The organism is Ruegeria sp. CE12, assembly GCF_056537525.1.
The window spans coordinates 1-107,914 of record NZ_JBQFRS010000005.1 but is presented as its reverse complement, the minus strand read 5'-3'; the positions used below and the strand labels follow the sequence as shown (position 1 = coordinate 107,914).

Genomic DNA, 107,914 nt, shown 5'->3' with positions numbered 1-107,914 from the left:
CTTTGTGCTCAACGGCTGTCGTCATGGTTCGCTCCGCGCTCAAAATGGGTGTTCAGTCTTTTTGGACATAGGTGTGATCGGGGTTTTGTGCTGCCCACTCGTCGGCATCGAACCCCTCAACCGCAAACGTAAAATTCGGAGGGATTACATCCGTTCTAAGGTGCTTAACAGCCTGATACTCTTCTGAATTCCAGAAGCCTTGCAGCGCTTCCATCGATGGGAACCGGAACAACGTGAACCGAGCATCATCTTTCCACTCACCCTCAAAAAGATCCATGAATTGCCCGGTCTCGCCCGCGACGATCAACTCACCACCCCACTTTTCCATGATTGGGTGCGTGGCCTGACCGTAAGGATCAAGGGCACCGTGCCCTTCCGGCATAAATGAACTGGCCACAAGGTAGGCTGGCTTCTGTTTCGGCATATCAATCTCCGTGTCTATTTGCTCGATGATTCGAGCCTCCTATTGCGTTGCTACTTCCTCAACTTAAGTTGAGGTCAAGCGATTGATGACAGGAGTCTCGGGATGAAGCGTCGTGGTGGTCTGACGGTAGGCGAAGTGGCGGAACGCAGCGGTATCGCTGTGTCTGCGGTGCATTTCTATGAGCGAAAAGGGCTGATCGCGTCGGTGCGCAACGATGCCAATCACCGCCGTTATTCTCCAACTGTTTTACGAAAGATCGCTATTATCCAGGTGGCGCAGCGAGTGGGCATACCGCTTCGGGAGATTGCCGAAGCAATGGATTTTCTGCCCTCCGAGGAAAAGGTTACGGTCAAACACTGGGAAAAACTCTCAATCCGGTGGACCGACGATTTGGATGACCGTATCGCGCGTTTGCAGCGGTTGAGAGACGGAATGGCTGGCTGTATCGGCTGCGGCTGCTTATCGATGGATACATGCAAGCTCGTCAATCCAGACGACAAGATCGGCGCCAACGGCCCAGGTCCACGATATCTGGAAGAAGATGCACCAGAGGTGGAAGGCTTTGTTGGCACTTAGCCTGCATTGGTTCGGTTAACGTGGTGACAGCGCTGTTGTCATCAACAACTCATCTTGAAATGCTGGTATTGCTTGCGCGGGGAATGACCGCTTTGGTGAAGCTGCAGTGCGGCGTGGATTGACGAAATGAATGATGGAAACGGGCCGCACTCGGACCAACTCGTACGATATAATCCGCGGCATTTTGGTCCAGCGAATAGATTCTTGCAGAGTATAGGTCGCTAAGAACTCTTTGCCAGTGCCGGCGGATTTCGACAGACAAGACCAGCTGTCTATCAGGGCCAGGCATATTCACAGGCTGTTCATTGTCAAAACGCCAACGGAAGTAGTAAATGCCGTGCCCGGACAGCGAGAGATACGTATGCAGCTTCATTTTGTGTCACACCTGTGTGTCACACCACTCTAATGCCTGCTATCTATTTGCATTGTTAGGTTTTGGTGGAGCCTAGGGGAGTCGAACCCCTGACCTCTTGCATGCCATGCAAGCGCTCTCCCAACTGAGCTAAGGCCCCATGCAGGTACCGCCTTGGCGGTGGACGGACGTTTAAGAGACGCCGTTGAAGAGCGCAAGTCCAAAAACCAGATTCAGAGAAAAAGTTTTGAACCTGCCATCCGCAGATGCGGACGGGGCGGCAGGGGCCGCCCCGGACCGAAATCAGTTCTCGTCTTCCGACGACATGTCGGTGATGTCATCCAACGAAACATTGTCGTTGCTGTCGTCGTCATCGTCCAGAAGATCATCGTCCAGTTCGACGTCGACATTGTCGTCATCATCCAAAACCAGATCTTCATCCGAGTCTGCGGCGCGCGCTTTTGCCGATGCTGCATCTTCGGCATCAGCAGCAATCATCCGGCTTTTGCCGGTCTCCAGTTCCACGATCTCGCCGGTGTAGGGGCTGATGATCGGATCCTTGTTCAGGTCATAAAACCGTTTGCCTGTTGTTGGGCAAACGCGCTTTACGCCCCATTCTTCCTTGGGCATGTCAAATCCCCTTGATATCAGGTGAGTCGTATAAACGATTCAGGTCACGTGCCACATGCAGCGGGCACTGTCAAAGCCTTTGCGCGAAGGAGAACGTACAATGGGGCGACATGCATTGCCCGGGCAGCCGCCAGTACCGCTGACATTGCGCAAATCGGCGCGGGCGCGGCGTATAAGTCTGAGAATTTCTCAACTGGATGGCCGCGTTACGCTGACCTACCCGCAGGGGGTTCCTGAATCAGAGGCCCTGAGCTTTGCAAAAACCAAAGAAGACTGGATTCGCGAGCATCTGGAGGCGCGCCCTGATGCAGTTGATATCGGGTTTGGTGAGTCGATCCCGATCGAGGGTGTAGCGCGCCGAATCGTCCCCGCAGAAGGCCGTCGGATCTTGTTGGGTCGGGATAATGTCAGTGTCCCTGCAGGAGGTGAGGCGCGCCGCCTCGCGCGTTTCCTCAAGGAGCTGGCGCGTGACCGGCTAATCGGCGCTTGCGATGATTACGCCGCAATGCTGGGGCGATCTTATTCCAGCCTCACGATGCGGGATACAAGATCCCGATGGGGGTCGTGCAGTTCGCATGGTGGGTTGATGTTTTCATGGCGGCTTATCCTCGCCCCGTCCGAGGTTTTGCACTATGTCGCAGCCCATGAGGTTGCGCATCTGGCAGAGATGAACCACTCGCCGGCGTTCTGGGCACAGGTCGAAAGGATTTTCGGCCCTTATTCCGAGCCGCGTAGGTGGTTACGAGAAAACGGGACCGATTTGCATCGCTATCGCTTTGATGCCGGAACCTAGTTGACGCTCCTTGGTTTTGTGATCACATGGAGGCCATGTTGAACGCGCGTCCCACGGATTCACAAACAGCAACTCATGACCGGGTATATCGTGCGCTTCGGTCTCGGATCATGCATGGGGAAATGGCTCCGGGGCAGGCGCTGACCCTTCGGGGGATTGGGAAAGAGTTCGGGGTCTCCATGACCCCGGCGCGAGAGGCGGTTCGAAGGTTGGCGGCTGAGGGCGCATTGTTCCTGTCTTCGTCTGGGCGCGTTTCCACCCCTGAACTGACCAACGATAGAATTGAAGAGCTTGCAGCGCTGCGTGCACTGCTTGAAGTGGAGCTGGCCAGCCGTGCCTTGCCACGGGCACATATGGCGCTGATTGACCGTCTGCAGACGATCAACATGACCGTCGCTGAAATGGTGACCAAGCGGGACGCCGTTGGGTATATCCGCTCGAATCTGGATTTTCATCGCACTCTGTATCTGCGTGCGCAGGCGCCAGCGATGCTGGCCATTGCCGAGACTGTCTGGCTGCAATTAGGCCCCACGATGCGCGCGTTGTATGGAAGGTTGCGCCGAACCGAGCCACCTCACTATCACAAGCTGATTATCGCGGCCCTCAAAGCCGGAGATGAGCCGGGATTGCGTCTAGCTGTGCGATCGGATGTGACGCAGGGTTTGCGACTGCTGGTGGCCTGAGCGGCTTCTCGCTGACCAGTGATCAGGGATTAATCCAGATCACTGATGATGGATTTGCAAGCTGGTTTGGTCAGCGCGTCTGCGATAGCATGAGGCAAATCACAACAAGAGCAGATTTCAGTTATGATCAATCGACGGACCTTTTCTATCGGACTCGGGTCAACGTTGCTGGCCGCGTGTTCCGGCGGTGGCACGCCCACCAGTGCACCGGCATCGCGGATGCAGGCCGTACCCAACGCTGGTTGGGATGCCTGGGTGGCGAGTTTCAGAGGGCGTGCGGCCTCACAGGGCATTTCGCAATCGACCATAGATCGTGCCTTTCAGGGGGCGGGTTATTTGCCCGACGTGATTGAACGCGACCGCAATCAGGTCGAGTTCAAGCGCTCGCTCGAGGACTACCTTGCGATTGCGGCGTCGGATGAACGGATCAGCACCGGCAAGCAAATGCTGCAAAAGCACAACGGAACGCTGTCGCAGATCGAGGCCCGGTACGGCGTCGACAAAGAGGTCGTAGTGGCCGTATGGGGGCTGGAAAGCCGTTATGGCGCGCGCCGTGGGGACGTACCGGTTATCTCGGCCACCTCAACCCTGGCCTATGACGGACGGCGAGGCGCATTTTTTGAAAAACAACTGGTGGCCGCGCTGAAGATCATTCAGGAGGGGGATACATCGCCCGCCAACATGACCGGCAGCTGGGCCGGGGCCATGGGGCATACGCAGTTCATCCCAACGTCTTACCTGGCTTACGCCGTGGATTTCACAGGCGACGGTCGTCGGGACATCTGGTCCGAGGACCCAACGGATTCGCTGGCCTCGACCGCCGCTTATCTGGCGCGGGCCGGTTGGGTGCGCGGACAGCCATGGGGCGGCGAGGCGGGCACCGTCTCGGGCACCCCCGTTGCGGTATTGCAACCGCAAACGCCGGGGCCGCGCATAGCGGTGTTCCGCAATTTTCAGGTGATCAAGCGCTACAACAACTCTGACAGTTACGCGATTGGCGTTGGGCATCTGTCTGATCGGATCGCGGGCGGCGCACCGTTTCAGGCCTCGTTCGGCCCCGATGCAACCGGGCTGACGCTGGAGGACAGAAAAGAGCTGCAGCGCCGCTTGACATCGGCCGGATACGATACGCAGGGCGCAGATGGCGTCATCGGCAACAACACAAAATCCGCCATTAGCGACTATCAACGTGCCAAAGGTCTGCCGGTAACCGGAGAGCCTTCGGCCGAATTGTTGCGCAGATTAGGTGGCTGACGGCTTACGCCGCCAACCCTTTGGAGCCGATATCCAGAAACTTTTGGCGGCGGTCCTTGACTAGGGCCGCCCCATCCTTGCCTTCCAGTTCTTTCAGCATGGCGGCAATGGCATTGCGCACGGATTCAACTGTTGCATCACGATCCCGATGGGCGCCGCCCTTGGGTTCATCGATGATGTGGTCGCAAACGCCCAACTTGTGCAGGTCTTGGGCAGTCAGGCGCAGCGCCTCGGCGGCTTCGCGCATCTTCTCGGAATCCTTCCAGAGGATCGACGCGCAGCCTTCAGGCGAGATCACCGAATAAACCGAATGCTCCAGCATCGCGACGCGGTTGGCTGTTGCGAATGCAACCGCACCACCTGAGCCACCTTCGCCGATAATCACGGACACCAACGGGACACCAATTTTCAGACACATCTCAGTCGAACGTGCGATAGCCTCGGACTGGCCGCGTTCTTCAGCGCCCTTGCCGGGATAGGCGCCGGCAGTATCGATCAGTGTGATGACGGGCAGGCCAAACCGACCGGCCATTTCCATCAGGCGCACGGCTTTGCGATAACCTTCAGGACGGGCCATGCCAAAATTGCGTTCGATCCGCGATTTGGTGTCCGATCCTTTTTCGTGTCCAATGACCATAACAGGCTGGTCATTGAAGCGCGCCAGCCCACCGATCACGGCCAGATCGTCGGCAAAGTTCCGGTCCCCAGCGAGCGGGGTGAACTCGGTGAACAGGGCCTCGACATAGTCCTTGCAATGGGGGCGTTCTGGATGGCGCGCAACCTGGCATTTCCGCCAGGGCGTCAGATCGCCATACAGCTCGTCCAGCAACTTGGCGGCTTTGGCATCCAGTGCCGCTGCCTCTTCAGAAATATCCATCTCTTCGTTGGCGCGGGCCAGTGCACGCAATTCTTCTGCTTTGCCTTCGATCTCGGCCAGCGGTTTTTCGAAATCCAGATACTGAGTCATGACGCCTCTCAACGCGGAAGTTCCCTGCTATATGACCCGAGGTCGTCCCGGATGCAACTCAGCAAGATTTGTGGATTTGGATTGTGGCACCACCAAGAAGCAAACGGAAAGAAGGATGCCAAAGATGGCAACCAGTTACGAAGATCGGGTTCTGCGCGTACTGACCTATATCCACGATCATCCCGATTATCCACGATCATCCCGATGGAGACCTGTCGCTGGATGTTCTGGCCGATGTTGCGGCGATGTCCTAATTTCATTGGCACCGCGTTTTTCGTGCCATCACTGGTGAAACCTGCGCGCAAGCCGTGCGAAGAGTGCGCTTGCATCGCGCAGCCATCCGGCTTGTTGATGTGGACATAAAATCGCGCTGTCGACCCCCTGAGAAGTCAGTGTTAAACGATTTTCGTTGATGCGCCCCCTTTCCACTAAATGAGAACGGACAGTGTGTGGGGTATCAGTCTCAATTATTGCGCCGCTTGGTGGTTCTGCAAAAAAGCCCGTGTCAGTCGCCGAGGTTCAGTCTAAAAGCCCCTGCGTAGAGAGTCGCAGGACTTCCGATGTAAGGTAATTGACCCAGCAGACCTTATTGAGGCTGGCCAGCTTGATGGATTATAAGCGATTTTCCGAACGAAATTTGGCTAGGAAAGTATTTCGATGACAAAGGACGGCATGGATCAACCTGCAAATCTCCCGCTTGATGGAGAGCGGAAACTTCCCGAACTCCAAAGAGTGGCCGAGATTGAACAGCTTCATCGGTACCAACTGGCCCGCAGTCTGGCCACCGGGCTGGATGTTCTGGATATCGCCTGTGGCGAGGGTCACGGAACCGACGCTATTGCCGCAAATGCCAAGTCGGTTGTCGGGGTGGACATCAGCGAGCCGGCTGTGAAGCATGCAAAGCTCCATTACCGAGATCCAAACCTCTCTTTCCACGTCGGCAGCGCCACGGATATTCCGCTTCCAGATGATTCCGTAGATATGGTCACTTCTTTCGAGACCATTGAACATCTGGAAGAACACGACCGCATGATGCAGGAATTGCAACGTGTACTTCGTCCCGGCGGGTTATTGTTGATATCAAGCCCTAATAAGCTCGAGAACCCCGGCAAGTCCCTTGGTGATAGCTCACTTCATGAGAAAGAGCTTTCAACTGAAGAACTCGTAGAACTGGTCGACGGCTACTTTTCAAACACATGTCACTATGGCCAACGTCTGAGCACGGCGTCGCTCATCGCGAACGATCAGAGCGCTGCATTTCGTGTACTAGCCGACAGCGATATCCACGATAGCGTCACGAATGCTCGTCATGATCTTGTTCTTGCTTCGGACGGTGAACTGCCTGAACTGCCGAACTCGATCTATGAAATTCCTGGTGTTCCGCTGAAACCCTATTCCGTCGAGGACGTGCAAAATGGCGCGACAGACCAGAAGGAAAAGTCAAAGCAGGCGATGGGCGAGCAAGAACAAAGTTCATCTCCGGAAGATTCTTTGAGCAAACTCAAGGGAACCCTGGCAGAGCGCGATGAGATCATTTCCCATCTCATCGAACATCTTCGGAGCACAACGATTGCTGCCAATGAGGTAGTTCAAAGTAGATTCTGGCGCAAAACCAGCCTGAAGCGGCGTCTGTCAAACAGCATGCGCAAACGCCGCGGACGACCCAAGAGAATTTGGCCGGAAAAATTTGAAACACCTGATTTCGTTGAGCGCATTCTGGCCGGCGACACCAATGTCAACTTGTTCCTGCCAGACCGACGCGCCAGTGCAGCGCAAGGTGTAATCCCACCTTTTGGTCGCTACGGAAACGGGCCGAACCTGCCTGTTGTTCAATATTCACAGGTGAAGGAAGGCTTTGTCGACTATATCCCTCATGAGACGCTTGAAACTGTTGTAAAGGCCATTGCCTTCTATCTACCGCAATATCATCCTTTTCCAGAAAACGACAAATGGTGGGGCAAAGGTTTCACCGAGTGGACCAATGTAGGTAAAGCGCATCCTCTTTTTGCAGGGCACCATCAGCCACATTGCCCCATACACTTGGGATACTATGATCTGCGCCTTCCTGAGGTCATGGAAGAGCAGGCGAGATTGGCGCGCAACTATGGCGTTTCCGGGTTCGCATATTACTTCTACTGGTTTGCGGGCAAGCTGCTCATGGAAAAGCCGCTTGAAGCAATGCGCGACAACCCCAAAGTAGACATGCCGTATTGCATGATCTGGGCCAACGAAAACTGGACTCGCCGCTGGGATGGGTTGGATCAGGAAATCCTGATCGCACAGGACCATTCGTTGGAAGATTCACGTGCTATGCTTCAGTATCTTGAATCCTTCATGAAGGACCCGCGGTACATTCGTATTAACGGGAAACCCCTGTTCATCGTTTACCGGGCACACCTGATTCCTGACTTCAAGGAAACCGTTCAGATGTGGCGGGAGCAGGCAAAAGAGATGGGGCTGGACGGATTGTATGTCGTTTCTGCTCAAACTGCCGATAGTGGAACGCCAGAAGAGCTTGGTCTGGATGCAGCCATGCAATTCCCACCTCATGCTGTTGACGCAAAGAATGTCACCAAACTCGTCGATAACCTAGCCAATGAGTTTGAGGGCGGCATCTATGACTACGATGATATTGTATCCAAGGAGGTCCGCAAAGAACCCTCGGCGAAGAAGACCTTCCGGACGGCCATGCTGTCTTGGGACAACACTGCGCGGCGGGGTCTGAAGGCATCGGTATTCACTGATTTCAGCCTGACCCGCTATAGCCAGTGGTTGTCTGCGAATGTCGAAAATGCAGCCAAGGACCCTAACCTGTCGGATGATGAGCGTATCGTGTTCATTAACGCGTGGAACGAATGGGCAGAGGGTACTCATCTGGAACCGGACCAACTCTACGGATATGGCTATCTGGATGCCACGCAGAAAGTCCTTGCCAACTATGACTCTGCTTCGGCGCCCTTCCTGCGCCCAGAAATTCCCGAAACTACTGAGGCTCAATATGCCATCGTAGCTCATGTGCATTATTCGGATACATGGCCAGAGTTGAAAGAACTGATCGACACGCTGCCGCAGGGCGCAGTGGATGTCTATGTAACGACTACAAGTCTGGAAGCGGCGCTGATTGTCTCCAGAAGCATGCCGGAAGCTCATGTAGAACTCGTCGACAATCGTGGCCGGGACGTTCGCCCGTTCCTTATTACGGCGAAACGTATTGCGCACCTGAACTATCGGGCTGTCTGCAAGGTGCACGGCAAAAAGTCGGTTTACCGGGTCGATGGTGACAAAATCCGCAAGAGCACATTGAGCGCGCTGATCAACAAGTCGGCTATCAAGAAATTTGAAGCGGACCCCAAGCTGGGAATGCTGGCGACGAAGCAATCAGTTCATAAACACGAGTCAGTCAACATGCGCCACAATCGTGCGACTGTTAAAGAACTAGCGCGCGAGATAGGACTTGAATATCGAGATGGCCAGTTCATTGCAGGAACCATGTTCTGGATCACGCCGAAGGCCGTCGAGCCTCTGTTGAAGCTGAACATCAACGATTTTGACGTTGAACGCGGTTTGGCTGATGGCACCCTTGCCCATGCCGTAGAGCGTGTGTTCGTCAACCTCGTGGAAAAATCAGGTTATCGGCTGGAGTCTTTCTGAGGCAGGTGGATTGGTTGCTCCGGCAAGGAGTGGCGCTGCAATTGGTGCGGGAGCGTCGGCGCTCTCGCCCGAATGAACTCGAGCGGTATTGTCCATGCGGGAATTCCAATGTGGAAGGCATTCGCGTCAAAAACGGTGCTTCGGTAAGCTCTGTTTCACAGATCGTCTTGTGCTTTCAATTTTCTATATCCAGACGGACTTATCCTACGGTCTTTGAAACAAGGTTATCCCGGCCAGAGAACTGGATAGAGCGAGGCGACTAGCAATATTGCCATTGTCCAGTTGAACATCACCAACCGTCGCGGGTTCGTCAGAATCCGCGCCATTTGCTGGCCAAGTACCGTCCAGGTGCTGACCGAGGGCAGGTTTACTGCGCCGAACACCAGCGCAACGATGGTGATTGCATTCAGCGTCTGACCGGGCGCGTAGGCGGTTGTTGCAGTCAACGCCATTGCCCATGCCTTGGGATTGACCCACTGAAACGCAGCCGCTTGCAAGAAAGTCATCGGGCTGCCTGTTGCGTCCCGGCTCTGAGCTGGAGCGGCGTGGGCGATTTTCCACGCCAGATATAGCAGATATACAACTGACGCGACTTTGAGCACCGAGTAGCTGACAGGATATCGGTCGAACAACTGAACAAGCCCGGCGCCAACCAGCAACACCATAAACGTAAAACCTAGTCCGATGCCCAGCATATGCGGGATCGTGCGGCGAAATCCGAAGTTGGCACCCGATGCCATCAGCATCAGATTGTTCGGTCCCGGAGTGATCGAGGACACGAAAGCAAAGGCAATCAGAGCAAGCAGTATTTCATAAGTCATGCTGCGATTAATTGCCTGTTATTGTTCTAATGAAATTGCGTTCTTGTGCGCATCGGTGATATTTTCGCAATTAATGACGAAGATGGATAAAATAAACCGCGATATATTGCGCGAATTATCTGTGGATGGCCGCATCAGCAATCTGGATCTGGCAGATCGTATCGGCCTTTCGCCTTCGGCCTGTCTTCGGCGCGTGCAGGAACTTGAGCGATCGGGTGTGATCTCGGGCTATCGGGCTGTGCTTGACCCCGCAGCCATGGGTGTTGGGTTTGTGGCTTATATCGGTGTAGGGTTGGGCGAGCATACCAAAGCGGCGCAAGAAGGTTTTGAGCGTGCCTTGCAGCGCGTGCCCGAAGTGGTCGAATGTCACAATATCACAGGCACCATTGAATATCTGCTGCGGGTCGAATGTGCAGATCTGCCCTCGTACAAGACATTCCACACAGAAGTGCTGGGAACGCTTCCGCATGTGACCTCGATAACGTCCTATGTCGTGATGGTGTCGCCCAAGGATCTGAGGGCTTGAGGCTCAGAATGTGAACCTTAATCATCTTGCAGGGTTAATTTTCAGCGCCTAGTGTCATCACAAATATGTCGCTGACAGAGAATATAACCCCAAAACGGCGCCAACATCAGGGAGATGACCATGAAACTCGTTCGGACAGGAGCGATGGCTGCAGCCGTAGCGTTGATTGCAGGTGCTGCCTTTGCGGCGCCATTGAAACTGCAACCGGCCAGCCCGCAGCCCTCAAATCCAAAAGCTGGCCTGAACGTCAAGTATGTCGGGAACGGCACGCAGCGAAAGATTAGAGATCTCAAACAGGCCAAACGGTTGTTGTCCAAGGCCAAACCAGGTCAACCGCTGCGCGGCTTGGACTACCGTGACACGGATAAGGGTGATCCGGTTCTTACGTTCAGCGACCCTTACAACGTTGCAGCCGAGATCACGGGTTACATCCGGTTTGATGCGCCGGGCGTCTACGAGCTTGAAACATGGTCGAATGACGGGATTGAGGCCTATGTGGGTGGCCAGCAGATCGGCTATGTCACCGGCATTCAAGGGTGCGAGGCCAACCAACGGACCGAAGTCGAAGTTCCCAAAGCTGGCTGGTATCCGGTCAAGATCAATTACTTCCAAAAGCTTGGAACATCGTGCCTGATGATGAAATGGGGCAAGAAGGGTGATCGCGTCACCTGGGTTCCCAACAACGTCTTTGGGCGCTGAGACTTCGATAGCATTGTACCAATGAAAAAGGGCGCTCACCGAGCGCCCTTTAAATTTGCCTGTGGCAGATATCAACTGCCTGCCGCGATCAACTCGGCCTGCGCAACGATCACCTCGGCCTGCTTGATCGAGGCGATGTCGACCAACCGGCCTTTGTACACAGTAGCACCTTCGCCATTAGCCTTGGCCTGTTCCATGGCGGCCAGAATCTCGCGGGCTTCCGATACAGCCTCATCCGATGGGGTGAAGACCTGATTGGCCAACGCGATCTGCTTGGGATGGATCGCCCATTTGCCAACCATGCCCAGTGTCGCAGAACGTTTGGCTTGTGCGATATAGCCTTCATCATCCGAGAAATCGCCAAACGGACCGTCAACCGGTAGCACACCATGGGTACGACATGCGGCAACGATCGCAGCTTGTGCCCAATGCCAGGGGTCAGACCAGTGTTTCTCGCCTTCGCGCAGCATGTAGTAGTTTTCCTGAGTGCCGCCGATACCGGTGGTTTGCATGCCCATCGAGGCTGCGAAATCGGCAGCTCCCAGGCTCATTGCCTGCATGCGAGGCGACGAGGCGGCGATCTCTTCCACATGGGCGATACCGGCCGCGGATTCTATGATCACTTCAAAGCTGACGGGCTTTGTGCGGCCTTTGGCGCGTTCGATTGCGGTGACCAATGCGTCGACTGCATAGACATCGGCAGCGCAACCTACTTTGGGGATCATGATCTGATCAAGGCGGTCACCGGCCTGCTCGAGCAGGTCAACAACGTCACGATACCAATAGGGCGTATCCAGCCCGTTGATACGCACTGACATGTACTTGTTGCCCCAGTCGACGGTGTTCAGCGCCTCGATCACGTTGGCGCGGGCGGCGTCTTTGTCCGTCGGTGCGACCGAGTCCTCGAGGTCGAGGTTAATCACATCCGCAGCGGAAGCTGCCATTTTTGGGAACAGTTTTGTGTTCGAACCAGGGCCGAACAACTGGCACCGATTGGGGCGTGCCGGGGCAGTGGGTTGGATGCGGAAACTCATCTGGACCTCGCGTGAGTAATGAAATTACGATTTTCCTGCTCAATGAGGTATTAAATTGCGCGAGTCTGCGCAAGCATCATTGTGCATCTGCGGCAATGCTGGCGCAGCATATCGTTTTGGAGTGGGTGATCGTGGTGATTAAAGTTTAATCAGTTTGCAAACTTCGAAGATTTTTGCGTGTTGTAAGAAATCTGCGCAAAAATCTTCCACCTACGTGGCGGTTAGTCGGGATATACGCGAAACGCTCGCCGAAACGGTTCTCTAGTTTATGCCGGAATCAAAGGAGTGCACCGCAATGATCGAGACACCGTATTTGCTGTTTTTGGGCGATGCGCCCGACCAATTGGCGGCCAAAGTGGCCCAGGGTATCAAAGACTGGCGCCCGGAAAACGCAGTAGGCCAGTTGCGCATGGATGGCTGCAAAGCCAATCTGGGCTTGAAGGACATGGACCTGATTGAAGCACGTGAAGCTGGTGCCAAAACACTTGTGATCGGCGTTGCCAACCGTGGTGGCGTGATCAGCAAAGAGTGGAAAAAAGTGCTCGTCGCCGCCCTTGAGGAAGGTTTCGACCTGGCATCCGGCTTGCACAACCTGCTGCGGGATGAGCCCGATCTTGTCGCGGTTGCCGAAGCTACCGGACAAAAACTTCACGACGTTCGTGTACCCGAAGTGGACTATCCCATTGCAAACGGCATCAAGCGCAAAGGCAAACGTTGCCTTGCTGTCGGAACCGACTGTTCCGTGGGCAAAATGTATACGGCCATGGCGATGGATGCCGAGATGCGCAAACGCGGCATGAAGTCGACCTTCCGCGCCACTGGTCAGACCGGCATCCTGATCACCGGTGATGGCGTACCGCTGGACGCGGTCATTGCTGATTTCATGGCCGGCTCGGTCGAATGGCTGACGCCTGACAATGATGAAGATCATTGGGACCTGATCGAAGGGCAGGGCTCACTGTTCCACGTATCGTATTCGGGCGTGACCATGGCGCTGGTCCACGGCGGCCAACCGGATGCCCTGATCCTGTCGCACGAGCCGACCCGCGAGCATATGCGCGGTCTGCCGACCTATCAGCTGCCGACACTGGAAGCGTTACGGGATACTGCGTTGGCGATGGCCAAGGTTGCCAACCCGGACTGTCAGGTTGTCGGCATTTCGGTCAATACGCAGCACATGAGTGAAGCGGACGCCACCGCCTATCTGGCAAAGGTCGAGGCCGATATGGGCCTGCCTGCCACCGATCCCTATCGCTTTGGTGCGGGCAAACTGGTCGACGCGCTGGCCGCGATGTGATCAATAAGACCCGCTGGGGTCCCTCCGGCGGGCAAACTTTGAAAAGTGAAGGAGCAGGCGCGTGCAGATTGAAGTCTCTCGTGATGTATTCCGGCTGGCTCAGGTCTTTACGATCTCTCGCGGGTCGCGAACCGAAGCAAAAGTACTGACAGTGCGTGTCTCGGACGGAACGCATCAGGGCTGGGGCGAGTGCGTGCCTTATGCGCGTTATGACGAAACGCTTGAGTCGGTCGAAGCCGAGATTGCTGGCCTGCCGAACACGTTTGATCGTACCAAATTGATGCACTTGTTGCCTGCGGGCGCTGCTCGGAATGCGGTGGATTGTGCGCTATGGGATCTGGAGGCCAAACGGGCTGGAAAACGTGCCTGGGATCTGGCCGGATTGCCAGTACCGGGTCCTGAGATCACAGCGTATACCCTGTCGCTCGACACGCCTGAGAAAATGCAGGCGCAAGCAGCAGAAAACGCCTTTCGCCCCTTGCTGAAAATCAAGCTCGGTACGCCGGATGACATGCCGCGTTTGGAGGCCGTTCGCGCAGGAGCGCCGGACGCCAAGATCATCGTGGACGCCAACGAGGGCTGGTCGGCTGAAGTGTACGCTGATCTTGCACCGCATCTGGTGAGGCTGGGTGTGGCGCTGGTCGAGCAACCTCTGCCCGCGGGAGAGGACGATGCGCTGATCGGAATGGATCGTCCGGTGCCGGTATGTGCAGACGAGTCCTGCCATGACCGCAGCAGCCTGCCAAAGCTGAAAGGCAAATATGATGTGGTCAACATCAAGCTCGACAAGACAGGTGGCCTGACCGAAGCGCTGGCCCTGCGCGAGCAGGCGCTGGCCGAGGGCTATCGCGTGATGGTTGGCTGCATGGTCGGAAGCTCTTTGGCAATGGCACCTGCGACACTGTTGGCACAAGGTGCGATGGTAACGGACCTTGACGGCCCGTTGCTGCTGGCCGAAGACCGCGACAACCCGTTGATTTTTGATGATGCCGGAGTGCACCCGCCCAAAGCGGACCTCTGGGGTTGAGGAGACAAGACATGACCCGCACCGTTTATGTAAATGGCGAATACCTGCCCGAGACCGAGGCTAAGGTTTCGATCTTTGACCGTGGTTTTCTGTTCGCTGACGCGGTTTACGAAGTCACCAGCGTTCTGGATGGCAAGCTGATCGATTTCGAAGGCCACGCCGTGCGCCTGAAACGGTCTCTGGACGAGCTGGAGATGTCAGAGCCCTGCACCAAGGACGAACTGCTGGAGATTCACCGCAAACTGGTGGAGCTGAACGGTATTGAGGAAGGTCTGATTTATTTGCAGGTCAGCCGTGGATCGGATGGCGATCGGGATTTTGTGTTCCCATCGGCCGATACCAAACCCAGCCTCGTTCTGTTCACTCAGAACAAGCCGGGTCTGGCCGATAGCCCCGCGGCCCAAAAGGGTGCTAAAATCATCTCGATCGAGGATATCCGCTGGGGCCGTCGCGACATCAAGACCGTGCAGCTGCTCTACCCGTCGATGGGCAAGATGATGGCCAAGAAGGCTGGTTGCGACGATGCGTGGCTGGTCGAAGATGGTTATGTAACTGAGGGCACCAGCAACAACGCCTATTTCGTCAAGAACGGAAAGATCGTCACGCGTCCGCTGTCAAACGACATTTTGCACGGCATCACCCGCAAGGCAGTGTTGCGGATGGCCGCCGAAGCCCAGATGGAAATCGAAGAGCGCCTGTTCACCGTTGATGAGGCGAAAGAGGCGGATGAAGCCTTCACCACTTCGGCCAGCGCCTTTGTCATGCCTGTGGTCGAGATCGACGGAGTGACTCTGGGCGATGGTACCCCTGGTCCTATCGCAAAGCGTCTGCGTGAGATTTATCTGGACGAGAGCCGCAAGGCAGCGATCTGAGTATCCGTGAAATAGAAACTGAAGAAAGGCCCGCTGATCCAGCGGGCCTTTTTTGTTCTTGGCGAGGACTAAGTTAGTCCTTCTTGCCGACATTCTCCTCGAAGGCGACTTCGAAAGCGGCCTGCTTTTCCGGGCTGGCTTCGGTCTGATAATTTGCTTTCCACTCGGCCATGGTCATGCCGTAGAAAATCTCGCGGGCCTCATCCTTGCCCATCTCGATGCCTTTTTCGTTGGCTGCTTCCTGATACCAGCGCGACAGGCAGTTCCGGCAAAATCCCGCAAGGTTCATCATGTCGATGTTCTGCACATCGGTACGGTCTTGCATCAGATGCTTTTGCAGGCGGCGGAAAGCAGCGGCCTGAAGTTCAATTTCGGTTTGCTGGTCCATTGTCGGGCTCCGGATAAGTGTCTCGTGTCCTGTATCTGAACTAGCAACCCGAAGGCTGCGATACAATAAACACAAGGCTTGCTGGCGCCTTGCAGAAGTAAATTCTGATTTATGCCAGCTTGAGCGCCAGCCACGGCATCAGGCAGAACACGATGGTCAGAATTTTATAATTCGCCAGATACCTGAAGTAGGCCCTCTTTACGTCCGCACGCTCCATCTGAAACATTCGACCGTGAATGCCCGCAATCCAGTCCTGCAGGACAACAATCATCAAGGACGTAAAAACCAAAAGGCAGAGGTTAAGAACCGTCATCCAGCCGAAGACGGTCGTCAGGAATTCCTGAGTCATGGTCGTCTCCTTTCCTCCAATATATGGGGTTCAGGATACGCGCCCTCAATAATATGAGGATCGGAAACTACCTGCTATGACCCTACGTCATAAGCCACTTTCACTGAGCGCGTCTTGCAGCACGGGGGCCAGGCGCTCCGCCCATTCGCGTTGTCCGGCATGGTCCGCGATCAGGTCATTGCGCAGCTCGATCAGCGCGTTAGGACGGCCAAAGGTAGTGCAGTGCTTGTCAATCGCATCTCCGGGCAGAACGCCGGTATAGGGTTCATTGACCCCGACACACAGGTCCCCTTCCGCTTCGAGCCGATTGATGAGGGGGCGCGAGAAGCGTTCATCCGGGGTGTGCAGGACGCCGATATGCCACGGGCGCGGGTCGCGTCCGCGCAGTTGGCGGGTAAAGGAATGCATGGACACGATGACCGCATGGGGCAGGGCGGCCATTTGTGCCAGAGCTTCGTGATAAGGGCGATAGCACATATTCAGTCGCCGCTCACGCTCGGCCGCATCTGCGTGCCGGTTGCCTGGGATGATCGAACCGTCATAGAGTTTCATCAGGAGGGTTGGATCATCCTCGCCGCGGTTTGGATCAATCACAAGGCGTGAGAAATTGGCCGCAATAACAGGCGCGTTCAGAATCTCACCCAAATGCTTTGAGACTTCGTAGGCGCCCACATCATAGGCAATGTGGCGTTCCATGTCTTCACGCGGCAGACCCAGATCGCCCCCGTTGATTTCAGGTGGTACGGTGTTGGTTGCATGGTCGCATGTGATCAGCCAGCGGGACGGGCGATCCGCGCCGTGTACGAAAAACGGGGTGTATGTCATGAGCCTGTCATCTAGTTTGCCGCAGGTGTAGGGCAGTTGCTTGAGAAAGGGAATTGCGCAATAAGCACACCAACGCAATGTTTGCGGTAACATCGAGCGGACGAGGAGAGCAAAGCTAATGCGACGCCTGAGAAATGTGAAAATCGTGGCGACGCTGGGGCCGGCGTCCAATGACTATGATACAATCCGCGCCTTGCACGAGGCCGGGGCGGATGTATTCCGCCTGAATATGAGCCATGGCAGTCACGACGAAATTCGGGAACGGCACCGGATTATTCGGCAAGTAGAAAAAGATCTGGACAGCCCGATTGCTATTCTGGCGGATCTGCAGGGCCCGAAATTGCGTGTTGGGGTGTTTGCGAATGACGCGGAAGAACTGATTGAGGGTGAAGCGTTTCGGTTGGACCTTGATGAAGCGCCCGGTGACGCCAAGCGGGTTTGCTTGCCACATCCTGAGATCTTTGCCGCTCTTGAACCGGGTGCTCGCCTGCTGGTTAACGACGGAAAAATTTGTCTGACCGTTGAAGCCTGCGGCCGCGATTTTGCCGACTGTAAAGTTGAAACCGGAGGCACCATCTCAAACCGCAAGGGTGTGAATGTGCCAGACGTTGTTCTGCCGCTGGCGGCCCTTTCTGAAAAGGATCGCGACGATCTGGAGTTTGTTTGCCAGCTAGGCGTGGATTGGCTTGCCCTGAGCTTTGTTCAGCGCGCCAAGGACGTCTTCGAGGCGCGCTCGCTTGCAGATGGCCGTGCTGCAATCCTTTCCAAGATCGAAAAACCTGCTGCGGTAGAAGCGTTTGCCGATATCCTCGATGCCTCCGACGGGATTATGGTTGCGCGCGGTGATCTCGGTGTGGAATTGCCTGTATCTGCTGTGCCGCCAATCCAGAAAAGACTAGTCCGCAAATGCCGGGCAGCAGCCAAGCCGGTGATTGTGGCCACCCAGATGCTGGAAAGCATGATCGAAAGCCCGATGCCGACGCGCGCAGAGGTCTCAGACGTTGCAACTGCGATCTACGAAGGCACAGACGCGATCATGCTGAGCGCGGAATCGGCGGCAGGCTCGTATCCGATCGAGGCTGTTCAAACCATGAACAAAGTTGCCATCGAGGTTGAGGCCGATCCGACCTATACTCAGATTATCGCAGCCTCCCGTACGGCCAAGGGCACAACTGTTGCCGATGGCATCGTTGCAGCAGCCCGTGAGATCGCGGAAAAGACCGAAATCAAGGCAATCTGTTGCTTCACACAAAGCGGGACGACTGCGCTGCTGACTGCACGCGAACGCCCGGGAGTGCCTATCATTGCCATGACCTCGCTCAAGGGAACCGCGCGCAGGTTGTGCCTGAGCTGGGGTTGTAATTGCGTTATGACGCCCGAGCTTGAGCGGTTCAAAAGCGCTGTTGTCAACGCTGCCCGTGCAGCGCGTTCAGGCGGATTTGCAGGGCAATCAGATCAGATTGTGGTGACAGCAGGCGTTCCGTTCAACGTCCCGGGGACAACCAACATCCTGCGTGTAGCGCCGTGTGATGAACGCATGATTTATAGCACTGATCCCGAGTAAGCCGGATCAGGTGAAATCTGCTATTTGCAGTTAGGCAAGATTGGACCTCATCGGGTTGGCTCCCGGTGAGGTCTTAACTTGATACGACCTGAAAAACTCTGATTTTTAAGCGGAATTTGACCGCTAGAGACGAATTTGGCAAAATGGTTTCCATTTTCAGGTGATTTATCCTGATACTTGCATTGGGCGGTCTCACAATAAAGTTCCAAGTTCCGGCTGCCCTGTCGGGGACACGGGCCTCGATTAAACAAACAAAACGGAGGAACGGCATGACAACGAAAATTGTCATTGGACTGGACGGGACAGAAACCGGAGAACGCGCAATCGCTTTTGCCAAGGACATGGCTCAACGTATTGGATCGTGCGAACTTCTGGCGGTGTATGTCATTGAATGGTCCCCATTTACATTTCAGACACCGGAAGAAAACGCCCTGCGCCACAAACGGCGTGAGGAGGAAGTTGAACTCGCGACATCCCGAATTGTGAACCCCGCGGTGGATGCACTCAAACAAGCCGGGTTCGAAGCACATGGCATCGTGCGCCATGGCGATGTTGCCGAGACGCTGAACGAAATCACTGTCGAAAACGGTGGATCGCAAATTGTGGTCGGTCGGGCCTCGGCGGATGGTTTCAAGAAACGTCTGTTCGGAAGCTCGACACAAAATCTGGTCATGCATGCCGATGTTCCGGTCACGGTCGTGAACTGAGGGGAGGGATTGAGATGAAAACGCTAAAACAACTAAGCCTTCCTGCAATCGTCGCAATGTTCGCGGCGGGCGCTGCCACGGCTCAAGAAGCGCCAGGCATTGATGAAAAGATCAATCAGGCGTTTGCTGATTTTACTGGACCATTCGTCAGCTTCATATTTGCACCATTTCCGGGAACTGGGTTTCCGTGGATCGTAGGGTGGCTGGTGATTGCGGCAACAGTATTCACGCTGTATTTCGCCTTTGTTCAGCTACGCTTCTTTGGCCATGCGATCAGCTTGGTAAAGGGCGACTATTCTGATCCCAACGATGCGGGCGAGGTCAGCCACTTTCAGGCATTGGCAACTGCGCTGTCTGGTACTGTTGGCCTTGGTAACATCGCCGGGGTGGCGGTGGCCGTGGGCATTGGCGGGCCGGGAGCGACCTTCTGGATGATCGTCGCGGGTCTGTTGGGCATGGCGTCGAAGTTCACCGAATGTACGCTTGGCGTGAAATACCGCAATGAATACGAGGATGGCACCGTTTCAGGTGGTCCAATGTATTACATGTCCAAAGGGTTCAACGAGTTGGGTCTGCCGGGCGGAAAGATACTGGCCGTACTGTTCTCGATCTTCTGTATCCTTGGCGCGCTGGGCGGGGGCAATATGTTCCAGGCCAATCAGGCGCATCAGCAGATCGCAGGCATCTTCGGACAATACCCTGGCTGGATTACAGGTGTTGTCTTTGCAGGCATCGTTTTCGCGGTGATCGTCGGCGGTTTGAAATCCATTGCTCGGGTGACTGAAAAAGTCGTTCCGTTCATGGGTATCATGTACGTTCTGGCTGCCATCGTAATCATTGCGATGCACGCAGACCAGATCGGCTGGGCTTTCGGCCAGATCTTTGCAGGCGCTTTCACCGGACTTGGTGTTGCGGGCGGCATGGTCGGTGCGTTGATTCAGGGTTTTCGTCGGGCCGCCTTCTCGAACGAAGCAGGGGTTGGTTCCGCAGCCATTGCACACTCGGCCGTTCGGACCAAAGAGCCGATCACTGAGGGTTTTGTATCCCTGTTGGAGCCGTTCATCGACACAGTTGTGATCTGTACCATGACTGCGCTGGTGATCATCATTACGCAGCAGTTGATCGTCGATCCGGAAACCGGTCTTTACATGCTGACCGAGGATGGCAGCGGGATCGCCACCGTTGACGGCAATTCCGGCGTTAGCCTGACATCGGCGGCCTTTGGCAGCGCCTTTAGCTGGTTCCCGTATGTCCTTGCGATTGCGGTGGTGCTGTTTGCCTTTTCGACCATGATCAGCTGGTCCTACTATGGCCTCAAAGCCTGGACCTATCTGTTTGGTGAAGGTCACACCAAGGAACTGGTGTTCAAGATCATCTTCTGCATTTTTGTGGTGATCGGTGCAGCGGCCAATCTGGGTCCGGTCATTGACTTCTCGGATGCAGCAATCTTTGCGATGGCGGTTGTGAACGTCTTTGCGCTCTACTTCCTGATGAAAGTGGTGCGCCAGGAGTTGGCTTCCTACGCGTCGCGGCTTAAGAGCGGAGAAATCCGTAAGTTTGCGGACTAAAATGACTTCACCGGGGTGGTCTTGCTGCCCCGGTGACCGACCAGCGCCTGAAAAGCGCAAAAACTGGTCGAAAACCCCTTGCCAGTATGACCGAACTTGCGTAAACGGCGCTTCTGATCGCGTGACCGGCCGAGATGGCATGCCGAGTCGCGTTTGGAACCGAACCCCGAAAGGAGACGGAAATGCCTAAGATGAAGACAAAGTCGAGCGCCAAGAAGCGCTTCAAGGTGACTGCGACCGGTAAGGTCATGGCAGGCCAGGCCGGTAAACGGCACGGCATGATCAAGCGGACCAAGAAGTTCATCCGCGACGCCCGTGGCACCACCACCCTGTCCGCCCCCGACGCCAAGATCGTCAAGGGCTACATGCCCTACGACCGCTAAGAGGAGATTAAGAGATGTCCCGCGTTAAAGGTGGAACCGTAACTCACGCCCGTCACAAGAAGGTCATCAAGGCCGCCAAAGGTTACTATGGCCGCCGCAAGAGCACCTTCAAGGTTGCCCGTCAGGCCGTCGACAAGGCCAACCAGTATGCAACCCGCGACCGAAAGAACCGCAAGCGCAACTTCCGCGCGCTGTGGATCCAGCGTATCAACGCTGCTGTCCGTTCGCATGACGAAGCACTGACATATTCTCGCTTCATCAACGGCCTGAACCTGGCCGGTATTGAAGTGGACCGCAAAGTTCTGGCGGACCTGGCCGTGCACGAACCGGAAGCGTTCGGCGCGATCGTCGCCAAAGCTCAGGCCGCTCTGGCTGCCTGATCCTCTATTCAGAGAGACAGTGAATAAAGGGCCGCTCCGAAAGGAGCGGCCCTTTTCATCTCGATTGGTGCACTGTTCTTGGAGCGAGAAAAGCGAAGCGGGCTAATGCTACTGGGGACCAGAGGTCTGATAGTCCCGGCTCCACCCATCTTCGTACTCCCCCAACACTCTGGAAAGATCCAGAAGTGAAGCAAAGAAACGGGCATAGACATCCCGTGACAACAAAGGCTTGTTGTCGTCCAGCAACTGTACAAATTTGACGACATCCGAGGCGATTGCTTCATAGACTTGCTTGTCCGCGGGCGTCGGGTCCAGGGTCCAGATATTATGTTCATCATAGTATCTGGCTGGCTGTGGTTCGTCATCGTTCATCAAGTGGTTCCTTCAGTTTGAAACACACTTGGGAGCGAAGAAAACACAGGCAATATCTGTGGCTTGAAGTCACAAGTAATTGGCGGGAGTAACAAATTTTTCTGATCAAAGCCGATCAAATTCTCAATTTTTGCCGTCCTTCTTCACCAGTTGCGCCGCAAAAGCCACGCCCGTTCCCGGACCGGCGTAAGTCACCATGATCACATCATCCAGATAGACACCGTTGAAAATTCCGGACGATACGTCATCTCCTGATATCCCCGCTTCTGCCAGAACAAAGCGGGTAGGGTCGTCCAAACTAAACGTGCCCATCGCCTCTTCGACGATCCACTCGGTATCGCCAATCCGACGCCATCGGTTCGTGGCGGTGATCAGGTTGCCATCCAGCTTGGTGATCTCCAGCTCCATCTCGGTTTTCAGCAGTCCTTTTTCGTGGTTCGGGTTGGATTTGGCGAAGGCGACCAGATAGGTACCATGCCAGGTGCCTACGATCTGTGGAAAGCCGCTGCCTTCGTCGGCGTTGGATGGGGTGGCGACGGCAAGAATGACCAAAGCGGCGAGGCTTCGGAAGAAGTTTAGTACCATTGGACAAATCTCCTGCATTGCGATGAGGTGGAGGCAGGGTACCTGAGTTGGTTCTTTTGACAAACCCGTGTGAGCAAACGCAAAAAAACCGGCGCGGTGGGCGCGCCGGTTTCGAGGTTTCCGCCTGATGGTGTGAGTGGTGGCGGAGGTAATTTACGTGCGTCAGCCGAATACACGCCCCAGAGCGCCATCAACCGCATCAGTGATCTGGTCGATGTCGTCTGCAGTTGCAATCAGCGCAGGCGAGAAGCACAGCGTGTTGTTGCGGCTGGGGATCGAGCGGTTGGTAGCCCCGATGATGACGCCCTGCGCCATACAGTCCGCCACAACTGCTTGAACGCGTTTCTCGTCCATCGGGTCCTTGGTGGCCCGGTCCGTTACCAGCTCAGCGCCCAGGAACAGGCCCTTGCCGCGGACGTCGCCGATCACCTTGTGCTTTTCCATTAGCGCCTGCAGGTTGCCCATCATGCGGTCACCCATGTCGGTGCAGTTCTGCAGCAGGTTTTCGTCTTCGATGATGCGCATGTTCTCAATCGCAGCAGCCGGACCGGCGGTGCAGCCACCAAAGGTCGAGATGTCACGGAAGTAGTTCAGCGGATCCGAGGCGTCGTCCTTGAACATGTCGAAGACTTCTTCGGTTGTGACCATCACAGCGATCGCTGCATAACCCGAGGCAACGCCTTTGGCCATGGTCACGAAGTCCGGCTTGATGCCGTACTGCTGATAGCCGAACCAGGTGCCGGTACGACCCACGCCGCAGACAACCTCGTCAATGTGCAGCAGGACGTCGTACTTCTTGCAGATTTCCTGCACGCGTTCCCAATACCCTTCGGGCGCTTCGATAACGCCACCGCCTGCGGTCACTGGCTCGAGGCACAGCGCGCCTACGGTTTCAGGGCCTTCGCGCAGGATCACTTCTTCGATCGCATCTGCGGATGCCTTGCCGAACGCCTCACCGGACAGGTCTTCCATGCCCAGTTCATGCTTACGGTACTCCATGCAGTGCGGAACGCGAATGAAGTCGGGGGCAAACGGGCCGTACTGCGCAGTACGCTCGTCCTGACCACCTGCCGACATGGTCGCCAGGGTCGAGCCGTGATAGTCGCGGTCGCGATACAGGATCTTTGTTTTCTTGCCGCCATAGCGCTTGTGCGCGATCTGGCGAACCATCTTGAACACCTTCTCGTTCGCCTCAGAGCCCGAGTTAGTGTAATAAACCCGGCTCATGCCCGGCATTTTGTCGATCAGCTTTTCTGCAAAGATCGAACCGGGGATCGAACCCGCGGTATTCGCGAAGTAGCACAGCTTCATCAGCTGGTCGTAGACGGCCTTGCAGATGGATTCGCGGCCGTAGCCCACGTTTACCGTCCACACGCCGCCAGAGACCGCATCCAGATGCTCTTTGCCTTTCTGGTCCCAGACACGCATGCCTTTGCCTTCGACAATGATACGGGGATCATTGGTTTCAAAAGGCTTATGCTGGATCAGGTGATGCCAGATATGGGCGCGGTCGGCTTCGACCACACGGGAAAGATCGTTTTCGTTGAACGTGCCGTCCATGACATGTCCTTTCAAGAGTGAGGCAGCGCGCGGGAATCAAGTAGCCCGGTCAGCGCGTATTAACGTGATGCTGCAGATCAGCGCGAATGGCCGATGCGAAGTAGGGCCAGATTCGCTGATAGGTTATCTCCAGTATTTCTACCAGTTCGTATTTTTACGGGTTTGTATTGGTAGATGCTTTGTGCTCAATACGCCAATCCGACGATTTTGGGAGGAATGGCGGATGACATCCGACAGCATCTATCAGCGCCATCTGGACAAGACCCCGGCGAACTTTACGCCGTTGTCACCGCTTAGCTATCTTGAACGAACGGCCGCCGTTTATCCGGACTACCCATCCGTGGTTTATGGTGCGCGCCACTATACATGGTCGCAGACCTACGACCGATGCCGCCGTCTGGCGAGTGCGTTGATTTCACGCGGAGTCGGGCAGGGCGATACTGTATCGATCATCGCCGCCAATATTCCCGAGATGTATGAGGCCCATTTTGGTGTACCGATGGCCGGAGCGGTCCTGAACGCGATCAACACGCGATTGGATGCCCCAATCATCGCCTTCATTCTGAACCACGCTGAGGCAAAGGTCCTTTTTGTTGATCCTGAGTTTTCATCGGTGGTCAAAGAGGCTCTGACACAGGTCGAGCGGCCTGATCTGCTGGTCATCGATATCGAAGACCCCTGTTTTGACGGGGGCGAGCGGCTTGGGGACCTGACCTACGAAGCGTTGTTGGCGGAAGGTGATCCCGAATTCGATTGGTCATTGCCGCAGGATGAGTGGGACGCAATCACGCTCAACTATACGTCCGGAACGACGGGTAATCCCAAGGGTGTGGTTTACCATCATCGCGGTGCGGCACTGAATGCGACGTCGAACATACTGACTTGGGGCATGCCACAGCATTCGGTTTACCTGTGGACGCTGCCAATGTTCCACTGCAATGGCTGGTGTTTTCCATGGACCATGGCTGCGAATGCAGGTGTGTCGGTTTGTCTGAGGGCCGTACGGGACGAGCCGATCTATCAGGCCTTCCGCGAAGAGCGTGTTACTCATTTCTGCGGAGCACCCATTGTTCTGAACATGCTGGCCAATGCGCCTGATCACCTCAAGGACTTTGATCACCAGATCAAGGTAATGACTGCTGGCGCACCACCGCCAGCCGCTGTGATCGAAGCGATGGAAGGCATGGGGGTTGAAGTGACCCATGTCTATGGTCTGACCGAAACCTATGGGCCGTCGGTCGTTTGCGCATGGAAAGACGAATGGAACGACAAGGGTGCCGAGGATCGCGCAGCTTTGAAGGTTCGTCAGGGCGTAAAGTATGTCGCTTTGTCTGGTCTGATGGTTGCCGACCCAGACACGATGGAACCTGTTCCCGCGGATGGCGAGACGATGGGTGAGATCTTCATGCAGGGTAACATCGTCATGAAAGGATACCTCAAGAACCCAGATGCCACTGACAAGGCGTTCAACGGTGGCTGGTTTGCTTCGGGCGATCTGGGCGTGATGCATCCCGATGGCTATATCGCACTGAAGGACCGGTCGAAGGACATCATCATTTCAGGGGGCGAGAATATCTCGTCCGTCGAAGTTGAAGGTATCCTGTACAAGCACCCATCAGTGATGGAGGCTGCGGTCGTCGCTCGCCCGGACGACAAATGGGGTGAAACGCCCTGCGCCTTTGTCGAACTGAAGCCAGGGGCCGAAGTGACGGATGCCGAGCTGATCGCATTTTGCCGGGACAACATGGCCCACTTCAAGGCACCCAAAACTGTGGTGTTCGGGGCGCTGCCCAAGACCTCGACAGGCAAGATACAGAAGTTCGTATTACGTGATCAGGCGCGCGCGCTGACCTAGGCGTCGAGCCTGTCAAAGATCGAAAGGTCAAGATCCAGCATCTCGCCCATCCAGATGGCTCGATCCCGGTGATCCTCAAGATGTTCACCGGTTTCTGGATGGGTGAATACAGTTAGTCCCTTTCGGTTCAGCATGAGCCAGGGAATGACTTTGTCGAATGCATCTGCGGCAAAACCCAGCTGGCAACTCCAGCGTGGATGTGGACCGACATTGTGTGCATGCATTCTGCCCAGCTGAACGGGAAGCAGACGCGCGGCCTCTTCGCAAACCTGCTGCGCTGCGTATTGCGTTTCAGCGTCGAAATAGACATGCGCGTGATAACCTGTGATCTCTGGCATCGTGACCTCTTTTGTCTGTTTCGACGAAATTAGGGTCAGCCAGAGATGAATTGTACCCGTGTTTGCACACAGATTCTGTGCGTCGAACTATGAAGGCGCGTTCGCGTTGGGATGCGCTGCGGCAAATGCAGGGTGTTCGGTACAGGCTGCTTCAACGCCAAGAATGCGCGGCATGTCGAACAAGTCCACCTCCCAGCGTCGGGCGTTGTAGATCTGCGGCATCAGGCAGATGTCCGCCAATCCGGGGTTCGAACCTGTGCAATAAGGGGCTTGGTCAAACTCACCCAGCATGGCCTCGAACGCCTGAAGACCGGGCCGGATGAAGTTGCGCATCCAGTCGCCCGGCATACCCTCGGCACCGCCACTGAGTGCGGTCGCGTATTTGGCAACTGACAGATTGCAAACCGGATGAACATCTACGGCAATAGCATGTGCTAGCGCCTGAACTCCTGCTCTTGGACCGGGTTCTGCCGGGAGAAGTTGTAATCCGCGCGTCTGATCCAGATAGTCAAGTATTGCCAGCGATTGCGTCAGGCGCAGACCATCAATCTCAAGCACCGGGACGAAGCCCTGAGGGTTGCGTGTGCGATGAGCCGTCCCCCTTTGTTCGCCTTTGACGAGGTCCACGACAACCGAGCGATAAGCGATGCCTGCCAGATTCAGTGCGATACGCACACGGTAGCTGGCCGATGACCGCCAATAATCATAGAGGACGACATCGCTCATCCCAATCTCCTTATTCGTCCGCCAGCGTGGCAGCTCTGATTGCCTGAGACAGAACAGACCGGTCGCCGATGTGATTGGCCAAAACCAGTACAAGGCGCGCGTTCAGGGCGTCGCTGTCGGCTTTTTCCAGCCCCTCATGTGCGGCCAGAAGATCGGCATAGAAATCATCAGCGTCATCGATGTTCGGGGTGAGGATCAGGTCACTCATTGCGCTTACTCCTTACCACTGGCCCGACGGATGGCGTGCCGGAATGCGTTGTCTTCATAATTGTCGCGCCGCGCGGCGACATGTTGATCCGGACGGATCAGGTAGACAGCACTGGTCGCATCACCAAGGTAACGGCGTTTGAGTTCCAGTGTTGGATCGTCTTTGACCGACAAGGCCAGTCGGGTGACTTCGATACCGTCTTCCTCGATCACATCCGGGGCGTCAGCGTCGATTGTGAGCAAAGTGAATTTACCAGCCAGCTTCGGCAGCAGGAATTCATTCCCCAGTGGCGCATCGGGGCAGGGTGAACCGGGTCGGGTGCGCGCAGGCCCATCCAGTGCATCTGCTGAGTTTAGCGGCGATCCGTCATAGGTGCAGGGAACGCTCAGACGACCCGAATTCACCAGCGGGCGGGCAAATTCGTGATGCTCACTCAGATCCAGCACGGCATCCCGCAGGATGCGCGACATCTGGGATTTCGGCGTAATGAAATCGGTGGACCGGGTTGAATTGAGGATGTTTTCATCCGCGCCATGAACGCGCTCGACATCGTAGCTGTCGAGGAGCGATTCAGGCGCTTTGCCATCAATCACCAGCTTCAGCTTCCAGCACAGGTTGTCAGTATCCTGCATTCCGGAATTGGCCCCGCGGGCACCAAACGGACTGACCTGATGCGCGCTGTCGCCCGCAAAGATCACTCTGTTGTGGCGGAACTTTTCCATTCGACGGCATTGGAAGGTGTAGATCGACACCCATTCCAGTTCGAATTGGACATCTTCGCCCAACATCGCCTTGAGGCGTGGGATCACGTTTTCGGGCCGCTTTTCCCGCTCTTTGTCGATATCCCATCCCAGTTGCAGGTCGATGCGCCACACACCATCGGGCTGTTTGTGTAGCAGCGCAGATTGTCCCTTGTTGAAGGGCGGATCGAACCAGAACCAGCGCTCGGTCGGAAAGTCGGCATCCATGATCACATCGGCGATCAGGAAATTGTCCTCGAATACGCGCCCGACAAAGTCGAGACCCAGCATCCGACGCGTGGGCGATCCTGCACCGTCGCAGGCAATCAGCCAGTCTGCCTCGACAGTGTAGGAACCTTCAGGGGTCTCGACCTCCAGCTTGACGTGATCGTCATGGGTTCCGATCGCTTCGACCTTGTTGCGACCACGAATCTCGATGGGCGCGCCTTGTTCCTGCAGTTCGCGGACACGGTCCACCATGAACTGTTCAAAATAGTATTGCTGAAGATTGATAAAGGCGGGGTTGGCATGCCCTTCCTCGGGCAACAGGTTGAATTCATAGACCTGCCGCTCGTCAAAAAAGACCTTGCCAACGTTCCATTGGACCCCCTTATCGACCATCGGGCGGCCGCCCCCCAACCGATCAGCGATTTCGAGCGTGCGCTTGGCAAAGCAAATGGCACGGCTGCCAAAGCTGACCTTGTCATTGTCATCCAGAACCACGACCTCGATACCTTGCTGGGCCAGATCGATTGCGGCGGCCAGGCCGATCGGTCCTGCTCCAATCACGATAACCTTGTGACGAACCGGAGCCGGTGCGTCCTGATCCGGGCTGCGCGTGTAGGCGTAGAGTGGAATTTCAAAAATCTTGTTCATGGGCTCTCCCCCCAATGCTCGTGCGCTTGCGGCACACAAATCTGGTGCTCCGGCAGAGGATTGCCGGAGGTCATGACGAATGGTCTCATCGATTCTTGTCGGGCGACACGATCTGGATCAAAGCCGCCCGCATTTCCTTAACCCTGCAGAGCTTCCCACATCTCCAGATCGCGCTGGGCTGTCCAGATACGGGGCGTGTCTATGCCACGAGCCTCGTCGTATGCTCGGGCAACGTTGAATGGCAGGCAGTGTTCGTAAATCGCATATTCAGCAAATTTCGGGTCACATTCGGCCCGCACCGCATCCCATGCTTCTTTCAGAGAACCGCCACGTGCCGCTACTTTCGCCGCCGGGCGATAGGTGCTTTCGACAAAGTCGCGTGTGTTTTCGATGGCTGCATTGACCATGTCCTTGCCAACCAGCGCATCGCCCCGGCCCGGTGCGATGGCATCGACGTCGAACCATTTGATCTCGTCCAGCGTGTCACCCCAGTCACTGAAGTGACCGTCACCGCAATAGCAGGCCGAGTGATACTCAACGATGTCACCGGTGAACATCACGTTCTGATCGGGCACGTGGATCACAATGTCTCCAGCGGTGTGGGCGCGGCCCAAATGCATCAGATCGACCCGGCGGTTGCCCAGATAGACGGTCATCGTGTCGCTGAACGTGGTGGTGGGCCATGTCAGACCCGGGATGCTTTCATGCCCTTCGAATAGGCGCGGGAAACGCTGGAATTCGCTGTCCCAGTCTTCCTTGCCGCGTTCGACGACCATGGCGCGGGTCATGTCCGACATCAGGATCTGCTGCGCGCCAAAGGCACTGGCACCCAGTACACGGACCGCGTGGTAGTGGGTCAACGCGACATGGGTGATAGGTTTGTCGGTGACCGAGCGCACGCATTCGATAACCTTGTTCGCCAGACGCGGAGTCGCCTGTGCCTCAACAATCATCACACTGTCATCGCCGATGATAACGCCCGAGTTCGGATCACCCTCGGCGGTGAAGGCATACAGGCCATCACCCACTTCGGTGAATGAGATTTTCTTTTCCGACATGTCCCCCTGGGACGCGAAAGCTTTTGCCATGATGGTTTCCTTATCGTGCGTAGGGGTTTGCAAGGGCAGGTAGGACGGTTCCGACACAGTCGCCAAAGCCGATGGTGTAGCCATCCCCTTTGGCGGCACCTTTCAGGGTCAATGTGTCACCATCTTCGATGAAATTACGGGTCTCACCGGTGTCCAGCGTCAGCGGTTCCTTTCCGCCCCAGCTAAGCTCCAGCAGCGAGCCGCGTTCAGGCTTGGTTGCGCCCGAGATCGTACCTGAGCCCAGCAAATCGCCAACGTTCATCGGGCAGCCCGATGTCGAGTGATGTGCCAGCTGCTGAGCGGCAGAGTAGTACATCTCTTTGTAGTTGGTTTCTGCGATGGTGGTTTCTGCTTTGCCCTCTGGTGCCATCGTGACCTGAAGGTCGATGTCATAAAGCATCGGGCCGCAGTCTTTCAGATGGTCCAGCAGTTCGAACTCGCGCTCGGGCGTGTCGCAGCGGAAAGGCTCCAGCGCCGCTTTGGTCACTATCCATGGGCTGATCGATGTTGCAGTTGCCTTGGCCTGGAACGGGCCAAGTGGTTGATATTCCCACGCTTGTATGTCCCGGGCAGACCAATCGTTGAGCAGGACATAGCCAAAGATGTGATCATCCGCTTCCTGCACTGAAATTGGGCCTTCGGACGGGGTGCCGACAATCGCACCCATTTCCAGTTCGATGTCGAACCGGCGGCAGGGCAGGAATGCCGGCTTGTCGTGGTCGGGGGATTTCAATTGCCCCCACGGGCGGCGCACATCTGTGCCTGAAACGACGACCGACGAGGCGCGACCGTTGTAACCGATCGGGATGTGCAGCCAGTTCGGAGGCAGCGCATTTTCCGGACCACGGAACATCGTTCCAACGTTGAAGGCATGGTTCCGACCGGCATAGAAATCCGTGTATTCGCTGACAGCGAACGGCATATGCATCTCGGCATCTGCTTGGGCTACCAGCAGGGGCTCTACCTTGTCTTGTTCTTCTGTCCCATCCGCGAGCAGGGCAATCAGACGCTCACGCAGTGCGGCCCACACAGCGGGGCCTTCTTCCATCAATGGGTTCCAAAATGGCAGGTCGAAGAGCGGTTCATCAGTCAGTTCGATGAGGCCTTCATCTTCGGCTGCGGTCACGTCCAGGATCATATCACCGATGGCGACACCGCAGTGCGGATCCGATCCGTCTGTCGAGAAAACACCGTATGGCAGATTGTTCAACGGAAACGGGTGATTTGCCTCATTGGCCGAAGTCACCCAGGATTTCATCAAAGACATATGTTGTCCTTCTATTTTCGCGGGAACCAACCCGCGGTAACGTGTCTAGGAAGCCGAACGAAGGGATTTGAACCCCAGCAACAGAGCGGCGACAATCATGAAGCTGCCACCGATCCGATCCAGCCACAGTCTGGCGGGCCCCGTTAGCCGATTGGCTAACCAGCTTGCACTGCCGCCGTAGGCCACCAGAAACAAGCCGTCGATTGTTAAGTAAGTTGCAGAAAGAACCGCAAACTGCATCCAGAACGGTTGCTGCGCATCTATGAACAGCGGAAACAAAGCTGCGAAGAATACAACCGCTTTTGGGTTTGCCGCTGAGGTGATGAAGCCTTGCAGCCAAAGAGTTTTGCGACTGCTCAGGTGGGCCACTTGTGAGGCCTTGTTCTCAGCTTTCAAAATCACCCGTAGGCCCAGGAACACGAGATACGCTACGCCCAGCCACTTAATCACTGCCAGCGCCGTGCCAGATGCGGCGATGAGAGCGGCAAGGCCGAGGCCCGCCGCCAGCATCTGCAGTAAATTCGCAGTCAAATCGCCCGCTGCCGTGAACAATCCGCGTCCCAATCCATTTGCGGCTGAATTTGACAACATCAGCAACTGGCTGGGGCCCGGAGTGCTCATCAACAGCAATACCGTAGCAACGTAGGTGATCCAGGAATCGAGGGTCATTTTAGGGCGCTACTTCCTTCCAGGGGTCCCATCGAACTTTTTGTCGATATCGGTCCAGCAATCGATGTAATCATCCTGCAATGGCGCTTCGTTCGCCGCAAACGCGGTCAGATGCTGCGGGAAGCGTGTTTCGAACATGAACGACATGGTGTTGTCGAGCTTATCCGGACCCAGATTGGAATTGGAGGCTTTTTCAAAGGCTTCCTTATCCGGTCCATGCGGAATCATCATGTTGTGCAGGCTCATGCCACCCGGGACAAAGCCCTGCGGTTTGGCATCGTACTGTCCATAAATGTTGCCCATCAGTTCCGACATAATGTTCTTGTGATACCAGGGTGGGCGGAATGTATCTTCCATCACCATCCAGCGTTCACGGAACAGAACAAAGTCGATATTGGCGGTGCCGGGTTGACCCGAAGGTGCGGTCAGGACGGTAAAGATAGACGGATCCGGGTGATCAAACAGGATCGCGCCGACCGGGCAATAGGTGCGCAGATCATACTTATAAGGCGCGTAATTACCGTGCCACGCAACGACGTCCAGAGGGCTGTGCCCGATTTTCGTCGTATGGAACTGGCCACACCACTTGATCGTCACCGTAGAAGGCACCTCACGGTCCTCAAACGCTGCGACTGGGGCCTTGAAATCGCGCGGATTGGCCATACAGTTGGCACCAATCGGCCCACGACCGGGCAGTTCGAATTTTTGACCGTAGTTCTCGCAGACAAAGCCGCGGGCCGGGCCCTCGAGTACCTCGACACGGTACAGCAGTCCGCGCGGGATGATGGCGATCTCTTTGGGCTCCAGATCTATGATGCCCAGTTCGGTAGCAAAGCGCAGGCGACCTTCCTGTGGCACGACCAGTAACTCGGAGTCGGCTGAGAAGAAATAATCATCCACCATCGATTCCGTTACCAGGTAGATGTGGGTCGCCATGCCGACCTGAGTGTTAACGTCACCGGCCGTGGTCATCGTGCGCATGCCCGTCAGCCAGTTCAGGCCTTCGTCAGAATGCGGGACCGCATCCCATCGATACTGTCCAAGGCTGATGACATCCGGATCAACGCAAGGTGCTGATTTCCAGTATGGAAGATCAATTTTTTCGTAGCGATGTGAATGTTTTACTGATGGGCGGATGCGATAGCACCAGGTCCGCTCCGGCGGATTTGCGGTAAAGGCTGTGCCACTCAGTTGCTCGCCATACAGGCCATAATTGCACTTCTGAGGGCTGTTCATGCCTTGGGGCAAAGCGTCGGGCAGAGCTTCGGTTTCAAAATCGTTGCCAAAGCCGGGCATGTATCCGGCATGCGTACCAACAGGAGTGCTGGCCTGGGTCATCTGATGCGGGTCGGTCGGACGATTCATCGTGTGTTCCTCCGTTTACTGCTTGTCGGATAATAGTTGATTTTGTAACTAACAAGCATGACACATCACGAAAATGACGAAAAAGATGAGTTTGATCTGCGGAATTTCCTGCCATTCCTGCTGAATCAGGCCGCTGAAGAGAGTGCGTTGGAGTTTCAGCGCGTCTATAAGAATCGCTACGGACTGCTGCGCACCGAATGGCGTGTCCTGTTCCATCTGGGCAATTATGGTGAGCTGACAGCCAAGGACATTGGCCTTCAGGCAAAAACACATAAAACCAAGATCAGCCGGGCTGTCCATAAACTAGAGCAACGCCGTTATCTCAAGCGTGAGCGGGATGAGAGGGACCGCAGAGTCGAGCGCTTGACGCTAACACCCGCCGGGCAAACCGTGTATCGTGAACTGCGTAGTTTCGCTGAGGAATATGACGCCAGACTGACTGCAAAGTTCACCAATGGCGAGGCTGCACTGCTGAGAATGATGTTGCGTCGTCTCGCAGGTATGGAGTGACCACTGGTAATCGCGAGGTGGTGTTCCCAGATAAGCACTGGGACAGACACAGGAAAAAGAAATGACAACGACGGAGACCCCTGCCGCGAATGCGAATGATCTGATCGAATGGCTGGTCACGCGCGGGTTGGAAGGGGCCGAGCAAGAAGAGCTTTTAGACGGATATTGTAATCGGCTGGTCGAAATGGGCATCCCTCTGATGAGGTTTCATGCGGCACAATCGACACTGCATCCCGTCTATGGTGGAACTGGCTATAGCTGGTACCAGGATCGCGGTGGTGAGTATGCGACTTTCGAATATACGGAAGAGCCGAGCGAAGTATGGCGCAACAGCCCTCTATTCGCAATTTTGAACGAGGATCTGGATGATCTGCGCGAACGGCTTGTAGATCAGAACGAGCCCAGCCGGTATCCATTGTTGAACGAGCTGCGCGAGATCGGCGCGACAGACTACTATGCAACCGGAGTTTCTTATGGAGCTTCCGGACACATTCCTGCAAACGGCACTCAGAAAACCGGTGATGGGGTTCTGATGTCCTGGACCAGCAACGCCCCTGATGGATTTCAGGAACGCGACATTTCCCTAATACACGAGGCTCTGCCGCATCTGGGGCTGGCTCTGAAGTCTGCGAAAAATGATAAGTTGGCTCGCGATCTGCTGCGCGTTTATCTGGGACGCGACGCCGGTAAGCGCGTCCTTTCGGGTGAAATACGGCGCGGTTCGCTTCAGCAGATAGATGCGGTTATCTGGAACTTTGATCTCGAAGGGTTCACCAGCCTTTCCGAGGAGATGCCGGGAAACGAGATCATCAAGATGCTGAATGATTACCTCGACGTTGCGGTGTCTGTTGTGCACGAATGCGATGGCAGCATTCTCAAGTTCATGGGTGATGGACTGATGGCCATGTTTGACGTGGGTGAGATTGATGCTGACGCCCGCGCAGCCCTGCGCGCGGTTGCTGTACTGCAGCAGCGTATGGCTGATCTTAACAAGAGACGCGAAGCAGAAGGGTTGCCGACTGCGAACTTCACACTGGCTTTGCATGCAGGTGAGATTCTGTATGGGAATATCGGATCTGAGAACCGATTGGACTTTACGGTCATCGGTCCCACAGTGAATCAGGCCGCTCGTATCGCGGAAATGCATCGGTCGCTTGGGCAGCGCATTCTGATTTCTGACGATGTAGCGCGTGCAGCGCAGCCCTGTGCTCAAAACCTGATCTCGGTCGGCCGCTACATGTTGCGCGGCGTACCTGAGCCCAAAGAGCTGTTTACGATATACCGGCCTGCGGCTTAGAAATCGACTTCCACGCCCGGCAGGTTCATTTCGCGCATCATGTCGCGTAGTTCCTGCCGCGCAGCGATGTTTGAGATGTTCAGCTGTTTGACCCCGATATCCTTGAGGTCCAGCAGAGTAAGCCCGCGCGGGAACAGCTCTCGGAAAATCACTCGCTCCGAAAAGCCCGAGGCGACGCGGAAGCCAATCCTCTGCGAGAGCATCTCAATCGCGCGCTGCATCTTTTCCTTGTTGACCATACGCTGCGTACCGACACGGTTGCGTACCACCACCCAATCAATCGGTTTTAGGCCGGCCTGTGCCCGCAACTGGCGCGCGTTCCAGACCATCTCGGAATAGACCGAAGGGCCAAGAATCTTTTCACCTTTTGAATCGATCCGGGCCAGAAGGTCGAAATCGATGAAGCTGTCGTTCAGCGGCGTAATCAGCGTATCGGCGAGCGAATGTGCTACCTGGCTGAGGCGTGTGTGAGAGCCCGGACAGTCTATCAGGATGAAGTCGCTGTCGCTTTCAAGCTCGGCAACAGCTGCAGACAGGCGGTGATCATAGATGTTCTCGCCCGGTTTCAGCGTACTGGCGTCAATCTCGGGAAGATCGTGATGCCGAGGGCTGGGCAGGGGAGCCTCTGCGCCATTCAGGAAATTGACACGGTTCTCAAAATACCGTCCAAGGCTGCGTTGCCGCAGGTCAAGATCCAGTGTGCTGACCTTATGACCTAATCGGGCAAGTGCCGTTGCCACATGCATCGATACGGTCGATTTGCCTGCGCCACCTTTTTCGTTCCCGACGACAATGATATGTGCCATGCTTGTATTCCCAAGTCTCGCCGTGTTTGTCTACACGTTGTTGTTGGCCACTATATGTTGTGGCGGCGCCGAAGGGAAGAACCCCAGACGGTTCTGTGGCGCAATATCAGTCTCTAATTTGGAAAATCTCGCAATGATCGTGGCTTGCACCCCACGCTTGCCAACGGCCTTGGCCTGATTCACTGTCAGGATTGGGGTTTCGGCGGGGAGGGCCGGGGTTGGATCACCTGTTTCTGAACGTGTTGAACGTGGTTCTTCCGGTGCTGATTTGCGCAGGAGCCGGTTATAGCCTGGCCCTGCTTAAGGCACCCTTTGACAACAAGGTTGTGGGTGGCATCGTATCCAGGGTCGGGTATCCAACGCTTATCATCTCACATCTGTCCGCGACTAAGCTCGAAATCAGTACCTTCCTCGATATGATGGCGGCGGCAGCGCTGGCTATTGCAGCCTTTGGGGTACTGGGGTTTGCGACCCTCAAGATACTGCGGCTACCGGTTCGCGCCTTTCTGACGCCGTTGATGCACGGTAATGTGGGTAATATTGGTCTGCCCATTACGTTACTGGCGCTGGGCGATACCGGTATGGCCTATACTATGGCCTTTGTTGTGGTGGTGTTAATCAGCATTTTCACTGTTGGAAAGTGGATACCGGCTGGAGAGTTTTCGCCCAAAAAGCTCGTCACCTCCCCGATTATCTATTCCGTGATCATCGCGCTGGGCCTTATGTCCACGGGGTACAGTCTGCCGCAGCCGGTGCTGAAGTCCTTTGATATACTGGGTGGCTTGTCGATCCCCCTGATGCTTCTGACACTGGGTCACACATTGGCCACGTTGCGGATCAAAGGTCTTGGTGTAGCGATGCTGCTGACGGCTTTGCATCTGGTTATGGCGGTCGCGATCGCCAGTACGTTGGTCTGGATTTTCGGGTTTACGGGTGCCGAGCGGGGTGCGCTGATCCTGTGCTGTTTGATGCCATCCTCGGTGGCAACCTATCTGTTCATTGACCAGCATGTACCGGAATACGGGCCGGACGTGGCCGGGTTCATTTTGGTATCGACCATAGCAACCATTGTGACTCTGCCATTGGCGTTATCCTACTGGATCTGAGGGCTTTGCGAGACCTGAGGAAGTGCTGCTCCAGTCGACCTGTCAATCCGCCAAACGTTAGGTAGGAAGCTGTTTTGTATAAACAAAATATTAATGTGTATTTTCCCTAAGCTTGACCGCAAGTCTGACGTGTGACTAGAATTCAGGATCGTATCCAGGTTGCGTGGAGACGAATGTAGTGAGTTTTGAACGTGAAGTTTATGCCGCATCACGCCGTTTTGCGCGGTCCGATGACCGTCGTGCGTGGTGGGAGTTGATAGTTAGTCTCACACTTTATGCCGGTGCGATGGTAGCCGGGTTGTCGAGTATTGGAAATTGGTGGCTTATGGTGCCAGCTGTGGTTGTCGCAGCCGCTATGGGACTGCGGATCTACATGATCCAGCACGATTGCCTGCACAGGTCCTTCTTTACCTCTCGAAATCTGAACGATCGGGTGGGTACACTGTTGTCGCCAATCGCGATGACGCCTTATCGCGCCACGCGCTATATTCACGGGCAGCACCACACGTATGTGAGTGACCTCGAAAGGCGCGATACATTCGAGATATTCACTATGACACTGACAGAGTGGCAATCCGCCCCTGCCTGGAAACGACTTCAGTATCGCATCTATCGAAGTCCGGTCCTGCTGATCCTGATCGGTCCGTTTGTGCTGTATGGCGTCTTGCGACGCATGCCCCTCTACGGGTTCAAAACCGGAGTAGGGGATCTGATCCTGCACAACCTGTTGCTTGGTGGCTACTTGGTGCTCATCTGGTGGCTCTCAGGATGGGGCGGCATAGCGTTCTGGGCCGCGTCCTTCTATTTGGCAAGCGTCTTCGGTGCATTGATCCCCTATGTTGTCCACAATTTTGAGGAAATCTACTGGGGTAGACGCCCTGAGTTGACGTTCAAAACAGCGGCTCTTGAGGGCAGCGCGGTTCTGGACTGGGGCAGGCTGTTTGATTGGGTAACTATGAATATTGGTTATCATGACCTGCATCACCTGAACGCCAAGATTCCAGGCTACAAGCTCGGCACTGCTCACGCTGAGCTTGAGGCTGAGGGGCTGCTGCATTCCCGGAAGATCGGTTTCTGGCAAGGCCTCGGCTGTCTGCGATGGAAACTCTACGACGAAGAGAACGGGCGCATGGTTCCCTTTCCTCTGTACCAGCGCCGAGGCCGTGTCACTGCTGCAGAATGAGGGGGCGTCTGCTTTTGGCGATGACCTTTCTGTTCGCGGCGTGCGGCGACAGCGGACCTGTTTATCCAATTCAGAGCGAGCTCTATGATTGGGTGAAAACTCCGGAGGCGATACATCCGGAATCCGATCAATCGCCCGTCATCTCTGATCCGGTTATTACGTTTCGCCTGAAGCGAGGCGAGAGGCAGTCGGCTCTAAGAGCTGGCGAGGATTGGCGGACTGGTCAGATCAGACTCTTCGGTTTTGACGTGCGGGTTGTGGGCAACATGTTGCCTTCGGAGGTCGTAGATGTATCGCAACTTTATCGAGTAGGGAGCCCTTCAACCAAGATCACTTCGGTGCAGCTTGATGCGAAACGAGGCGTAACCGTGTTTGGGCGCACGTGTATTGCCGCGAAAGACCTGGGCGCATGGCACAGGGTCGAGATGCGAATCCGGCTGCGCAACGATGACTTTGGGTATCTGGAGGTTTTCTGTGACCGAAAGCCAGTTTGGGCCAGAACAAACATCCGAACCACTTTCCCTCCGGTATGTCGCATCCGCGAAGGATGTAATTTGGCAGTGCCCGAGCCGCAGAGGTATGAGTGGCTGGTCGGTGTCATGGCAGATCACGGCGTGTCCAAACCTTTCACCCTGCAGATGCAGAAGTTGCATCACAGGCTGCTGATTTATACGCCAAATCGTGCTGGGAATTTGTGACATCTAGCCCACGGATTTGATCACCACCGCATGATGTTGGTTTTCACAAAAAAAGGCCGTCCTTTCGGGACGGCCTTTTCTGAGAACAATCAGGTTGGGGTTTAGAAGCCCAGACCTTCGTATTTCTTCTTGAACTTCGACACTCGGCCGCCGGCGTCCATCAGGCGCGACGAACCACCGGTCCACGCAGGGTGCGAGGAGGGGTCGATTTCCAGAGCCAGCTGATCGCCTTCGGCGCCCCAGGTGGATTTCATCTGTACTACGGAGCCATCGGTCATTTTGACGTTGATGAAGTGATAATCGGGATGGATGTCTTTTTTCATCTTTCCGCTCCTTACGCCTCGGCGCCAGCCTTGGGCTTGTAGTTGGTGACTTCTGCGATACGCGCGGACTTACCACGGCGAGAGCGCAGATAGTACAGTTTGGCGCGACGAACGCGGCCACGGCGGACAACGGTGATGCTGTCGATGTTGGTCGAATGCAGCGGGAACACACGCTCCACGCCTTCGCCAAACGAAATCTTGCGAACGGTGAACGAACCGGCAATGCCGTCGCCGTTTTTGCGCGCGATGCAGACGCCTTCGTAGTTCTGCACACGGGTGCGCGAGCCTTCGGTCACTTTAAAGCCGACACGGATGGTGTCACCGGCTTTGAAATCGGGGATGTCTTTCCCCAGGGCGGCAATCTGTTCCGCCTCAAGCTGTGCGATCAGGTCCATCGCAGTTACTCCTATCTGCTCGTGGTTGGTCCACGAAGTTAAGCACGGCCTGAGAGCTCTTGGTCTTCACCGGGTCCTGCGTACAGCCCGCCAGAGATCAGATCGAATGTTCCTTATGTCTGGTTCGTCTTGCCGCGCCGTGGCCGAAGAAAGCCGGGCGTCACGACATGATGCAAACCAAAACACCGGAGTCGCATGTCGCGACACCGGATTGCGGTGCTTTAAGAGCTTTGGGGTCAGTGATCAAGCCCTTTGACGCATGTTTTCTCAAGATAGCTGACTCTTTTGACGGTGGGTTTTCGCCGCCCGCACAAATGCACCGTTGCCTTGATGCGTGGATTTGGCATTCTGTGGTCAATAATACGAGCAGAAATTTGAGACAGGAACAGTGATGCGCATTGCAATCTTGCTGGCACTCATGGGTGCTGTGCTTATGTCATGCGGCCGGCGTGGCCCGCAGCCTCAGGCCATAGAGCCTACACCGACTGCCGATGCCAAAGCGCCCGCTGTAATCTATCCCAAATTCGGTGATGCTGATCCTCATGAGTGGGAGGGCCGCCATCCCGGACACTACCCCATCCATGGCCTTGATGTTTCACGCTGGCAGGGTCCGATCGACTGGCATACGGCAAAAGCGTCGGGTGTCAGTTTCGCGTTTTTGAAAGCGACTGAAGGTGGTGATTTTGCGGATCCTTTGTTTGAGGATCATCGCAAGGGAGCGCAGGCGGCGAATGTACCCTGGGGCGCATATCACTATTATTATTTCTGCCGCCCGGCTGCAGAGCAGGCTCGTTGGTTTATTGAAAACGTACCCAAGGGCGCGGACCTGCCGCATGTGCTTGATATGGAATGGACCCCACATTCCAAAACCTGTACTTTGCGCCCTGATGGCAAGACCATCCGCTCCGAGGCGCAGAAATTCCTGAACATTCTGGAACGGCACTACGGCCGCAGGCCCATTGTTTACACCACCGTGGATTTCTACGAAGACACCGATATCGGGCGCTTACCAAAAACCGACTTCTGGCTCCGATCGGTCGCCGGGCATCCGCGACAGGTTTACCCGAATGCGATCTGGCGTTTCTGGCAGTATACCGGGACCGGGCTTGTGCCCGGCGTGCAGGGCAAGGTGGATATCAACACCTTCAACGGCACGCCGGAGATATGGGCCCTTTGGAAGGCCGGCAACTACTACTGAGGCAGTTAAGTACCGTAGGTCTCGATGGTGCCACCACCAATCAGGTGGCCCAGTCGGCGTTCGCGCTCGTCGCCAAAGGAATTATTCAGCCAGAATACTTCACCCTCATTTAGTTCGCGACGTTTGAAACCACGCTCGGCTAGGCACCGATGTACCTGATCGATTTCTCCCTGCGCTCGCAGACTATCCTCAGCCGGGATCGTCACAAGCGGGCCTATCACAACGCCAGCTATGAGAATGCTGGTCATGTAGCCCCCGACCACGGCGGCATTTCCACCTTCCGGCGACTCACCAATACACGACTCCATAGCAGAGCGCGCTGAGTGCAGGTTATGGCCATCCTGTGTAGGGATATAACGCTCAAGTGGTTTTGTGGTGCAGGCCGAAGCGGCCAGCAGCGACAGAATTAGTAACTTTTTCATTAAGCAGCCCGAATCGATTTATTCTGCAATTGCTTTTTTCAGCATCTTTATGCGTGAGTATATTGAGACTAAAACAACCGCAAATCGCAATTTGTCAAAACTCAACCCTGCGTCCTGTGCGCCACAGTCGGGATATCAATCGGAGTTTTCGTCGTGTGATTTCAGGTAGCTATCCCACACGTCGGGCCGTCTTTCACGCGTGATGTTTTCTGCCATTTTATGGCGCCACTCAGCAATGCGGCCGTGATGGCCGGACATCAGCACCTCGGGAATCGGTCGACCTTTCCATTCCGCAGGGCGCGTGTATTGAGGATGCTCCAGCAGCCCCGATGAAAAGCTCTCTTCTTCGGTCGAAGCCTGATTTCCAAGAACTCCGGGGATCAATCTAACGGTAGCATCTATCAGCGCCTGCGCCGCAATCTCACCGCCGGTCATGACAAAATCGCCCAGCGATACTTCTTGAACGCCGTAATGTTCCAACACTCGTTCATCGACGCCTTCAAACCGTCCACATAACAGTGTCATACCATCACACCGCGCCAGATTTTGCATCATGCGCTGATCCATTCGGCGACCACGTGGGCTGAGATAGATCAGGGGCCAGTTGCCACGAATACCCGTCATGGTGTGCTCGATGGCTTCGCCAAGAACATCGGCACGCAAAACCATACCCGCACCGCCGCCTGCTGGAGTGTCATCCACGTTGCGGTGCTTGCCGACACCAAACTGTCTCAGATCAGTGGTTTCCAGCTGCCACAACCCTTCCTGCAGCGCTTTGCCCGTTAGGCTTTCGCCGAGCACGCCGGGGAACGCCGATGGAAACAGCGTAATTATTTTTGCCTTCCATACACCATGAAGATCCGGCGTTGGTGTCATCAGCTCGCGCGGTTTCAGGGTCGGCCGGATAGCCTTGCGGCCATGGGATTTGCTGGGTTTGTCAGTCATGTCGTGGCAGTCAGGCTATTTTGAGCGGATTGGATGAGATCGGCTTTCTGTCTGACAAGCTCCGTATCGTCCAGTCCGGAACGATTTAGTTGCAACATCCCGGCAAGGGTGTTTTCAGTTAGGTGAGGATTGGCGCGGGTTGGGCCAATCAGTTGGGACGCTTTACTGAGGCGCAGGCCCAGAAATTCCGCGAATGGGCTGCCGGGGCCGTACTCTTTATCCTCCAGTTCTTCAAGCCATTCGGTTTGAACATCGATCGATGGTAACCGCTCCTGAATGGCTTCAGCGGTGGTCTGAAGTGAAGGCAAGGCGTCAAGATGCGATCGGTAGGTTTCGAAGTCCTGAACAAGGCGCAAGCGTTGTAGGTCGTGCGCCCAGAGGCTGCGAAGCCAGCTTCCGCGCTGCCTCAGCGACAGATAGATAGTAATATCGAGTTCTTCGCCTGCGAACCGATTACGAATTGTGTCAACCAGGCAGGCGGCAATATCGGGTGCGGCTTCATAGCCAACCGCGACGTTGCGGCTGGGGCGCAGGCCCGAGAAGTTTTCTTCGCTTAGAATAAGACCGCGTTTGGTGCCAAAGTTTGTGGCCTCAAGGAAGTCGCGCATCTGATTGCCGAAATCGGCCAAGGTGCGTGCAGTACCATACAGAGAATGCCGGGTTGCGGCATCGGCCAGACCAGTTTTTCTGGTTTTGTATGGCAAGACCAATGCGTAGTGAGGCCAGATCAACTCGCGATTTTCGAAGAGGAACGATTGCGCGGCCGTGACGCCGGTTTTGTGCAGGCCTAAATGCAGGAAAACCCGCCGCATCAAAACAAACCATCGGGCGGATCGGCGACAACACGGCCTCGCTCCAGATCAACTGTAGGCACGTTTGCTAGTGTAAACGGCAACAATACCGTGGCTTTCAAGCCTGACCCGTGAACTTCCAACAGATCGGCTGCACCGTGGTTCTGTACCGATTTTACACGCCCTAACAGGGCACCTCCGGTATCATAAACTTCCAGCCCAATGAGGTCAGTATGATAGAATTCGTCATCCGGTAGCGAGGGTAACTGATCCCGGTACGCAAACAGACGCAGACCTTTGATAGCATCGGCTTGCTCTTTGGTCTCAATTCCCCCCAAACGGGCGGCGAAACCATTCTTGATCGCACGTGTCAGGACCAGAGGATACCGTTCCGCACCGTTCTCGTCGGTCAGAGGCGAGTAGGTTTCGATATCTTCAGGAACGGCGCAATAGCTTTTGAGCCGTACTTCGCCGCGCACCCCGTAAGAGCCGGCAATACTTCCGACACAGATCAGATCAGTCATTGGGCGCTTCCGATGCTACACATAGTCCGTTCTGCCAAACACCACGTTCGGCACAGGCCTCGCGTTGGTTGCTGCGTTCAAAGAACACGCCCACAATAAATGCGATCAGCAGCAGGATGGGAAGTCGTATCAGTCCAAACATCTGCCTTTACCGCGTTTCGAGATGCAATCGGGCGCTGCGCTGTTCCCAGCCAGCGCGTTCAAGTTCGGGCCGTTCTGACATTTCTTCCGGCCAGCCTACACAGTAATAGCCGACCAGAGACCAATCGTCAGGCACGTTCAGGTCACGCTTCATTCGTTCGGGATCAAGGATCGAGACCCACCCCAGACCCAACCCTTCTGCCCGCAAGGCGAGCCAGAACAAGGTGATCGCGGCGACGACGGAATAGCGACGCATCTCGGGCATTGTGCCCGCGCCCAACCCCAGTCCTTTGTTGGTCGACTCGTCGGAAAAAACGGCCAGTTGAACGGGCGCTTCCTGCATGCCGGACAGTTTCAGGCGGCTGTACTTCAGCGCTTTGTCACCCGAATAGCCTGCAAGGGCCTGTTCATTGGCGTTTTGGAAATTCTCCAGCGCTGCGGCCCGTGCCGCCGCGCTTTCGACGCGAATGACGCGCCAAGGTTCGCTCAGCCCAACCGAAGGGGCCAGTCGAAATGTGTCGAGGCAGCGCATCAGCACTGCCTCGTCCACAGGGTCGGTGCGAAACCGACGCACATCGCGCCGGAGCCGCATCAACAGTTCGAACTGCGTGCGGAATTCGTCAGTGAATGTCTGATCCTGCACGCGCCCGCCTTGCTTATTCTTCAGCAGCAGCTTCTTCAGCCGGAGCAGCAGCGGCCTCAGCAGCTTCAGCTGCCTTCGCGGCTTTCTCTTCTGCGCGCTCCTGAGCTTTCTTGCCCGGGGTACCCTTGTTCGGGTTGTTGCGTTCGGCCTTGTCGCGTGCGCCTGCAGCTTCCAGCATACGTGCGATACGGTCAGTCGGCTGCGCGCCCTGGTCCAGCCAGTACTGGATGCGCTCCATGTTCATTTTTACGCGCTCTTCGCTGTCTTTCGGCAGCAGCGGGTTGTAGGTGCCCAGCTTCTCGATGAAACGACCATCGCGGGGCATGCGGCTGTCAGCAGCCACGATGCGGTAGAAGGGACGTTTTTTCGAGCCGCCGCGGGCGAGACGAATTTTCATTGCCATGGTGGTATCTCCTTTGAATGGCATCACGCCGGGGGCGTGTCGTTTTAGTAGACCGGAGCAGATCCGGTTATTTCTGGTGTTTCTTGTGGTGTCGGATGACTTCCTGAATGATGAAATTCAGGACAGCCTTGGCAAAGTCGGGGTCCAGATCCGCCGTTTTCGCCAGGTCTTCTAACCGTGCGATCTGCGCTGCTTCGCGCGAGGGATCGGACGGGGGAAGGTCGTGTTCGGCCTTGAGCTTGCCAACGGCCTGCGTGTGCTTGAACCGCTCGGCCAGCGTATAGACGAGGATCGCGTCCAGCCGATCGATGCTTTCGCGATGCTCTTTCAGCAGCGTAGCCGCACGCGTCACAGGGTTGTTCATTGGCTAGTCCTTTCGGTGCTCAATGCAGGTTCGGAGAGGTCGATCTTGGGGTGGCGCCAGATTTCAGCGCGTTTGCCAAGCAATTCGCCTTCGCGTTCGTATCTGGCACCAAGACGTTCTGCCAGCGCCCGGGAGCGGTCGTTGGCGTGCGCGATATAGCTGATTACACCGTTCAGGCCCTGATGGCGTGCTACGTGATCGCGCGCTGCCAGCACCGCCTCAAAGGCCAGTCCTTTACCCTCAGCTTCGTGCAGCAGCGTCCAGCCCAGTTCAGGTTCATCCCAGCCGGGCGCATCTATAATGCCAACCCAACCAACGAAGGTGTCGCTGGCTTTCTCGGTCAAATGCCACAGGCCATAACCTTTCAGCGCCCAGTGTCCCAGCCGGTTGGTCAAAGAGCTCCAGCTTTCCAGAGCGTCCTTCGGTCCACCGACCATATGGCTGCGTTCGGTCGCAAAGAAGCTGATCATGCCCGGCAAATCATCCTGCTGTGGCGCGCGCAGGATCAGGCGATCTGTCTCAATCGAAGGAATGGTGTAGGTCGTCATGCGCCCACCTCCGACAATTGATCGGGACCGGGATGGCGGTACACCAGCTCGGTTCCATGTGACACGTTCAGATAGCTGCGCTCGTAGTGCGCACCCAGCCGTTCAGCCAGAGCGATCGAGCGGTCGTTGCCAGGGAAGATATTCGAACTCAACGTATCGAAGCCCAAAACCTCATAAGCATAGCGGCGGGCCTCTTCCGCGGCTTCGCGAGCAAATCCTTTGCCTTCGCTCCCGGCGAACATGACCCAGCCGAGTTCCGGTTCCGGCCAGCCTTCGGGGCCCCAGATGCCAACAAAGCCCACGGGCTGACCGTCGTGCGTTTCGACGGTCCAGAACCCATAATCATGCAGAACCCAATGGCCGATCATGCTGGCGAACCAGCGCCAAGCCTCATTACGGTTCATCGGGCCGCCAAAACCCCAGCTTCGATCCTTGTCGGCAAAGAAATCGGCGACATTTTCAAAGTCGCGCTCCTCGGGGCCGCGCAAGATCATGCGTTCGGTTTTGAGTGTGGGAATCTGGAGGTCGATCATGCGTAGGCCTCCATCCCGCCGTTCACTAGATCAGCAGGTCCCGGGTGACGCCAGACTTCCATCGTGCCGAATTTGGGATGTTCATAGATGCTCTCGAAGCGCGCACCCAGCCGTTCCGCCACAGCCTTGCTGCCCGCGTTCTGGGGATCGATCAAGGAGATCGATGTTTCCCATCCCAAAGCGTCATATGCATAGGTTCGGGAGGCCTGCGCAGCCTCGGTCGCATAACCCTTGCCGGTTGCGTTGTTCATCAGCGTCCAGCCGATTTCAGGTTCGGGCCAGCCAAATGGGCACCACAGTCCTACATGGCCCACATAAATGCCCGTGTCTTTTTCCTCGACCCCCCAGAAACCATAGCCACGCATGGCCCAATGACCCAGCAAGGTTGCCACCATGCGCCATGTTTCATCCGGACGCAGCGGGCCACCTACGAATTTTGATGCATCGCTGGCAAAGAATTCCGCCTCGGCCTCAAAATCCGCCTCACGCGGTGCCCGCATGATCAGTCGCTCGGTTTCCAGCGTCGGGATCGGCATCGCAAGTGTCATGCCTGCACCTCGCTGTAGCGCCAGACATGCTGGTCCGCACCAAACGCTTGCTCGGCAACAGTGTCACGTGTCGCCCCCAACCGTTGGGCGAGGGCATTCGAGCGGGCATTGGATTGTGATACGTAGCTTACGAACCGGCCAGATCCGAGAAGGTCAAAGCCAAAGTCACGTACGGCAGTGCAGGCTTCGGTGGCATATCCCTGCAGGCGATGCTGAGCACTGAACAGGTATCCAAGCTCGGGCTCGTGGTCGTACCATTCCAGCCCCAGAATAACAAAGCCAACGACTTGATCGTCACCTTTCAGTATAACCGTAAAGAGGCCGTGACCGTGCAGAAGCCAGCCGGATGTATAGTAAGAAAACTCCGTCCAGGCTTCCTGATCGGTATCGCCAAAACTATCTCGGCAAATCGTCGTCCAAACCGGCAGGTCTTCCAACTGTGGGGCGCGCAGAACCAGCCGCCGGGTCTCAAGGACCGGCAGGGTTGCGCGAAACTGCGCTGCTGCCATCGCCGCCTTTCCGGACGGGGGCTGGGTGCAGCGTGCTGGCGTCACTTTTTCTTTCCGAACCCGCTCAGGCCCGGGGGCAGGGCCATACCGCCACCCATTCCGGGCATACCGGGCATCTTGCCGCCCATCGCCTTAGCCGCAGCTTCCAGCGCCTTGGGGTCCATGCCTGCGGCCATTTCCTCGGGCGACGGGCCGCCTTTGCCGAACATGCCTTTCATGGCCTGTTTCAGCATCTTGCCTTTGCCCATCTTGCCCATCTTCTTCATCATGTCCGACATCTGCCGGTGCATCTTGAGCAGCTTGTTGAGGTCACTGACCTCCATGCCAGAACCCGCCGCGATACGTTTCTTGCGGCTGGCCTGCAGCAATTGCGGGTTGGCGCGTTCGCGTTTGGTCATCGACTGGATCATGGCGATCTGCTGGCGCAGAATCTTGTCGTCTAGCCCGGCCTGATCCATCTGCTTAGCCATTTTGCCCATGCCCGGCATCATGCCCATCATGCCCTGCATGCCGCCCATCTGGATCATCTGTTCCAGCTGCATCTTCAGGTCGTTCATGTTGAACTGACCTTTGACCATGCGCTTCATCATGCGCTCGGTCTGTTCGATCTCCATCGTTTCCTGAGCTTTTTCGACCAGGGCAACGATGTCGCCCATGCCCAGAATACGACCGGCGATCCGGTCCGGCTCGAAGGTCTCAAGCGCGTCCATCTTCTCGCCCAGACCGACAAAGCGGATGGGTTTGCCGGTGACCGCACGCATTGACAGCGCCGCACCGCCGCGCCCGTCACCGTCCATCCGGGTCAGGACCACGCCCGAGATGCCGACCTTGGCGTCAAACTCTTCAGCCACCTCAACGGCGACCTGACCGGTCAGGCCATCGACCACCAGCAGGGTTTCGCGCGGGTCAACCACGTTGCGAACCTGTTCGACCTCGTCCATCAGCACTTCGTCGATGTGCAGACGACCCGCGGTGTCGAGCATATAAACGTCATAGCCGCCCAATGTCGCCTGCTGCTTGGCGCGTTTGGCGATGTCGACAGGTTTCTGGCCGGGAACGATCGGCAGGGTATCGACGCCAACCTGCGTGCCAAGAACGGCCAGCTGGTCCATCGCCGCGGGGCGATAGACGTCGAGCGAGGCCATCAGGACCTTTTTGCCCTCTTTCTCTTTCAGGCGTTTCGCCAGCTTACCGGTTGTTGTCGTCTTACCCGAACCCTGCAGACCAACCATCAGGATCGGGGCAGGCGGGTTGTCGATCTTCAGCGCACCGGGATCTTCCTCGCCGCGCAGCACGTCGACCAGTGCGTCATGCACGATTTTGACGACCTGCTGACCGGGCGTGACCGACTTGGTGACTGCCTGACCGGTGGCCTGATCTTGCACCTTTTTGACGAATTCGCGGGCAACCGGAAGCGAGACGTCGGCCTCAAGCAGCGCGACCCGAACCTCACGCAGGGCGGTCTTGACGTCTTCTTCGGACAGAGCACCCTGTTTGGTCAGCCGGTCAAAGACGCCAGAGAGGCGTTCGGATAAATTTTCAAACATGCCTTCGGCCTCCTTAGCCGGTTATCTGGTGGCGTCTCCTAGATAGGATGCGCCGGTTAAATGCACAAACGCCCCCACGGGCGAAACTCGCTGGTGGGGGGCGATCCCTGAACGACTCAAGGGACCGGAAGATCAGACGCTTCCGGATGTTTGCGGCGATTTAGGCCGATTGGCTGGCAGAGTCAACCTCGCGCGCCGGAAGCCAGGCATTGACGGCATCCACCAGTCGCTGCGCGCCGTGCCCGCTGACATAAGCTTCGACAATCGGGTGGCGACCCGCACTCATGCCTTTTTCCAGGATCAGAACGGGGCGATGCATCTTGGACGTGGTCCTGTCGCGGCGCGAGGTGGTGGTTTCCACCTCGGCATGGGACAGGTTCGACAGCTCATGTTCTACGGTGTCATATCCAAAGATCGATTGGCGACGGATCAAGATGTTATTGCTGTTGCGGTCCAATATGACCTGAACGCGGCGCACAAAGACGCAGAAAGCGCCGATCCCCATTCCGCCACCGAACACGGCAAAGAAGAGGCCAAACAGAATGCCCTCGCCACCTTCGGTTGCCATGAAAAGACCAGCGCCGACAAAGGCAAGGATGAAAAAGACCAGTGAGATGCCGATAAACCAGGGCGTGTTAGACAGGATCAATTGGTCGGGTGTGTTGCGCGTCACTTTCATGGCGGCACGCTAACACTGAATTCTGGCACTGTCGTGGCTTGAATTCGTCCGCGTGTTGCGCGATGAGCGCGCCAAACAGGAGGTTCCCATGGACGCATCATCTGCTTTTCAGGATACATTGCCGCTCAGCTCTGACGCGCTGTTGGCGCGATTGGATGAATGGGGATTGGCTTATCTTCTGCATACCCATGTCCCTTTGCGCACGGTCGAAGACTCCAAGGCGGTCGAGGATCAGTTCATGGTGCCGGGTGAAAACGCCCTGCGGCTTAAGAACTTCTACCTGCGCGACAAGAAAAAACGGAACTATCTGGTCACGCTGGAACAGAGCCGCGAGATTGACCTGAAGGCGCTGGGGGCTGAGCTCGGGATCGGCAACCTGTCGTTCGGGTCAGCGGATCGACTGATGCAAAACCTCGGTATCCGTCCGGGCGCGGTCAGCCCTTTGGCCATGATCAACGGTGTTGAAAACAACGTGCGCTTCTTCATGGATGCTGCCGCTCAGCAAGCCGACGTCATTTATATGCATCCTCTGGTCAATGATCGAACCGTTGCAATGAAGCGTGAAGACCTGACAGCCTTCTTTGAGCGTATCAATTGCGAGGTGACCTGGCTGCCGTGATAGGTTCACTCCGCCAGAGCTTCGGATAGCGCTGCTGCAACATGCGCGGCTGACGGGTTCACGAATAAGAAACCCTGTGCTTCGAAGATCGGGTCGTCCAGATGATCCGGGAAAGCCAGCGGTAATTCAGTGCATGCCAACAGAATGGCGGTTCCCGGATTGGCATGACGTTTGCAGAATTCCAGCAAGCGAGGGCGCGCTTTCCTTGAGGCGCCGCCGTAGAACTCAGTATCAATCATCGCCTGCATCTCTGCGATCTGATCGTCAGGTAGGCGTTCGTTTGCAGAGATGCCCTCTACCGCAAGTCGCTCCGCATAGTTGCTGGCCTGCATCGTAACTGTGGTTCCGAGAACCAGTGCCTTTTCAGCTCCTGTTTCAGCAGTTGCCTCTGCGGTTGCATCGAAAATGCTGAGGATCGGCATGGTAACCCCACGCCTGATCGCATGCAGGCGGGCATGCGGCGTGTTCGATGCGATGATTGCAAAGTCGCAGCCTGCGCGTTCCAGATTCAGAAGCGCCTCTCGGAAAACAGCATCGAATTCAGCCCAGCTGTCTTCATCGCCTGCTGTGCCTCGCAGTGCACGAGTATGCGCCTGCACAACGGATTCGATTGCCATCGGAGGGATAGGAAGCGGTGATCCGTGGCCGCGCTCGGAATAGTGCCTGCTCGCTCCCTCAGCAATGGCTCTGTAATAGTCGACTGTCGATGCCCAACCGACACCACCCAGAATTCCGATCTTTTTCATGAGATCCGTCCAATCTGCTCAGATAGATTTCCGCGCAGATTGGACGTTTTGTCAGCATATGGCCAGAGGGGGATCAGGCGGCCAGTTCTGCGACTGCTTTTTGCGCATTGCTGAGGGTGTTTTCAGGGTCCATTGCCATTTGATCGGCCGCAACGACGTCTACATTGGTAATTCCGATGAAGCCCAGCACGTGGCGTGCGTAACCGGATGCATAGTCAATTTCGGACCCTACGGCCGTTCCGCCCGAGGCAATTGCCAGAACTGCCCGCTTGCCTTCAAGCAATCCTTTGGGGCCGTTTTCGGTGTAGCTGAAGGTCAGGCCGACGCGGGCAACAAGGTCAATCCACGCCTTGAATGCGGCAGGCACCGAAAAATTGTAGATCGGCAGGCCGATTACGATGGTGTCAGCCTCCTGCAGTTCCTGAACCAGTTCATCCGACAGGGCCAATTGATCCCGTTGCAGCGGATCACGCTGGTCCGCAGGCGTAAAGTTTGCCGCGATCCAGTCTTCGGTCAGCAGTGGCAAGGGTGTCGCCAGATCGCGGCGGATAATGCGGCTGGCACCCAGATGTTTGACAACGCGGTCAGAGAGATCACGCGTTGCAGAGCCGGTGCGGCGGGCGGATGCATCAATGTGCAGGATGGTTTTGGTCATTTCTCGAGGTCCTTTGTTCGGGGATTTTGCTTCTGCCTCCAATATGAATGTTGTGTAGATGAACAAAACTCGGATATATCAACATCAGTTGTTGGAAATTGCACAGCTGTGGTGATCATGGATAACTGGGATGAGGTAAGAACCGCCTATCAGGTGGCCCGGATGGGGACTGTTAGTGGCGCGGCCGAAGTATTGGGTGTGCACCATGCCACTGTCATTCGTCATATCGACGCGATCGAGGCCCGTTTAGGCGTCAAGCTATTCCAGCGCCACGCCCGCGGATACACCCCAACCGAAGCGGGTGAGGATCTGTTGCGTGTTGCGCAGGCAACCGAGGATCAGTTCAATCAGCTTGTCGGCCGAATGAAGGGACGGGGGGACGATGTCTCGGGAGAGTTGGTGGTCACATCACTGGCATCGTTGGCACCATTAGTCGTGCCTACACTCAGCGAGTTTCAGAAAACCCATCCCGAGCTCATCGTGCGTTATCTGACCGGAGATCGGTTGTTCAGGCTGGAATATGGTGAGGCGCATGTAGCAATCCGCGCCGGTGCTGCGCCGGATCAGCCTGATAATGTTGTGCAGCCCTTCGTCTCGCAGGAGGTGGGCCTCTATGCCAGCAAGGGCTACATTGACCGTCGCGGAAAACCATCCGGCATCGAGGATTTTGCCAACCACGCCTTTGTCGGCAATGACGATGAAAACAGCCGTGCGCCATTTTCCCAGTGGCTGCGCACCAATGCACCTGCCGAGGCGATCACTTTCCGCTGCTCGAACAATTTCACTGGCGCTGAAGCGGTTCGGGCCGGGGCCGGCATAGGATTTATGGCGCGTTGGGAAGCCGCACGTCATCCGGAATTGGAAGAGGTCATGGATCCGTTGCCCGAATGGTCAGGCAAACTGTGGTTGGTGACACATGTCGATCTGCACCGCACAACAAAGGTCCAGGCGTTCCTGACGTTCCTGAAAGAGCAGGCCAAGGATTGGCTGCCATGAGTTCTCAGGCCCGTGGCCATCTGGCCATGTTGGCTTTTTCTGCACTTGTCGCGGGCAGTTTTTCGCTTGGCTCAATGATCGCCAATGAGATTGCACCTGCCGCGCTAAACGCTGCGCGGTTTGCGATTGCTGCCGTCGTGATTGGTGTCGCTGCGCTGGTCACCACTGGCATACCGCGCAGTGCGGCCAAAGCGCCCTGGCGCTATCTCGTGCTCGGCGGGCTGTTCGCAACCTACTTTGTGCTGATGTTCTATGGTCTGAAAACTGCACCGCCAGTCAGTGCCGCAGCCGTCTTCACTCTGACGCCTATACTATCTGCCATTGCCGGATGGATGTTGTTGCGCCAGGTCACGACCTCTCACATGGCCATGGCATTGTTGGTTGGGGCAGTAGGGGCTCTCTGGGTGATTTTCCGCGCGGACTGGCAAGCCTTTCACGCGTTTGAGATCGGTCAAGGTGAGATCATCTATTTCTGGGGGTGCGTCGCGCATGCGATCTACACCCCTATGGTACGCAAACTGAATCGTGGAGAACCGGCAGTGGTATTTACGTTCGGAATGCTATTGGCTGGATGTGCAGTTCTTTTGGTGTTCGGGTGGTCGGACATTCGTGCGACCGATTGGATGAACCTTCCGCCGATAGTCTGGATCGGGCTGTTCTACGTGGCGATTTTTGCAAGTGCCGCTACTTTCGTGCTGCTTCAATACGCAACGCTCTATCTGCCATCGGCGAAAGTCATGGCCTATACCTATCTGACACCCAGCTGGGTCATCCTGTGGGAAATCGCACTTGGAAACGGTGCCCCAACCGGGATGATCCTGATCGGAGTTGCATTGACTGTGATCGCGTTGCTGATGCTGCTGAAGCCTGAAGAGGAAGGGCAAGTGACGCATCGATCCCGCAGTCGCGAAGGCTAGGATTGTTTGCCTTCTTGTTCCCCAAGGTTTTCTGTTTCCAGAAAGCGTTCAAAGGCGTCCAGATTCACCGGTTCAAATTGTCCGAATCCCTGCATCCAAACTGAAGCCTGTCTCAGGGCGTCGGGCTCCAGCTTGCACCATTTCACCCGGCCCCGCTTCTCCTGAGAAATCAGCCCGGCCTTGGTCAGAATGACCAGATGTTTCGAGATCGCCGCTAGCGACATCTCGAATGGTTCAGCCACATCAGTGACGGCCATGTCATCCTCAAGCAGCATCGCCAGGATGGCGCGGCGCGTGGGGTCGGCAAGGGCCGCGAATACTGTGTCGAGATCGCTGGACATGGCTCCTTCCTAATATGCAGGAAGCTGTTTGACAATTTCCGAGCCCACGCCATGCTGCGCCGAAACTTGCAGGGGGGGCGTGACGATGCCACTGAAATACTGGCTGGTGATCTGCGTCCTTGGCATCGGCTGGGGCATGTCCTTCATGTTCAACGCCATTTTGCTGCGTGAGCTTGGGCCATTGTCGGTCTCGATGGGGCGCGTGGGCTTTGGGGCGCTGGGGTGTTGGATTTACGTTTTGGGTAGGCGTTTGCCGGTCCATCTGACCCTTGGCCGAGCTGCGGGGCTGTTGGGCTTCGGAGCGCTGAGTTACGCAGCGCCATTTGCGTTTTATGCGCTGGGCCAGCAGCATATCGGCGCAGGTGTCGCCGGTATTGTTAATGCCACAACACCGGCCTTTGCCGTCATCGTCTCGCATTTCTGGCCCGGAGGTGAGCGGGCCACACTGCTCAAGTCATTGGGTGTGGTTTGCGGGTTTACCGGTATCGTCGTTCTATCACTGCCGCTCTTGCAGTCGGGTGCGAAGTCCGAGTTCTGGGCCATTCTGCTGATCCTGCTCGCACCCGTTTGCTACGCATTCTCTCTCAATTTCGCCCGCGCCTTCCGGGACATGCCGCCGGTTGTTCTGGTGGCTCTTGCCCTGACGGGCGCAACGCTGTCGATTGCCCCACTGGCACTTTGGCAGGAAGGACTGCCGCACATCACGCGCGCCGAGACTTGGGCCTCACTTCTGATGATCGGGTTTGTTCTGACCTCGGCGGCATTCATCGCGTTTTATTGGCTGCTGCCAAAGGTGGGGCCGACCAACATCTCAACAGTCACCCTGATCGCCCCGGTCTCGGCGCTGGTGCTCGGGACATCTGTTCTGGGGGAGACACTTTTGCCGGAGCATCTGGTCGGCATGGCGGCCATTTTCGCGGGCCTTTTGCTGATCGATGGGCGCATTGTCAGACGTTGGCAAGCGGATAGGGAATACAAAGATCAACCAAAAGGTTGAATATGCGGATTCAGCTACAATCGCCGCATTTGCCAGTCTAACTCTGTGGTCGCATCAAGTACGCGTTGTAAATAAAGTTTATAAAACAACATCTTAACCGATCTCGAACTGCGACCTCAATAGCGTTGACTCTGCGCCCCATGCCCCTTAGCACCTAGCCTCAAGACAGTGCGAGGAAACCGCCCGTGACCGATGATGACCAAAAGCAGCGTATGGCGCAGCTTGAGGCCAAGATTGCGGCGGCGAAAAAGGCCAAAGCGCCAAAGCCTCGTGCAGATGCTGACGTGTCCGGTGGCGAGCTTGCCTGGAGGATGGTCATCGAAATGGTTTCCGGTCTTGGGATCGGATTTGGCATCGGATACGGGCTGGACAGCCTGCTCGGGACAATCCCGATATTTCTGGTGCTGTTCACATTGCTGGGCCTTGTCGCGGGCGTGAAGGTTATGCTCCGCAGCGCGAAAGAGGTTCAGGAGAAACAGACGGCGGCCCAAGAGCAGGCCGAACGAGACGAGAGGGACTGAACGTGGCGACCGAGACCACCGCAGCAGAAGGCAGCAGCCTGGTATTCCACCCAATGGACCAGTTCATTGTCAAACCGCTCTTTGGCGGTGAGATTGCGTGGTACACACCGACCAACGTGACACTGTGGCTGTTCCTGGCAATCGCTGCGATCTTCGCTCTGCTGGTTCTCAGCACTTCGAAGCGCGCCATCGTTCCGACCCGTATGCAGTCGGTGGCCGAACTGGCCTACGGCTTCATCTACAAGATGCTGGAAGACATTTGCGGCAAGGAAGGCGTCAAGTACTTCCCATATGTCATGACCCTGTTCATGTTCATCGTCTGCGCGAACTTCCTGGGCATGATCCCCATGTCCTTCACCACCACATCGCATTTCGCCGTGACCATCCCGCTGGCGCTGTCGGTCTTCCTGACCGTGACCGTGCTGGGCTTTGTAAAGAACGGCGCAGGGTTCCTGGGTCTGTTCTGGGTCTCCAGCGCGCCTCTGGCTCTGCGCCCGGTTCTGGCGATCATCGAGCTGATCTCGTACTTCGTACGCCCGGTCAGCCACTCCATTCGTCTTGCCGGTAACGTCATGGCTGGCCACGCTGTTATCAAGGTGTTCGCAGGCTTTGCCGCAATCGCCGCGATTTCGCCCGTGTCCGTTCTGGCGATCACCGCAATGTACGGCCTTGAGGTCCTCGTGTCCTTTATCCAGGCGTACGTATTCACCATTCTGACCTGTGTTTACCTGAAAGATGCGCTGCATCCTTCGCACTAAGGTCTGATACCCCAACATCGAAACTTCCAATTCGTAAGGAGATACATCATGGAAGGCGATCTCGCACACATCGGCGCAGGCCTGGCAGCAATCGGTTCCGGCGCAGCCGCAATCGGGGTGGGCAACGTTGCAGGCAATTTCCTGTCCGGCGCCCTGCGCAACCCTTCGGCGGCTGCTTCGCAGACCGCAACCCTGTTCATCGGTATCGCGTTCGCAGAAGCCCTGGGGATCTTCGCATTCCTGGTCTCGCTGCTGCTGATGTTCGCCGTATAATCTGCGGAACCTGATCCTTACGCGCAGGTGGGTCCAAGCCATAGCGGCCCACCTGTTGTAAAGACAACGTTCCGACGGAGGATATCATGGCGACTGAACCCCTTACAGAAGAGGTAGCTGGCTCGTGCGTCGACTCCTATGGCTCTGCCATCGGTATGCCGCAGCTCTGCTTCGATTGGTTCCCCAACCAGATTTTCTGGCTGGTCATCACGCTGGTCGTCATCTTTCTGGTCCTGTCTCGCGTGGCTCTGCCTCGCATCGCGGCAATCCTGGCTGAACGTCAGGGGACCATTACAAATGACCTGGCTGCGGCCGAAGATCTGAAGGCCAAGGCGGTCGAGGCTGAAGAGGCCTATAACAAGGCGCTGGCCGATGCCCGTGCCGAAGCGCAGCGTATCGCTGCCGAAGCACGCGCAGAAATCCAGTCTGGTCTGGATGACGCGATTGCCAAGGCGGACGCGGAAATCGCTGCAAAGGCGGCTGAATCGGAAAAGGCAATCGCCGAAATCCGTGCCGGTGCGCTGGAAAGCATTCAAGTGGTTGCCAAAGACACGGCGGCTGAACTGGTTACTGCGCTGGGCGGCGAGGCGGATGCCAAAGCCATCGCCAGTGCCGTAGACGCGCAATCGAAAGGATAAGTGACATGCGGAACACTCTTGCCCTTATCCTCACCATAGGCGCAGCCAGCCCGGCATTTGCCGCAAGCGGCCCGTTCTTCTCGCTTGGCAACACCGACTTCGTTGTCACGCTGGGCTTTATCGTTTTCATCGCGGTTTTGTTCTACTTCAAGGTGCCATCAATGATCGGTGGTGCGCTGGATAACCGCGCCGAAGGCATCAAAGCGGAACTGGACGAAGCTCGTGCCCTGCACGAAGAAGCCCGCAGCCTTCTGGCTTCGTACGAGCGCAAGCAGCGTGAAGTACAAGGTCAGGCAGACGCGATTGTCGCTGCTGCCAAGGAAGATGCTGCACTGGCCGCCGAGCAGGCCAAAGCCGATCTGGAAAACTCCATCGCACGCCGCTTGGCTGCTGCGCAGGATCAGATCGCGTCTGCAGAAGCTTCGGCTGTCAAAGAAGTGCGCGATCAGGCCGTGACCGTGGCAGTATCGGCAGCCAACGAAGTGTTGGCAAAGCAGATGACTGCTACTCAGGCGAACAAGCTGATCGATGCGGCAATTGCCGACGTCGGTGAAAAGCTGCACTAAAAGTTTCTGACCCGGTGGTTCCGCTGCCGGGTCTGAATTCTGAGAGGCGATCAAACTCTCGGAAAGCCTTCAGGTCTGAAGCACATCTACTCCATCAGCCTTTATCACTGGATTGTACGCAGGTTGAGTTACGCCTGCGCCAGACCCATAGCGCTATTGCAAGGGCTGTGATTGCGAGCTCAACTGCAAAGGTCCAGTGGTTCAGAAAAGACAGAATCCAGTGTGAATGGGTCGCCTGCACGACAACAAGCGGCTGCGAGTAGTCCGAATATGGCCAGGCCCATGCGATTTTGCCGACGATGGAATCCAGCGCCATATGAACAACTCCGCCAGCACCGAAAAATGCGAGTACGGTACCCGCCTTAGGGTGGAAAAGCCGTAGCGCAAGTCCAGCAAACAGTAGAGCGACCCAAACGACAGGTCGATGGGTCAGATAGGCGTGATGATGGTGGGCGCGGTTATCCACCAGATAAAACCAAAGCATGTCCAGATCAGGCGCAATTGCACCTAGCATTGCTGCGGCGAAAGCCAATTTGCCGACCTTAGGTGTCGCAGTTCTGAAAATCAGATAGGCACCCGGCAGGTGGCCGATAAACATCAGTTTTGACCGGTTTCATGCGCCAGTCTCTGCTGGGCGATGGTTTCGTTCCTCAGCGCCTTCTGCTGATCCTCCATACATCGCTCGACAAAACTCAGATGTTGCTGAACCGCTCTTCGGGCCCCCTGAGGATCGCGCGCCTGCAGCGCAGAATTGATGGCCCGATGCTGATCCAGAATCGAGTCTCTGGTTGTGCGTTGCTGGAACATCATCTGTCTGTTGTAGAAAACACCTTGGCGTAGAAGATCGAACATGGATCGCATCATATGCAGCATGACGACGTTGTGGCTGGCTTCGATGATCGCCATGTGAAACTGGGCATCCAGATGCGCTTCTTCCTCGGCTGCGTTGCGATCATGGGCGGCCTTCATCTTTTCAAAGATCGTCTGAATAACCTTAAGATCACTGTCTGATCCTAGCCTAGCCGCCCGCTCTGCTGCCAACCCCTCCATATCCCGGCGAAACGACAGATAGTCGAATACAGCTTCATCATGGCTGCTGAACAACTGGATCAGCGCTGGCGAAAATGCCGAGCCCAGCACCTCTGCGACATAGATGCCAGATCCTGCCTTGGCGGTCAGCAGCCCCTGTTCCTGAAGCTCCGAAATCGCTTCTCGCAATGATGGTCGTGATACACCCATGCGTTCGGCCAGTTCTCGTTCCGAGGGCAGGCGTTCACCCGGGCGCAGAATGCCGCGCAGAATGAGTAATTCGATCTGGCGGACAACGGCCAGAGACAGCTTTTCGGTCTGAACTTTTTGAAAGGGCATGACTGTGTCGTTCTGAATTGGTCAAATCATATGACCACGTAAACCAGTCCGCTTCAAGAAAGTGCGTTATTCAAGTTCGTTGAAATATTAGGTCAGAAATATTGACATTAAATTGAGTCGGCATAGGCTGCGCTGAGCAGAGTTCGGAGGAAGCTCATGTCAACGCATCACCTGTTCGCCACCCGTGCATCTCGGATGAGGGCATCCGAGATACGAGAATTGCTTAAGCTACTCGATCAGCCCGGGATTATCTCATTTGCAGGAGGCATCCCCGATCCAGCGCTGTTTCCAGCGGAAGGATTTGCGAACGCTTTTCAGGTGGCCCTCGGGGCGGATCAACAGGCCCAGTCACTGCAGTATTCTGTGAGTGAGGGATATGTTCCCCTGCGCGAGTGGATCGCTGAGCACATGCGCCAGATTGGTGTGGAATGTGACATCGACAATGTGCTGATCACTTCGGGATCACAGCAAGCGCTCGACTATCTCGGTAAGCTTTATCTTTCACCCGGTGATACGGCGCTTGTGGGTTGGCCGACCTATTTGGGGGCATTGGCGGCCTTCAACGCCTATGAGCCCCGATTTGACCGGATCAGCATAAATGGCAATCGAGGTGCGGCAGAGTATCGGTCCGGGGCAGGTGAGGGGGCGGTCAAGTTTGCCTATCTATCCCCGGATTTCGCGAACCCGACCGGCGAAACCGTTGATCTGCGAGGACGTGAGGCCCTGCTTGATCTGGCAGAAGAACTGGATTGCGCCATCATCGAGGATGGTGCTTATCAGGCGCTGCGCTATGAGGGTGAAGCGATTCCGCCGATCCTGAGTCTGGAACTGGCGCGCAAAGGATCGCTTGAGAGCTGTCGCACCATCTATTGCGGCAGCTTTTCCAAGACCCTGTCGCCGGGTTTGCGGGTCGGCTGGGTTGTGGCAGCCAAACCGATTATCTCTCAATTGGTTTTGATGAAGCAGGCGGCTGATCTGCACTCCGCTACGATCAACCAGATGGCGGTCTATCAGGTCGCGAGGGCAAGCTTTGATACCCACATTCCAATGCTCAGAAACGTCTACGGCATCCGGCGTGATGCGATGTTGGCAGCATTGGAGGAGCATATGCCGAAGGAGGTGCAATGGACCAAACCAGAGGGTGGTATGTTTGTTTGGATCACTTTGCCTTCGGGTATGGATGGCGCTGATTTGCTGTCCAGAGCGCTCGAAACTGTCAAAGTGGCATTCGTGCCCGGGCAGGCCTTTTTCCCTGATGAAACGGGCGCAAATACCATTCGGTTGAGTTTCTCAAACTCTGACGAGGATACAATCCGAGAGGGCATTCGCCGGTTGGGAGAAGTGTTGCGCCGCTGAATCCGGAAAGGATCTGTTAACCAAATTGTCGCAAAGCTGCGGCATGATCCGGTACCTGGCCCTTCTGATGTTGGCAGCTTGCTCTGCGGGTACACCTCATTTCCGGGGGGTACCCGCTACGCGTGTTGCTGTGAACGGCAGCGTGTTTGATGTGCGGGTTCGCGGTGAACTGGCCGAAGCTGTGCGGGTAAACACACAATATGCCCCACGCCTCGGGCCGATCCGCGATCGGGCAGCACTTGCGATGGCGCAGGTTTCGGGCTGTCCTATTCTCGACGTGTTGGGTGATGCTGCAGTTACGGTTGGTGTACTTGGTTGTGATCGTGCAGCAGGGGAGCGCTTGCTGCTGACGGCAGTTTCGACGCCAAACTATGAATGTATCGACTATGGCACCTACGAAGATGCAGGCAGTGACTTAGGCTATCAGGTTTTCGAATGTACGCCCTACTGAATGCGCGTATTTTCGCACGGTTTTGGCAAGATATTGTGGATAACTCGGCTCACTGGCCCATATCCTGCGTAACTCCGTTGACTCGTCCCCCATCCCTTGCGCAGACTTCCTGAACGTAGGAATCACGGAAAAAACGGCCATTGCGCTTTAGCAAACTCAAACTGACCGGCTTCAAAAGCTTTGTTGATCCGACCGATCTGATCATCGCGGATGGGTTGACCGGTGTGGTGGGGCCAAACGGCTGTGGCAAATCCAATCTTCTGGAAGCATTGCGTTGGGTGATGGGTGAGAACCGCCCCAAATCCATGCGCGGTGGCGCAATGGAGGATGTGATCTTTGCGGGGGCTGCCACGCGTCCTGCCCGGAATTTTGCCGAAGTTGTCCTGACGATGGACAATTCAGAGCGACTGGCACCTTCCGGCTTCAATGACAGCGACCAGCTTGAGATTGTCCGGCGCATCACCCGCGATGTGGGCAGCGCCTACAAGACCAACGGTAAGGATGTGCGGGCCCGTGATGTGCAGATGTTGTTCGCAGATGCTTCGACCGGCGCGCACTCACCTGCGCTGGTTGGCCAGAACCGCATTGCGGAACTGATCAACGCCAAGCCACGTGCCCGCCGGCGTATTCTGGAAGAAGCGGCAGGTATCTCGGGCCTCTATCAACGTCGGCACGAGGCGGAGCTGAAGTTAAAGGGCACCGAGTCCAACCTGACGCGCGTTGATGACGTTCTCGAACAACTCGGGACACAGCTTGCGCAATTGGCGCGCCAGGCTCGTCAGGCTGCACGTTATCGCGAGATAGGCGAGCAACTGCGCCAAGCCGAGGGCATGCTGCTTTATCGTCGCTGGAAAGAGGCTGACATGGCGCGTCAGCAGGCCGAAGAAAAGCTGCGCGAACGGATCACCGAAGCATCGCGCGCTGAGGCCGAAGCAAGAGCGGCAGCGGCGAAGCGCGCTGAGATTGAGGAAACCCTGCCGCCCTTGCGCGAAGAAGAGGCTATCGCCGCCGCGGTTCTGCAGCGCCAGCAGGTTCAGCGTGACGCATTGGCCGATCAGGAAACCCGCGCGCGCCAGACCATAGAAACGCTGACCAATCGTATTCAGCAGCTTGGCAACGACATCGAGCGTGAGACTGGCCTGAACCGGGACGCCGGGCAGATGATCGAACGTCTGGAATGGGAAGCCCGCGAACTGGCCAAAGCTGCCGAAGGTCACGAGGACAAGGTAGCTGAGGCCGCCGAAATTGCCCGCGAAGCTGCCTCGGTTTTGCAGGATCGTGAAGATCACCTGTCGCAGGAAACCGAGGATATGGCCCGCCTCGTTGCGCGCCATCAGTCTGCGCAACGGTTGGTCGAGGATAGTCGCAAGACACTGGCGCGTTCTGAAGGTGAAGAGGAGAAAGCCCGTTCGGCGGTGGAGGAGGCGCGCGAAGCGCTGACCCGTACCAGCGAAGCCTTTGAAACTGCTCAGGAAGCCGAGGAAGAGGCGCGCGAGGCTGCTGAAGCTGCCGAAGAAGCGCTGGCCGCTGCCGATGAGCTGCGCAATGAAACACAGGCGCGCGAGGCCGAAGCCCGGGCTCAACGCTCTGAGGCGGAAGGTGAACTGGGCGCCATCCGAGCCGAAACAACGGCGCTGGCCAAACTGGTTGAACGAGATACGGCCGAGGGTGGGCAGGTGCTTGACCTGCTGCGCGTGGCGCCCGGTTATGAAAAGGCGCTTGGCGCCGCGCTGGCCGACGATCTGCGTGCGCCTCTGGTCGAAGGGGATGGCCCTTCGGGCTGGGTGCAGGTGGCGGGATATGACAGCGATCAACCTCTGCCCGAAGGCGCTGAACCGCTGGCGTTGCATGTCTCGGGACCCGATCGCCTTAGCCGTAGGATTGCGCAGATCGGGTTGGTCGATGCCGATCTAGGCGCGCGGTTGCAAGCGTCGCTGAAACCCGGCCAACGGCTGGTGTCGCGCTCGGGCGATCTGTGGCGGTGGGATGGTTTCCGCGCATGGGCCGAAGATGCGCCAAGCGCTGCCGCCCTGCGGCTGGAACAGCTCAACAAGCTGGAAGCGCTGAAACAGGAACTGACGCGTACCGAAGCGCAAGCTGATGGTGCACGCGCCGCGCATGAGGCGTTGTCGCAGCAACTGGCGGATGTGACCGAAGCAGATCGTCGTGCACGCGAAGCGCGCCGTGCTGCCGATCAGCGAATGGCCGAAACCGCGCGCCAACTCAGCCGGGCTGAAGCCGACCGCAATCTGGCACAGGGCAAGCTGGAAACCTTGTCTCTGGCCGTGGATCGCCACAAGGAAGACGCCATGTCTGCCCGCGCTCAGCTGCGCGAGGCCGAAGGTGCGCTGACCGGGTTGGGTGATCTGGATAGCGCCCGAGCGCAGGTCGAGGATATCAAGCAAACGGTTGAAGCAGCGCGGATTACAATGCTGACCCATCGTTCGACCCATGACGAGCTGCGTCGCGAAGGTGATGCGCGCACCCGGCGAACACAAGAGGTCACCAAGGATCTCAGCGGCTGGCGGCACCGTCTGGAAACTGCTGAAAAGCGTATTTCGGAACTGGCTGAACGCAAGGAAAGCTCTGAAGAAGAACTGACCGAAGCCATGGCCGCGCCCGGTGAGATTGTCGAAGCGCGCGAAGAACTGAATGAGCTGATCGAAACGGCCGAGGCGCGCCGTGCAGAGGCAGCGGACAGGCTGGCTGAGGCAGAAACCCAGCAGCGTGAGGTTGTACTGGCTGAGCGTGAAGCAGAACGCCTGGCATCCGAAGCACGCGAAACGCGAGCGGCTGCTGAGGCGCGCTGCGATGCCGCCAAAGAAAGCGTTGTTGCCGCAGCCGAGCGCATTGCAGAGGATCAGCAACTGACACCAAACCAATTGCTGAACCAATTGGATGTAAATCCTGATCAAATGCCTGCTGCGGACACGCTTGAGGCTGAGGTGAACCGCCATAAGCGCCAACGGGATGCGATGGGTGCGGTCAACCTACGCGCCGAAGAGGATGCCAAAGAGGTTCAGGAAGAATTCGATACGCTCAACAGCGAAAAATCTGATCTGGAAGAGGCGATCAAGGCCCTGCGCAGCGGAATCGCCAGCCTGAACCGCGAAGGTCGCGAGCGTCTGTTGACTGCGTTCGAACAGGTGAACTCGAACTTTGCGATGCTGTTCAAGCACCTGTTTGGCGGCGGTGAGGCTAATCTGGTCATGGTCGAAAGCGATGACCCGCTGGATGCGGGCCTTGAGATCATGTGTCAGCCTCCGGGTAAAAAGCTCTCGACGCTGAGCCTGCTGTCGGGTGGGGAGCAGACCCTGACCGCGACAGCACTGATCTTTGGTGTTTTCCTTGCCAACCCCGCTCCGATTTGTGTTTTGGACGAGGTCGACGCGCCGCTGGATGACGCCAACGTCACGCGCTTCTGTGATCTGCTTGACGAGATGTGCCGCCAGACCGACACGCGGTTCCTGATCATCACCCACCATGCGGTGACCATGGCCCGAATGGATCGGCTGTTTGGTGTTACCATGCAGGAGCAGGGCGTCAGCCAGCTCGTCTCGGTTGATTTGAAGAAGGCCGAGCAGATGGTCGCCTGACCGCTCACCGCAACGTTATGAGGTTTTTGAGGCGCTGCGGGATAATGTGGCTGCATGACACGACTGTTTCTGATCCTTGCGATTTGTATTTCAACTCCGCTTTGGGCTGCTGAATGGGCAACCAAACCGGGCGATGTGCCGCTGAATCAACAGGAACTGGATGCATTGGCGGGCCAGACGTTCACCTTCTATGACGATGGGCAATCCCGTTATTCTACTGGTGGAGCTTACTCCTATACCTATTCGGAGACGAATGGTGGCGGAACCGCATTCGGTACTTATCGCATTGCCGAGGACGGCAGTGTTTGTGTTGATTATCGTAATGGCCTCAGCCGCTGTGATTTGTATGTGCGCAGTGGTGACCGTTTGATACTGATCAACGAAAAAGGCGAACGCTATCCGGTGCGCCCCGATTGAAATCGGTCTTAAGGGTGCCGTTTAAAAGCCAAGCATACTTAAGTTTGCACCAAGTGTTTGAACGACCTGTTTGCATAGTGTGTGTCACTTGATCGGTGAAACGCAACAAATAAGCGAATAAATGGGGTATATATTGATGCCTCTGACGATAAATTCCTGAAAGCAATAACAGAGAATAAAAGGTCAGAGTAGATGTGCCGTTTTTTAGCTTGGGTCGGCGCTAAACGTTATTTGGATGAGTTAGTGCTGAACCAGGAGCAATCCCTGGTCATGCAAAGCCGCAATGCACTTATTGGGAAGACTCCGATCAACGCAGATGGTTTCGGTCTTGCATGGTATTCGGAACGCGGCACGCCCTGCTTCTACAAAGACACCAACCCAGCGTGGTCTGACGCCAATCTGAAACAGCTGACGCACCATACGCAGTCGCCACTGTTTCTGGCCCATGTGCGTGCTTCAACCGGGACGGCTACATCTCGAAACAACTGCCATCCGTTTGGCTTTGGCAAGTGGAGCTTCATGCACAACGGCCAGGCTGGTGGGCACGAGAGTATCCGGCAAGAACTGGACGGTATGATACCAGCTGACTTGTACCAGCACAGGCTGGGTGCAACTGAAAGCGAAGCGATCTTTCTGATAGCGCATGGTGAAGGCTTGGATGCCGATCCAATCGGGGCAATGGTGCGCGCTGTTGAACGCGTTGAGGCACTTTCCCGGAAACGCGGATCACTACCTTACCTTCGGTTCGCTGCCTGCTGGTCGGATGGGGAACGCGTATTTGCTGCGCGATATGCCTCGGACCGATTTGCACCCAGCCTCCACTATCGCGCATGCGCAGACGGCATCATAATTTCGTCCGAGCCACTGGATGCAGATAGCGGAGAATGGACTGAGATACCGGCAAACACCGCGATCGAAACCCGAGGCAAATCGCTTAGATTGCACCCGTTCGAGCCAGTTCCACAGAAATATCACGCAAATGTCGCCTAGCTGAGACCTGCTATGGGTCGGCATTGCGCGAACGTTCTATGCCAGTGATTTACAGCCGATTCAGCAAATCCGTAGTGGGCCAAGCATCCGCTGGCAGGCCAAGTCGCACCTGTTCCGACTGAACGGCAGCGCGTGTTCCGGCCCCTAGAATGCCGTCGATTTTGCCGACGTCATAGCCGCGTGCCTGCAGTTTGCTTTGCAGTTGCTTCATCTGAGCGCCAGACAGGCCAGGGGCAGGATTGCCCGCGTCATAAACTTTTGCGCCTTCCAACCGAGTGCCGAAATAGGCAGCGGTCAGCACATAAACAAAGCTCTGGTTCCATTCGAAATAGACATCGAAATTTGGGTAGGCCAGAAAGGCAGGTCCCTTGTGCCCCTGAGGCAGGATCAAAGAAGCTGGCAGATTGGCCAGTGATCCGCTGCGCGCCTGAATACCCATGGCTTGCCAGTCAGAAATCGCTCTCGGTTTTCCCGGACCCGACAGTGACCAATCCATCTGATCCGGTACAGTCACCTCCTGCAGCCAAGGCTGACCCGGTTGCCATCCCAGATGTGACAGCATTTTTGCCCCGGACATCAGCGCATCTGGTGCTGAGGTTTTCAAAGAGACCTTGCCATCGCCGTCACCATCGACGCCATTTTCGAGGATATCGCGCGGTAGCATCTGCACCATTCCGATTTCCCCAGCCCATGCCCCAGTGGTGCGGTTCGGGTCAAAATCACCCCGCTGATACAATTCGATCGCCGCAAAAATCTGCGGTCGGAACAATTCCGGACGTCGGCAATCGTGGGCCAACGTCACCAGAGCATTGCGCGTGTTGAAATCACCCTGGAACGCGCCGTAGTCGGTTTCGAAGGCCCAAAAGGCCAGCAACACCCCGCGCGAGATTCCGTATTCGCGTTCGATCCGATCAAACACTGCATCGTATTTGCGCGACATGGCTTGGCCGCGTTCAATGCGATTGGCCGAGATCAGGCGGCGCGAGAAATCGATGAACGGCTTTTGGAAAACACCTTGGGCCCGGTCTGCCTGCAGTACTTTGGGATCTTGTTGAACGCCTTTGAAAAATGCGTCCACGGTAGATTTGTCGAATCCCTGCTGAACCGCTTCGGACTTCAAACCTTTGACGAAGGAGTTGAAACCGCCACCGCACTGAGCAAAGGCGGGGGATGCAAGAAGAGTAGCGGCGACAAGGCCAGAGAGAATACGCATGGACGAGCAGGTCCTTCAAAAGAAAAAGTTGACGACAACCCACACCGACAAGACGCCAAGCGCAAGCCCCCAAACCTTCCACAGCATGGTACATGCGCGGAAAACCTCGTATGCGCCGATTTCCCGACGCGCATCACCGTTCACCCAGGCCAGATCGCGAATCTGCCCGTCATAACTGCGAGGGCCTGCTAAGGCGATGTCCAAGGCGCGGGCCATGGCGGCTTCTGGCCAGCCTGCATTGGGTGAAATGTGGCGGCGCGCATCGACGACCATTTCTGCCCAGCGAGACCATTGACCGGATAACGCGACGATCATCACGCAAGTCAGTCGTGCCGGGATCAGATTCAGCAAATCATCAAGCCGGGCTGAGGCCCAGCCGAATTCAAGGTATTTCTCGTTGCGGTAGCCAATCATGCTGTCAGCCGTATTGACGGCCTTGTAGATCAGCAGCCCTGGCAAACCCGCAATCAAGAACCAGAACGCGGGCGCAATGACGCCGTCACTCAGATTTTCAGCCGCACTTTCGATGGCGGAACGGGCAACCTGCGCTTCGGTCATTTCAGTGGTATCGCGCGAAACGATGCGAGCAACCATGGTACGCCCTGCAGGCAAAGACTGCCGTAGTGCTTCGCCGACATCCCGGACATGAGTAACCAGCGATTTCTGGGCAAGGAGAATGGCGCAGACAGCGATTTCGACAATTGGGCCGAGCAAAGAAAGCAGCTTGCCAGCGGCAAAGGCTGCAAGAACCAGAAGCGTGACCGTGAACACACCCTTGAGGCCCCGCTGCGTCCCTGTGTTCAGGCGTTTGTCAAGCCAACCGATTGCATTGCCGATTACCACGGCTGGATGGCGAACACGGGACCAGAGCCAGTCAGGCTCGCCCAAAGCTGCGTCCAGACACATGGCACAAACCAGCAACAGCGGGGTGCTCAAAGCGCTGCCTCCAACCGATCCCAGCCACCTGCGGGGGGCAGGCCAAGGCGCAAATAGGTTTGGGAGTAGGGGAAGACGCGGCTCCAGATATGTGCTTTTGCCAATCGGTCTTGCCACTCTGCAGCATCGTCGACCTCATAAAGCCGGAACAGGCTGGTGCCGCCGACCAGAGAGGCTCCCTTTGGGGCGAGCAGAGCGTCTAGTTTGTCTGCTTCGTTGGCCAGATTTCGGCGGGTGGCATCGGCCCAATCAATATCCCGCAATGCACGTGTCCCGATCCGCAGGGCAGGGCCCGAGACGGACCAGGGACCTGTCAGATCGTTAAGCTTGCTGATCAGATTGGAGTGACCGATTGCAAAGCCCAGCCTCAGCCCCGCTAGCCCCCAGAACTTGCCAAAGCTCTTGAGCACGACGACACCGGGGCGATCCGCGAGGTGGATCAAAGATGATCCGGGTGTGACGTCGCAAAAGCTCTCGTCAATCACGGTCAACGGGGCATCAACATCACACTCATGCCAGATGCGGCCGTCGGGATTGTTGGGATGCACGATTACCCGGGCCTCTGCCGAGGCGCTTTCCTGCACGGACCAGCCTTGCGCATTAAAGGCGGCGGCGTGCTCGTTATATGTGGGCATTGTGATTTGCACCCGACCTGTTCGGGCGAGCGCGGGAATCCTGGCAATGAGAGCTGAGGCCCCTGGCGCAGGCAGGATCATGGCCTCGTCCGGAACAGACCAGAACTGACGAGCAGCGTCTGCCAGCCTTTCAAAAGCGCCATGATCCGGCAGTTCCATCCAGTCCGAAGGTTCCAGACCTGAAACCTCATATGGATGCGGATTGATGCCAGTGGACAAGTCGATCCAGTCCGATCGGGTGCCGCCATAGTTCCGGATAGCACCATCCAGACCCCCACCATGGTCGCGTGCGGCCCGCGGGTTCAATTCGTCGCTTTGTCTTGCCATCTGGATCTCTGCCGGAATCGCGTGTTTCAGCCCGCTTCAAGCGGATTTTTGCCATTTATACAAGCAAATCCGCGTGATCCGAGCCCGTGACAGGCATCGTTAACTTTTTGTTAAGGAAATGACGGGATCACGGACCAAGGGGTCGGCACCGTTCACTCTATCAAGTGCCGAGGTTGTTGCAAATGAAAGTTCTGATTGTTGAGAGTAACCCCGATCTGGGTCGGGTGTGGCAACGCCATCTGCAAAGGCAGGAGGCCGAGGTCACATTGGTCGAAACGCAAGAGGCCGCAATTCTGGCGCTCTATAGCACGGCATTCGATATCATCGTCTTGGATCTGGTATTGGAAACCGGCAGTGCGCTTGCCGTGGCTGATTTTGCCAGCTACCGCCGCCCCGATACCAGAGTGATCTTTGTGACCAATACGACTTTCTTCTCAGATGGATCCATCTTTGCCCATAGTCCTAACGCCTGTGCCTATGTGCAAAGCGGCACGCCGCCAGAAGATCTGGCGGCGATGGTCGAGCATTATGCGGCGGGCCGCTGATCCCGTCTGTGGGGCTCCATGTAATCCAGTTCAGGATTTACCGGGATGATCCGGTGCGGATTGATACTGTCATGGCTGTAGTGATAGTGGCGCACGATATGGGCCATGTTCACTGTTTGGGCAACGCCGGGCCACTGGTATAGCTCGCGCGTATAGGCCCACAGGTTAGGGTAATCGATCAACCGCCGCCGGTTGCATTTGAAATGCAGATGATAAACCGGATCGAACCGGATCAGTGTGGTGAACAGCCTCCAATCCGCTTCGGTGAGGCGATCACCCATCAGATAGCGGTGCGAAGCCAGGTGATCCTCAAGCCAATCCAGGGTGCTGAACAAAGGGTTTACTGCGTCGTCGTAGGCCTTTTGCGAAGTCGCAAAGCCGGATTTGTAAACGCCGTTGTTGACGTTCGAATAGATGCGCGCATTGACCTCTTCGATGTCATCCCTCATCTCCTCAGGCCAGTAGTCATCGGTGTTTCCGGTAATCTCGTCAAACGCCGAGTTAAACATACGGATGATTTCGGAGCTCTCGTTGGAAACGATGGTTTCTTGCTGCTTATCCCACAGGATTGGCACAGTCACGCGACCAGAGTAGGTCGGGTCAGCCTTGGTATAGACCTGATGGGCATAGTCCAGACCATAGAGGGTATCGCCGGTTGCACCATTGTCGTCTTTTTCAAAGCTCCAGCCCTTGTCCAGCATATCGGGATGCACAACCGAGACCGAAATATGATCGCTCAGCCCTTTCAGTTCCCGAAAGATCAGCGTTCTGTGCGCCCATGGGCAGGCATGGCTGACATAGAGGTGATAGCGTCCTGTCTCTGCGGTGAAACCACCTTTTCCGGAAAGTCCTGCACTACCATCCTTGGTCAGCCAGTTGCGGAACTGAGCGGCGGAACGCTTGAACGCTCCTCCAGTGGATTTTGTGTCATACCAGGTGTCATGCCATTTACCGTCGACCAACAGGCCCATCTTGTGTCCTCCGCAAGTATTCGTGGTGAAGATAGTCTGCGCGTTCAGTGCTTCCTATTGAACCAGGCGCGCAATTAGCCTGCACCGCTGCACACTGGGGGTTGGGATTTCTGTGCAACAGTCGGCGATTGGGCAAAACTAAGTGTCGCGGTTCACTGGATTTTTACATATCTGCCCCCACAATAAAGAGTGTTAAGGGGGGAATAGATTTATGAGTACCTATGTTTCTAAGGAAATGCGTGCCGAATTGGATGCGGCACGAATCGCTACCCTGAAGAAAGCCAGTCGCTTGAGGGTGGAAATGGGCGACAATTACTTCAAAATCCTCAAATTGTGGAATGATGGATTTTCCGTTGAGGCGGAGACTACGCCGCAATTGCGCGGTCTTGTCGACATATACGATGGTGCAAAGCACCTGTATCAATGTCTGATCATTGCTGATGAAGAAGAGGGCGGTGAGATGCGTTATGAGTTCAAACGCAATACCGCCGCAGCTGATAAGGCCCCGTTGGATTTCTATCGCGCTCCCGATGCGCCAATCGCGTTGCTTGGTGTGGAAGACTGACCGCTAGGGTCGGATTTCAACCGTTGTCCCAGTTGGTGCAAGGCTCCAGAGCCGTGCCATTTCAGAATTCGATATTGCGATGCAACCGGCAGTCCAGTCGCCCGGAAGTGTGATGCCAAAGACGCCGTTTGGCTGACCGTGGATGAAGATGTCTCCACCCGGGTCGACGCCCTCAAGACTGGCGCGATCAATATCTTCGGTCTTTGGATAGTCGATACCCAACGACAGGTGATAAGCGCTTTGGGGATTACGCCGGTCGATTTTAAACATCCCAAGCGGCGTCTTGCCATCGCCTTCCTGCTGCTTGTCGCCCTCAGGCTCAAAACCAAGTGCGATGTCGGCCTGCATCACGATCGCCCCATCCAGCGTGGCCGTCAGCCTGCGGGCAGATTTCTCGATAAGGATATGGTCAACTTGCGAGGCTTCCGGTGCCATCGGCGGGGCAACAGGTCTTGGGCCATAGCGGTGCCAGCCAAACCAGCCAGCACCAGCTACAAGAACAATCAGTGTTATCAGAGCAAACCGGCGCACGTTTTACTGCAGATCGGAAAATGCGTCTTTCAAGCGATCACAGGCTTCTTCGATCCGGGCGCGCTGAGTTCCGAGGTTGAACCGCAGGAACTGTTCACCGCCTGAACCGAATGTTGTGCCGTGATTGACCGCGATCTTGGCTGTTTGCTCGACACGGTTGGTGAACTCAGCGCGATCCATACCTGTGCCCGAGAAATCGACCCAGGCCAGATAAGTGGCTTCCAATGGCATCGAACGCAGGCCGGGAATGCCGGCAATTGCGGCATCAAAGACTTTTCGGTTTTCGTCGATATAGGCGATCTGTTCGTCCACCCATGCCGCCCCTTCAGCAGAATAGGCAGCCGCGGTTGCAAACTGCCCGACTGAGTTCGGCGCAAGCGACAAAGCGAGCATCCGTTTTGCAAACTGTCCCCGCAATTCAGGATCTGGAATAATCACCTGACCTGTATGCAAACCTGCGATGTTGAAGGTTTTGGATGGTGCGGTCAGCATTAACAGCCGGTCAGTGATTTCCGGTGCAGCATTCTGCATCGGGATGTGAGTGTGTCCCGGATAAACCAGATCGTTGTGAATTTCATCAGACAACAGCAGCAGGTCGTGGCGTTTGGCGAAATCCGCGACCGCCTGCAATTCGGCTTGGGTCCAGACCCGACCACCGGGATTATGCGGTGAGCAGAGGATGACCATCTTTTCCTTGCCTGTCATCTGCTCATCATAGGCTTCGAAATCCATCTCGTAGCGGCCATCATTGTTGATCATCTGGCATTCCACGACCTCGCGGCCTGCATTGCGGATCACCTTGGCAAAGGCATGATAGACCGGTGTGAAAAGGACGATCCCATCGCCGGGTTGTGTGAATGTATCCAGACACATACCAACTCCGTTCACCAAGCCCGTGGTGGTAAAGATCGCATCCGCATCCACGACCCAATCATGGCGGGTGCGCATCCACCACCGGATTGCGTCTTTATAAGGCTGGTCGAGATTGACGTAACCGAACACACCATGGTCAACCATTTCGCGCATCTTGTTCAGCACGGGCGCAGGCGCCCGGTAGTCCGTGTCTGCGACCCACATGGCGATCCCGTCATTGGTCGGTACGCCATAGACCTGCTCCATCATGTCCCATTTGGCGCAGTGGGTGCCGTGGCGGTTGATGAGATCGTCAAAACTCATGGGTGTTCTCCTGTCTGATCGCAGGGCAAGCTATCCTGAATCGCGCTGCGTGCAAGGGGGGCGTTGCGGCGACGCACGTGATGGCCTAAATCAGCCTCATGAAACGCAATATCCTGATCCATCCCGATCCCCGCCTGAAAACGGTCTGCACGCCGGTCGCTGACATCACCGACGAACTGCGTAAGCTGGCCGATGACATGCTGGAGACAATGTATGACGCGCCCGGCATTGGCTTGGCTGCACCCCAGATCGGGATACTCGATCGGTTGATCGTGATTGATTGCGTCAAGGAAGAGGGCGAGGCGCCCCGACCGTTGGCTATGTTCAACCCCGAGATTGTTTCGGCATCAGACGAAACCAGCGTCTATGAAGAGGGTTGCCTGTCCATCCCGGACCAGTATGCCGAGGTCACCCGTCCCAAGGTTGTTGATGTCACATGGATGGATCGTGACGGAAAACTGCAGCAAGAGACGTTTGATGGGCTTTGGGCCACCTGCGTCCAGCACGAGATTGATCACCTGAATGGCAAGTTGTTTATCGACTATCTCAAGCCGCTCAAACGGCAGATGATCACCCGCAAAATGCAAAAGCTGAAGCGCGAGCGCGCCCGCGCATAAGCGTGGCATCGGAGAACAGCATATGACCGTACGCTCCTGCCTGCCCTGGCCAGACAAACGCCTGCGCAGCAAGGCCGATGAAGTGACCGAGATCACGGATGAGATCCGCGCCATTTGGGACGACATGATTGACACGATGGAGGCGATGCCGGGCGTTGGTCTGGCTGCTCCACAGATCGGTGTGATGATGCAGCTTGCCGTTGTTGACGGTTCGACCGAACGTGGGCGTGCGGTGAAACTTGCAAATCCGGAAATTCTACACAGCTCAGTCGAATTGCGCGAACATGAAGAGGCCAGCCCAAACCTGCCAGGCGTTTCCGCCAAGGTAAAACGCCCTCGGGCAGTAACGGTCAAGTTTCTGAACGAGCACGGTATGATCGATCGCCGGGATTTTGTCGGTATCGAGGCGACAAGCGTGCAGCATCAGATCGACCATCTGAATGGCAAGATGTATTTTGACCGTCTCAGCAAGGTCAAAAAGGACATGCTGTTGCGCAAAGCCAAAAAGGCAGGGTGAGACTGGTTATGCGTATCGTATTTATGGGAACCCCCGATTTCTCGGTGCCGGTGCTGGATGCGCTGGTGAAGGCCGGGCATGAAATTGCCGCCGTGTACTGCCAGCCACCACGCCCGGCTGGGCGAGGGAAGAAGGACAGACCAACGCCTGTTCATGCGCGCGCTGACGCTCTGGGCCTGACGGTCCGACATCCGGTGTCACTGAAATCACCTGAGGCGCAGGCCAAGTTTGCAGCGCTTGACGCTGATGTTGCGGTGGTTGTGGCTTATGGGTTGATCCTGCCGCAGGCTATTCTGGATGCACCTCGCCACGGTTGCCTCAATATACACGCAAGCCTTTTGCCGCGTTGGCGTGGGGCAGCACCGATCCATCGGGCGATTATGTCCGGCGATACCGAAACGGGTATCTGCATCATGCAGATGGAGGCAGGGCTGGATACCGGTCCGGTATTGCTGCGCGAAGCTACTGATATCGGGATCGAGGAAACCACGGCGCAATTGCACGACCGCCTTTCCGTCATGGGCGCGCATCTTATAGTCGATGCTCTCAACCGTTTGCCGGATCTCGCGCCAGAACCGCAACCTGAGATTGGCGTGACCTATGCTGCCAAGATCGATAAGGCAGAAGCGCGTGTTGACTGGTCATCCCCTGCCATAGAGGTTGATCGACAAATCCGGGGGTTGTCTCCGTTCCCCGGCGCCTGGACTGAAATTGAGGGTGAACGCGTCAAACTGCTGGCTTCGCGGATGGCGCAGGGCCAAGGTGTGCCGGGCGAGGTGCTGGATGATGCGCTGACCGTTGCCTGTGGCGAGGGTGCTGTCGAGCTTTTGCGTCTGCAACGGGCAGGCAAGGGCGCGCAAGACAGGGACGAGTTTCTGCGCGGTTGGAGCATTAATGCCGGAACTCGGATTTAGAAAAGGACAACTGACTTGTATTTGACATTGATGGGGACGGTGCTGATTGCGGCAATCGTTGGTGCACTGTCCGAAAAATCAGGCTTTACCCACAACGGGTATTTGCAATCCATCATCATTTGTATCGGCGGTGCCTTTCTGTTTTTCTTTACCCAGATGATGTTCGGCAGAATGTTTGGTTTCGGACTTGGTCTGGGTTCCCCGGGGCTGAACGCAATCGTATCATCTGTTGGTGCGCTCATCATTGTGCCGACTCACTGGAGAAAATGAGATGCCCATTGTCGCATTGATCATCATTGGAGCAGCCGCCGGATTTCTGGCGACGAGGTTGATGAAGATCGAAGCCGACATTCCGACCACCATGCTGATTGGCATAGTTGGGGCACTGGTGGGTGGGTTCCTTTTGCGGACGCTGATTACGGTCATGGGCTGGCTGTCCGGTTTCATCGGGGCGGTACTTGGGGCGCTGTTGGTGATCTGGATCTGGCAGACCTATTTTCGCCGCTAAACGCTTGACCCTCAACAAAAGTGCAGGCCAGATCGCGCGGCAATGATATCGGAGACCGCCGCATGCCACATGATCTGAAACCGGGTGATGTTGCCCTGATGGGCATTCCACTGGATCTGCACTCATCTTTTCTGCAGGGGCCAGCCTTTGCCCCCGGGCGAATTCGCGAAGCGCTGCATTCCGGGGCTGCGAACCTGACTGCTGAAGATGGTACTGATCTCGGTGCGACGGACCGCTTCAAGGATACCGGGGATCTTGACGTTTTTGAGATGCGCGGTCAGGAACCCATTAATCGGATTGAGGCAGGTGCTGCCGAACGTGTGGAAACTGGAGCGCGGCTGCTGTCATTGGGTGGTGATCATTCGGTCGCCTACCCACTGATCAAAGCCCATGCCGAGCGTTATGAAGGTTTGAACATCCTGCATATCGACTCGCACCCTGATCTTTATGACCAGCAGGATATCGGTCCCCTTGGTCACGGCTGCCCTTTCGCACGGGTGATGGAGAATTGCCCGATCAAACGTCTGGTGCAGGTGGGTATTCGCACCATGAACGCGCATCAGCGCGAGCAGGCAGACAAGTTCGGCGTCGAAGTGATCGACATGCGTAACTGGCGACCGGACCTTAAGCTTTCTTTCGATGGTCCGGTGTATCTGTCGCTGGATCTGGACGCTTTGGACCCGGCCTTTGCCCCCGGTGTGTCACATCATGAACCTGGTGGCCTGAGTACGCGAGAGGTGATCGACTTGATCCACCAGTTCGAAGGGCAATTGGTTGGCGCTGATATTGTCGAGCTTAACCCCCATCGTGACCCATATGGGATGACCGCGATGGTTGCAGCGAAGTTTGTCAAAGAAATCGGCGCGCGTTTGCTGATGGGTTAGGGCCTATTGTCTGGGTGGACGGCCCTTATAGACCGGAAGTTGCCAGCCAAATATCAAAGAGCCAGCCCGCAACGCCCAGCATACCAACGCGCAGAGCCCAAGTGACAACAGGGGCTCCAACCCAAGCTTTGTTGCAAAGACTGCAGTAATCGCACCTGAAAAAGCGCAGGAGACGTAGAGTTCACCCTGCTTCAACACCAGCGGCACTTCGTTACACACGACATCGCGCATCAATCCACCCAGACACCCGGTGCTGATACCCATAAGCACGACGATTACCCCGGACTGCCCCAGTGACAAAGCCGCGCCGGTTCCTGCGGCGACAGCAATCGAAAGTGCGAAACTGTCCAGCCAGACCAGCCAATTGTATCGGCTTTCGACAAGATGCGCCGTAAAGAACACCAAAACCGCAGCCGCCGTTGCAATCAGGATGTAATCGGGTTGCCCAACCCAGAAAATGGGATGCCGGTCCAGCAGCAGGTCCCGGACCGTGCCTCCACCAACCGCCGTTAGGCAAGCCATGAACGCGAACCCAACCAGATCAAGCTGCGCACGGCTGGCCACCAATGCGCCTGTCAGCGCAAAGACCAGAACCGAGGCGTAATCCAGCAGGGCAAGCCCGTTCACGCCTTGGCCTTTTTTGGCTTGAATGGCTCCATACCGCCACGGGCAAGCTCGTCAGCACGTTCATTCTCGGGATGCCCAGCGTGCCCCTTTACCCATTCCCATGTGACGTCATGACGGGCCTGCGCCTCATCCAAACGCTGCCACAGATCGACGTTTTTGACCGGTTTCTTGTTGGAAGTTTTCCAGCCATTGCGCTTCCATCCGAATATCCAGCCGGTCACGCCGTTTTTTACATATGCACTGTCAGTCACAATCGTGATTTTTGATGGTCGCTCCAGCGCCTCAAGCGCGGCGATTGCGGCCAGCAATTCCATGCGATTGTTTGTGGTTTCCGCTTCGCCGCCATTCAGTTCGCGTTCTTTGAGGACGTCGTCCCCATCCATCGCACGCAACAATACCCCCCAACCGCCGGGGCCGGGATTGCCGGAGCAGGCGCCATCCGTATATGCAAACAGATCAGGCATGTGCGGCCAACCTGATCCAGTTCGACACCGATCCATCAAGTCCGGTGCCGCTACCATGCCATTGGCCCGTAACGGTGAAGCCAGCCTCCTGCAGATAAGTCTTCAATTCATCCTCACTGTAGTAACTGTAATACCGACCCAGCCTGTCTGGTCCTTCGCCCTGTCCCAGCTTCATGGCGATAAACAGAACGCCACGCGGTTTCAGAGCTTTGTGGATTGCCGCCAGATGGTTCGGGAAGGCTGCGCGGGTGGCGTGAAGCAGGCTGAAATTAGCCCATACGCCATCATAGGCTTCGACTTCGTTCAGGTCCGTGAACTCTGCTTGCCGAGCGGTAACTCCATGATTGGCGGAGGCCAGCTTGACCATTTCGGCCGAGGCGTCCGTAGCCTCAACCTTCAGCCCCGCCTGCGCCATGACCAGCGCGGATGCGCCCGGTCCGCAGCCCAGATCAAGGACCATACCTCCCTCGGGAACCGCTGCGATGAAATCGGTCATACCCCGATCTGCCTTATTGGAGTCATCGGTTAGTTCGGCATATTGCTGTGCCTGTTCGTCATAAACAGAGATGGTATCAGGATCGCTCACAGGTAAACTCCTACAGCAAGACATAAAACGACGATTGCGGTCAGAAGGATGCGCAGTTTCATCCACCAGCGAGGCGCAAGGCCCCAGTGCCAGAATGCGGCATCCAGAAACAATAAGCCTATGAAGCCAATGATCAGGTTTATCCCGGCAGTTTCCGGTCCACCGCCTGTGGTAAAGAACGCCCAGAGAGCCGGTAGGATTGACAGCGCGTAACACGTCGCGGCCTTGCTTCCCGAGGTCTTGGTCGCGAACCCCCACAAGATCCCGGACATGAAGCTGAGAATGACGGCTCCATAAAAAAGTTGCACGTATGGTCCCACAAAGCGTGGCCCCAGCATTTGGGTGCCCCAGGCCTGCAGGTCTGAATTTACGTATGTTACTGCGCCCCAAACAAACGGGATTAATCCGGCCAGGCCAAGAAACAGGGGTGCCTTGGGCACCCCGCTCATGCGGGCTGCCTCAGAACGCGCGGGACCTTGAATTCAACATTTTCTACAGCGGTTTCGACAAGCTCGACAGTCACATCGTAGCGTTCTTTGAAGGCGTCGATAACTTCGTTGACCAGTACTTCCGGAGCTGAAGCGCCGGCTGTGATGGCAATGCTCGAAATGCCATCGAGAGCCCGCCAGTCGATTTCTGTCGCACGTTGTACCAACTGCGCATAGGCGCACCCGGCTTTTGAGGCGACCTCGACCAGTCGTCGGGAATTGGACGAGTTTGGCGCGCCCACAACAAGCAGTGCATCGGATTTTGGGGCTACCGATTTGACCGCTTCCTGCCGGTTGGTCGTAGCGTAGCAGATGTCTTCCTTATGCGGCCCCACGATTGCCGGGAACCGAGCCTGCAAGGCTGCTACAATATCTTTGGTATCGTCGACGGAAAGGGTGGTTTGCGTGACAAAGGCCAGCTTATCCGGATTTCGGACGTCAACATTTGCGACGTCGTCAACGGTTTCAACCAACAAAACCTCGCCATCCGGCAACTGCCCCATAGTGCCGATGGTTTCAGGATGACCTTTATGGCCAATCATGATCATCTGCAGCCCGGCCTCGGCATGGCGCTGCGCCTCAATATGCACTTTGGACACAAGCGGGCAGGTGGCGTCCACGAACACCATTTCGCGTTGGGATGCTGCAGCCGGGACAGATTTCGGAACGCCATGGGCTGAAAAGATCACCGGGCGGTCATCTGGGCACTCATCCAACTCTTCGACAAAGACAGCGCCTTTTTCGCGCAGGCCATCGACCACGAATTTGTTGTGAACGATTTCGTGGCGCACATAGACGGGCGCTCCCCATTTCTCGAGCGCCATTTCCACGATTTTGATTGCACGATCCACGCCCGCGCAAAAACCGCGCGGTGCGGCAAGATAAAGTGTCAGTGGCTGCTGGGTCATGGCGCTGTCTCCTTGAATGGGACAGGTAAGGCTTTTCATACCGTTGGTCCAGTCAGGACCGGTCTGTCATTCATATGACATGAATCAGTGCTAGCAAAACGGTGTTTCAGCACTGGTCCTTGGTTAAAGAAGCGCGGCCAGGACAACAGATCCTGACCGCGCAAATTATTCCGCTTGGTGAGTGGCGGATTGTATCAGGTGCCCGAGGCGACCGCCACGCTGCGTGGCTCGTTAGGGATGTCACGCGGAGGCCGGCCGATCACGTCGCGCAGGTCCTCAAGCTCGATGAAGTTGTCGGCCTGACGGCGCAACTCGTCCGAGATCATTGGCGGTTGGCTGCGGATGGTAGAGACGACTGAAACACGCACGCCCTGACGCTGCAGGCTGGCAATCAGCGGGCGGAAATCCCCATCGCCCGAGAACAGCACAATATGGTCAACGCGTGGTGCAAGCTCCATGGCATCGACGGTGAGCTCGATATCCATGTTTCCTTTGACCTTCCGACGCCCCATGCTGTCGGTGTATTCTTTCGCCGGTTTAGTGACCATGGTGAAGCCATTGTAATGCAGCCAGTCAACCAGTGGGCGGATCGGTGAGTATTCGTCGTTTTCGAGCAGCGCTGTGTAATAAAAGGCTCTCAGCAGCTTCCCCCTGCGCATGAACTCTTGCCGCAGAAGCTTGTAGTCGATGTCAAAACCGAGAGCTTTTGCCGCAGCATAAAGATTCGAGCCGTCGATGAACAGCGCTAGCCGTTCGTCCTTATAAAACATAAACAGTCCCTTTCGGTATAACCCAGAGCGCCGCGTGTTACGTGAGTGAGTGAATGAAAAATGATCGACGCGCTGGTGTCCCTATAATTAGGGCTTTTGGGCTGTATCGCAAGTATGCGTCATCAGGAATATGGGGTCAGAAGTGAACAAAACTTGCTCAAACGCAGTGTTAGCGCTAGGCGCAAATCTCAATCTGAGAGATAATGAGCCCAGTGTGACACTTCGCCAAGCGATTGATGCGTTGGAGCGTCAGGGTGTGGTGATTCGCAGGGTGAGCCGTTTCTTTGAAACTCCGTGCTTTCCGGCGGGTGCGGGGCCTGATTACGTGAATGCTGCGGCGCTAATCGAAACCGATCTGGATCCGAACGGCCTGTTGGAATTGCTGCATCGGGTTGAACACGAATTTGGCCGCGCACGCGAACAGCGTTGGGGTATGCGCACTCTGGACCTTGATCTGGTGTGTTGGGAGGATCTCGTGCTACCGGATCAGGCCGAATATAAACGCTGGCTCAACTTAGCTGCGGATCAACAGTCTCAGGTCGCGCCAGATCAGTTGATTGTTCCGCATCCCCGTTTGCAGGACCGGGCCTTTGTGCTTGTTCCGATGGCTGACATTGCACCTGATTGGCGTCATCCCGTTCTCGACCTGACCGTGACTGAAATGATTGCCAGGTTGCCAGCCGAGGATGTATCTGCGGTCACACCGATGTGAAGCATTGGAAAAAGCCATTTCCCGCTTGTCAATGCGGGGAATCACGCTTAGATAAACCCCTTCCTGACACAGATTCATTTGTGGAGAGCGCCCTATGGCCCGCGTGACGGTCGAAGACTGCGTAGACAAGGTTCCGAACCGGTTCGAACTGGTGATGCTTGCCGCCCATCGTGCGCGCGAGATTTCTGCCGGTGCCGCGATCACCGTAGATCGTGACAACGACAAGAACCCTGTCGTTTCGCTGCGTGAAATCGCAGATGAGACTCAGAGCGCGGATGAACTGCGTGAGCGTCTGATCGAAGCGAACCAGACCCAGATCGAAGTTGACGAGCCTGAAGAAGATCAGATGGCGCTGCTTATGGGTGCTGAATCGGACAAGCCTGCCGACGACGACATGTCCGAAGAAAAGCTCCTGCGCGCTCTGATGGAGGCTCAAGGCCAGGGGTAACCCAAGCTACACAAGGTGCGGACCGGATGATTTCTGCTGACGACTTGATTGCGCTGGTCCGCAACTACAACCCAAAGACAAATGCAGATCGCATCGCCCGGGCTTACGAGTTCGGGCAGCAAATGCATGAAGGGCAGTTCCGCCATTCCGGAGAGCCCTATTTTAGTCATCCCGTTGCCGTTGCCGCGATCCTGACCGAACAGCGTCTGGATGATGCGACCATCATCACGGCTCTCCTGCACGATACAATCGAAGACACCAAAGCCAGCTACGGCAAGATTTCCGAGTTGTTCGGAGAGGAAGTCGCCAAGCTGGTTGATGGTGTAACCAAGCTGACCAATCTGCAGTTATCCAGCCGCGAAACCAAGCAGGCGGAAAACTTCCGTAAGCTCTTCATGGCGATGTCCAAAGATCTGCGGGTTATCTTGGTCAAGCTTGCCGACCGCCTGCACAATATGCGCACTATCAAGGCGATGCGGCCGGAAAAGCAGGTCATCAAAGCGCGTGAGACAATGGATATCTATGCGCCATTGGCTGGCCGTATGGGTATGCAGTGGATGCGCGAGGAGCTGGAAGACCTTGCCTTCCGGGTTCTAAATCCCGAAGGCCGCCAGTCGATCATTCGTCGGTTCATTACGCTTCAGCGGGAAACCGGGGACGTAATCCACCGGATCACCGGAGATATGCGCCACGAATTGGATAAGGCGGGGATTGAGGCCGAGGTCTTTGGTCGCGCCAAGAAGCCTTATTCGATCTGGCGCAAGATGCAGGAGAAGGATCAGGGTTTCTCGCGCCTTTCCGACATCTACGGCTTTCGCATCATTACGCAGTCCGAGGAGGATTGCTACCGCACGCTTGGAGCGATCCACCAGCGTTGGCGCGCAGTGCCTGGGCGGTTCAAGGACTATATCAGTCAGCCCAAATCGAACGGTTATCGATCGATCCACACCACGGTTTCGGGGCGTGACGGCAAACGGGTCGAAGTACAAATTCGCACCCGACAGATGCACGACGTTGCCGAAACGGGTGTGGCCGCACACTGGTCCTATCGCGATGGGGTTCGATCCGAAAACCCGTTTGCAGTAGACCCTGCCAAGTGGATCGCAAATCTGACCGAGCAGTTCGACAACGAGGATGATCACGAAGACTTTCTCGAGGCCGTTAAGCTCGAGATGTACTCGGACCAGGTGTTCTGCTTCACGCCGAAAGGGGATGTTGTAAAGCTGCCCCGTGGCGCGACACCGATTGATTTTGCCTATGCGATCCACACGCGTATCGGCCACGCTTGTGTGGGTGCCAAGGTGGATGGCATCCGGGTTCCGCTCTGGACACGCCTCAAGAATGGACAATCTGTCGATATCATCACTGCTGACGGCCAGACGCCGCAGGTCACGTGGCTGGAAATCGCAGTGACCGGAAAAGCCCGCACAGCCATCCGTCGCGCATTGCGTGAGGTGGACCGAGAACGTTTCATCAAACTGGGCAAGGAACTGGCGCGGGCCGGTTTCGAACATGTCGGCCGCAAGGCGACTGACAAGGCACTGGATACTGCGGCAAAACATCTGCGGCTGAAAGACCGCCACGAACTGTTAGCGCGTCTCGGAAGTGCTGAACTGACAGCTCATGAAGTGGTTGAGGCCGTCTATCCTGAGCTTACGAAAGATGAAGGTGACGCCATTCCGCTGCGTCGGGCAGTGATAGGTCTGGAACCGGGGCAGAAATTCGATCGCGCGCCTTGCTGCCAACCACTGCCGGGTGAGCGCATCGTCGGCATCACCTATCGCGGCAAGGGTGTGGTTGTGCATGCCATCGACTGTGACCGCCTGTCCGAGTTTGAAAACGAACCCGAACGCTGGGTTGACCTGCATTGGCATTCGGGAACCCACCCGGCGGTCTATGGTGCGACGCTGGATCTGACCATTGGAAACGATGCGGGTGTATTGGGTCGCATTTGCACATTGATCGGAGAGAAAAAGGCCAATATCTCCAATCTGGAATTTGTTGACCGCAAACCAGATTTTTACCGCCTGCTGATCAATGTCGAACTGCGCGATCTGGAACAGTTGCATTCGCTGATGTTGATGCTTGAGGCAGAAAGTGATGTTGCGGCGGTCGAACGTCATCGGGACAAGGCGGATGCCGCTGTTGCGGCTGGTTGAGAAGGGGTGATCAGGAGTGGTTTTCAAGCGCCGAGACCGACGCTCGCCTGTCCAGATCGCATCGGAATTTGTCTATCCGCGCGGTGGATGGACCCGCGCCTTCCACTATGTCAAACATCGTGTCCGTCGCCTGCCGGATTCACCTGAACGGATCGCGCGAGGAATCGGGGCAGGGGTGTTTACCGCATTCACCCCATTTTACGGATTGCACTTTGTCGTTGCGGCCGTTCTGGCGCGATTGATCAACGGCAATATTCTGGCCGCGCTTAGCGGCACGTTTTTTGGTAATCCACTGACCTATGTGCCTATCGGAGTGGTCTGTCTTCAGACCGGCCATTTCCTGTTGGGGACCCAATTCGAGAAGGGTGATACCAAGGGTCTGATGGGCAAGTTTGCCGGGGCAATCGGTGATCTGAAAAACAACCTTTTCGCCATGTTTACTGACCGCGTAGCAGACTGGCACGGGCTTGCGCAGTTCTACCATGAGGTTTTTTACCCTTACCTCATCGGTGGCATTGTTCCGGGTCTGATTGCTGGGGTGGTCTGCTATTTCCTGAGCTTGCCGTTGATCCGTACCTACCAACAGCGCCGGCGGGACAGGATCAAGGCGAAATTCGAAGAAATCAAACAGTTGGCTGAATCCAAGGCTGACGCTTCGATCACAAATCCACTAGGGTCAGCCACAGGGCTGAATAAGGATTCGAGCGATGTCTGAGAACCATCTGCGGTTGGGCGTTAACATTGACCACGTGGCCACGGTGCGAAACGCCCGGGGTGGCGCGTACCCTGATCCTTTGCGTGCTGCCAAGCTGGCTGAAGAGGCTGGCGCAGATGGTATCACCGCCCATCTGCGCGAAGACCGACGCCATATCTCGGATGCGGATATCGACGGCTTGATGGAAGTTCTGTCAGTACCGCTGAATTTTGAGATGGCCGCCACGCCGGAGATGCAGCAGATTGCCTTGCGCCATAAGCCCCACGCGGTTTGTATCGTTCCCGAAAAGCGCGAGGAACGCACTACCGAAGGTGGGCTTGAGGTCGCACGAGAAGAAAATAAGCTGGCTCATTTCATTGCGCCCCTGCGCGAAGTGGGATGTCGTGTATCGATCTTCATCGCCGCTGATCAGCGCCAGATCGAGGCTGCGCACCGCATTGGTGCCGAGGTGATCGAGTTGCACACTGGTGCCTATTGCGATGCGCATGCAGAAGGTCACAATGAAGTAGCCGCACGGGAACTGGAGGCTCTGCGTGAAATGTCGAGCTTTGCGCATTCGCTGGGCCTTGAGGTTCACGCTGGCCATGGTCTGACCTATGACACGGTGAAACCCGTTGCGAAGTTTCCCGAAGTGCGCGAACTCAACATTGGCCACTTTCTGATCGGCGAGTCGATCTTCCGCGGCCTTACTCCTGCAATCCAAGAAATGCGTCGCCTGATGGATGAGGCGCGGGCATGAAACGCTTTATAGGTTGTTCGAGAAAGAGAAATTCATAATGAAAACGAACATTGTACGCTTTTCATTGGTTTACGTTGGAACCTGTATCGCGATGCCGTTTATGGATTTGGCAGCCCAGAAACTATTGGGGGCGGAACTACCAGGTGCCGCGGCGGGAATGATCCCGTTCATGACGGCTGCGATGATCGAAGGACAGCGCTATGTGAAAGATCATGGCGAAAAACCAACTACGTCGGGGATGTGGGCAGCATCGCGCCTAATGGCTTTGGTTGGTCTAGTGTGGTCATTACTTCTGGCCGTGGTTTTTGTTATGGTCTTTCCAGAAGTATTGGCACCACTATCAAGCCTTCCCATCATTTGGATGTTAGTGATTCTTGGCATTTCGTTCGTACTTTCCATTTTGCTTTGTCGTTTGTTCATTGGTTTGGGTGCAAAGAACCAGTTGAAGCAGATGGCGCGTCAACACACTCGCTCCTCATGATCGTCATCGGCTACGTCTTCCTGCTCACAGTCGCCGTTCTCGGTATTGTTCGATTGACCTTTGCGTGATGATCACCTCGGGATTCATAGCAATCTGGATCGCGTGGCTGCTTGCGGGCGGCTCACCCGGACCGGCGACGATGGGCATTGCCGGAACCGCCATGAATGAGGGTCGTCAGGCCGGTTTGGTTTTTGCTCTGGGCATTTGCGCGGGCTCTGCTGCTTGGGGCATCGCGGCCGCGCTGGGGCTGTCGGCCATCATGCTGGCCAATGTCTGGGTGTTTGAAGTTATTCGCTATATCGGCGTGACTTATCTGGGTTGGCTTGCACTGAAAGCCTTGCGTCGCGCTATGACGTCGGACGAGGTGGCTTTGGGTAAGCCGGTGACAGGATCTCTGCGTACCATCTTTGCCAAAGGTGCCGCCATTCACCTGACCAATCCAAAAGCAATCCTTAGCTGGGGCTCGATCTATGCCATCGTTACGCCAAACGACGCGAGTCTTTCGATGCTGCTTGGCTATTTTGCGATGCTCTATGCGGGTTCGCTTCTGATCTTCATCGGCTATGCTTTCCTGTTCTCGTCCGAGCGCATGGTTCGCGCCTACCGCCGCGCCCGCCGCTGGTTCGATTTTGCGTTTGCGGGGTTCTTCGGGGTAGCGAGTTACAAGATTTTGACGGTGAGGCTGTCTTGATTGCTTTATGGACAGAAGATCAGAAAATCCTTGTTTTCAATCGATTTAGGTTCATCTTTTTCTTTTCAATTTACCTTTTAATGTCGGTTTCGCCCAATTTCGTGGGGGTGCCCATCCCTGAAGGCGCCTTGTTTGTTCCGGTGAAGCTCTTGGTGATGCCTGTCATGTTGGCCACGATGGTTGAGATATTTCCGTTCTTGTTTAGGCGCTCAGAGCAGTTCTCAAGTGCGACGCTCTGGTACAATGCAGTCTATATGGTTGGCCTTTCGGTATTGTGGTGGTGGGCGGTGCAGATCGCTGTTTTGATCTATGGGTTTCAGCACTGGGGGAGAATTAGTTTCTCTAAGGTCTTTCTTGGAAATGCGGCACTATTGTTTTGGGCTCCGATTGCTATAGGTGTTTGCCGTTTAGTTCTACAATTCCCGGCTCAGTGGCGTTCAACACTGTCCGGCAGCAAGAGTGACTAATACATATGATCCTCGGCATCGGCACAGACCTCGCAAACATTGACCGCATCCAGGGCACGCTCGACCGGTTTGGCGACCGATTTCGCAATCGTGTCTTTACCGAAACCGAACAGCGAAAGGCCGAGCGCCGCGCCGATACTGCTGGCACCTATGCCAAGCGCTGGGCCGCGAAAGAGGCGTGTTCCAAGGCGCTGGGCACTGGGTTGCGCATGGGCATTGCTTGGAAGGATATGGCCGTTACCAACCTTCGAACCGGTCAACCGGTGATGCATGTTACCGGCTGGGCAGCTGAGCGCTTGAATGAGATGACACCCGAGGGGCACGAGGCCATCATTCATGTTACCCTGACGGATGATCACCCTTGGGCGCAGGCCTTTGTGGTGATCGAAGCGCGGCCGCTGCACGAACGGGCTGCGCGGCCTTGACTTGCCCCTGACAGAGCCGCATGTAGCAGCGGACCCAAGAAACAATCGGAGAGCAGTATGGCCGAGGAAGCCAAAACCGGAAGCGGCGTCTGGGAGACGATCAAAACCATCGTCTACGCCTTGCTGATCGCGGGCGTCTTTCGCACACTGTTCTTCCAACCTTTCTGGATTCCGTCCGGTTCCATGAAGCCGACATTGTTGATTGGCGATTTCCTCTTCGTCAACAAAATGGCCTATGGCTACTCTTACGCCTCCTGCCCCAGCCTGATCATTCCCAGCGTGGGTCTGAATATCGACGCGGAAGATATTTGTGGCTGGATGCAAGGTGACGAGAATACGCGCTTGCTGGGTGGTGAACCTGACCGCGGCGATGTGATTGTGTTCCGCCATCCGGTTACAGGCCGTGACTACATTAAGCGACTTATCGGCCTGCCGGGGGATCGCGTGCAGGTGCGTGATGGCGTGGTGATCCTTAACGGGACTCCCGTGCAGCAAAAACCTGACGGCGTGTTCACTGAGATCGCTGAACCTCAGGGTCCGCAGGGCCTGCGCCCGCGGTGCTCGAACGGTCCTGTCGGGATTGGCGGCGTCTGTGAAAAAGAACGCTTTATTGAAACACTGCCGAACGGCGTTTCTTACGAAGTGCTCAACATCGGCAATCAGGGGGCAGACAATACAGGCGTCTATATCGTTCCCGAAGGCCACTATTTCTTTATGGGTGATAACCGCGACAACTCCAGTGACAGCCGTTTGCCGCAGTCAGCTGGCGGTGTTGGCTACGTGCCCTACGAAAACCTGATCGGTCGGGCTGATCGTATCATGTTCTCGTCCGCTGGTCGTTCCATGCTGTTCTTCTGGACGTGGCGTGGTGATCGGTTCTTTGAGGCGGTCAATTGAAGCTATCGGCTGAAATGAAGGCGTTCCAGCAACGTCTGGGGTACGAATTCAAAAGCCCTGAGTTGCTGGTACGCGCACTGACCCACGGGTCGGTTTCTTCCTCCACGCGGCCCGACAACCAGCGGCTGGAGTTTCTGGGCGACCGGGTGTTGGGATTGGTGATGGCCACGGCGCTGCTTGAGGCCGACAAAAAGGCCTCGGAAGGGCAGCTTGCTCCGCGGTTCAATGCGTTGGTCAGAAAAGAGGCTTGCGCCGACGTGGCGCGCCAGATCGATCTGGGGGCGGTGCTGAAGCTGGGCCGATCCGAAATGCTGTCTGGTGGTCGTCGTAAGCAAGCATTGCTGGGCGATGCGATGGAGGCGGTGATTGCCGCCGTCTATCGCGATGCCGGGTTTGAGGCGGCGCGCGATGTGATCCTCGCGCTATGGGGTGACCGCATCCACAATGTTGAGGCCGACGCTCGCGATGCCAAGACATCTCTTCAGGAATGGGCGCAGGCCCGGGGGCAAAAACCACCATCCTATGTCGAAGTATCACGCAGCGGTCCTGATCATGCACCAGTGTTCACCATAGCCGCCCGCCTGCAAGACGGGACCGAGGCCCAATCGACCGCCGGATCAAAGCGCCAAGCCGAGCAGGCGGCAGCCAAAGCACTGTTGGCGCAACTCAAGTAGCACACGGTCTCAGGCCCGGATTGTTACAGTTTTTCAATCTAACTTGAGGTCTATGGCAGGTTATCCATCGCGATTGTATCTGAATGTTATCTGCTTTGGCACTAGCCGAAACGCGACGTGTCAAAGCACATCAAATACAACGAAGTGAGGCGGACCAATGCAAAGTGCAAAACTGACCACCGTGAATATTGGCTTTCTTTTCATCGCAGGTTTCATCGCCACCATCGCGTTCGATTTCTGGGGGCAGGTGATCAGCCCCGGGATAGGATGGGCCAATCTGTCACCTGAGGGACTTGCGCAAAGCCTGCTGTCCAGTCTCGGATTGCCTAGCAACGCCTTTCTGGGCTTTTTTGTTCACTTCTACCTCGTAGGCCTGATTGCCTATCCATTGGGATGGTTCCTGATCTTCAAACCGATCTGGGTTAAGGTTTTTGGGCTGATCCATATGTTCGTGGCCTCCGCGATTTACGGGTTCGGTTTGTGGGTCTTTGCCCTCGGCGGCATCACTACCCTGTCGGGTCTGCCGCCTTTCCTGAACTTCACAGGGATCACCTGGGTCGCGCTGATCGGCCATGTGCTTTATGGCATCGTCATGGTGGCTGTCCTGCGCCTGATCGAGCGCCAGCACGCATGAAGATCGAGGGGCGTGTCACGCGCCCCTCAAACCACCCGGATATATCCGGTTAGCCCGGTTTTCTGATGTTCTATTACGTGACAGTGGAAAGCCCAGTCTCCCGGGTTGTCTGCCACCAGCGCAATCTCGGCCACCTCATCCTTGAGCAACAGCATCGTATCGGTCATCAGTGGCGGTAGTTTGCGCAGGTTAGAGCGCAGAGGCACGAAGGCCAGCCCGTGCAGATGGATTGGGTGCAGGTTCGGGGATTCATTGCGCAGACGCAGGATATAGTTTTTACCCATTTCCAATGTTGCCAGTGGCCCTACGTTCTCAGCAGCGTCGCCGGGCCAGGGCGTCCGGTTGATCGACCAGAAACTATACCCCAGCGAGCCACAGAACCCGTCATTCGGCGCGCCGCCTTCGGGGGTCCAGCCAAACACGAATTCATGCAATTCGGCGTTTGCCAGATCCGGTTTAGCAACCGGATTAAGGGGCAGTGGCTTCATTTCGCGCAGATCGCGTGAGAGGGATTGGCCGACAGCACGCAGCTGCGCCATGATGCGATGCTTCTGACCGGGGATCTTGGCGACCAGATCGACGGTTTTGCCTTCCTCAGGGGGCATAGTCACGGCAAAGTCGACGCGCTGTCCGGGGCCAACCAGCATGGGATCCTTGGCGCTGGGCATTTGCATCTCAATCTCGACTGGATGCCCGTCCCAGGCGATGATCCGCGCCGCAGCGCCCTCAAGGTGCAGTTTGTAGATGCGCGTCGTGTCGGTGTTGACCACGCGCAGGCGCACCAAACCGCCTGCTGGATGTTCATAGCTAGGTGCATCCAGCCAATTGGCTGTCAGTACATTGCCAAACGTACCTGAGCGTGCCGCTCCGCGTGCGGTATATGCGGGCAGGAAGGCGCCTTCCTCATCCAGCCGGAAATCTCGCAGGTTTATCACCTGATCAGCGTCGAAACCCGGGTCTTCCGGCTCGGCTATCACCATTACACCTGTAAGGCCGTGGGCCATCTGCTCCATGGTCATACAGTGAGGGTGGTACCAGTAGGTGCCGGCATCAGGTGGCGTGAATTCATAGTTGAACACTTCATCCGCGCCCATTGGCATTTGGGTGAGGTACGGCACGCCGTCCATTCCGTTTGGGATACGCAACCCGTGCCAGTGCAACGCTGTATAGTCCGGCGTTGCGTTGCGCACCGGCAGTTTCATGACTTCACCCTGACGCCCGTACAAAACAGGCGGGGGCGCATTCGGCGACAGGCTGACCATTTCGGTCGTCATTTGCTCACGGAACCTGAAGCTTGCAGGCTGAATGACCAGATCCTGTACACCACTGCTCGCAGCCAATCCGAAACCGCCCAGCCCCAATGCGCCTGCAGCGGCTCCGCTTCCCAGAAGAAACTCGCGACGTTTCATGTCTTGCCTCGTTGAAATGATAGTCACCTGGCTTGGAATGGCGCGGTGCAGTTGAATGCTGCCATCTCGGGTGCATGGCTGCAATGCGACAAAACCCTCTGGTCCATATGGGCTTTCTGCTATAGGGATGCGCACTTGCTAACAGGATCGCAGGACACATGACCACACGCGCCGGATTTATCGCCCTGATCGGAGAGCCCAACGCAGGCAAATCCACCCTTTTGAACCGCATGGTCGGGGCCAAGGTCTCAATCGTGACGCATAAGGTGCAGACCACCCGCGCCCGTATTCGCGGTGTAGCGATGGAAGGTGATGCGCAGTTGGTATTTGTGGACACGCCGGGCCTGTTCAAACCCCGTCGCCGTCTGGACCGCGCCATGGTCGCCGCCGCATGGGGCGGAGCTGCGGATGCCGACGTCGTAGTGCTTATGGTCGAGGCGCATCGTGGCATTACCGAAGGCGTGGAACGTATCCTCGAGGGTCTGGAAGAGATCGGTCAGGGTCGCACAATCGCGCTGGCCATCAACAAAATCGACAAGGTCCCGTCCGAGAAGCTGCTGGCGCTGACGAGCGAATTGAATGCGCGCTATCCCTTTGCCGAAACCTTCATGATTTCCGCGGAAAAGGGACATGGTGTCGATGATCTGCGCAAGTGGCTGGCGTCCGAGTTGCCCGAAGGTCCTTGGCTGTACCCCGAGGACCAGATTGCCGACCTGCCTCTGCGCATGATCGCGGCTGAGATGACGCGTGAGAAACTGACCCTGCGCCTGCATCAGGAACTGCCCTATCAGTTGACTGTAGAAACCGAGAACTGGGAGGAGCGCAAAGACGGTTCTGCCAAGATCGATCAAGTCATCTACGTAATGCGCGACGGCCACAAAGGTATCGTGCTGGGCAAACGGGGCGAAACGATCAAGGCCGTCAGTCAGGCGGCACGGGCCGAGTTGGAAGAGTTCCTCGACCGCAAGATCCACTTATTTCTGCAAGTCAAAGTCCGACCCAACTGGTTGGAAGAATCCGAGCGGTATTCGGAAATGGGTCTGGATTTCAAAGACGGCAACGCATGAGCCGCCTGACGGCTGAATTCTGGGTCCATGCCTATCTGGCGCGGCTGCGGTTTCAGGAGATACCAGCCTTTGTCGTGGCCCATGGTGATGACACTGCTGGTGCAGTACTGGTTAAACTGAACACGTTGGACGGTAAGGCGATTGCTTTTCAACGCAGCTTTGACTTGATGAGCGGTGAGCGCAAATGGGTTGAACTGTCCAATGGGGCAGAGGTGGACGTAGACAGCGCCATACGGCGTCAGCGCAGCTTCGACCCCGATCTTTGGGTGATCGAGGTTGAGGATCGGCAGGGGCGCCATTTGCTTGGGGAAGAAGGGTTGGAATAAACCTACCAACCGCCCGTTTTTGCGGAAATGTCGTGGCCGGTCGCATGGGGTGCGCCTCCTGCAAATTCCCGCACCTTGGCAGCAAACTCCTTGAAATAGGGTTGCGCCTGCACATGAGCTAACGTTTCGGCACTGTCCCACCGGCCCCAGTGAAACCGGGACATTCCATCATCCGCTACCGCCACTTGGTAGGTGAATTTCCCCGCTGCCGCCGGATCAGAGTCGATGGCAGATATGAAGGCTGCAGTGGCGTCGATCCAGGCGCTCTCATCGCCTTCGTAGCTATACGTAATCGTAATTCCGCGCATGATATCTCACCTTTATTTAACTATTAAGTTAATTAAAGGATGTACCCCATGTGCGTCAAGCGTCATGCAGTTACAACAAAACGCAGGTTGGTGCTGGCATGCGAAAGATGGGCTCAACCGACTTGTCGATAGTGCCCATCATGCCAATCCAACCCCTTTAGCTTAACTGACCGCGAATGCGATCAGCCGTTTTCACCAAAGTTAACAAAGCTCATCTTGTTACCATCCAGATCACGGGCATAGGCTCCAAAAAAGTCCGGGCCATATTGCGGGCGCGGGCCGGGGTCACCTTCGTTTGTGCCGCCATTGGCCAGCGCCGCTGCGTGGACTTCGCGCACCTCGTCTTCGCTTTCGCACAGCAGGCCGACCATGTTTCCGTTCCCGGGAGTCGCCGTTTTTTGATCGTGTGGCATCGATACCCAGACTCGCCCGCCACCACGCAGCTCGTAACAGACCGCGTATGGCATGTATTCGGCGACAACCTTGCCACCGATTTCGGCCATGACCGCGTCGTAATAGGTGCGGGCCTTGGCGACATCGTTTGAGCCAATCATGACATAGTTGAGAGACATGGTTTAAATTTCCTTTGATGAGAACATTAGGCGAACATTAGCCAAGGCGCCCGTTATGTGCAATTCGTTTGTCCGACTGTATGAATACCTTCGGCCAGTTTCTGCCTTGCGCGTATGACGGGTATGAGATTTCCTGCGGGCGCATCTGATAACTGAACGGACCCAAACTTGGACTGGCGCGATCACGGCATACTTCTGACCTCTCGCCGCCACGGCGAAACGGCGGCGATTATCGAGGTCTTTACAGAAGGTCATGGTCGGCATGCAGGCGTCGTGCGCGGGGGCACCAGCCGCAAGATCGCGCCAATACTGCAGCCGGGTGCGCAGCTGGACGTCTTGTGGCGTGCGCGGCTTGAGGAACATATCGGTACTTTTCAGGTCGAACCTCTCCGCTCTCGCGCTGCTGCGGCGTTTTCAGGGCGATTGGCGCTTGCCGGATTGAACGCAGTCGTGACGCTTTTGTCCTTTTGCCTGCCCGAACGCGAACCCCATCCAGCCATTTACAAGCAAACTGAACAACTCATGGATCTGCTCGGACAGGATGACATCTGGCCGCTGGCTTATCTGCGTTGGGAAATGGCGTTGCTGGAAGAATTGGGCTTTGGCCTTGATTTTAGCCGATGCGCCGTGACTGGTACGACTGAGGGTCTGATTTATGTTTCGCCAAAATCAGGGCGTGCAGTGAGCGCTGAGGGTGCAGGCGAATGGGCTGACAGGCTCTTGCCTTTACCACCGTGTCTTCTGGGCGAAGGGCAGGGGGCTGATGATGAGATCGCCCAGGCCCTGGGAACAACTGGATATTTTCTTGAGAACCGGGTTGCACCTGCATTGGGTCACAATCCATTGCCTGATGCGCGGGCACGATTTGTGGATCAGTTCACTCGGCGGCTTTGAATACCATCTCGTGCCCGTCTTCGTTTCGAAGGATCAGGATATCACCTGACACTTCAGACTGGGTCATGGCTATGAGCGCGGCGAAATAAAACCCTTCGGCCTCAAGTCCAGCACAGGCCGCACGTGTGGCCGTCAGGTTCTGGATTTCGAACCAGGGGTATGGTGCACTTAACGTACCGGTATAGCTGTTGCACGGGGCATTGCCCGCAATCTTGCCCTCTTCGGGAAAGCGCAGCAAAGCGCTGGCCTCATAAGGCTGCCCATCTATTTCCTGCAACGCCCATGTCTGGTCTGCCGCACCGTAGGCTGCAACGGTTTCGTCCTTATCACACTGGAAAAGGGCCAGAAGAGGCAGGGTCAGGATTAGGCGCGTCATGCTGATCTCTTATCCATTCCGTAGTGCCGAGGGAACCGGTGTCCTGGATTTTAGTAGGGTATCGCACCGCTCAGCAGTTCTTCGCGAACTTCCATGCGAGGTCTCCAGTTGTATCTGGTGTCTTCGCGAACCGGTGCCCAGAACAGCGCACCGCTGTTTCGCCAGGGATCAAGGATGATGGCATCATCCATTGACGCTCCCTTGGCGCTGATCGCCGCGGAATGATGGATGATCCGGAACGCGGTTGGAGGTGATGTAACCCAATGCAAGTCAAGCGTCCGGAAGTTTTCCTGTCTCAGGCGGGTGGTCATGGCCTGGGCCCAATCATTGCACAGGCCGCGTTCTCGTAGGCCGTTTGCGACCTTTGCGTTATGGACTATCGCCGGATCGGTGATGTTCCATTCCCGAGCCAGTTGTTGTGAATAGGTGTACGCAATCGAAGCGGCCTTCCGGGCCTCAGCAGGATCGACAGCAGGACTCAGGCTTTGAATGGCCTGCGCCAGTTCGTTGATATCGTCCTGACTGGCAGTCGGCGGTGATGTTGTACAGCCACCCAATGCAAGGGCTGCCAAAGTTGCCCAAAGTGCAAATATCAATTTTGTCATAATGGTTGCGCCAACTACTCGCCCGAGCCTGTATTCTTTGTCGGTTGCTCTATCCGGGATCAGTGGGGAAGCAAAGGGGAAGAAATCGCATCGGCAATTCAGGGCTGAAATGAGATTGGGTTGAAGCTGTCATATCAAGTTGTGATCTCAGGTGCGGGTGAGCATGCGTTCTGACGCAACAAAAGACCCGGCACGGGGCCGGGTCAAGTTGGGGAAACAAGAGGTTTTTGTTCGTTTCAGCTCAGCAATCGGCGGGCGATTACCTGTGCCTGAATTTCGGCTGCACCTTCAAAGATGTTCAGGATCCGCGCGTCGCACAGCACACGGCTGATCTTGTATTCAAGCGCAAAGCCGTTCCCGCCATGAATCTGCAGGCCGTTATCAGCTGCGGCCCAAGCCACACGCGCGCCCAGCAGCTTGGCCATACCGGCCTCCAGATCACATCGGTGGCCGTTATCTTTTTCCCAGGCCGAGAAGTATGTCAGCTGACGTGCGATCATGATCTCAACCGCCATCATCGCCAATTTGCCCGACACGCGCGGGAAATTGATCAGAGATTTGCCGAACTGTTTACGCTCCTGCGCGTATTGCATGGCAATATCCAGAGCGCTCTGAGCTACGCCAATGGCGCGTGCTGCTGTCTGGATGCGGGCGCTTTCAAAGGTTTCCATGAGCTGCTTGAAGCCTTTGCCTTCTTCGCCGCCCAGCAGGTTTTCACCCTTTACGTGGAACCCATCAAAACCCAGCTCGTATTCCTTCATGCCGCGATAGCCGAGCACCTCGATCTCACCTCCGGTCATGCCGGGGGTTGGGAACGGGTTGTCGTCATTGCCTGGTGTCTTTTCAGCCAGGAACATGGAAAGCCCACGGTGATCGGTGGTGTCCGGATTGGTTCGCGCCAGCAAGGTCATGACATGGGTGCGCGCGGCGTGCGTGATCCAGGTCTTGTTGCCGGTGATCTTGTAGTCACCGTTTTCATCCTTGACCGCGCGTGTGCGCAGGCTGCCGAGGTCAGATCCGGTATTAGGTTCGGTGAAAACGGCGGTTGGCAGGATTTCAGCACTGGCGATCTTGGGCAACCACTGCGCCTTTTGTTCGTCTGTGCCACCTGCAATAATCAGTTCGGCCGCAATTTCAGACCGGGTCCCCAGCGAGCCAACGCCGATATAGCCACGCGACAATTCTTCAGACACGACGCACATCGAAGCCTTGGACAATCCAAAGCCACCAAACTCTTCGGGGATGGTCAGGCCAAAGACACCCATCTCGGCCAGTTCCTCGATGATCTCAATAGGGATCAGTTCGTCTTTGAGGTGCCACTCATGCGCGTTTGGTTCGACTTTCTCCAGAGCATAGCGCCGGAACTGATCGCGGATCATCTCAAGCTCTTCATCAAGACCGGATGTACCGAACATGGTGGCGCCGGACTGCTCCTCCATCAGTTGGACCAGACGTGTTCGGGCTGTCTGAGAATTGGCCTGCGCCATCAGCGTTTGCACTTCGCTACATTGGAATCCCGAGAGAGCGTCCCATCCCAATCCCAGATCCTGCAGGCGCACAACTTCGCCCTGGTTCATCGGGATGCCGCCGGCGATCTGATGCAAATACTCGCCAAAAGCAATCTGGTGCAGCAACTGCTCCATCTCGCCAAAGTTTCCGTCAGCATTCAGAGACTCTGCCCAGCGCTGCATCTGCTGCAGAGATTGGTGATAGGTGGCTAACCAGGACAACCCGTGTGCCGCTGTCTGATTGGCCTCGACCAGCGCGCCCGAGATTTTGTCGTCTTTGCTTACCATCGCGCGAACCGAAACGCGTGCGCTGTCAAACACGGACTGGACTGCCGGAAGCGCAGCTTTGGTCAAAGTCAGAAGATCTGGCAAAACCGCTGAAGCAGTCATGTTCGTTGTATCCTGTCCGTCATGGGCCATGAATCACGTCCTTTTCTGGGTCGTCTGGTCATATCATGCTGCACGTGCAGCGCAACAAAAATACGCGTTAGGCTCATAAATAGTTCAAAAATTACCTGAGCGTTTTTGCGATGCAGAGAATTTTCCCGGTGGTATGTAGGGTATATGACGCTGTTTTCATTGTTTACACCCCAAGATCTGTTGCTGGCTTTTGCAGTTGCCTTTGTGGCTGGTTGGGTCAAGGGCATGGTCGGGTTTGCCATGCCGATGGTCCTGATCTCAGGACTTAGTACGACTTTGTCTCCAGACCTTGCGCTTGCTGGTCTGATCTTGCCGACACTGGTCACCAATGGTGTTCAAGCATTGCGTGAGGGTGCAGCTGCCGCGCTAGCGTCTATCCGACAGTTCCGGGTTTTTCTGAGTGTTGGCCTGATCTTTCTGTTGGTGGGCGCGCAGCTCGTCAGTTTGGTACCCGCCCGGGTTTTCCTGTTGATGATTGGGGTGCCCGTTACATTTTTTGCTTTCATTCAACTGATTGGGTTCGCACTGAAGCTCGACAAACCATCGGCGCGAGTGGAAGCTGCAATTGGTGCCATTGCAGGATTTGTCGGTGGAATGTCTGGAGTTTGGGGGCCACCAACCGTCGCTTATCTGACTGCGTTGAATACGCCCAAACGAGAGCAGTTGCGTGTTCAGGGGGTCATATACGGGCTGGGCGCGGTTGCGCTGGTGGTTGCGCATCTGGGGTCGGGTATACTCAGATCAGAAACCTTACCCTTTTCAGCGGCATTGATTGTGCCTGCTATGGCGGGACTATGGGCTGGCATGCTATTGCAGGATCGGATTGATCAGACAACGTTTCGAAAGGTTACGCTGCTGGTTCTTTTGATTGCCGGGCTGAATCTTCTGCGGCGCGGCATTTTTGGCTAATGCCTCAGGCGCGACGCTCCATAAAGCGAAACGCGAAATAAAGCCCCAGCATCAAAAAGAACAATCCTGACAAGTCACCGATGAGGTAGGCGATATACTCGGCTGTTGCGCTTCCGAAGGCAAGATTGGTCAATCCGGAAACGAGGAACGAGGTGATCACGCCGACCCCCATGACGCATATCCAGCAAGGGCGCTTGTGAGCGGCGGGAAACAAATCCCAACCCATCCATTTGCACAGATAGAACACTGCAGGTGCCGTTGTTACCGCAATGACTATTGCCATGAGGCGGCTGGGTGTGAAGACATCTGCCCCTGCGAGAAACGCAAATACGATAAAGACACCGGGTAGCAGCGCGAATATCGCCCGCCAGCCAAGCAGCCAGGCGGCAAGAACGCGTACTCCGTGGGGCAGGAACAGCAGGCTCGCCCGGCTTGGATATTCGGGAAAGAATGCGTTCTGAAGTGGCATCAAGACCTCGAAGGTCAGGAAAGATGCCACTACATATGCCAGTGAGGCAAAAAAAGTATCAGAAACCCAGGCGCGCATTCACATCAGCCATTCACGCGCCGTCTGAGCGCTTCACCTGGGAGCATGAACGACGTAACGACCCCGGTTGGCGTTACCGCTTTGCGAGAGGTAACCTTTCTGAACCAGCGATTTCAGGGCGCGGAAAAACGTCGGGCGCGATACGCTTTGGACCAAAGTGTGTTCGATCAGTCCGAAAGTACGGACTTCCTTGTCGTCTTTGGAGAGCTCTTCGGCCGCATAGTAGATGTCGCGCTCAACCGGAGATAGTTCCTCCAGACCCAGAGTACGTTCCATGCTCTGCATGAGTTTGCGCAATTCAGTGAGTTTCGAAATCTCAGTCATGTCCTTAACCTATTATATCCAGTGTCAGTGACCGCAACGCTGCGACTGTTTGAAACGCATCAAATAGCGCGTCTCATATTGACACTCATCCCCCTTCGAATACAGTACCTATATGATTAGGCGCCTCAATTCGCGATTGTGAGTGAGTTCGCATGAGGTGCCCAAAGGTTCTTTCAGCTGCAGCCCGGTGCAAATGCGCCGGGCTTTTTTCTTTCGATGGTTTTTGTAACTAAACTATGACAGCACACCGGGCAATGAATTTGTATATGCATGAAGCAAAATACAACCAAAGGATGATCTGTCGAAGGTCGTGATCGCCAAGAAAAAAGGGGGCGTTGCCGCCCCCTGTCATCAGCCGATTGCGACGGCCTTAATATCGTCGTCGATAAAGGGCAGATATTGCTCGAAGTTTTCAGCAAACATCTGAACCAGTTTGTCGGCTTGTTTATCAAACGCAGCCTGATCGTCCCAGGTCCGGCGTGGATCAAGCAGCACTTCGGGCACGCCAGGGACTGAAACAGGGACATCAAATCCGAAATTCGCGTCCTTGCGGTACTCGGCATCAGCCAGCGAACCCTCGAGGGCTGCAGTCAGCAGCGCGCGAGTTGCCTTGATCGGCATCCGGCTGCCGACGCCATAGGCGCCACCGGTCCAGCCTGTGTTTACCAGCCAGCAGGTTGCCCCGTGCTGGGCGATCTTATCGCGCAGCAGGTTGCCATAGGCCTCTGGACGGCGCGGCATGAAAGGAGCGCCAAAGCAGGTTGAGAAGGTCGGCTGAGGCTCGGTCACACCACGCTCGGTGCCAGCAACCTTGGAGGTGAAGCCTGACAGGAAGTGGTACATCGCCTGTGCCGGGGTCAGCCGCGCGATCGGAGGCAGTACGCCGAACGCGTCGCATGTCAGCATGATGATGTTCTTGGGGTGTCCACCCAACGCGCTGCTCGAAGCATTCGAGATATACTCCAGCGGATAGGCGCAGCGCATGTTCGCAGTCAGCGAATCATCGTCGAAATCCAGTTCTTTGGTCTCAGGGTCGAAAACCATGTTCTCGATCACTGTGCCGAACTTCGAAGTTGTCGCGTAAATCTCGGGCTCGGCTTCGGCATTCAGATTGATGGTCTTGGCATAGCAGCCGCCTTCGAAGTTAAAGGTGCCACGGTCCGACCAGCCATGCTCATCGTCACCAATCAGGACACGAGCCGGATCGGCAGACAGAGTGGTTTTACCTGTTCCGGACAGCCCAAAGAACACTGCTGTGTCGACTGGGTTGCCGACGGCGTGGTTGGCCGAGCAGTGCATCGGCATCACACCTTTTTCAGGCAGCATGTAGTTCAGCAGGGTAAAGACCGATTTCTTGTTTTCACCCGCGTATTCGGTACCACCGATCAGGATGATCTTGCGGTCGAAGTTCAGCGCGATAACGGTCTCGCTGCGGCAGCCATGCTTTTCAGGGTTCGCCTGAAAGCTGGGGCAGTTAATAACTGTGAAATCTGCAGTGAAGTCATCCAGATCCTCACGATCGGGACGGCGCAGCAGGTGGCGGATAAACAGGTTATGCCAGGCCAACTCGGTGACCATGCGCACGTTGATTGAGTAGGCCGGATCTGCACCGCCCACGAGATCTTGCACGAAATAATCGCGGCCCTTCATATGCTCGAGCATGTCGGCATAGAGAGCGTCGAACCCTTCCGGGCTCATCGCGGCGTTATTTTCCCACCAGATGGTATCGGCGACACTGTCGGTTTTGACGACATGCTTGTCCTTGGGCGACCGGCCAGTGAATTTACCAGTGGTGACCAGAAAGGCTCCGCCATTGCCAAGGGTGCCTTCGCCGCGCTTCAGCGCCTCTTCGATCAGCGCTGGCTCCATGAAGTTGTAATAGACATTTCCCAGACCCTCGATGCCCTGATCTTCGAGGCGGAATTGCGGGTTAACCCGTCCAGATGTCATGCGTTTCTTCTCCTGTGGCGGCGCGACGGCGGTTAGGCCAGGGTGCGCTCTTGGGGCAGTATGCCGGGAATAACCGGCGGATGAGCGGGTCTTATCATGGTCGTTCGGGACATGAACAGGACGGTTTGGCGCAGTTAGCGCAACCAAGCGCAGGTTTAGCGCAACCAAGAAATTACTGTTGAAATTCTAAGCGGGTTTCCTGCTGAATGTACGGCTTTTTTGCCGCATCTGTGTGGCAACAATCGCACGATTCGCAGATACGGATTGATTCGCCGCCTTAAAAACGCCAGAAATGCCATACTAATAAGCGAAATATTGCGTATGAGAGCAGGAATAGGGGTAACCCGATGTCTAAGATTGCACTGGTGGATGACGACAGAAACATTCTGACGTCCGTTTCCATGACGCTCGAGGCCGAGGGGTTCGAGGTCGAAACCTATAATGACGGGCAGGCAGCCCTTGATGCATTCAACAAGAAATTGCCGGATATGGCTGTGCTGGATATCAAGATGCCTCGCATGGACGGAATGGATCTATTGCAGCGTCTGCGACAGAAAACGCAGATGCCGGTGATCTTCCTAACATCCAAGGATGATGAGATTGACGAAGTCCTGGGTCTGCGAATGGGGGCGGACGACTACGTCAAAAAGCCTTTCTCGCAGCGACTTCTGGTAGAACGCATTCGGGCATTACTACGCCGTCAGGAAGCAACTTCTGGTGATGCGACAACTGCAAACACCGGCGATACCAAGGTAATGGAGCGTGGCGAACTGCGCATGGATCCATTGCGTCATGCGGTAAGCTGGAAGGGAGCGGATGTTTCGCTGACAGTGACCGAGTTCCTCCTGCTGCAGGCGTTGGCTCAGCGTCCGGGCTTTGTCAAAAGCCGTGACCAGTTGATGGATGTGGCTTACGACGATCAGGTGTATGTCGATGACCGAACCATCGACAGCCATATCAAACGCCTTCGCAAGAAGATGCGCGCTGCTGACCCTGAGTTTTCGGCCATCGAAACGCTGTACGGAATCGGTTACAGATACAACGAAGAATAGGCGCGGCCGTTTTTAAGGGGTAAAGGGGTCTCGTGCGCGACACTGAACAAGCCAGCGAAATGCGGGACGGCGATGTCGTTCTAGGGGATGATTGGGTCATCCCGCAGGATTCCGAGTCTGCTGAAATGAGTGCGCGCCGTTCGCGGCGCAATCTGTTTTCGTTACGCGGCTCGCCGCTGGCGCGGAAAATCATAACCTTCAACCTGATTGCTCTGGTGATTCTCGTCGCTGGATTGCTCTATCTCGACGACACGAGAAAAGAACGCGTTCAGGAGACGGCGCGGAATCTGATCGGCGACGCATTGTTGGTCAGCAACGTGTTTGAAACGCAACTGCGGCAGGCCTCAGTAAATCAGCCGCAAGATACTGCCGATCTTGATGTGAAAGACACTTTGTCCGGCCTTAGTCTACCTGAGGGAGGAGAGCTGTTCGTGTACGATGGTACCGGCACTCTAATCGGTTGGACACGCGGTGCTTCTCCTGCATCCGAGCTGCCCGTTCTTCTTAGGTCTGACGCGGATCTGCCGACCGGTGGGACGCTGATCAGCGATGCGCTGAACGTCGTCTGGGTTGGAATATCTGGTGTATTCAGTGGGTCCAACAAGGATGAAGCGCCTACACTTGCTCAGCGTGTTCAGGACATGATCCCGACCGCTTTGCAGGGTGGTATGCAGGTTCAGGCAGTGTCTGATGCCGCTGGGGATACCGTGATTGTCGCTGCCACTCCGATTCTGCGTGAGGGTGTGCCTGTAGGGGCCGTTGCAATGGCCGGTCCCGCTGGTGAAATTGACGCTCTGGCCCGCAAAGAACAGGAGCGTATTCTGCAGATGTTCGTCGTTGCGCTTTTGGTGTCGATTGGCCTCAGCCTTGTGCTGGCCTCAACCATCGCCAACCCGCTCGCCGATCTTGCCGCGGCAGCTGAGATGGGAAAGGACCGCGGCGCGGGCGTTAATCCAGGACGCATTCGTATCCCTGATCTGAGCGCAAGACCTGACGAAATCGGGCGTCTGAGCAGGGCTCTGCGTGGAATGGTGACCGCACTCTACAATCGCATTGATGCCAATGAACAATTCGCAGCGGATGTCGCGCATGAGATCAAGAACCCTCTGGCAAGTTTGCAATCCGCTGTTGGTACGTTGCGCATGGTCAAGCGCGAAGATCAGCGAGACAAACTATTGGGCGTTATCGAGCATGATGTTCGACGGCTGGATCGGCTGGTCAGTGACATCTCGAATGCCTCGCGGTTGGATGCCGAGCTTGTCAAAGAAGAAGAGCAGCCCTTCGATCTTCTTAAATTGATCGGCAATATCGGTCAGTATCTGGGCGAAGATGCGCGTTCGAAAGGCATCGACTATATCACGGACCTGCCTTCAGAGCCGATCGTTGTGAACGGCCTTGAGGCTCGCCTCGCTCAGGTGTTCGTCAATCTGATCACCAATGCGATATCTTTCTGCGAAGAACATGACGCCATTCGGGTTTGGGTCCGCCAGCGCGAAAACCGTGTTCTGATCGTGGTCGAAGATACAGGTCCGGGCATTCCGGATCAGGCCCTGACCAAGGTTTTCAAGCGGTTCTACTCCCAGCGGCCGGAAGAGCATTTCGGCAACAACTCCGGTCTTGGGCTGGCTATTTCCAAACAGATCGTCGAGGCCCATGGCGGCGTGATCTGGGCCGAGAATATTCGACCGACAGAAGCGGACATCACCTCGGATCCACTTGGTGCCCGGTTTGTTGTCGGGTTACCTGTCTAGGCCATGGGCACAGATAACCTGTCCGATCTTGCAAACAGAGACACGGCTTGTGTTCACGCCACCTGTGTTGCGGTTGAGGGTAGAGCGCTTTTGATTTTGGGCGATTCAGGCGCCGGAAAATCAGGGTTGGCATTGGAGATGATGGCCCTGGGTGCGGATCTGGTGGCTGATGATCGGGTGGATCTACGGATGCAGAGGGATCAACTTGTTGCTGATGTGATTCCATCAATCAGAGGGCTGATCGAGGCGCGCGGTATCGGGCTGTTAAGGGCCAAACCATGCGGTCCTGCGCCTGTGCACTATGTGGTTGATCTTGGACAGATTGAGGAAAGGCGTTTGCCGGAACCCCAGATGATCAAAGTCCTGAGGCAAACTGTTCCCTTGCTTCGCGGAGGTGGTGTACCCAATTTGGCTGTAGCACTGATACAATTTATGAAAATGGGACGCGTAGATCCGCAATGGCCGAGCAAATAACTTCGCAACGGCGCATCGTCCTGGTGACGGGGCCTTCTGGCGCCGGCCGGTCGACAGCGATCCACGTCTTGGAAGATCTGGGTTTTGAAGCGATCGACAATTTGCCGATGGGTCTTTTGTCCCGATTGCTGGATGGTCCCGAGCCTGCACGCCCAATGGCGCTGGGCATCGATGCGCGCAACCGGGAATTCTCAACGATCGGGTTTATTGAGCTCGCAGAGAAATTGGGGCGGATGGAGCAGGTTGATCTGACCGTACTTTATCTGGATTGCAGTAACGAAGTATTGCTGCGTCGCTTCTCTGAAACCCGCAGGCGGCATCCAGTGGCCTCAGATGCCAGCCCTGAAACCGGCATCCTGCAGGAAAAAGAACTTCTGCAGCCCATACGCGAGATCGCGGACACCCTGATCGACACAAGCGTACTAAACATTCATCAGTTGCGGGAAGAGGTGGAGCGTTGGTTCGCACCTCAAAGCGGTCGGCATCTTGCGGTTTCCATCGAATCGTTTTCCTACAAGCGTGGCTTGCCGCGTGGGTTGGACATGGTTTTCGATTGCCGGTTCCTGGCCAATCCCTATTGGCGGCCGGAATTGCGGTCTGAGGATGGTAGAAATCCCGATGTTGCGGCCTATGTTCAATCCGATGTCAACTACGATCCTTTCTTCGACCGGGTCGTGGATTTGCTCAAGGTGTTGCTTCCTGGTTTTCGGGCAGAGGGCAAAGCGCATCTCTCGGTGGCCTTTGGCTGTACCGGTGGCCAACATCGTTCGGTCGCCGTCGCGGAAGCGGTTGCAAAGGCCCTTGCAGAAGGGGGGCAGCAGGTGGCAATTAGGCACCGCGAAATGGAGCGTCGATCGTTGAATGTGAGGCCGGATTGATCGGGATCGTAATCGTAGCGCATGGGGGGTTGGCTCAGGAGTATCTGGCCGCCATGCAGCATGTCGTGGGACAACAGCCCGGTCTGGTTGCGATTGCAATTGAAGCGGACCACGATCGCGAAGCAAAACAAACTGAAATCTGTCGTGCCGCAGATGAGGTGGACGTTGGAGATGGTGTGGTTGTCGTAACCGACCTCTTTGGCGGTAGCCCATCGAATCTGAGCCTGCGCGCTTGTGCGCCCCAAGATCGCCGTATCCTTTATGGGGCGAATCTACCGATGCTGATTAAATTGGCCAAAAGTCGCCACTTGCCTGTGGCCGATGCCGTGCGGCACGCAATGGAGGCTGGACGCAAGTATATCAATACGCAAAATGTGACGTTGGATTGAGACCGGACTGATTGAATATGGCTAACCGAAGCTTGAGAATCATTAATGAAAAAGGACTTCATGCCCGCGCTTCGGCTAAGCTTGTAGAAGTAGTCGAGGGGTTTGACGCAAGGGCAGAAGTTTCAAAGGACGGACTTTCTGCGTCGGGCGACAGTATCATGGGTCTTTTGATGTTGGCAGCCTCTCGCGGAACCACTATTGACGTCGAGACGTCCGGACCGGATGCTGAGGCGTTGGCAGAAGCGTTGGAAACCTTGGTCAACGACAAGTTCGGGGAAGGTTTCTAGGCACTGCTCTGCCACGAGACGAAGAACGGGAAGACCAGGAATTGGCGGAAACCGCGCACGATACCAAGACGAATACCGTGGTGGATGGGACCACAGATCAGGGTGAAGTCTACGACCGTAGAACCCTGACCTATGCAAACTCGTTCGACGACGCATGGACCTCGACTGCGATCCGCGCAATCGAATGGTGCACGGGTAAGCTGACCATTCTGCGTATGGTCAACAAGTTCGAGAAGAAGAACGAGTACTACCGTGGCCAGAAGTTCTGGGGCGGCGCGCTTGAGGTCATGGGGATCGACCTTACCACACCTCAGGAACAGCTCGCCCGTATCCCAAAGGAAGGACCCGTTGTCGTTGTGGCCAATCACCCGCATGGGATGGTGGATGGCATGATTCTGGCTGAACTGATTGGTCAGGTGCGCAGTGACTACCGTATTCTGACGCGTTCCGTGCTGACTGGGTTGGACGAGGCGGCAACGTCTTTCATGATCCCGGTTCCATTTCCGCATGACCCCGAAGCTCAAACCAAGATGCTTGAGATGCGCGGGAAAGCGATGGCTCATCTGAAGGCAGGGGGCGTCGTAGCGTTGTTCCCATCTGGCGTAGTCATGTCATCAGACGATTGGTTCGGCCCTGCAGTTGAGCGCGAATGGAACGTATTCACAGCCCAGATGATCCGTCGATCCAAGGCAAAGGTTCTGCCGATCTTCTTCCCTGGCAGCAACTCGCGCTGGTATCAGATCGCGAACAAGTTGTCGCCTATTCTGCGGCAGGGGCTTTTGCTGCATGAAATCGTTCGATCCTGCAACAAACCGCAATCGCCGGTCATCGGTGAGCCGGTTTCCGACGAAGACATGCAGTTGCTGGAAAAAGATCCGCGCGGGTTTATGGCATGGCTCAGAAAGCGCACAATGTCGCTGAGCCAGAGTTCGAATTCTTGAATTGATCGCAGACCCGAGTATTAGCCCGCAATCGTATGCGGGCTGAAATTGTCATCGGGTTGGTACCGGAACTTCACCGCGATAGTCATAGAAACCACGTTCGGTCTTACGACCCAGCCAACCTGCTTCGACATATTTTGTCAGCAAAGGGCAGGGGCGGTACTTGGTGTCAGCCAGTCCGTCATGCAACACGTTCATGATCGCGAGACAGGTATCCAGCCCGATGAAATCGGCCAGTTCCAGGGGCCCCATCGGGTGATTAGCGCCCAGCTTCATGGACTGATCAATGGATTGGACGTTTCCGACACCTTCGTAGAGCGTGTAAACCGCTTCGTTGATCATCGGCATCAGGATACGGTTCACGATGAAGGCCGGGAAATCTTCGGCACTGGCCGCAGTCTTGCCCAACCGGTCCACAACAGCTTTGCAAGAGTTATAGGTTGCTTCATCAGTTGCGATACCACGGATCAACTCGACCAATTGCATGACCGGCACAGGATTCATGAAGTGAAACCCCATAAACCGTTCGGGGCGGTCGGTCCGGCTGGCGAGACGTGTGATCGAGATCGATGAGGTATTCGATGTCAGGATCGTGTGTGGCAGCAAATGTGGCTGCAGGTCCTCGAAGATTGCCTGCTTGATCGCCTCTCGTTCGGTGGCAGCCTCAATGACCAAGTCGGTTTGGCCCAGATCCGGCAGGCTCAGCGTTGTTGTGATGCGTTTCAACGCTGACTGCATCGCTTCATCAGAGATTTTTCCGCGCGATGCCTGGCGGGCCAGGTTTGCTTCGATCGTCACAATGGCACTGTCCAGCGCCTCCTGGCTGACATCGTTCAGCAAGACATCATAATCCGCCAACGCCATGACATGAGCGATTCCGTTGCCCATCTGTCCAGCGCCAATCACTCCGACTGATTTCACATCCATGTTCAATGCCTTTGTATCACGGGATACCGCGACACTATCGGCAGACGGGGGGCAGCAGCAAGGGGATCAGACCCATCGAATTCGCTTCAAATGCGCACATTAGGAATTTCTCAAGACCTGAGGCTGCAAGATGGCAATTGGGTGAAAAAATTGGGTGAGTGTCATGAGCTATCATCATGCAGGTTCGGATGGGCCAGTAGATTCTGTTTGCCAATACACTGGATCGAAACTGTGGTTCCGCGGACCGGAGCGATCTTTGGATACACCCTACATAGCCTGTGTAGGAGGAGATGAGACGTTCGGGCGATTTGTAGGGCAACCTTTTGTGGATTTACTGGAAAGGCGATTGGAGAAGACCTGCGTCAATCTTGGGAGCCTTTTCAGTGGGGTCGAGGCGCTTTCCCTAGATGCGGGCATGCTCAAGATCGTGAACGACGCCGAGCTTTGTGTGCTACAACTGCCGGACGTTCTGTCACAGTCGAACCACTTTTACCGCGTCCACCCGCGCAGGAATGACCGTTTTCTCGAACCGACCCGTGATCTGCTTTCGCTGTATCCCGATGTAGATTTCACGGAAGTGCACTTCGTGCGGCATTTGCTGACCCGGTTACAAACCCATTCGGACGCAAGAATAGAAGCTGTTGCTCAGGAGCTCAGTTCGGCTTGGGTATTGGGGATGAGATCGTTTCTTGAGCGGGTGACGCCCCCGGTTCTTCTCCTTTGGTTGCATGTGAACGACCATGATGTGTGGGAGGTTGCAGGACCTACTGAAAGAGATTTGGTGCCCGTCACACAAAGCATGGTGGACCAAATACGGCCTCTGTGTGTGGGTTGCATGGAACTTCAGGTTCAGACGGCGGGTGCATCAGAGGAACTGGAGGATGCCATGTTCGGCAGCCTTCAACAGCCGATGGCCTTGCATTGTCTTGGACCATCGGCACATCGTCATATTGCGTCATGTTTGTATGGCGCGGTTTTGGATCTTGGATAGAAAAAGGCCCGCCGGATGGCGGGCCTTTGCAGATCAATCCGGATGTCC

At 56.0% G+C, this 107,914-nt stretch carries 132 protein-coding genes, 1 tRNA gene and 1 pseudogene (1 of these 134 cut by a window edge); 69 read left to right on the top strand and 65 right to left on the bottom strand.

The features are described 5' to 3' along the window. A protein-coding gene (locus tag ACR0IO_RS13515) for an MFS transporter (RefSeq protein WP_480742155.1) crosses the window boundary here: on the bottom strand, positions 1-25 show its beginning. 1,397 nt of this gene lie to the left of the window's left edge; the window shows 25 of its 1,422 coding nt (coding positions 1-25); the start codon lies at positions 23-25; its stop codon lies off the left edge, out of view. 27 nt (positions 26-52) lie between these two features. Beyond that, entirely contained in the window at positions 53-424 is a 372-nt protein-coding gene (locus ACR0IO_RS13510) for a DUF1330 domain-containing protein (protein WP_480742153.1), read from the bottom strand. A 102-nt stretch (positions 425-526) separates the two neighbouring features. On the opposite strand from ACR0IO_RS13510, the gene soxR reads away from it, so the two are divergent. Then, positions 527-1,000: a redox-sensitive transcriptional activator SoxR gene (gene soxR / locus ACR0IO_RS13505; RefSeq protein WP_480742151.1), complete on the top strand. Its 474-nt coding sequence runs from the start codon at positions 527-529 to the stop codon at positions 998-1,000. A gap of 436 nt (positions 1,001-1,436) precedes the next feature. Here soxR and ACR0IO_RS13500 read toward each other — a convergent pair. Both ACR0IO_RS13500 and ACR0IO_RS13495 read right to left on the bottom strand, forming a co-directional pair. After that, a tRNA-Ala gene (locus ACR0IO_RS13500) sits at positions 1,437-1,512 on the bottom strand. A 143-nt stretch (positions 1,513-1,655) separates the two neighbouring features. Continuing rightward, on the bottom strand, positions 1,656-1,982 hold the full coding sequence (locus tag ACR0IO_RS13495) for a TIGR02300 family protein (protein WP_155149090.1): 327 nt from the start codon (positions 1,980-1,982) through the stop codon (positions 1,656-1,658). Positions 1,983-2,082: 100 nt separating this feature from the next. On the opposite strand from ACR0IO_RS13495, the gene ACR0IO_RS13490 reads away from it, so the two are divergent. The 3 genes from ACR0IO_RS13490 (at position 2,083) to ACR0IO_RS13480 (ending at position 4,712) form a co-directional block, all read left to right on the top strand. After that, the gene (locus ACR0IO_RS13490) at positions 2,083-2,775 is read left to right on the top strand and encodes a M48 family metallopeptidase (protein WP_480742150.1); all 693 of its coding nucleotides are present in this window, start codon (positions 2,083-2,085) and stop codon (positions 2,773-2,775) included. A 35-nt stretch (positions 2,776-2,810) separates the two neighbouring features. Further along, entirely contained in the window at positions 2,811-3,458 is a 648-nt protein-coding gene (locus ACR0IO_RS13485) for a GntR family transcriptional regulator (RefSeq protein ID WP_155149093.1), read from the top strand. A gap of 123 nt (positions 3,459-3,581) precedes the next feature. Beyond that, on the top strand, positions 3,582-4,712 hold the full coding sequence (locus ACR0IO_RS13480) for a lytic murein transglycosylase (protein ID WP_480742148.1): 1,131 nt from the start codon (positions 3,582-3,584) through the stop codon (positions 4,710-4,712). Positions 4,713-4,716: 4 nt separating this feature from the next. Here the strand turns inward: ACR0IO_RS13480 and ACR0IO_RS13475 are convergent, their stop codons facing one another. Beyond that, positions 4,717-5,679, bottom strand: a complete 963-nt coding sequence (locus tag ACR0IO_RS13475; protein ID WP_170334013.1) for an acetyl-CoA carboxylase carboxyltransferase subunit alpha — start codon at positions 5,677-5,679, stop codon at positions 4,717-4,719. Between the two features lie 124 nt (positions 5,680-5,803). Here ACR0IO_RS13475 and ACR0IO_RS13470 point away from each other — a divergent pair. Further along, positions 5,804-6,038: pseudogene (locus ACR0IO_RS13470) on the top strand (helix-turn-helix transcriptional regulator); the annotation flags it as partial. A 373-nt stretch (positions 6,039-6,411) separates the two neighbouring features. Continuing rightward, the gene (locus ACR0IO_RS13465) at positions 6,412-9,330 is read left to right on the top strand and encodes a glycoside hydrolase family 99-like domain-containing protein (RefSeq protein WP_480742146.1); all 2,919 of its coding nucleotides are present in this window, start codon (positions 6,412-6,414) and stop codon (positions 9,328-9,330) included. A gap of 224 nt (positions 9,331-9,554) precedes the next feature. On the opposite strand, the gene ACR0IO_RS13460 is transcribed toward ACR0IO_RS13465, so the two are convergent. Further along, positions 9,555-10,151 carry a LysE family translocator gene (locus ACR0IO_RS13460; protein ID WP_480742145.1) on the bottom strand — a complete coding sequence of 199 codons (597 nt, stop codon included), beginning with the start codon at positions 10,149-10,151 and terminating at the stop codon, positions 9,555-9,557. A 73-nt stretch (positions 10,152-10,224) separates the two neighbouring features. Here ACR0IO_RS13460 and ACR0IO_RS13455 point away from each other — a divergent pair, with 73 nt between their 5' ends. Next, positions 10,225-10,677, top strand: a complete 453-nt coding sequence (locus ACR0IO_RS13455; RefSeq protein WP_480742143.1) for an Lrp/AsnC family transcriptional regulator — start codon at positions 10,225-10,227, stop codon at positions 10,675-10,677. 120 nt (positions 10,678-10,797) lie between these two features. Further along, on the top strand, positions 10,798-11,376 hold the full coding sequence (locus ACR0IO_RS13450; RefSeq protein WP_480742142.1) for a PA14 domain-containing protein: 579 nt from the start codon (positions 10,798-10,800) through the stop codon (positions 11,374-11,376). Positions 11,377-11,447: 71 nt separating this feature from the next. Here ACR0IO_RS13450 and ACR0IO_RS13445 read toward each other — a convergent pair whose 3' ends face one another. Next, positions 11,448-12,410, bottom strand: coding sequence for an L-malyl-CoA/beta-methylmalyl-CoA lyase (locus ACR0IO_RS13445; protein WP_480742140.1), 963 nt, complete (start codon positions 12,408-12,410; stop codon positions 11,448-11,450). 295 nt (positions 12,411-12,705) lie between these two features. On the opposite strand from ACR0IO_RS13445, the gene dgcN reads away from it, so the two are divergent. The 3 genes from dgcN to ACR0IO_RS13430 all read left to right on the top strand — a co-directional run bounded on the left by dgcN (position 12,706) and on the right by ACR0IO_RS13430 (position 15,606). Continuing rightward, positions 12,706-13,707 carry an N-acetyltransferase DgcN gene (dgcN, locus tag ACR0IO_RS13440; protein WP_480742138.1) on the top strand — a complete coding sequence of 334 codons (1,002 nt, stop codon included), beginning with the start codon at positions 12,706-12,708 and terminating at the stop codon, positions 13,705-13,707. A gap of 61 nt (positions 13,708-13,768) precedes the next feature. Further along, complete coding sequence (dgcA, locus tag ACR0IO_RS13435) at positions 13,769-14,734, top strand: N-acetyl-D-Glu racemase DgcA (protein ID WP_480742136.1); 966 nt, start codon at positions 13,769-13,771, stop codon at positions 14,732-14,734. 11 nt (positions 14,735-14,745) lie between these two features. Further along, positions 14,746-15,606, top strand: coding sequence for a D-amino-acid transaminase (locus ACR0IO_RS13430; RefSeq protein WP_480742135.1), 861 nt, complete (start codon positions 14,746-14,748; stop codon positions 15,604-15,606). A gap of 73 nt (positions 15,607-15,679) precedes the next feature. Here the strand turns inward: ACR0IO_RS13430 and ACR0IO_RS13425 are convergent, their stop codons facing one another. The 3 genes from ACR0IO_RS13425 to ACR0IO_RS13415 all read right to left on the bottom strand — a co-directional run bounded on the left by ACR0IO_RS13425 (position 15,680) and on the right by ACR0IO_RS13415 (position 17,168). Beyond that, positions 15,680-15,994 (bottom strand): DUF1244 domain-containing protein, encoded by a 315-nt coding sequence (locus ACR0IO_RS13425; RefSeq protein WP_155149113.1) that lies wholly within the window; start codon positions 15,992-15,994, stop codon positions 15,680-15,682. A 109-nt stretch (positions 15,995-16,103) separates the two neighbouring features. Further along, entirely contained in the window at positions 16,104-16,343 is a 240-nt protein-coding gene (locus ACR0IO_RS13420; RefSeq protein ID WP_480742133.1) for a DUF6868 family protein, read from the bottom strand. Positions 16,344-16,430: 87 nt separating this feature from the next. Further along, a complete protein-coding gene (locus tag ACR0IO_RS13415; RefSeq protein WP_480742131.1) occupies positions 16,431-17,168 on the bottom strand; it encodes an N-formylglutamate amidohydrolase in 738 nt (245 codons plus the stop codon). 118 nt (positions 17,169-17,286) lie between these two features. Here ACR0IO_RS13415 and pyk point away from each other — a divergent pair, with 118 nt between their 5' ends. The 5 genes from pyk (at position 17,287) to rplT (ending at position 21,770) form a co-directional block, all read left to right on the top strand. Continuing rightward, positions 17,287-18,732: a pyruvate kinase gene (pyk, locus tag ACR0IO_RS13410; protein WP_480742129.1), complete on the top strand. Its 1,446-nt coding sequence runs from the start codon at positions 17,287-17,289 to the stop codon at positions 18,730-18,732. Between the two features lie 269 nt (positions 18,733-19,001). Continuing rightward, positions 19,002-19,439, top strand: coding sequence for a universal stress protein (locus ACR0IO_RS13405; protein ID WP_170333989.1), 438 nt, complete (start codon positions 19,002-19,004; stop codon positions 19,437-19,439). A 14-nt stretch (positions 19,440-19,453) separates the two neighbouring features. Further along, positions 19,454-21,007: an alanine/glycine:cation symporter family protein gene (locus ACR0IO_RS13400; protein WP_480742127.1), complete on the top strand. Its 1,554-nt coding sequence runs from the start codon at positions 19,454-19,456 to the stop codon at positions 21,005-21,007. Between the two features lie 182 nt (positions 21,008-21,189). Beyond that, positions 21,190-21,390, top strand: coding sequence for a 50S ribosomal protein L35 (gene rpmI / locus ACR0IO_RS13395; RefSeq protein WP_005981143.1), 201 nt, complete (start codon positions 21,190-21,192; stop codon positions 21,388-21,390). A gap of 14 nt (positions 21,391-21,404) precedes the next feature. Further along, entirely contained in the window at positions 21,405-21,770 is a 366-nt protein-coding gene (rplT, locus tag ACR0IO_RS13390; protein WP_008756009.1) for a 50S ribosomal protein L20, read from the top strand. A 108-nt stretch (positions 21,771-21,878) separates the two neighbouring features. Here rplT and ACR0IO_RS13385 read toward each other — a convergent pair whose 3' ends face one another. From ACR0IO_RS13385 to ACR0IO_RS13375, 3 genes are all read right to left on the bottom strand, one after another. Continuing rightward, positions 21,879-22,142, bottom strand: coding sequence for a hypothetical protein (locus tag ACR0IO_RS13385; protein WP_480742125.1), 264 nt, complete (start codon positions 22,140-22,142; stop codon positions 21,879-21,881). Between the two features lie 123 nt (positions 22,143-22,265). Then, positions 22,266-22,727, bottom strand: a complete 462-nt coding sequence (locus ACR0IO_RS13380) for a hypothetical protein (protein WP_480742123.1) — start codon at positions 22,725-22,727, stop codon at positions 22,266-22,268. Between the two features lie 162 nt (positions 22,728-22,889). Continuing rightward, entirely contained in the window at positions 22,890-24,287 is a 1,398-nt protein-coding gene (locus ACR0IO_RS13375) for an aminotransferase family protein (RefSeq protein WP_155149125.1), read from the bottom strand. A gap of 223 nt (positions 24,288-24,510) precedes the next feature. Here ACR0IO_RS13375 and ACR0IO_RS13370 point away from each other — a divergent pair, with 223 nt between their 5' ends. Further along, entirely contained in the window at positions 24,511-26,142 is a 1,632-nt protein-coding gene (locus tag ACR0IO_RS13370) for an acyl-CoA synthetase (protein WP_480742121.1), read from the top strand. Here the strand turns inward: ACR0IO_RS13370 and ACR0IO_RS13365 are convergent. The 8 genes from ACR0IO_RS13365 to hmgA all read right to left on the bottom strand — a co-directional run bounded on the left by ACR0IO_RS13365 (position 26,139) and on the right by hmgA (position 33,419). Further along, positions 26,139-26,480: a DOPA 4,5-dioxygenase family protein gene (locus tag ACR0IO_RS13365; RefSeq protein WP_480742119.1), complete on the bottom strand. Its 342-nt coding sequence runs from the start codon at positions 26,478-26,480 to the stop codon at positions 26,139-26,141. The two genes, ACR0IO_RS13370 and ACR0IO_RS13365, sit on opposite strands and share 4 nt — an antisense overlap. Before the next feature lie 87 nt (positions 26,481-26,567). Then, positions 26,568-27,206: a maleylacetoacetate isomerase gene (gene maiA, locus ACR0IO_RS13360; RefSeq protein ID WP_480742118.1), complete on the bottom strand. Its 639-nt coding sequence runs from the start codon at positions 27,204-27,206 to the stop codon at positions 26,568-26,570. A gap of 10 nt (positions 27,207-27,216) precedes the next feature. Further along, positions 27,217-27,414: a DUF2783 domain-containing protein gene (locus ACR0IO_RS13355; protein ID WP_480742117.1), complete on the bottom strand. Its 198-nt coding sequence runs from the start codon at positions 27,412-27,414 to the stop codon at positions 27,217-27,219. 5 nt (positions 27,415-27,419) lie between these two features. Continuing rightward, positions 27,420-29,030 carry an FAD-dependent oxidoreductase gene (locus ACR0IO_RS13350; RefSeq protein ID WP_480742115.1) on the bottom strand — a complete coding sequence of 537 codons (1,611 nt, stop codon included), beginning with the start codon at positions 29,028-29,030 and terminating at the stop codon, positions 27,420-27,422. 137 nt (positions 29,031-29,167) lie between these two features. Further along, entirely contained in the window at positions 29,168-30,118 is a 951-nt protein-coding gene (locus ACR0IO_RS13345) for an MBL fold metallo-hydrolase (RefSeq protein WP_480742113.1), read from the bottom strand. Positions 30,119-30,128: 10 nt separating this feature from the next. Further along, positions 30,129-31,385, bottom strand: coding sequence for a fumarylacetoacetase (fahA, locus tag ACR0IO_RS13340; RefSeq protein ID WP_480742111.1), 1,257 nt, complete (start codon positions 31,383-31,385; stop codon positions 30,129-30,131). A gap of 45 nt (positions 31,386-31,430) precedes the next feature. Further along, positions 31,431-32,054: a LysE family translocator gene (locus tag ACR0IO_RS13335; RefSeq protein WP_480742109.1), complete on the bottom strand. Its 624-nt coding sequence runs from the start codon at positions 32,052-32,054 to the stop codon at positions 31,431-31,433. A 9-nt stretch (positions 32,055-32,063) separates the two neighbouring features. After that, a complete protein-coding gene (gene hmgA / locus ACR0IO_RS13330; protein WP_155149142.1) occupies positions 32,064-33,419 on the bottom strand; it encodes a homogentisate 1,2-dioxygenase in 1,356 nt (451 codons plus the stop codon). A 57-nt stretch (positions 33,420-33,476) separates the two neighbouring features. On the opposite strand from hmgA, the gene ACR0IO_RS13325 reads away from it, so the two are divergent. Then, the gene (locus tag ACR0IO_RS13325) at positions 33,477-33,929 is read left to right on the top strand and encodes a MarR family winged helix-turn-helix transcriptional regulator (RefSeq protein ID WP_480742108.1); all 453 of its coding nucleotides are present in this window, start codon (positions 33,477-33,479) and stop codon (positions 33,927-33,929) included. Between the two features lie 61 nt (positions 33,930-33,990). After that, positions 33,991-35,226, top strand: a complete 1,236-nt coding sequence (locus ACR0IO_RS13320; RefSeq protein WP_155149146.1) for an adenylate/guanylate cyclase domain-containing protein — start codon at positions 33,991-33,993, stop codon at positions 35,224-35,226. On the opposite strand, the gene ACR0IO_RS13315 is transcribed toward ACR0IO_RS13320, so the two are convergent. Next, positions 35,223-36,032, bottom strand: coding sequence for a division plane positioning ATPase MipZ (locus tag ACR0IO_RS13315; protein ID WP_480742107.1), 810 nt, complete (start codon positions 36,030-36,032; stop codon positions 35,223-35,225). The genes ACR0IO_RS13320 and ACR0IO_RS13315 overlap by 4 nt on opposite strands. A 218-nt stretch (positions 36,033-36,250) precedes the next feature. Between ACR0IO_RS13315 and ACR0IO_RS13310 the strand changes: the two genes are divergently transcribed. From ACR0IO_RS13310 to ACR0IO_RS13300, 3 genes are all read left to right on the top strand, one after another. Continuing rightward, positions 36,251-37,138, top strand: coding sequence for an AEC family transporter (locus ACR0IO_RS13310; RefSeq protein ID WP_480742106.1), 888 nt, complete (start codon positions 36,251-36,253; stop codon positions 37,136-37,138). A 178-nt stretch (positions 37,139-37,316) separates the two neighbouring features. Beyond that, a complete protein-coding gene (locus ACR0IO_RS13305) occupies positions 37,317-38,321 on the top strand; it encodes a fatty acid desaturase (RefSeq protein ID WP_480742105.1) in 1,005 nt (334 codons plus the stop codon). Beyond that, positions 38,318-39,019, top strand: a complete 702-nt coding sequence (locus tag ACR0IO_RS13300) for a hypothetical protein (RefSeq protein ID WP_480742104.1) — start codon at positions 38,318-38,320, stop codon at positions 39,017-39,019. The genes ACR0IO_RS13305 and ACR0IO_RS13300 overlap by 4 nt, the downstream gene beginning before the upstream one ends. Positions 39,020-39,120: 101 nt before the next feature. Here the strand turns inward: ACR0IO_RS13300 and rpmE are convergent, their stop codons facing one another. Then, positions 39,121-39,342, bottom strand: coding sequence for a 50S ribosomal protein L31 (gene rpmE / locus ACR0IO_RS13295; protein WP_155149154.1), 222 nt, complete (start codon positions 39,340-39,342; stop codon positions 39,121-39,123). Positions 39,343-39,353: 11 nt separating this feature from the next. Beyond that, a complete protein-coding gene (rplS, locus tag ACR0IO_RS13290) occupies positions 39,354-39,737 on the bottom strand; it encodes a 50S ribosomal protein L19 (protein WP_155149156.1) in 384 nt (127 codons plus the stop codon). Positions 39,738-40,128: 391 nt separating this feature from the next. Here rplS and ACR0IO_RS13285 point away from each other — a divergent pair, with 391 nt between their 5' ends. Continuing rightward, a complete protein-coding gene (locus tag ACR0IO_RS13285; RefSeq protein ID WP_480742103.1) occupies positions 40,129-40,935 on the top strand; it encodes a glycoside hydrolase family 25 protein in 807 nt (268 codons plus the stop codon). Between the two features lie 5 nt (positions 40,936-40,940). On the opposite strand, the gene ACR0IO_RS13280 is transcribed toward ACR0IO_RS13285, so the two are convergent. From ACR0IO_RS13280 to ACR0IO_RS13215, 14 genes are all read right to left on the bottom strand, one after another. Next, positions 40,941-41,357 (bottom strand): hypothetical protein, encoded by a 417-nt coding sequence (locus ACR0IO_RS13280; RefSeq protein WP_480742102.1) that lies wholly within the window; start codon positions 41,355-41,357, stop codon positions 40,941-40,943. A 135-nt stretch (positions 41,358-41,492) separates the two neighbouring features. Next, entirely contained in the window at positions 41,493-42,302 is an 810-nt protein-coding gene (trmD, locus tag ACR0IO_RS13275; RefSeq protein WP_480742101.1) for a tRNA (guanosine(37)-N1)-methyltransferase TrmD, read from the bottom strand. Beyond that, positions 42,299-42,931: a hypothetical protein gene (locus tag ACR0IO_RS13270; protein WP_480742099.1), complete on the bottom strand. Its 633-nt coding sequence runs from the start codon at positions 42,929-42,931 to the stop codon at positions 42,299-42,301. Before ACR0IO_RS13270 ends, trmD begins: the two co-directional genes overlap by 4 nt. A gap of 182 nt (positions 42,932-43,113) precedes the next feature. Further along, positions 43,114-43,617: a ribosome maturation factor RimM gene (gene rimM, locus ACR0IO_RS13265; protein ID WP_480742097.1), complete on the bottom strand. Its 504-nt coding sequence runs from the start codon at positions 43,615-43,617 to the stop codon at positions 43,114-43,116. Further along, on the bottom strand, positions 43,610-43,759 hold the full coding sequence (locus tag ACR0IO_RS13260) for a hypothetical protein (RefSeq protein ID WP_170333946.1): 150 nt from the start codon (positions 43,757-43,759) through the stop codon (positions 43,610-43,612). The genes rimM and ACR0IO_RS13260 overlap by 8 nt, the downstream gene beginning before the upstream one ends. A gap of 6 nt (positions 43,760-43,765) precedes the next feature. Next, the gene (bluB, locus tag ACR0IO_RS13255; protein WP_480742095.1) at positions 43,766-44,401 is read right to left on the bottom strand and encodes a 5,6-dimethylbenzimidazole synthase; all 636 of its coding nucleotides are present in this window, start codon (positions 44,399-44,401) and stop codon (positions 43,766-43,768) included. A 13-nt stretch (positions 44,402-44,414) separates the two neighbouring features. Continuing rightward, positions 44,415-44,804 (bottom strand): 30S ribosomal protein S16, encoded by a 390-nt coding sequence (gene rpsP / locus ACR0IO_RS13250; protein ID WP_010437590.1) that lies wholly within the window; start codon positions 44,802-44,804, stop codon positions 44,415-44,417. Positions 44,805-44,871: 67 nt separating this feature from the next. Continuing rightward, the gene (locus ACR0IO_RS13245) at positions 44,872-45,168 is read right to left on the bottom strand and encodes a chorismate mutase (RefSeq protein WP_155142187.1); all 297 of its coding nucleotides are present in this window, start codon (positions 45,166-45,168) and stop codon (positions 44,872-44,874) included. Then, a complete protein-coding gene (locus ACR0IO_RS13240) occupies positions 45,165-45,716 on the bottom strand; it encodes a GNAT family N-acetyltransferase (RefSeq protein ID WP_170333942.1) in 552 nt (183 codons plus the stop codon). Before ACR0IO_RS13240 ends, ACR0IO_RS13245 begins: the two co-directional genes overlap by 4 nt. Further along, entirely contained in the window at positions 45,713-46,249 is a 537-nt protein-coding gene (locus ACR0IO_RS13235) for a GNAT family N-acetyltransferase (protein WP_480742093.1), read from the bottom strand. The genes ACR0IO_RS13240 and ACR0IO_RS13235 overlap by 4 nt, the downstream gene beginning before the upstream one ends. Continuing rightward, positions 46,246-46,797, bottom strand: coding sequence for a GNAT family N-acetyltransferase (locus tag ACR0IO_RS13230; RefSeq protein WP_155142192.1), 552 nt, complete (start codon positions 46,795-46,797; stop codon positions 46,246-46,248). Before ACR0IO_RS13230 ends, ACR0IO_RS13235 begins: the two co-directional genes overlap by 4 nt. Then, a complete protein-coding gene (locus ACR0IO_RS13225; RefSeq protein WP_480742091.1) occupies positions 46,794-47,351 on the bottom strand; it encodes a GNAT family N-acetyltransferase in 558 nt (185 codons plus the stop codon). Before ACR0IO_RS13225 ends, ACR0IO_RS13230 begins: the two co-directional genes overlap by 4 nt. Further along, positions 47,348-48,853, bottom strand: a complete 1,506-nt coding sequence (ffh, locus tag ACR0IO_RS13220) for a signal recognition particle protein (protein WP_155142196.1) — start codon at positions 48,851-48,853, stop codon at positions 47,348-47,350. The genes ACR0IO_RS13225 and ffh overlap by 4 nt, the downstream gene beginning before the upstream one ends. 160 nt (positions 48,854-49,013) lie before the next feature. Beyond that, on the bottom strand, positions 49,014-49,532 hold the full coding sequence (locus ACR0IO_RS13215; protein WP_480742090.1) for a hypothetical protein: 519 nt from the start codon (positions 49,530-49,532) through the stop codon (positions 49,014-49,016). Positions 49,533-49,620: 88 nt separating this feature from the next. On the opposite strand from ACR0IO_RS13215, the gene ACR0IO_RS13210 reads away from it, so the two are divergent. Next, positions 49,621-50,151 carry a prolyl-tRNA synthetase associated domain-containing protein gene (locus ACR0IO_RS13210; RefSeq protein WP_480742089.1) on the top strand — a complete coding sequence of 177 codons (531 nt, stop codon included), beginning with the start codon at positions 49,621-49,623 and terminating at the stop codon, positions 50,149-50,151. A gap of 5 nt (positions 50,152-50,156) precedes the next feature. On the opposite strand, the gene ACR0IO_RS13205 is transcribed toward ACR0IO_RS13210, so the two are convergent. Continuing rightward, positions 50,157-50,897 (bottom strand): aspartate/glutamate racemase family protein, encoded by a 741-nt coding sequence (locus tag ACR0IO_RS13205; RefSeq protein WP_480742087.1) that lies wholly within the window; start codon positions 50,895-50,897, stop codon positions 50,157-50,159. Between the two features lie 73 nt (positions 50,898-50,970). Then, the gene (locus tag ACR0IO_RS13200) at positions 50,971-51,552 is read right to left on the bottom strand and encodes an FMN-dependent NADH-azoreductase (RefSeq protein WP_480742085.1); all 582 of its coding nucleotides are present in this window, start codon (positions 51,550-51,552) and stop codon (positions 50,971-50,973) included. A 117-nt stretch (positions 51,553-51,669) separates the two neighbouring features. On the opposite strand from ACR0IO_RS13200, the gene ACR0IO_RS13195 reads away from it, so the two are divergent. Then, the gene (locus ACR0IO_RS13195) at positions 51,670-52,548 is read left to right on the top strand and encodes a LysR family transcriptional regulator (RefSeq protein WP_155142205.1); all 879 of its coding nucleotides are present in this window, start codon (positions 51,670-51,672) and stop codon (positions 52,546-52,548) included. Then, entirely contained in the window at positions 52,545-53,465 is a 921-nt protein-coding gene (locus tag ACR0IO_RS13190; protein ID WP_480742084.1) for a DMT family transporter, read from the top strand. The genes ACR0IO_RS13195 and ACR0IO_RS13190 overlap by 4 nt, the downstream gene beginning before the upstream one ends. Here ACR0IO_RS13190 and ACR0IO_RS13185 read toward each other — a convergent pair. Beyond that, positions 53,462-53,806, bottom strand: coding sequence for an ArsR/SmtB family transcription factor (locus ACR0IO_RS13185; RefSeq protein ID WP_480742082.1), 345 nt, complete (start codon positions 53,804-53,806; stop codon positions 53,462-53,464). The genes ACR0IO_RS13190 and ACR0IO_RS13185 overlap by 4 nt on opposite strands. Before the next feature lie 85 nt (positions 53,807-53,891). On the opposite strand from ACR0IO_RS13185, the gene ACR0IO_RS13180 reads away from it, so the two are divergent. The 6 genes from ACR0IO_RS13180 to ACR0IO_RS13155 all read left to right on the top strand — a co-directional run bounded on the left by ACR0IO_RS13180 (position 53,892) and on the right by ACR0IO_RS13155 (position 57,559). Beyond that, on the top strand, positions 53,892-54,803 hold the full coding sequence (locus ACR0IO_RS13180) for a DMT family transporter (RefSeq protein ID WP_480742080.1): 912 nt from the start codon (positions 53,892-53,894) through the stop codon (positions 54,801-54,803). Positions 54,804-54,988: 185 nt separating this feature from the next. Then, the gene (locus ACR0IO_RS13175) at positions 54,989-55,324 is read left to right on the top strand and encodes an AtpZ/AtpI family protein (RefSeq protein WP_170333924.1); all 336 of its coding nucleotides are present in this window, start codon (positions 54,989-54,991) and stop codon (positions 55,322-55,324) included. A 2-nt stretch (positions 55,325-55,326) separates the two neighbouring features. Further along, on the top strand, positions 55,327-56,082 hold the full coding sequence (locus ACR0IO_RS13170; protein ID WP_170333922.1) for a F0F1 ATP synthase subunit A: 756 nt from the start codon (positions 55,327-55,329) through the stop codon (positions 56,080-56,082). Between the two features lie 48 nt (positions 56,083-56,130). Then, positions 56,131-56,355 (top strand): F0F1 ATP synthase subunit C, encoded by a 225-nt coding sequence (locus ACR0IO_RS13165; RefSeq protein ID WP_008755373.1) that lies wholly within the window; start codon positions 56,131-56,133, stop codon positions 56,353-56,355. Positions 56,356-56,441: 86 nt separating this feature from the next. After that, positions 56,442-56,993: a F0F1 ATP synthase subunit B' gene (locus ACR0IO_RS13160; RefSeq protein WP_155142211.1), complete on the top strand. Its 552-nt coding sequence runs from the start codon at positions 56,442-56,444 to the stop codon at positions 56,991-56,993. Positions 56,994-56,998: 5 nt separating this feature from the next. Beyond that, positions 56,999-57,559: a F0F1 ATP synthase subunit B gene (locus ACR0IO_RS13155; protein ID WP_155142214.1), complete on the top strand. Its 561-nt coding sequence runs from the start codon at positions 56,999-57,001 to the stop codon at positions 57,557-57,559. 94 nt (positions 57,560-57,653) lie between these two features. Here ACR0IO_RS13155 and ACR0IO_RS13150 read toward each other — a convergent pair whose 3' ends face one another. Together ACR0IO_RS13150 and ACR0IO_RS13145 are read right to left on the bottom strand one after the other, a co-directional pair. Next, the gene (locus tag ACR0IO_RS13150) at positions 57,654-58,157 is read right to left on the bottom strand and encodes a metal-dependent hydrolase (RefSeq protein WP_480742077.1); all 504 of its coding nucleotides are present in this window, start codon (positions 58,155-58,157) and stop codon (positions 57,654-57,656) included. Further along, the gene (locus tag ACR0IO_RS13145; RefSeq protein WP_480742076.1) at positions 58,157-58,927 is read right to left on the bottom strand and encodes a FadR/GntR family transcriptional regulator; all 771 of its coding nucleotides are present in this window, start codon (positions 58,925-58,927) and stop codon (positions 58,157-58,159) included. The genes ACR0IO_RS13150 and ACR0IO_RS13145 overlap by 1 nt, the downstream gene beginning before the upstream one ends. Before the next feature lie 156 nt (positions 58,928-59,083). Here ACR0IO_RS13145 and ACR0IO_RS13140 point away from each other — a divergent pair, with 156 nt between their 5' ends. From ACR0IO_RS13140 to ACR0IO_RS13120, 5 genes are all read left to right on the top strand, one after another. Further along, complete coding sequence (locus ACR0IO_RS13140) at positions 59,084-60,283, top strand: aminotransferase-like domain-containing protein (protein WP_480742074.1); 1,200 nt, start codon at positions 59,084-59,086, stop codon at positions 60,281-60,283. 43 nt (positions 60,284-60,326) lie between these two features. After that, positions 60,327-60,734 (top strand): hypothetical protein, encoded by a 408-nt coding sequence (locus ACR0IO_RS13135; protein ID WP_480742073.1) that lies wholly within the window; start codon positions 60,327-60,329, stop codon positions 60,732-60,734. A gap of 140 nt (positions 60,735-60,874) precedes the next feature. After that, entirely contained in the window at positions 60,875-64,330 is a 3,456-nt protein-coding gene (locus tag ACR0IO_RS13130; RefSeq protein ID WP_480742071.1) for a chromosome segregation SMC family protein, read from the top strand. A gap of 54 nt (positions 64,331-64,384) precedes the next feature. Then, complete coding sequence (locus ACR0IO_RS13125) at positions 64,385-64,747, top strand: hypothetical protein (protein WP_480742070.1); 363 nt, start codon at positions 64,385-64,387, stop codon at positions 64,745-64,747. A gap of 192 nt (positions 64,748-64,939) precedes the next feature. After that, on the top strand, positions 64,940-65,737 hold the full coding sequence (locus tag ACR0IO_RS13120; protein WP_480742068.1) for a class II glutamine amidotransferase: 798 nt from the start codon (positions 64,940-64,942) through the stop codon (positions 65,735-65,737). Positions 65,738-65,786: 49 nt separating this feature from the next. On the opposite strand, the gene ACR0IO_RS13115 is transcribed toward ACR0IO_RS13120, so the two are convergent. From ACR0IO_RS13115 to ACR0IO_RS13105, 3 genes are read right to left on the bottom strand one after another with little or no spacing between them, the layout of a single operon-like run. Further along, on the bottom strand, positions 65,787-66,950 hold the full coding sequence (locus tag ACR0IO_RS13115; protein ID WP_480742067.1) for a lytic murein transglycosylase: 1,164 nt from the start codon (positions 66,948-66,950) through the stop codon (positions 65,787-65,789). 15 nt (positions 66,951-66,965) lie between these two features. Further along, positions 66,966-67,886, bottom strand: a complete 921-nt coding sequence (gene cbiB, locus ACR0IO_RS13110; protein ID WP_480742066.1) for an adenosylcobinamide-phosphate synthase CbiB — start codon at positions 67,884-67,886, stop codon at positions 66,966-66,968. Further along, positions 67,883-68,848, bottom strand: coding sequence for a threonine-phosphate decarboxylase (locus tag ACR0IO_RS13105; RefSeq protein WP_480742064.1), 966 nt, complete (start codon positions 68,846-68,848; stop codon positions 67,883-67,885). The genes cbiB and ACR0IO_RS13105 overlap by 4 nt, the downstream gene beginning before the upstream one ends. Positions 68,849-69,030: 182 nt before the next feature. Between ACR0IO_RS13105 and ACR0IO_RS13100 the strand changes: the two genes are divergently transcribed. Continuing rightward, the gene (locus tag ACR0IO_RS13100; protein ID WP_155142235.1) at positions 69,031-69,393 is read left to right on the top strand and encodes a response regulator transcription factor; all 363 of its coding nucleotides are present in this window, start codon (positions 69,031-69,033) and stop codon (positions 69,391-69,393) included. Here the strand turns inward: ACR0IO_RS13100 and ACR0IO_RS13095 are convergent. Then, on the bottom strand, positions 69,375-70,364 hold the full coding sequence (locus ACR0IO_RS13095) for a glutathione S-transferase family protein (protein ID WP_480742062.1): 990 nt from the start codon (positions 70,362-70,364) through the stop codon (positions 69,375-69,377). The two genes, ACR0IO_RS13100 and ACR0IO_RS13095, sit on opposite strands and share 19 nt — an antisense overlap. A gap of 211 nt (positions 70,365-70,575) precedes the next feature. Here ACR0IO_RS13095 and ACR0IO_RS13090 point away from each other — a divergent pair, with 211 nt between their 5' ends. After that, positions 70,576-70,929, top strand: a complete 354-nt coding sequence (locus tag ACR0IO_RS13090) for a hypothetical protein (RefSeq protein ID WP_155142239.1) — start codon at positions 70,576-70,578, stop codon at positions 70,927-70,929. Positions 70,930-70,932: 3 nt separating this feature from the next. Here the strand turns inward: ACR0IO_RS13090 and ACR0IO_RS13085 are convergent, their stop codons facing one another. Together ACR0IO_RS13085 and ACR0IO_RS13080 are read right to left on the bottom strand one after the other, a co-directional pair. Beyond that, positions 70,933-71,460, bottom strand: a complete 528-nt coding sequence (locus tag ACR0IO_RS13085) for a L,D-transpeptidase family protein (protein ID WP_480742060.1) — start codon at positions 71,458-71,460, stop codon at positions 70,933-70,935. 3 nt (positions 71,461-71,463) lie between these two features. Beyond that, positions 71,464-72,636, bottom strand: a complete 1,173-nt coding sequence (locus ACR0IO_RS13080; RefSeq protein ID WP_480742058.1) for a MalY/PatB family protein — start codon at positions 72,634-72,636, stop codon at positions 71,464-71,466. A gap of 98 nt (positions 72,637-72,734) precedes the next feature. Between ACR0IO_RS13080 and def (ACR0IO_RS13075) the strand changes: the two genes are divergently transcribed. From def (ACR0IO_RS13075) to speB, 6 genes are all read left to right on the top strand, one after another. Further along, complete coding sequence (gene def, locus ACR0IO_RS13075; RefSeq protein ID WP_480742056.1) at positions 72,735-73,253, top strand: peptide deformylase; 519 nt, start codon at positions 72,735-72,737, stop codon at positions 73,251-73,253. A gap of 22 nt (positions 73,254-73,275) precedes the next feature. Further along, the gene (gene def, locus ACR0IO_RS13070) at positions 73,276-73,770 is read left to right on the top strand and encodes a peptide deformylase (RefSeq protein WP_480742055.1); all 495 of its coding nucleotides are present in this window, start codon (positions 73,276-73,278) and stop codon (positions 73,768-73,770) included. Between the two features lie 8 nt (positions 73,771-73,778). Further along, the gene (fmt, locus tag ACR0IO_RS13065) at positions 73,779-74,684 is read left to right on the top strand and encodes a methionyl-tRNA formyltransferase (RefSeq protein ID WP_480742053.1); all 906 of its coding nucleotides are present in this window, start codon (positions 73,779-73,781) and stop codon (positions 74,682-74,684) included. Positions 74,685-74,699: 15 nt separating this feature from the next. After that, a complete protein-coding gene (locus ACR0IO_RS13060) occupies positions 74,700-74,954 on the top strand; it encodes a hypothetical protein (RefSeq protein WP_155142258.1) in 255 nt (84 codons plus the stop codon). A gap of 1 nt (position 74,955) precedes the next feature. After that, positions 74,956-75,192: a GlsB/YeaQ/YmgE family stress response membrane protein gene (locus tag ACR0IO_RS13055; protein WP_155142259.1), complete on the top strand. Its 237-nt coding sequence runs from the start codon at positions 74,956-74,958 to the stop codon at positions 75,190-75,192. A gap of 62 nt (positions 75,193-75,254) precedes the next feature. Continuing rightward, positions 75,255-76,076, top strand: coding sequence for an agmatinase (speB, locus tag ACR0IO_RS13050; RefSeq protein ID WP_480742050.1), 822 nt, complete (start codon positions 75,255-75,257; stop codon positions 76,074-76,076). Positions 76,077-76,079: 3 nt separating this feature from the next. On the opposite strand, the gene ACR0IO_RS13045 is transcribed toward speB, so the two are convergent. The 6 genes from ACR0IO_RS13045 to ACR0IO_RS13020 all read right to left on the bottom strand — a co-directional run bounded on the left by ACR0IO_RS13045 (position 76,080) and on the right by ACR0IO_RS13020 (position 79,919). Continuing rightward, entirely contained in the window at positions 76,080-76,703 is a 624-nt protein-coding gene (locus ACR0IO_RS13045) for a trimeric intracellular cation channel family protein (protein ID WP_480742049.1), read from the bottom strand. After that, entirely contained in the window at positions 76,700-77,167 is a 468-nt protein-coding gene (gene rnhA / locus ACR0IO_RS13040; protein ID WP_170333886.1) for a ribonuclease HI, read from the bottom strand. Before rnhA ends, ACR0IO_RS13045 begins: the two co-directional genes overlap by 4 nt. Beyond that, the gene (locus ACR0IO_RS13035) at positions 77,160-77,753 is read right to left on the bottom strand and encodes a class I SAM-dependent DNA methyltransferase (RefSeq protein WP_480742047.1); all 594 of its coding nucleotides are present in this window, start codon (positions 77,751-77,753) and stop codon (positions 77,160-77,162) included. Before ACR0IO_RS13035 ends, rnhA begins: the two co-directional genes overlap by 8 nt. Continuing rightward, positions 77,750-78,202 (bottom strand): DUF3429 domain-containing protein, encoded by a 453-nt coding sequence (locus ACR0IO_RS13030; protein WP_480742045.1) that lies wholly within the window; start codon positions 78,200-78,202, stop codon positions 77,750-77,752. The genes ACR0IO_RS13035 and ACR0IO_RS13030 overlap by 4 nt, the downstream gene beginning before the upstream one ends. Beyond that, the gene (gene ispH / locus ACR0IO_RS13025) at positions 78,199-79,149 is read right to left on the bottom strand and encodes a 4-hydroxy-3-methylbut-2-enyl diphosphate reductase (protein ID WP_480742043.1); all 951 of its coding nucleotides are present in this window, start codon (positions 79,147-79,149) and stop codon (positions 78,199-78,201) included. The genes ACR0IO_RS13030 and ispH overlap by 4 nt, the downstream gene beginning before the upstream one ends. 194 nt (positions 79,150-79,343) lie before the next feature. Then, positions 79,344-79,919 carry a LabA-like NYN domain-containing protein gene (locus tag ACR0IO_RS13020; protein WP_155142273.1) on the bottom strand — a complete coding sequence of 192 codons (576 nt, stop codon included), beginning with the start codon at positions 79,917-79,919 and terminating at the stop codon, positions 79,344-79,346. Between the two features lie 130 nt (positions 79,920-80,049). Between ACR0IO_RS13020 and folK the strand changes: the two genes are divergently transcribed. The 12 genes from folK to ACR0IO_RS12960 all read left to right on the top strand — a co-directional run bounded on the left by folK (position 80,050) and on the right by ACR0IO_RS12960 (position 88,961). After that, complete coding sequence (gene folK, locus ACR0IO_RS13015) at positions 80,050-80,631, top strand: 2-amino-4-hydroxy-6-hydroxymethyldihydropteridine diphosphokinase (RefSeq protein WP_480742041.1); 582 nt, start codon at positions 80,050-80,052, stop codon at positions 80,629-80,631. A 94-nt stretch (positions 80,632-80,725) separates the two neighbouring features. Beyond that, entirely contained in the window at positions 80,726-81,079 is a 354-nt protein-coding gene (rpoZ, locus tag ACR0IO_RS13010; RefSeq protein WP_155142277.1) for a DNA-directed RNA polymerase subunit omega, read from the top strand. A gap of 26 nt (positions 81,080-81,105) precedes the next feature. Then, complete coding sequence (locus ACR0IO_RS13005) at positions 81,106-83,238, top strand: RelA/SpoT family protein (protein ID WP_155142280.1); 2,133 nt, start codon at positions 81,106-81,108, stop codon at positions 83,236-83,238. Positions 83,239-83,254: 16 nt separating this feature from the next. Next, positions 83,255-83,953: a DUF2062 domain-containing protein gene (locus ACR0IO_RS13000; protein WP_480742040.1), complete on the top strand. Its 699-nt coding sequence runs from the start codon at positions 83,255-83,257 to the stop codon at positions 83,951-83,953. Next, positions 83,946-84,692 carry a pyridoxine 5'-phosphate synthase gene (locus tag ACR0IO_RS12995; RefSeq protein ID WP_480742039.1) on the top strand — a complete coding sequence of 249 codons (747 nt, stop codon included), beginning with the start codon at positions 83,946-83,948 and terminating at the stop codon, positions 84,690-84,692. Before ACR0IO_RS13000 ends, ACR0IO_RS12995 begins: the two co-directional genes overlap by 8 nt. A 37-nt stretch (positions 84,693-84,729) precedes the next feature. Beyond that, positions 84,730-85,173: an ABZJ_00895 family protein gene (locus ACR0IO_RS12990; protein ID WP_155142284.1), complete on the top strand. Its 444-nt coding sequence runs from the start codon at positions 84,730-84,732 to the stop codon at positions 85,171-85,173. 67 nt (positions 85,174-85,240) lie between these two features. Further along, positions 85,241-85,864, top strand: a complete 624-nt coding sequence (locus ACR0IO_RS12985) for a LysE family translocator (RefSeq protein WP_480742038.1) — start codon at positions 85,241-85,243, stop codon at positions 85,862-85,864. Beyond that, the gene (locus ACR0IO_RS12980) at positions 85,861-86,331 is read left to right on the top strand and encodes a hypothetical protein (protein WP_480742037.1); all 471 of its coding nucleotides are present in this window, start codon (positions 85,861-85,863) and stop codon (positions 86,329-86,331) included. Before ACR0IO_RS12985 ends, ACR0IO_RS12980 begins: the two co-directional genes overlap by 4 nt. Positions 86,332-86,336: 5 nt before the next feature. Then, positions 86,337-86,756, top strand: coding sequence for a holo-ACP synthase (gene acpS / locus ACR0IO_RS12975; protein WP_155142289.1), 420 nt, complete (start codon positions 86,337-86,339; stop codon positions 86,754-86,756). A 57-nt stretch (positions 86,757-86,813) separates the two neighbouring features. Further along, complete coding sequence (gene lepB / locus ACR0IO_RS12970; protein WP_480742036.1) at positions 86,814-87,653, top strand: signal peptidase I; 840 nt, start codon at positions 86,814-86,816, stop codon at positions 87,651-87,653. Next, complete coding sequence (gene rnc, locus ACR0IO_RS12965) at positions 87,650-88,327, top strand: ribonuclease III (protein ID WP_170333863.1); 678 nt, start codon at positions 87,650-87,652, stop codon at positions 88,325-88,327. The genes lepB and rnc overlap by 4 nt, the downstream gene beginning before the upstream one ends. Before the next feature lie 157 nt (positions 88,328-88,484). Beyond that, positions 88,485-88,961, top strand: coding sequence for a hypothetical protein (locus tag ACR0IO_RS12960; RefSeq protein ID WP_480742035.1), 477 nt, complete (start codon positions 88,485-88,487; stop codon positions 88,959-88,961). A gap of 26 nt (positions 88,962-88,987) precedes the next feature. Here ACR0IO_RS12960 and ACR0IO_RS12955 read toward each other — a convergent pair whose 3' ends face one another. Next, positions 88,988-90,370, bottom strand: a complete 1,383-nt coding sequence (locus ACR0IO_RS12955) for a multicopper oxidase family protein (RefSeq protein WP_480742034.1) — start codon at positions 90,368-90,370, stop codon at positions 88,988-88,990. 158 nt (positions 90,371-90,528) lie between these two features. On the opposite strand from ACR0IO_RS12955, the gene era reads away from it, so the two are divergent. Both era and ACR0IO_RS12945 read left to right on the top strand, forming a co-directional pair. Continuing rightward, positions 90,529-91,437 carry a GTPase Era gene (era, locus tag ACR0IO_RS12950; protein WP_155142298.1) on the top strand — a complete coding sequence of 303 codons (909 nt, stop codon included), beginning with the start codon at positions 90,529-90,531 and terminating at the stop codon, positions 91,435-91,437. Beyond that, on the top strand, positions 91,434-91,763 hold the full coding sequence (locus ACR0IO_RS12945; protein WP_480742033.1) for a DUF1491 family protein: 330 nt from the start codon (positions 91,434-91,436) through the stop codon (positions 91,761-91,763). Before era ends, ACR0IO_RS12945 begins: the two co-directional genes overlap by 4 nt. Before the next feature lie 2 nt (positions 91,764-91,765). On the opposite strand, the gene ACR0IO_RS12940 is transcribed toward ACR0IO_RS12945, so the two are convergent. After that, positions 91,766-92,071 (bottom strand): hypothetical protein, encoded by a 306-nt coding sequence (locus ACR0IO_RS12940; RefSeq protein ID WP_480742032.1) that lies wholly within the window; start codon positions 92,069-92,071, stop codon positions 91,766-91,768. Between the two features lie 182 nt (positions 92,072-92,253). Next, positions 92,254-92,643 carry a VOC family protein gene (locus ACR0IO_RS12935; RefSeq protein WP_480742031.1) on the bottom strand — a complete coding sequence of 130 codons (390 nt, stop codon included), beginning with the start codon at positions 92,641-92,643 and terminating at the stop codon, positions 92,254-92,256. A 168-nt stretch (positions 92,644-92,811) separates the two neighbouring features. On the opposite strand from ACR0IO_RS12935, the gene recO reads away from it, so the two are divergent. Next, positions 92,812-93,537: a DNA repair protein RecO gene (recO, locus tag ACR0IO_RS12930; RefSeq protein ID WP_480742030.1), complete on the top strand. Its 726-nt coding sequence runs from the start codon at positions 92,812-92,814 to the stop codon at positions 93,535-93,537. Here the strand turns inward: recO and ACR0IO_RS12925 are convergent. The 3 genes from ACR0IO_RS12925 to ACR0IO_RS12915 all read right to left on the bottom strand — a co-directional run bounded on the left by ACR0IO_RS12925 (position 93,521) and on the right by ACR0IO_RS12915 (position 96,446). Next, on the bottom strand, positions 93,521-93,913 hold the full coding sequence (locus ACR0IO_RS12925) for an META domain-containing protein (protein ID WP_480742029.1): 393 nt from the start codon (positions 93,911-93,913) through the stop codon (positions 93,521-93,523). The genes recO and ACR0IO_RS12925 overlap by 17 nt on opposite strands. Positions 93,914-93,963: 50 nt before the next feature. Continuing rightward, positions 93,964-94,518 (bottom strand): hypothetical protein, encoded by a 555-nt coding sequence (locus tag ACR0IO_RS12920; protein ID WP_480742028.1) that lies wholly within the window; start codon positions 94,516-94,518, stop codon positions 93,964-93,966. A 236-nt stretch (positions 94,519-94,754) separates the two neighbouring features. Beyond that, entirely contained in the window at positions 94,755-96,446 is a 1,692-nt protein-coding gene (locus ACR0IO_RS12915) for an acyl-CoA dehydrogenase family protein (RefSeq protein WP_480742027.1), read from the bottom strand. A 144-nt stretch (positions 96,447-96,590) separates the two neighbouring features. Here ACR0IO_RS12915 and ACR0IO_RS12910 point away from each other — a divergent pair, with 144 nt between their 5' ends. Then, on the top strand, positions 96,591-97,355 hold the full coding sequence (locus tag ACR0IO_RS12910) for a sulfite exporter TauE/SafE family protein (protein WP_480742026.1): 765 nt from the start codon (positions 96,591-96,593) through the stop codon (positions 97,353-97,355). Positions 97,356-97,359: 4 nt separating this feature from the next. Here ACR0IO_RS12910 and ACR0IO_RS12905 read toward each other — a convergent pair whose 3' ends face one another. The 3 genes from ACR0IO_RS12905 to ACR0IO_RS12895 all read right to left on the bottom strand — a co-directional run bounded on the left by ACR0IO_RS12905 (position 97,360) and on the right by ACR0IO_RS12895 (position 100,176). Beyond that, entirely contained in the window at positions 97,360-97,824 is a 465-nt protein-coding gene (locus tag ACR0IO_RS12905; protein ID WP_480742025.1) for a hypothetical protein, read from the bottom strand. 111 nt (positions 97,825-97,935) lie between these two features. Next, positions 97,936-98,226 carry a hypothetical protein gene (locus ACR0IO_RS12900; protein ID WP_155142318.1) on the bottom strand — a complete coding sequence of 97 codons (291 nt, stop codon included), beginning with the start codon at positions 98,224-98,226 and terminating at the stop codon, positions 97,936-97,938. Positions 98,227-98,577: 351 nt separating this feature from the next. Continuing rightward, positions 98,578-100,176 (bottom strand): phosphoenolpyruvate carboxykinase, encoded by a 1,599-nt coding sequence (locus tag ACR0IO_RS12895; RefSeq protein ID WP_155142320.1) that lies wholly within the window; start codon positions 100,174-100,176, stop codon positions 98,578-98,580. A gap of 347 nt (positions 100,177-100,523) precedes the next feature. On the opposite strand from ACR0IO_RS12895, the gene ACR0IO_RS12890 reads away from it, so the two are divergent. From ACR0IO_RS12890 to ACR0IO_RS12860, 7 genes are read left to right on the top strand one after another with little or no spacing between them, the layout of a single operon-like run. Further along, positions 100,524-101,228 (top strand): response regulator transcription factor, encoded by a 705-nt coding sequence (locus ACR0IO_RS12890; RefSeq protein WP_155142322.1) that lies wholly within the window; start codon positions 100,524-100,526, stop codon positions 101,226-101,228. Positions 101,229-101,260: 32 nt separating this feature from the next. After that, positions 101,261-102,979: an ATP-binding protein gene (locus ACR0IO_RS12885; RefSeq protein WP_480742024.1), complete on the top strand. Its 1,719-nt coding sequence runs from the start codon at positions 101,261-101,263 to the stop codon at positions 102,977-102,979. Positions 102,980-102,982: 3 nt separating this feature from the next. Then, the gene (locus ACR0IO_RS12880; protein WP_480742023.1) at positions 102,983-103,453 is read left to right on the top strand and encodes an HPr kinase/phosphorylase; all 471 of its coding nucleotides are present in this window, start codon (positions 102,983-102,985) and stop codon (positions 103,451-103,453) included. After that, entirely contained in the window at positions 103,438-104,331 is an 894-nt protein-coding gene (gene rapZ, locus ACR0IO_RS12875; RefSeq protein ID WP_480742022.1) for an RNase adapter RapZ, read from the top strand. Before ACR0IO_RS12880 ends, rapZ begins: the two co-directional genes overlap by 16 nt. Next, on the top strand, positions 104,328-104,720 hold the full coding sequence (locus ACR0IO_RS12870) for a PTS sugar transporter subunit IIA (RefSeq protein WP_155142329.1): 393 nt from the start codon (positions 104,328-104,330) through the stop codon (positions 104,718-104,720). The genes rapZ and ACR0IO_RS12870 overlap by 4 nt, the downstream gene beginning before the upstream one ends. 17 nt (positions 104,721-104,737) lie before the next feature. Next, positions 104,738-105,007 carry an HPr family phosphocarrier protein gene (locus ACR0IO_RS12865; RefSeq protein WP_155142330.1) on the top strand — a complete coding sequence of 90 codons (270 nt, stop codon included), beginning with the start codon at positions 104,738-104,740 and terminating at the stop codon, positions 105,005-105,007. Between the two features lie 41 nt (positions 105,008-105,048). After that, on the top strand, positions 105,049-105,948 hold the full coding sequence (locus tag ACR0IO_RS12860; protein ID WP_155142332.1) for a lysophospholipid acyltransferase family protein: 900 nt from the start codon (positions 105,049-105,051) through the stop codon (positions 105,946-105,948). A gap of 51 nt (positions 105,949-105,999) precedes the next feature. Here the strand turns inward: ACR0IO_RS12860 and ACR0IO_RS12855 are convergent, their stop codons facing one another. Beyond that, positions 106,000-106,875, bottom strand: coding sequence for a 3-hydroxybutyryl-CoA dehydrogenase (locus ACR0IO_RS12855; protein ID WP_480742021.1), 876 nt, complete (start codon positions 106,873-106,875; stop codon positions 106,000-106,002). 163 nt (positions 106,876-107,038) lie between these two features. On the opposite strand from ACR0IO_RS12855, the gene ACR0IO_RS12850 reads away from it, so the two are divergent. Next, positions 107,039-107,866 (top strand): DUF6473 family protein, encoded by an 828-nt coding sequence (locus ACR0IO_RS12850; protein ID WP_480742020.1) that lies wholly within the window; start codon positions 107,039-107,041, stop codon positions 107,864-107,866. Positions 107,867-107,914 lie beyond the last annotated feature (48 nt).

Coding starts and splice junctions, on each gene's coding strand:
- ACR0IO_RS13510 (WP_480742153.1), bottom strand. CDS start 424: ATGCCGAAACAGAAGCCAGCCTACCTTGTGGCCAGTTCATTTATGCCG.
- soxR (WP_480742151.1), top strand. CDS start 527: ATGAAGCGTCGTGGTGGTCTGACGGTAGGCGAAGTGGCGGAACGCAGC.
- ACR0IO_RS13495 (WP_155149090.1), bottom strand. CDS start 1,982: ATGCCCAAGGAAGAATGGGGCGTAAAGCGCGTTTGCCCAACAACAGGC.
- ACR0IO_RS13490 (WP_480742150.1), top strand. CDS start 2,083: ATGGGGCGACATGCATTGCCCGGGCAGCCGCCAGTACCGCTGACATTG.
- ACR0IO_RS13485 (WP_155149093.1), top strand. CDS start 2,811: ATGTTGAACGCGCGTCCCACGGATTCACAAACAGCAACTCATGACCGG.
- ACR0IO_RS13480 (WP_480742148.1), top strand. CDS start 3,582: ATGATCAATCGACGGACCTTTTCTATCGGACTCGGGTCAACGTTGCTG.
- ACR0IO_RS13475 (WP_170334013.1), bottom strand. CDS start 5,679: ATGACTCAGTATCTGGATTTCGAAAAACCGCTGGCCGAGATCGAAGGC.
- ACR0IO_RS13460 (WP_480742145.1), bottom strand. CDS start 10,151: ATGACTTATGAAATACTGCTTGCTCTGATTGCCTTTGCTTTCGTGTCC.
- ACR0IO_RS13455 (WP_480742143.1), top strand. CDS start 10,225: ATGACGAAGATGGATAAAATAAACCGCGATATATTGCGCGAATTATCT.
- ACR0IO_RS13450 (WP_480742142.1), top strand. CDS start 10,798: ATGAAACTCGTTCGGACAGGAGCGATGGCTGCAGCCGTAGCGTTGATT.
- ACR0IO_RS13445 (WP_480742140.1), bottom strand. CDS start 12,410: ATGAGTTTCCGCATCCAACCCACTGCCCCGGCACGCCCCAATCGGTGC.
- dgcN (WP_480742138.1), top strand. CDS start 12,706: ATGATCGAGACACCGTATTTGCTGTTTTTGGGCGATGCGCCCGACCAA.
- ACR0IO_RS13430 (WP_480742135.1), top strand. CDS start 14,746: ATGACCCGCACCGTTTATGTAAATGGCGAATACCTGCCCGAGACCGAG.
- ACR0IO_RS13425 (WP_155149113.1), bottom strand. CDS start 15,994: ATGGACCAGCAAACCGAAATTGAACTTCAGGCCGCTGCTTTCCGCCGC.
- ACR0IO_RS13420 (WP_480742133.1), bottom strand. CDS start 16,343: ATGACTCAGGAATTCCTGACGACCGTCTTCGGCTGGATGACGGTTCTT.
- ACR0IO_RS13415 (WP_480742131.1), bottom strand. CDS start 17,168: ATGACATACACCCCGTTTTTCGTACACGGCGCGGATCGCCCGTCCCGC.
- pyk (WP_480742129.1), top strand. CDS start 17,287: ATGCGACGCCTGAGAAATGTGAAAATCGTGGCGACGCTGGGGCCGGCG.
- ACR0IO_RS13405 (WP_170333989.1), top strand. CDS start 19,002: ATGACAACGAAAATTGTCATTGGACTGGACGGGACAGAAACCGGAGAA.
- ACR0IO_RS13400 (WP_480742127.1), top strand. CDS start 19,454: ATGAAAACGCTAAAACAACTAAGCCTTCCTGCAATCGTCGCAATGTTC.
- rpmI (WP_005981143.1), top strand. CDS start 21,190: ATGCCTAAGATGAAGACAAAGTCGAGCGCCAAGAAGCGCTTCAAGGTG.
- rplT (WP_008756009.1), top strand. CDS start 21,405: ATGTCCCGCGTTAAAGGTGGAACCGTAACTCACGCCCGTCACAAGAAG.
- ACR0IO_RS13385 (WP_480742125.1), bottom strand. CDS start 22,142: ATGAACGATGACGAACCACAGCCAGCCAGATACTATGATGAACATAAT.
- ACR0IO_RS13380 (WP_480742123.1), bottom strand. CDS start 22,727: ATGGTACTAAACTTCTTCCGAAGCCTCGCCGCTTTGGTCATTCTTGCC.
- ACR0IO_RS13375 (WP_155149125.1), bottom strand. CDS start 24,287: ATGGACGGCACGTTCAACGAAAACGATCTTTCCCGTGTGGTCGAAGCC.
- ACR0IO_RS13370 (WP_480742121.1), top strand. CDS start 24,511: ATGACATCCGACAGCATCTATCAGCGCCATCTGGACAAGACCCCGGCG.
- ACR0IO_RS13365 (WP_480742119.1), bottom strand. CDS start 26,480: ATGCCAGAGATCACAGGTTATCACGCGCATGTCTATTTCGACGCTGAA.
- maiA (WP_480742118.1), bottom strand. CDS start 27,206: ATGAGCGATGTCGTCCTCTATGATTATTGGCGGTCATCGGCCAGCTAC.
- ACR0IO_RS13355 (WP_480742117.1), bottom strand. CDS start 27,414: ATGAGTGACCTGATCCTCACCCCGAACATCGATGACGCTGATGATTTC.
- ACR0IO_RS13350 (WP_480742115.1), bottom strand. CDS start 29,030: ATGAACAAGATTTTTGAAATTCCACTCTACGCCTACACGCGCAGCCCG.
- ACR0IO_RS13345 (WP_480742113.1), bottom strand. CDS start 30,118: ATGGCAAAAGCTTTCGCGTCCCAGGGGGACATGTCGGAAAAGAAAATC.
- fahA (WP_480742111.1), bottom strand. CDS start 31,385: ATGTCTTTGATGAAATCCTGGGTGACTTCGGCCAATGAGGCAAATCAC.
- ACR0IO_RS13335 (WP_480742109.1), bottom strand. CDS start 32,054: ATGACCCTCGATTCCTGGATCACCTACGTTGCTACGGTATTGCTGTTG.
- hmgA (WP_155149142.1), bottom strand. CDS start 33,419: ATGAATCGTCCGACCGACCCGCATCAGATGACCCAGGCCAGCACTCCT.
- ACR0IO_RS13325 (WP_480742108.1), top strand. CDS start 33,477: ATGACACATCACGAAAATGACGAAAAAGATGAGTTTGATCTGCGGAAT.
- ACR0IO_RS13320 (WP_155149146.1), top strand. CDS start 33,991: ATGACAACGACGGAGACCCCTGCCGCGAATGCGAATGATCTGATCGAA.
- ACR0IO_RS13315 (WP_480742107.1), bottom strand. CDS start 36,032: ATGGCACATATCATTGTCGTCGGGAACGAAAAAGGTGGCGCAGGCAAA.
- ACR0IO_RS13300 (WP_480742104.1), top strand. CDS start 38,318: ATGAGGGGGCGTCTGCTTTTGGCGATGACCTTTCTGTTCGCGGCGTGC.
- rpmE (WP_155149154.1), bottom strand. CDS start 39,342: ATGAAAAAAGACATCCATCCCGATTATCACTTCATCAACGTCAAAATG.
- rplS (WP_155149156.1), bottom strand. CDS start 39,737: ATGGACCTGATCGCACAGCTTGAGGCGGAACAGATTGCCGCCCTGGGG.
- ACR0IO_RS13285 (WP_480742103.1), top strand. CDS start 40,129: ATGCGCATTGCAATCTTGCTGGCACTCATGGGTGCTGTGCTTATGTCA.
- ACR0IO_RS13280 (WP_480742102.1), bottom strand. CDS start 41,357: ATGAAAAAGTTACTAATTCTGTCGCTGCTGGCCGCTTCGGCCTGCACC.
- trmD (WP_480742101.1), bottom strand. CDS start 42,302: ATGACTGACAAACCCAGCAAATCCCATGGCCGCAAGGCTATCCGGCCG.
- rimM (WP_480742097.1), bottom strand. CDS start 43,617: ATGACTGATCTGATCTGTGTCGGAAGTATTGCCGGCTCTTACGGGGTG.
- ACR0IO_RS13260 (WP_170333946.1), bottom strand. CDS start 43,759: ATGTTTGGACTGATACGACTTCCCATCCTGCTGCTGATCGCATTTATT.
- rpsP (WP_010437590.1), bottom strand. CDS start 44,804: ATGGCAATGAAAATTCGTCTCGCCCGCGGCGGCTCGAAAAAACGTCCC.
- ACR0IO_RS13245 (WP_155142187.1), bottom strand. CDS start 45,168: ATGAACAACCCTGTGACGCGTGCGGCTACGCTGCTGAAAGAGCATCGC.
- ACR0IO_RS13240 (WP_170333942.1), bottom strand. CDS start 45,716: ATGACGACCTACACCATTCCTTCGATTGAGACAGATCGCCTGATCCTG.
- ACR0IO_RS13235 (WP_480742093.1), bottom strand. CDS start 46,249: ATGATCGACCTCCAGATTCCCACACTCAAAACCGAACGCATGATCTTG.
- ACR0IO_RS13230 (WP_155142192.1), bottom strand. CDS start 46,797: ATGACACTTGCGATGCCGATCCCGACGCTGGAAACCGAGCGACTGATC.
- ffh (WP_155142196.1), bottom strand. CDS start 48,853: ATGTTTGAAAATTTATCCGAACGCCTCTCTGGCGTCTTTGACCGGCTG.
- ACR0IO_RS13215 (WP_480742090.1), bottom strand. CDS start 49,532: ATGAAAGTGACGCGCAACACACCCGACCAATTGATCCTGTCTAACACG.
- ACR0IO_RS13210 (WP_480742089.1), top strand. CDS start 49,621: ATGGACGCATCATCTGCTTTTCAGGATACATTGCCGCTCAGCTCTGAC.
- ACR0IO_RS13205 (WP_480742087.1), bottom strand. CDS start 50,897: ATGAAAAAGATCGGAATTCTGGGTGGTGTCGGTTGGGCATCGACAGTC.
- ACR0IO_RS13200 (WP_480742085.1), bottom strand. CDS start 51,552: ATGACCAAAACCATCCTGCACATTGATGCATCCGCCCGCCGCACCGGC.
- ACR0IO_RS13195 (WP_155142205.1), top strand. CDS start 51,670: ATGGATAACTGGGATGAGGTAAGAACCGCCTATCAGGTGGCCCGGATG.
- ACR0IO_RS13190 (WP_480742084.1), top strand. CDS start 52,545: ATGAGTTCTCAGGCCCGTGGCCATCTGGCCATGTTGGCTTTTTCTGCA.
- ACR0IO_RS13185 (WP_480742082.1), bottom strand. CDS start 53,806: ATGTCCAGCGATCTCGACACAGTATTCGCGGCCCTTGCCGACCCCACG.
- ACR0IO_RS13180 (WP_480742080.1), top strand. CDS start 53,892: ATGCCACTGAAATACTGGCTGGTGATCTGCGTCCTTGGCATCGGCTGG.
- ACR0IO_RS13165 (WP_008755373.1), top strand. CDS start 56,131: ATGGAAGGCGATCTCGCACACATCGGCGCAGGCCTGGCAGCAATCGGT.
- ACR0IO_RS13160 (WP_155142211.1), top strand. CDS start 56,442: ATGGCGACTGAACCCCTTACAGAAGAGGTAGCTGGCTCGTGCGTCGAC.
- ACR0IO_RS13155 (WP_155142214.1), top strand. CDS start 56,999: ATGCGGAACACTCTTGCCCTTATCCTCACCATAGGCGCAGCCAGCCCG.
- ACR0IO_RS13150 (WP_480742077.1), bottom strand. CDS start 58,157: ATGTTTATCGGCCACCTGCCGGGTGCCTATCTGATTTTCAGAACTGCG.
- ACR0IO_RS13145 (WP_480742076.1), bottom strand. CDS start 58,927: ATGCCCTTTCAAAAAGTTCAGACCGAAAAGCTGTCTCTGGCCGTTGTC.
- ACR0IO_RS13140 (WP_480742074.1), top strand. CDS start 59,084: ATGTCAACGCATCACCTGTTCGCCACCCGTGCATCTCGGATGAGGGCA.
- ACR0IO_RS13135 (WP_480742073.1), top strand. CDS start 60,327: ATGATCCGGTACCTGGCCCTTCTGATGTTGGCAGCTTGCTCTGCGGGT.
- ACR0IO_RS13125 (WP_480742070.1), top strand. CDS start 64,385: ATGACACGACTGTTTCTGATCCTTGCGATTTGTATTTCAACTCCGCTT.
- ACR0IO_RS13120 (WP_480742068.1), top strand. CDS start 64,940: ATGTGCCGTTTTTTAGCTTGGGTCGGCGCTAAACGTTATTTGGATGAG.
- ACR0IO_RS13115 (WP_480742067.1), bottom strand. CDS start 66,950: ATGCGTATTCTCTCTGGCCTTGTCGCCGCTACTCTTCTTGCATCCCCC.
- ACR0IO_RS13105 (WP_480742064.1), bottom strand. CDS start 68,848: ATGGCAAGACAAAGCGACGAATTGAACCCGCGGGCCGCACGCGACCAT.
- ACR0IO_RS13100 (WP_155142235.1), top strand. CDS start 69,031: ATGAAAGTTCTGATTGTTGAGAGTAACCCCGATCTGGGTCGGGTGTGG.
- ACR0IO_RS13095 (WP_480742062.1), bottom strand. CDS start 70,364: ATGGGCCTGTTGGTCGACGGTAAATGGCATGACACCTGGTATGACACA.
- ACR0IO_RS13090 (WP_155142239.1), top strand. CDS start 70,576: ATGAGTACCTATGTTTCTAAGGAAATGCGTGCCGAATTGGATGCGGCA.
- ACR0IO_RS13080 (WP_480742058.1), bottom strand. CDS start 72,636: ATGAGTTTTGACGATCTCATCAACCGCCACGGCACCCACTGCGCCAAA.
- def (WP_480742056.1), top strand. CDS start 72,735: ATGAAACGCAATATCCTGATCCATCCCGATCCCCGCCTGAAAACGGTC.
- def (WP_480742055.1), top strand. CDS start 73,276: ATGACCGTACGCTCCTGCCTGCCCTGGCCAGACAAACGCCTGCGCAGC.
- fmt (WP_480742053.1), top strand. CDS start 73,779: ATGCGTATCGTATTTATGGGAACCCCCGATTTCTCGGTGCCGGTGCTG.
- ACR0IO_RS13055 (WP_155142259.1), top strand. CDS start 74,956: ATGCCCATTGTCGCATTGATCATCATTGGAGCAGCCGCCGGATTTCTG.
- speB (WP_480742050.1), top strand. CDS start 75,255: ATGCCACATGATCTGAAACCGGGTGATGTTGCCCTGATGGGCATTCCA.
- rnhA (WP_170333886.1), bottom strand. CDS start 77,167: ATGCCTGATCTGTTTGCATATACGGATGGCGCCTGCTCCGGCAATCCC.
- ACR0IO_RS13030 (WP_480742045.1), bottom strand. CDS start 78,202: ATGAGCGGGGTGCCCAAGGCACCCCTGTTTCTTGGCCTGGCCGGATTA.
- ispH (WP_480742043.1), bottom strand. CDS start 79,149: ATGACCCAGCAGCCACTGACACTTTATCTTGCCGCACCGCGCGGTTTT.
- ACR0IO_RS13020 (WP_155142273.1), bottom strand. CDS start 79,919: ATGTTTTATAAGGACGAACGGCTAGCGCTGTTCATCGACGGCTCGAAT.
- folK (WP_480742041.1), top strand. CDS start 80,050: ATGGGGTCAGAAGTGAACAAAACTTGCTCAAACGCAGTGTTAGCGCTA.
- rpoZ (WP_155142277.1), top strand. CDS start 80,726: ATGGCCCGCGTGACGGTCGAAGACTGCGTAGACAAGGTTCCGAACCGG.
- ACR0IO_RS13005 (WP_155142280.1), top strand. CDS start 81,106: ATGATTTCTGCTGACGACTTGATTGCGCTGGTCCGCAACTACAACCCA.
- ACR0IO_RS12995 (WP_480742039.1), top strand. CDS start 83,946: ATGTCTGAGAACCATCTGCGGTTGGGCGTTAACATTGACCACGTGGCC.
- ACR0IO_RS12990 (WP_155142284.1), top strand. CDS start 84,730: ATGAAAACGAACATTGTACGCTTTTCATTGGTTTACGTTGGAACCTGT.
- ACR0IO_RS12985 (WP_480742038.1), top strand. CDS start 85,241: ATGATCACCTCGGGATTCATAGCAATCTGGATCGCGTGGCTGCTTGCG.
- acpS (WP_155142289.1), top strand. CDS start 86,337: ATGATCCTCGGCATCGGCACAGACCTCGCAAACATTGACCGCATCCAG.
- lepB (WP_480742036.1), top strand. CDS start 86,814: ATGGCCGAGGAAGCCAAAACCGGAAGCGGCGTCTGGGAGACGATCAAA.
- ACR0IO_RS12960 (WP_480742035.1), top strand. CDS start 88,485: ATGCAAAGTGCAAAACTGACCACCGTGAATATTGGCTTTCTTTTCATC.
- ACR0IO_RS12955 (WP_480742034.1), bottom strand. CDS start 90,370: ATGAAACGTCGCGAGTTTCTTCTGGGAAGCGGAGCCGCTGCAGGCGCA.
- era (WP_155142298.1), top strand. CDS start 90,529: ATGACCACACGCGCCGGATTTATCGCCCTGATCGGAGAGCCCAACGCA.
- ACR0IO_RS12945 (WP_480742033.1), top strand. CDS start 91,434: ATGAGCCGCCTGACGGCTGAATTCTGGGTCCATGCCTATCTGGCGCGG.
- ACR0IO_RS12940 (WP_480742032.1), bottom strand. CDS start 92,071: ATGCGCGGAATTACGATTACGTATAGCTACGAAGGCGATGAGAGCGCC.
- ACR0IO_RS12935 (WP_480742031.1), bottom strand. CDS start 92,643: ATGTCTCTCAACTATGTCATGATTGGCTCAAACGATGTCGCCAAGGCC.
- ACR0IO_RS12925 (WP_480742029.1), bottom strand. CDS start 93,913: ATGACGCGCCTAATCCTGACCCTGCCTCTTCTGGCCCTTTTCCAGTGT.
- ACR0IO_RS12920 (WP_480742028.1), bottom strand. CDS start 94,518: ATGACAAAATTGATATTTGCACTTTGGGCAACTTTGGCAGCCCTTGCA.
- ACR0IO_RS12915 (WP_480742027.1), bottom strand. CDS start 96,446: ATGGCCCATGACGGACAGGATACAACGAACATGACTGCTTCAGCGGTT.
- ACR0IO_RS12910 (WP_480742026.1), top strand. CDS start 96,591: ATGACGCTGTTTTCATTGTTTACACCCCAAGATCTGTTGCTGGCTTTT.
- ACR0IO_RS12905 (WP_480742025.1), bottom strand. CDS start 97,824: ATGCCACTTCAGAACGCATTCTTTCCCGAATATCCAAGCCGGGCGAGC.
- ACR0IO_RS12900 (WP_155142318.1), bottom strand. CDS start 98,226: ATGACTGAGATTTCGAAACTCACTGAATTGCGCAAACTCATGCAGAGC.
- ACR0IO_RS12895 (WP_155142320.1), bottom strand. CDS start 100,176: ATGACATCTGGACGGGTTAACCCGCAATTCCGCCTCGAAGATCAGGGC.
- ACR0IO_RS12890 (WP_155142322.1), top strand. CDS start 100,524: ATGTCTAAGATTGCACTGGTGGATGACGACAGAAACATTCTGACGTCC.
- ACR0IO_RS12880 (WP_480742023.1), top strand. CDS start 102,983: ATGGGCACAGATAACCTGTCCGATCTTGCAAACAGAGACACGGCTTGT.
- rapZ (WP_480742022.1), top strand. CDS start 103,438: ATGGCCGAGCAAATAACTTCGCAACGGCGCATCGTCCTGGTGACGGGG.
- ACR0IO_RS12865 (WP_155142330.1), top strand. CDS start 104,738: ATGGCTAACCGAAGCTTGAGAATCATTAATGAAAAAGGACTTCATGCC.
- ACR0IO_RS12855 (WP_480742021.1), bottom strand. CDS start 106,875: ATGGATGTGAAATCAGTCGGAGTGATTGGCGCTGGACAGATGGGCAAC.
- ACR0IO_RS12850 (WP_480742020.1), top strand. CDS start 107,039: ATGAGCTATCATCATGCAGGTTCGGATGGGCCAGTAGATTCTGTTTGC.